This window comes from Paenibacillus sp. FSL R10-2796 (genome assembly GCF_037965315.1).
Lineage (GTDB): Bacteria > Bacillota > Bacilli > Paenibacillales > Paenibacillaceae > Paenibacillus_AQ > Paenibacillus_AQ odorifer.
This window is the reverse complement of record NZ_CP150178.1, coordinates 6,224,149-6,339,491: the sequence shown is the minus strand read 5'-3', so window position 1 is coordinate 6,339,491 and position 115,343 is coordinate 6,224,149. Positions and strand designations below refer to the sequence as shown.

General features: G+C 43.2%; 87 protein-coding genes, 1 pseudogene and 1 riboswitch (2 of these 89 only partly in view). Of the genes and pseudogenes, 66 read left to right on the top strand and 22 right to left on the bottom strand.

Annotated features, from left to right (window positions below):
- The 7 genes from NST58_RS28195 to NST58_RS28165 form a co-directional block, all read left to right on the top strand.
- Positions 1-864: the 3' portion of an ABC transporter permease gene (locus NST58_RS28195; RefSeq protein ID WP_036685569.1), read on the top strand. The gene continues 183 nt to the left of window position 1, outside the view; the window shows 864 of its 1,047 coding nt (coding positions 184-1,047); its start codon lies off the left edge, out of view; its stop codon occupies positions 862-864.
- Positions 861-1,799, top strand: coding sequence for an ABC transporter permease (locus NST58_RS28190; protein WP_036685567.1), 939 nt, complete (start codon positions 861-863; stop codon positions 1,797-1,799). Before NST58_RS28195 ends, NST58_RS28190 begins: the two co-directional genes overlap by 4 nt.
- Before the next feature lie 40 nt (positions 1,800-1,839).
- Positions 1,840-2,796, top strand: coding sequence for a nucleoside hydrolase (locus NST58_RS28185; RefSeq protein WP_076184827.1), 957 nt, complete (start codon positions 1,840-1,842; stop codon positions 2,794-2,796).
- A 3-nt stretch (positions 2,797-2,799) separates the two neighbouring features.
- Complete coding sequence (locus tag NST58_RS28180; protein WP_339244969.1) at positions 2,800-4,197, top strand: ADP-ribosylglycohydrolase family protein; 1,398 nt, start codon at positions 2,800-2,802, stop codon at positions 4,195-4,197.
- Between the two features lie 485 nt (positions 4,198-4,682).
- Positions 4,683-5,444: an ATP-binding cassette domain-containing protein gene (locus NST58_RS28175; RefSeq protein ID WP_081386423.1), complete on the top strand. Its 762-nt coding sequence runs from the start codon at positions 4,683-4,685 to the stop codon at positions 5,442-5,444.
- A complete protein-coding gene (locus tag NST58_RS28170) occupies positions 5,437-6,099 on the top strand; it encodes a methionine ABC transporter permease (RefSeq protein ID WP_036685560.1) in 663 nt (220 codons plus the stop codon). Before NST58_RS28175 ends, NST58_RS28170 begins: the two co-directional genes overlap by 8 nt.
- Before the next feature lie 42 nt (positions 6,100-6,141).
- A complete protein-coding gene (locus NST58_RS28165; RefSeq protein ID WP_076308850.1) occupies positions 6,142-6,972 on the top strand; it encodes a MetQ/NlpA family ABC transporter substrate-binding protein in 831 nt (276 codons plus the stop codon).
- 88 nt (positions 6,973-7,060) lie between these two features.
- Here the strand turns inward: NST58_RS28165 and NST58_RS28160 are convergent, their stop codons facing one another.
- The 4 genes from NST58_RS28160 to NST58_RS28145 form a co-directional block, all read right to left on the bottom strand.
- Positions 7,061-9,595 (bottom strand): ABC transporter permease, encoded by a 2,535-nt coding sequence (locus NST58_RS28160; RefSeq protein ID WP_248549725.1) that lies wholly within the window; start codon positions 9,593-9,595, stop codon positions 7,061-7,063.
- Positions 9,592-10,290: an ABC transporter ATP-binding protein gene (locus tag NST58_RS28155; RefSeq protein WP_248549724.1), complete on the bottom strand. Its 699-nt coding sequence runs from the start codon at positions 10,288-10,290 to the stop codon at positions 9,592-9,594. Before NST58_RS28155 ends, NST58_RS28160 begins: the two co-directional genes overlap by 4 nt.
- A 102-nt stretch (positions 10,291-10,392) precedes the next feature.
- A complete protein-coding gene (locus NST58_RS28150; RefSeq protein ID WP_076130303.1) occupies positions 10,393-11,430 on the bottom strand; it encodes a HAMP domain-containing sensor histidine kinase in 1,038 nt (345 codons plus the stop codon).
- Entirely contained in the window at positions 11,427-12,110 is a 684-nt protein-coding gene (locus NST58_RS28145) for a response regulator transcription factor (RefSeq protein WP_076130304.1), read from the bottom strand. Before NST58_RS28145 ends, NST58_RS28150 begins: the two co-directional genes overlap by 4 nt.
- A 343-nt stretch (positions 12,111-12,453) precedes the next feature.
- On the opposite strand from NST58_RS28145, the gene NST58_RS28140 reads away from it, so the two are divergent.
- The 19 genes from NST58_RS28140 to NST58_RS28050 all read left to right on the top strand — a co-directional run bounded on the left by NST58_RS28140 (position 12,454) and on the right by NST58_RS28050 (position 33,788).
- A complete protein-coding gene (locus NST58_RS28140; protein ID WP_076220400.1) occupies positions 12,454-13,698 on the top strand; it encodes a radical SAM/SPASM domain-containing protein in 1,245 nt (414 codons plus the stop codon).
- Positions 13,699-13,716: 18 nt separating this feature from the next.
- Positions 13,717-14,757, top strand: coding sequence for a radical SAM protein (locus NST58_RS28135; RefSeq protein ID WP_339248807.1), 1,041 nt, complete (start codon positions 13,717-13,719; stop codon positions 14,755-14,757).
- A 61-nt stretch (positions 14,758-14,818) separates the two neighbouring features.
- Complete coding sequence (locus tag NST58_RS28130; protein WP_175620029.1) at positions 14,819-14,992, top strand: hypothetical protein; 174 nt, start codon at positions 14,819-14,821, stop codon at positions 14,990-14,992.
- Positions 14,993-15,034: 42 nt separating this feature from the next.
- On the top strand, positions 15,035-15,214 hold the full coding sequence (locus NST58_RS28125; RefSeq protein ID WP_076220402.1) for a hypothetical protein: 180 nt from the start codon (positions 15,035-15,037) through the stop codon (positions 15,212-15,214).
- A gap of 113 nt (positions 15,215-15,327) precedes the next feature.
- Entirely contained in the window at positions 15,328-16,365 is a 1,038-nt protein-coding gene (locus NST58_RS28120) for a S8 family serine peptidase (protein ID WP_339244961.1), read from the top strand.
- Entirely contained in the window at positions 16,325-18,022 is a 1,698-nt protein-coding gene (locus NST58_RS28115; protein ID WP_339244959.1) for an ABC transporter ATP-binding protein, read from the top strand. The genes NST58_RS28120 and NST58_RS28115 overlap by 41 nt, the downstream gene beginning before the upstream one ends.
- 73 nt (positions 18,023-18,095) lie before the next feature.
- On the top strand, positions 18,096-18,761 hold the full coding sequence (locus NST58_RS28110) for an ABC transporter ATP-binding protein (protein ID WP_076130305.1): 666 nt from the start codon (positions 18,096-18,098) through the stop codon (positions 18,759-18,761).
- Between the two features lie 11 nt (positions 18,762-18,772).
- On the top strand, positions 18,773-21,274 hold the full coding sequence (locus NST58_RS28105; protein ID WP_339244957.1) for an ABC transporter permease: 2,502 nt from the start codon (positions 18,773-18,775) through the stop codon (positions 21,272-21,274).
- A 22-nt stretch (positions 21,275-21,296) separates the two neighbouring features.
- A complete protein-coding gene (locus NST58_RS28100) occupies positions 21,297-23,810 on the top strand; it encodes an ABC transporter permease (RefSeq protein WP_339244955.1) in 2,514 nt (837 codons plus the stop codon).
- 269 nt (positions 23,811-24,079) lie between these two features.
- Positions 24,080-24,385, top strand: coding sequence for a hypothetical protein (locus NST58_RS28095; protein WP_076130307.1), 306 nt, complete (start codon positions 24,080-24,082; stop codon positions 24,383-24,385).
- A 44-nt stretch (positions 24,386-24,429) separates the two neighbouring features.
- Entirely contained in the window at positions 24,430-25,107 is a 678-nt protein-coding gene (locus NST58_RS28090) for a PspA/IM30 family protein (protein WP_036685541.1), read from the top strand.
- 4 nt (positions 25,108-25,111) lie between these two features.
- A complete protein-coding gene (locus tag NST58_RS28085) occupies positions 25,112-25,579 on the top strand; it encodes a PspC domain-containing protein (RefSeq protein WP_076184838.1) in 468 nt (155 codons plus the stop codon).
- A gap of 3 nt (positions 25,580-25,582) precedes the next feature.
- Positions 25,583-26,287 (top strand): PspA/IM30 family protein, encoded by a 705-nt coding sequence (locus NST58_RS28080; protein ID WP_036685540.1) that lies wholly within the window; start codon positions 25,583-25,585, stop codon positions 26,285-26,287.
- 197 nt (positions 26,288-26,484) lie between these two features.
- A complete protein-coding gene (gene liaF / locus NST58_RS28075) occupies positions 26,485-27,132 on the top strand; it encodes a cell wall-active antibiotics response protein LiaF (RefSeq protein ID WP_036685537.1) in 648 nt (215 codons plus the stop codon).
- A gap of 31 nt (positions 27,133-27,163) precedes the next feature.
- The gene (locus NST58_RS28070) at positions 27,164-28,198 is read left to right on the top strand and encodes a sensor histidine kinase (protein ID WP_339244951.1); all 1,035 of its coding nucleotides are present in this window, start codon (positions 27,164-27,166) and stop codon (positions 28,196-28,198) included.
- 18 nt (positions 28,199-28,216) lie between these two features.
- Entirely contained in the window at positions 28,217-28,870 is a 654-nt protein-coding gene (locus NST58_RS28065) for a response regulator transcription factor (protein WP_036685532.1), read from the top strand.
- A 191-nt stretch (positions 28,871-29,061) separates the two neighbouring features.
- A complete protein-coding gene (locus NST58_RS28060; RefSeq protein ID WP_076302378.1) occupies positions 29,062-29,877 on the top strand; it encodes a YwmB family TATA-box binding protein in 816 nt (271 codons plus the stop codon).
- Between the two features lie 205 nt (positions 29,878-30,082).
- The gene (gene zwf, locus NST58_RS28055; RefSeq protein ID WP_036685526.1) at positions 30,083-31,633 is read left to right on the top strand and encodes a glucose-6-phosphate dehydrogenase; all 1,551 of its coding nucleotides are present in this window, start codon (positions 30,083-30,085) and stop codon (positions 31,631-31,633) included.
- A 556-nt stretch (positions 31,634-32,189) separates the two neighbouring features.
- Positions 32,190-33,788 (top strand): peptide chain release factor 3, encoded by a 1,599-nt coding sequence (locus tag NST58_RS28050; RefSeq protein ID WP_076184819.1) that lies wholly within the window; start codon positions 32,190-32,192, stop codon positions 33,786-33,788.
- Positions 33,789-33,888: 100 nt separating this feature from the next.
- On the opposite strand, the gene NST58_RS28045 is transcribed toward NST58_RS28050, so the two are convergent.
- Positions 33,889-34,125 carry a small acid-soluble spore protein SspI gene (locus NST58_RS28045; protein ID WP_076130310.1) on the bottom strand — a complete coding sequence of 79 codons (237 nt, stop codon included), beginning with the start codon at positions 34,123-34,125 and terminating at the stop codon, positions 33,889-33,891.
- A gap of 234 nt (positions 34,126-34,359) precedes the next feature.
- On the opposite strand from NST58_RS28045, the gene NST58_RS28040 reads away from it, so the two are divergent.
- Positions 34,360-35,019 carry a TrkA family potassium uptake protein gene (locus tag NST58_RS28040; protein ID WP_036685517.1) on the top strand — a complete coding sequence of 220 codons (660 nt, stop codon included), beginning with the start codon at positions 34,360-34,362 and terminating at the stop codon, positions 35,017-35,019.
- 41 nt (positions 35,020-35,060) lie between these two features.
- Entirely contained in the window at positions 35,061-35,846 is a 786-nt protein-coding gene (locus NST58_RS28035) for an RNA methyltransferase (protein WP_076184818.1), read from the top strand.
- Between the two features lie 220 nt (positions 35,847-36,066).
- On the opposite strand, the gene NST58_RS28030 is transcribed toward NST58_RS28035, so the two are convergent.
- From NST58_RS28030 to NST58_RS28000, 7 genes are all read right to left on the bottom strand, one after another.
- Complete coding sequence (locus tag NST58_RS28030; protein WP_081383349.1) at positions 36,067-36,621, bottom strand: methyltransferase domain-containing protein; 555 nt, start codon at positions 36,619-36,621, stop codon at positions 36,067-36,069.
- A gap of 6 nt (positions 36,622-36,627) precedes the next feature.
- Positions 36,628-37,662, bottom strand: a complete 1,035-nt coding sequence (locus tag NST58_RS28025; protein WP_339248806.1) for a HAMP domain-containing sensor histidine kinase — start codon at positions 37,660-37,662, stop codon at positions 36,628-36,630.
- 55 nt (positions 37,663-37,717) lie between these two features.
- On the bottom strand, positions 37,718-38,398 hold the full coding sequence (locus NST58_RS28020; RefSeq protein WP_339244948.1) for a response regulator transcription factor: 681 nt from the start codon (positions 38,396-38,398) through the stop codon (positions 37,718-37,720).
- A 31-nt stretch (positions 38,399-38,429) separates the two neighbouring features.
- The gene (locus NST58_RS28015; protein ID WP_076194087.1) at positions 38,430-38,993 is read right to left on the bottom strand and encodes a methyltransferase domain-containing protein; all 564 of its coding nucleotides are present in this window, start codon (positions 38,991-38,993) and stop codon (positions 38,430-38,432) included.
- Positions 38,994-39,023: 30 nt separating this feature from the next.
- Entirely contained in the window at positions 39,024-39,521 is a 498-nt protein-coding gene (locus tag NST58_RS28010) for a DedA family protein (protein WP_076130315.1), read from the bottom strand.
- A gap of 279 nt (positions 39,522-39,800) precedes the next feature.
- Entirely contained in the window at positions 39,801-40,598 is a 798-nt protein-coding gene (locus NST58_RS28005) for a sulfite exporter TauE/SafE family protein (protein ID WP_076194090.1), read from the bottom strand.
- Positions 40,599-40,642: 44 nt separating this feature from the next.
- Positions 40,643-42,256 (bottom strand): carboxylesterase family protein, encoded by a 1,614-nt coding sequence (locus tag NST58_RS28000; protein WP_076194093.1) that lies wholly within the window; start codon positions 42,254-42,256, stop codon positions 40,643-40,645.
- A gap of 135 nt (positions 42,257-42,391) precedes the next feature.
- On the opposite strand from NST58_RS28000, the gene NST58_RS27995 reads away from it, so the two are divergent.
- Positions 42,392-43,303 (top strand): LysR family transcriptional regulator, encoded by a 912-nt coding sequence (locus NST58_RS27995; protein WP_076194098.1) that lies wholly within the window; start codon positions 42,392-42,394, stop codon positions 43,301-43,303.
- Positions 43,304-43,323: 20 nt separating this feature from the next.
- On the opposite strand, the gene NST58_RS27990 is transcribed toward NST58_RS27995, so the two are convergent.
- Both NST58_RS27990 and NST58_RS27985 read right to left on the bottom strand, forming a co-directional pair.
- The gene (locus NST58_RS27990; RefSeq protein ID WP_076098816.1) at positions 43,324-43,917 is read right to left on the bottom strand and encodes a YdeI family protein; all 594 of its coding nucleotides are present in this window, start codon (positions 43,915-43,917) and stop codon (positions 43,324-43,326) included.
- 86 nt (positions 43,918-44,003) lie between these two features.
- Positions 44,004-44,972 carry a LacI family DNA-binding transcriptional regulator gene (locus NST58_RS27985; protein ID WP_076130318.1) on the bottom strand — a complete coding sequence of 323 codons (969 nt, stop codon included), beginning with the start codon at positions 44,970-44,972 and terminating at the stop codon, positions 44,004-44,006.
- A 112-nt stretch (positions 44,973-45,084) separates the two neighbouring features.
- Here NST58_RS27985 and ascB point away from each other — a divergent pair, with 112 nt between their 5' ends.
- The 8 genes from ascB to NST58_RS27945 all read left to right on the top strand — a co-directional run bounded on the left by ascB (position 45,085) and on the right by NST58_RS27945 (position 60,741).
- Positions 45,085-46,497 (top strand): 6-phospho-beta-glucosidase, encoded by a 1,413-nt coding sequence (gene ascB / locus NST58_RS27980; protein WP_076194102.1) that lies wholly within the window; start codon positions 45,085-45,087, stop codon positions 46,495-46,497.
- 280 nt (positions 46,498-46,777) lie between these two features.
- Positions 46,778-48,622 (top strand): beta-glucoside-specific PTS transporter subunit IIABC, encoded by a 1,845-nt coding sequence (locus NST58_RS27975; protein WP_339244942.1) that lies wholly within the window; start codon positions 46,778-46,780, stop codon positions 48,620-48,622.
- A gap of 129 nt (positions 48,623-48,751) precedes the next feature.
- Positions 48,752-49,591, top strand: a complete 840-nt coding sequence (locus tag NST58_RS27970; RefSeq protein ID WP_076144575.1) for a PRD domain-containing protein — start codon at positions 48,752-48,754, stop codon at positions 49,589-49,591.
- A gap of 149 nt (positions 49,592-49,740) precedes the next feature.
- On the top strand, positions 49,741-50,763 hold the full coding sequence (locus tag NST58_RS27965; protein ID WP_339244939.1) for an iron-siderophore ABC transporter substrate-binding protein: 1,023 nt from the start codon (positions 49,741-49,743) through the stop codon (positions 50,761-50,763).
- Positions 50,764-50,771: 8 nt separating this feature from the next.
- The gene (locus tag NST58_RS27960; RefSeq protein WP_076130323.1) at positions 50,772-52,829 is read left to right on the top strand and encodes an iron ABC transporter permease; all 2,058 of its coding nucleotides are present in this window, start codon (positions 50,772-50,774) and stop codon (positions 52,827-52,829) included.
- Between the two features lie 545 nt (positions 52,830-53,374).
- Positions 53,375-55,447 carry a penicillin-binding transpeptidase domain-containing protein gene (locus tag NST58_RS27955; protein ID WP_076304969.1) on the top strand — a complete coding sequence of 691 codons (2,073 nt, stop codon included), beginning with the start codon at positions 53,375-53,377 and terminating at the stop codon, positions 55,445-55,447.
- A 179-nt stretch (positions 55,448-55,626) separates the two neighbouring features.
- Positions 55,627-58,296, top strand: coding sequence for a copper amine oxidase N-terminal domain-containing protein (locus NST58_RS27950; RefSeq protein ID WP_076184806.1), 2,670 nt, complete (start codon positions 55,627-55,629; stop codon positions 58,294-58,296).
- A 198-nt stretch (positions 58,297-58,494) separates the two neighbouring features.
- Complete coding sequence (locus NST58_RS27945) at positions 58,495-60,741, top strand: AraC family transcriptional regulator (RefSeq protein ID WP_076130455.1); 2,247 nt, start codon at positions 58,495-58,497, stop codon at positions 60,739-60,741.
- Positions 60,742-60,805: 64 nt separating this feature from the next.
- Here the strand turns inward: NST58_RS27945 and NST58_RS27940 are convergent, their stop codons facing one another.
- Positions 60,806-61,690, bottom strand: coding sequence for a carbohydrate ABC transporter permease (locus NST58_RS27940; protein WP_076130456.1), 885 nt, complete (start codon positions 61,688-61,690; stop codon positions 60,806-60,808).
- A 275-nt stretch (positions 61,691-61,965) separates the two neighbouring features.
- On the opposite strand from NST58_RS27940, the gene NST58_RS27935 reads away from it, so the two are divergent.
- The 9 genes from NST58_RS27935 to NST58_RS27895 all read left to right on the top strand — a co-directional run bounded on the left by NST58_RS27935 (position 61,966) and on the right by NST58_RS27895 (position 79,486).
- Positions 61,966-62,931 (top strand): ABC transporter permease subunit, encoded by a 966-nt coding sequence (locus NST58_RS27935; protein WP_269473519.1) that lies wholly within the window; start codon positions 61,966-61,968, stop codon positions 62,929-62,931.
- A gap of 88 nt (positions 62,932-63,019) precedes the next feature.
- Complete coding sequence (locus NST58_RS27930; protein WP_076134128.1) at positions 63,020-64,576, top strand: extracellular solute-binding protein; 1,557 nt, start codon at positions 63,020-63,022, stop codon at positions 64,574-64,576.
- Between the two features lie 94 nt (positions 64,577-64,670).
- Positions 64,671-65,828: a glycoside hydrolase family 88 protein gene (locus NST58_RS27925; protein WP_076304967.1), complete on the top strand. Its 1,158-nt coding sequence runs from the start codon at positions 64,671-64,673 to the stop codon at positions 65,826-65,828.
- A gap of 5 nt (positions 65,829-65,833) precedes the next feature.
- Entirely contained in the window at positions 65,834-67,204 is a 1,371-nt protein-coding gene (locus NST58_RS27920; RefSeq protein WP_076130458.1) for a glycoside hydrolase family 28 protein, read from the top strand.
- A gap of 74 nt (positions 67,205-67,278) precedes the next feature.
- A complete protein-coding gene (locus tag NST58_RS27915) occupies positions 67,279-68,865 on the top strand; it encodes a glycoside hydrolase family 43 protein (protein WP_339244935.1) in 1,587 nt (528 codons plus the stop codon).
- Positions 68,866-68,945: 80 nt separating this feature from the next.
- The gene (locus tag NST58_RS27910) at positions 68,946-76,322 is read left to right on the top strand and encodes a pectinesterase family protein (RefSeq protein ID WP_339244932.1); all 7,377 of its coding nucleotides are present in this window, start codon (positions 68,946-68,948) and stop codon (positions 76,320-76,322) included.
- Positions 76,323-76,530: 208 nt separating this feature from the next.
- Positions 76,531-77,457 (top strand): DMT family transporter, encoded by a 927-nt coding sequence (locus NST58_RS27905; protein WP_076130480.1) that lies wholly within the window; start codon positions 76,531-76,533, stop codon positions 77,455-77,457.
- Positions 77,458-77,619: 162 nt separating this feature from the next.
- Entirely contained in the window at positions 77,620-78,408 is a 789-nt protein-coding gene (locus tag NST58_RS27900; protein ID WP_076130461.1) for an isocitrate lyase/phosphoenolpyruvate mutase family protein, read from the top strand.
- A gap of 7 nt (positions 78,409-78,415) precedes the next feature.
- Entirely contained in the window at positions 78,416-79,486 is a 1,071-nt protein-coding gene (locus tag NST58_RS27895; RefSeq protein ID WP_076130462.1) for a trifunctional transcriptional activator/DNA repair protein Ada/methylated-DNA--[protein]-cysteine S-methyltransferase, read from the top strand.
- 37 nt (positions 79,487-79,523) lie between these two features.
- On the opposite strand, the gene NST58_RS27890 is transcribed toward NST58_RS27895, so the two are convergent.
- Both NST58_RS27890 and NST58_RS27885 read right to left on the bottom strand, forming a co-directional pair.
- On the bottom strand, positions 79,524-80,141 hold the full coding sequence (locus tag NST58_RS27890; RefSeq protein ID WP_339244929.1) for a TetR/AcrR family transcriptional regulator: 618 nt from the start codon (positions 80,139-80,141) through the stop codon (positions 79,524-79,526).
- A gap of 40 nt (positions 80,142-80,181) precedes the next feature.
- Positions 80,182-81,384, bottom strand: a complete 1,203-nt coding sequence (locus tag NST58_RS27885; RefSeq protein WP_339244927.1) for an MFS transporter — start codon at positions 81,382-81,384, stop codon at positions 80,182-80,184.
- A gap of 261 nt (positions 81,385-81,645) precedes the next feature.
- Here NST58_RS27885 and NST58_RS27880 point away from each other — a divergent pair, with 261 nt between their 5' ends.
- The 11 genes from NST58_RS27880 to NST58_RS27830 all read left to right on the top strand — a co-directional run bounded on the left by NST58_RS27880 (position 81,646) and on the right by NST58_RS27830 (position 96,257).
- Entirely contained in the window at positions 81,646-83,184 is a 1,539-nt protein-coding gene (locus NST58_RS27880) for a response regulator (RefSeq protein ID WP_076194119.1), read from the top strand.
- A 19-nt stretch (positions 83,185-83,203) separates the two neighbouring features.
- Positions 83,204-85,006 carry a sensor histidine kinase gene (locus NST58_RS27875; protein ID WP_076184836.1) on the top strand — a complete coding sequence of 601 codons (1,803 nt, stop codon included), beginning with the start codon at positions 83,204-83,206 and terminating at the stop codon, positions 85,004-85,006.
- Between the two features lie 17 nt (positions 85,007-85,023).
- Positions 85,024-86,559, top strand: a complete 1,536-nt coding sequence (locus NST58_RS27870) for a response regulator (protein WP_339244924.1) — start codon at positions 85,024-85,026, stop codon at positions 86,557-86,559.
- Positions 86,560-86,674: 115 nt separating this feature from the next.
- A complete protein-coding gene (locus NST58_RS27865) occupies positions 86,675-88,381 on the top strand; it encodes a sugar ABC transporter substrate-binding protein (protein ID WP_076184796.1) in 1,707 nt (568 codons plus the stop codon).
- Positions 88,382-88,468: 87 nt separating this feature from the next.
- A complete protein-coding gene (locus tag NST58_RS27860) occupies positions 88,469-89,437 on the top strand; it encodes an ABC transporter permease subunit (protein ID WP_076130468.1) in 969 nt (322 codons plus the stop codon).
- Positions 89,438-89,496: 59 nt separating this feature from the next.
- Positions 89,497-90,399, top strand: coding sequence for a carbohydrate ABC transporter permease (locus tag NST58_RS27855; protein WP_139329891.1), 903 nt, complete (start codon positions 89,497-89,499; stop codon positions 90,397-90,399).
- A gap of 47 nt (positions 90,400-90,446) precedes the next feature.
- Positions 90,447-91,979: a glycoside hydrolase family 43 protein gene (locus NST58_RS27850; protein WP_339244919.1), complete on the top strand. Its 1,533-nt coding sequence runs from the start codon at positions 90,447-90,449 to the stop codon at positions 91,977-91,979.
- 44 nt (positions 91,980-92,023) lie between these two features.
- Positions 92,024-93,043 carry an endo-1,4-beta-xylanase gene (locus NST58_RS27845; protein WP_339244916.1) on the top strand — a complete coding sequence of 340 codons (1,020 nt, stop codon included), beginning with the start codon at positions 92,024-92,026 and terminating at the stop codon, positions 93,041-93,043.
- A gap of 82 nt (positions 93,044-93,125) precedes the next feature.
- Positions 93,126-95,180, top strand: coding sequence for an alpha-glucuronidase family glycosyl hydrolase (locus tag NST58_RS27840; protein ID WP_339244913.1), 2,055 nt, complete (start codon positions 93,126-93,128; stop codon positions 95,178-95,180).
- A gap of 18 nt (positions 95,181-95,198) precedes the next feature.
- The gene (locus tag NST58_RS27835) at positions 95,199-95,999 is read left to right on the top strand and encodes a Nif3-like dinuclear metal center hexameric protein (RefSeq protein ID WP_339248805.1); all 801 of its coding nucleotides are present in this window, start codon (positions 95,199-95,201) and stop codon (positions 95,997-95,999) included.
- 84 nt (positions 96,000-96,083) lie between these two features.
- Positions 96,084-96,257, top strand: a complete 174-nt coding sequence (locus NST58_RS27830) for a hypothetical protein (RefSeq protein WP_169744809.1) — start codon at positions 96,084-96,086, stop codon at positions 96,255-96,257.
- Between the two features lie 77 nt (positions 96,258-96,334).
- Here NST58_RS27830 and NST58_RS27825 read toward each other — a convergent pair.
- A pseudogene (locus NST58_RS27825) lies at positions 96,335-96,430 on the bottom strand (glyoxalase); the annotation flags it as partial.
- A gap of 261 nt (positions 96,431-96,691) precedes the next feature.
- A riboswitch (cyclic di-AMP (ydaO/yuaA leader) is annotated at positions 96,692-96,878 on the top strand.
- A 105-nt stretch (positions 96,879-96,983) separates the two neighbouring features.
- Between NST58_RS27825 and NST58_RS27820 the strand changes: the two are divergent.
- From NST58_RS27820 to NST58_RS27805, 4 genes are all read left to right on the top strand, one after another.
- Positions 96,984-97,793, top strand: a complete 810-nt coding sequence (locus NST58_RS27820; protein ID WP_076130474.1) for an alpha/beta hydrolase — start codon at positions 96,984-96,986, stop codon at positions 97,791-97,793.
- Between the two features lie 602 nt (positions 97,794-98,395).
- On the top strand, positions 98,396-99,457 hold the full coding sequence (gene selD / locus NST58_RS27815) for a selenide, water dikinase SelD (protein WP_076184790.1): 1,062 nt from the start codon (positions 98,396-98,398) through the stop codon (positions 99,455-99,457).
- Positions 99,458-99,515: 58 nt separating this feature from the next.
- A complete protein-coding gene (mnmH, locus tag NST58_RS27810) occupies positions 99,516-100,553 on the top strand; it encodes a tRNA 2-selenouridine(34) synthase MnmH (RefSeq protein ID WP_339244909.1) in 1,038 nt (345 codons plus the stop codon).
- 35 nt (positions 100,554-100,588) lie between these two features.
- On the top strand, positions 100,589-101,701 hold the full coding sequence (locus NST58_RS27805) for a cysteine desulfurase family protein (protein ID WP_076221014.1): 1,113 nt from the start codon (positions 100,589-100,591) through the stop codon (positions 101,699-101,701).
- Between the two features lie 516 nt (positions 101,702-102,217).
- Here the strand turns inward: NST58_RS27805 and NST58_RS27800 are convergent.
- Positions 102,218-104,203: an exosporium glycoprotein BclB-related protein gene (locus NST58_RS27800; RefSeq protein ID WP_339244905.1), complete on the bottom strand. Its 1,986-nt coding sequence runs from the start codon at positions 104,201-104,203 to the stop codon at positions 102,218-102,220.
- A 200-nt stretch (positions 104,204-104,403) separates the two neighbouring features.
- Positions 104,404-105,396 (bottom strand): LacI family DNA-binding transcriptional regulator, encoded by a 993-nt coding sequence (locus NST58_RS27795; protein ID WP_076310248.1) that lies wholly within the window; start codon positions 105,394-105,396, stop codon positions 104,404-104,406.
- Between the two features lie 372 nt (positions 105,397-105,768).
- Here NST58_RS27795 and gtfA point away from each other — a divergent pair, with 372 nt between their 5' ends.
- Positions 105,769-107,211, top strand: coding sequence for a sucrose phosphorylase (gtfA, locus tag NST58_RS27790; protein ID WP_339244902.1), 1,443 nt, complete (start codon positions 105,769-105,771; stop codon positions 107,209-107,211).
- Positions 107,212-107,297: 86 nt separating this feature from the next.
- Here the strand turns inward: gtfA and NST58_RS27785 are convergent, their stop codons facing one another.
- On the bottom strand, positions 107,298-109,532 hold the full coding sequence (locus NST58_RS27785; RefSeq protein ID WP_076184784.1) for a helix-turn-helix domain-containing protein: 2,235 nt from the start codon (positions 109,530-109,532) through the stop codon (positions 107,298-107,300).
- A gap of 503 nt (positions 109,533-110,035) precedes the next feature.
- Between NST58_RS27785 and NST58_RS27780 the strand changes: the two genes are divergently transcribed.
- The 3 genes from NST58_RS27780 (at position 110,036) to NST58_RS27770 (ending at position 113,495) form a co-directional block, all read left to right on the top strand.
- On the top strand, positions 110,036-110,911 hold the full coding sequence (locus tag NST58_RS27780; protein WP_094903677.1) for an ABC transporter permease subunit: 876 nt from the start codon (positions 110,036-110,038) through the stop codon (positions 110,909-110,911).
- An 11-nt stretch (positions 110,912-110,922) separates the two neighbouring features.
- Complete coding sequence (locus NST58_RS27775; RefSeq protein ID WP_036685379.1) at positions 110,923-111,816, top strand: carbohydrate ABC transporter permease; 894 nt, start codon at positions 110,923-110,925, stop codon at positions 111,814-111,816.
- A 68-nt stretch (positions 111,817-111,884) separates the two neighbouring features.
- Positions 111,885-113,495: an extracellular solute-binding protein gene (locus NST58_RS27770; RefSeq protein WP_139329889.1), complete on the top strand. Its 1,611-nt coding sequence runs from the start codon at positions 111,885-111,887 to the stop codon at positions 113,493-113,495.
- Between the two features lie 77 nt (positions 113,496-113,572).
- Here NST58_RS27770 and NST58_RS27765 read toward each other — a convergent pair whose 3' ends face one another.
- Positions 113,573-114,454, bottom strand: coding sequence for an AraC family transcriptional regulator (locus NST58_RS27765; protein WP_076128032.1), 882 nt, complete (start codon positions 114,452-114,454; stop codon positions 113,573-113,575).
- Between the two features lie 159 nt (positions 114,455-114,613).
- On the opposite strand from NST58_RS27765, the gene NST58_RS27760 reads away from it, so the two are divergent.
- Positions 114,614-115,343, top strand: the 5' portion of a protein-coding gene (locus tag NST58_RS27760) for an MATE family efflux transporter (protein ID WP_076128031.1). The gene runs 671 nt beyond the window's last position; only the first 730 of its 1,401 coding nucleotides appear in the window; it begins with the start codon at positions 114,614-114,616; the stop codon falls past the right edge of the window.

Below are 115,343 nucleotides of genomic sequence, written 5' to 3'. Positions count from 1 at the left end.
CTCATGTTCACTGGGTTGGCAGTATCCTTGTTGTTTCGAGCCAATATGTTCAACCTGGGAGCTGAAGGGATTTTCTATTTCTCCGGTGTTGTAACTTCCGTATTGGCTATTCATTTAACGCTGGACGGCTGGCTGCATCCGATGGTAGCTATTGCTGCAGGTTCAATTGTAGGAGCGTTGCTCTCGGCAATACCTGGTATTCTGAAGGCAAAATGGAATGCTAATGAGTTGGTTACATCCTTAATGTTCAATAATATTTTGTTCGGAGTAGGGCTATACCTACTGAACTATCATCTGCGTGATGCTAAAGCTTTTGCCAATGTATCCTACAAATTCGAGAAAACGGCACTGCTGAGTAAAATGGTCTCGGGCACCCGTATTCATACCGGTCTTATTATCGTTATCGTGCTTATTATTGCAGCTCATCTATTCCTATACAAAACGAAATGGGGATATGAGCTGCGCATGACAGGCATCAACCGGGACTTTGCCCGTTATTCCGGTATGAAGACAGCCAAGGTTATTATTCTCGTCCACTTGATTGCAGGTTTTATCGCAGGTATGGGGGGCTCCGTAGAAGTGCTGGGGATGTATAACCGTTTCCAATGGACGTCACTGCCTGGTTATGGTTTGGATGGTGCCCTTGTAGCGATGTTAGCCAAAAATAATCCGCTGTCCGTAATCGGCTCTGCATTATTCCTAGCGTACATTCGAATTGGGGCTGACATGATGGCGCGTCTGTCTGATGTACCTTCAGAGATGATCTCAATTATACAGGCAATTATCATTCTTCTGATTTCGGCTGAGCAATTTCTGAAATTCTGGAAAAATCGGATGCTCTTGAAGGAGGCGAAGGAAGCGTGAATAGTTTGTTTGATGTGATTTTTACAACTGACTTTGCGTTCTCTGTCCTTCGCGTGACGACTCCGATTCTGTTCGCCGCGCTCGGCGCACTCATCTCCAACCGTGCAGGGATCATTAACATTGGGATGGAGGGCATCATGCTTGTTGCCGCTTTAGCGGGTGTCATCATAAGCAGCTATACACATAGCGCATGGGTAGGTCTGCTTGGGGCGGTGCTGTCTGGAACATTGATCGCTGGAATATTAGCTTTTTTCACCCTGAAATTCAAAACACATATCATTCTCGGGGGTGTGGCCATTAATATGTTCGCTTCGGGAGGCACTGTGTTTATCCTCTATCTGCTTAGTGGCGACAAGGGTTCTTCCACTTCTCTGGCGAGTAAAGTTCTGCCTAGTGTCCAGATTCCTTTGTTGAAGGATATCCCGGTGCTTGGACCTATTTTATCGGGGCATCACATTCTGACGTATGTTTCTATATTGGCTGTGTTTGTTGTCTACTATCTATTAAACCGTACACCGCTTGGACTGCGCATTCGTTCAGTGGGTGAAAATCCACATGCGGCTCAATCCGTGGGTGTAAGTGTTGTGAAAATACAGTATATGGCTTTGCTGCTTAGCGGATTTTTTGCCGGTTTAGGCGGTGCTTATATGTCGATGGGGTATTTGTCACTGTTTACCCGCGATATGATCGCTGGCCGGGGCTGGATTGCCATTGCCGCTGAGTCGATGGGAAGAAGTACGACCGTAGGCACGGCGCTGACCTCTTTATTATTTGGTACTGCAGATGCATTGTCGAATGCGCTACAGGTGTTAAAGATTCCTGCGGAGCTAATCGCCACTCTTCCTTATGTAGCCACAGTAATTGGACTTGTGATCTACGCAGTATCTGAGACACGAAAAAAGAATAAAAAACTTAAAAGTCCGCTAGTTAAATAGCGATTGAAATGATTGATACACAGACAAGGAGTGAGTAACTATGCCAACACCTATTATTATTGACTGCGATCCAGGGCATGATGACGCAATAGCGATACTGCTTGCCATAGCAAATTCGGAGAAGTTAGATCTGCGCGGGATTACAACGGTTGGTGGAAACCAAATTTTAGATAAAATCACGGAAAACGCCCTGAAGGTGATCAGCTTCGTGAATGCTGACATTCCTGTAGCTAAAGGGGCTGCTGGCCCACTGTTCGGCAAGCTTGTTACAGGTGAGGAAGCGCATGGAGAATCGGGCATGGATGGGCCGCTTTTGCCTCCAAGTAAATTCCGCCCTGTAGAGCAGGGTGCTGTGGAGTTTATGCTGAATATCATCCGTTCTTCAGAGGAGAAGATTACGCTCGTGCCGATGGCTCCTTTAACAAATATCGCACTGCTAATCACGGCTTATCCAGAGATTAAAGACAGAATTGAAAAAATCTCACTGATGGGGGGAGGTATCTCTTATGGGAATGTCACCTCTACTGCGGAGTTTAATATCTATGTAGATCCTGAAGCAGCCCGTATTGTGTTTGAGTCGGGGATTCCGATCACAATGAGTGGTCTGGATGTGACCGATAAGGCTGCTATTTTTGAAGATGAGATCCTAGCATTGAAAGAGCGGGGACCAGTGTCTACAATGGTCGGAGAATTGCTGGATTTCTATTCGATTTACGGTAAAAAAATGGGCTATGTCGGCAGTGCGCTGCATGATCCATGTGCTGTTGCCTGGCTGCTGCATCCGGAACTATTTGAATCTGAGCATCTATATGTAACGGTGGAGACCGAAGGCAAGCTGACGCGGGGAATGACAGTTGCAGACAGACGGAAAAAGACGGATCGTCCAGCGAATGTACAAGTATTGGTGGGCGTTGACCGGGAAGCATTTATGAAGCTGATCTTTGATTCACTGGAAAAGCTTGATCAAGAGCTGCTGCTAGCGGCTGAAGGGAAGTAGCCTATGGCAGGATGGGAGAGACTTCAAGAGACCGTGCAGTTTGAAATTGCTCAGCGTGGAGAAGAAGGTTGCGAGATTGATGGGTTCGCGGATAAGCTAGCGGCTGCTGGTGCCGATGAGCTCAAGCTGATGCAGGTATACAATGAGCTAATGGAGCTTACGATTAGTGAGGATTTTCCGTATCAAGAGCCATCCTCTCTGGAGGAGATTCGTCAACTACGTCCAGAAGGTCCACGTAAGCTTGAGGCGGACTGGAGCGAGGCAGAATGGAGAGATAAGTTCTATGGAGCCTGGCTCGGTAGAAGTGTCGGCTGCGCACTCGGGAAACCGCTGGAGTATTGGGACTATCTCTATGGGAAAGATGGCCGTTCGGGCTGGGAGAATATTGAGCTATGGTTTCAGGGTGCGGACGCCTGGCCAATTACTGGCTATACGCCTGGGCATTCACGGGCAGAGGCTGAATATGGTCTTGGCTTAAGTGAATGGACATATGCGAGTACCCGCGAGACGATCAAGTATATGGAAAGCGATGACGATATTCGCTACACTGTCCTGGGTCTTATGCTGCTGGAGCAGAAGGGTCTGAACTGGGATTCTTGGGATATCGGAAAGCTGTGGCATACACATTTAACATATAGTCAGGTGTGCACGGCGGAGACACAGTCATATATGAATTTTGCGCAGGAGACCTCTCATCTGCATGGCGAGAAGCCTGCGGATTGGCTGGTGCGGCAGGAAAGAGTGCGGATGCACTTAAACCCTTACCGCGAGTGGATTGGTGCCGCTATACGCGCAGATGGACTGGCTTATGGCGCAGCAGGTTATCCTGAGCTTGCGGCAGAACTAGGCTGGCGCGACGCTTCATTTTCACATGTGAAAAATGGTATCTACGGTGAGATGTTGAATGCGGCGATGATATCGGCAGCTTTTGCAGAGAAGGATAATGAACGGATCCTAGAGATAGGCCTTAGTGAGATTCCGCGTACCAGTCGTTTGGCCAGTGATGTTTTGCGGGGGATAGATATTGCGCAGAAGGCCAAAAGTGAGCGGGAGTTGGTTCGTAACATTTGGGATACTTTTAGCCACTATGATGCAGTCCATACAAATAATAATGCTGCTCTTGTAGCTGCGTCGCTTGTTTATGGCGGGAATGACTTTGAAAAAACAGTTGTCACTTCCGTATATGGTGGAATGGATACAGACTGTAACGGGGCTACTGTGGGCTCAATTATGGGAGCGAAGCTTGGAGCAAGTAAGTTGCCGGCTTCATGGATCGAACCGCTTCACGATAAGTTATATGCCGATCTGCCCGGATTTCATCCGATAGCGATTTCGGAATGTGCGGAACGCAGCTACCAAGTGTTCTTGAAGATTCGCAGAGAGCTTGGCGAAAAGGCATAAAAGATTTAGCGAGTATGGGACTCGATAGATCAGGGATTCAGGGATTACTATATGAATTATGGGATGTCTTAAGCTATTGGCTTAGACATCTTTTTTTGTGTAACAGCAGGTCTTTAATCACACTCCAACGAACCAAATGTAGCTTTAACTGCATTTCATACACTTAAAAAAACCAAATATGGCTATATTAACAGTGGAGCGTTTAGTGGTGGGGCAATAGGAGAATCATGATTTCAAGAGGGAAGGATTATCTTTGCTAACCCTTTTTATTTTATTAATAAATGTGTAAAAAGAGCCCGGTATAAAGGGGTTTTAGGTTTTCATCAACCTTCCTGGTATATCATTTAAAGAAAAATGATGACACAGCAGAAGAAATGTCTTATTATTTAAGGAGATTTTTAATAAAACAGATTTTAGAAAATTGTAATACAATGTCTCACTTGATGGAGGTTCATTATATAAGGGAAAGGAAGGGGGAGCTTCTAATACTGTCGCTGAGTCGGGTAAGTAAAGGGTACAAGCTGAAGGAAGGCATCTATCAGGCTGTAGATGAGGTATCGCTGGAGGTAAAGCAGGGATCCATTCATGGGATCATTGGTGAGAGTGGTGCGGGGAAATCTACGCTGCTGCGACTGATGAATCTTCTGGAACAGCCGGATGAGGGAACGGTTACCGTAGATGGCCACAACCTGACCGAAATGCCTAGTAAAGCACTGCGTAAAGCAAGGCAAAAGATTGGAATGATCTTTCAACAATTTAATCTTGTTTATAACGTCACTGTAGAGCGGAATGTTTCGATCCCGCTGGAGCTGGCAGATGTCCCAAAGCATGAACGAATGAAGCGTGTGAAGGAGTGTCTGGATTTTGTTGGACTGGCAGATAAGGCAAAACAATATCCGGCACAGCTCAGCGGAGGACAACGTCAGCGTGTTGCGATTGCCCGCGCGCTAGCGAACAGTCCGGGAATATTACTGTGTGACGAGCCAACGTCCTCCCTGGACCCTGGAACCACTACAGATATCTTGAACGTGCTGAAGCATGTGAATTCAAGTCTTGGAGTAACGGTTGTCATTGTTACGCATGAGATGGATGTTGTTAAAAGCATATGTACTCATGTATCGGTGATGGAAAAAGGGCGCATTGTAGATTCGTTCTCTCGTGAAGACGGTGAATTCCGTCCAGCGGCAGCCAGTACCGGGACATACCGCGATCAGATTCTTGGTAAAGCGGGGGAAGATCATGTTTGATAGTGTACTTCAATATCAGGCACAGATGTGGGATTCGATTGGTGAAACCTTTGTGATGGTTGGTATTTCTGTTGGAGCGGCCGTGCTGCTGGGGCTTCCACTGGGTACCTTGTTGTTTTTTTTCCGAAAAGGGCAGCTTTATGAGAATACAACGTTGTCTCTGGTGCTCAACAGTATCGTTAATATTATCCGCTCTTTTCCGTTCCTGCTGCTGGTCGTTGCGCTAATTCCAGTCACTCGTTTCCTGGTCGGGACCGCCATTGGTACGATTGCAGCAGCGGTTCCATTATCTATAATCGCTATTGCCTATTATGCTCGGTTAGTGGAGCAGTCGTTGCTGGAGGTTCCTAAAGGGGTCATTGAAGCAGCATTATCGATGGGAGCCTCGAAGCTGGGCTTGATCTTTAAATTTCTGTATGTGGAAGCTCGTTCGGGTCTAGTCCTTGGACTTACTACTTCTACAATTAGCTTTATCTCCTTCTCGACCGTGATGGGAGTTGTTGGTGGGGGAGGGGTTGGTGATTTCGCTATCCGTTATGGTTATCAGCGTTTTGAGACGGAAGTGATGATCTATGCCATTCTAGTGATGATTGTATTAGTCCAATTGGTTCAGTTCACCGGGGGGACTATCGCAAGGCTGTTGGATAAGCGGTAATACAAAATAGTTCAATATATAAACTGGGGGTTAGTAGTACTAATGAAAAAATCAATGATACTTGTGCTTACATTAATGGTATTGGTCGTAGCGGGTTGTGGCTCTAATAAAGCAGCCGAGAACAATACTGCAAAAGGTAGTAATGATGAGTTAACCAAATTAAAGATCGCTACACTGATCCCACCTATGACAGAAATTCTGGATATTGTGAAGCCGCTCCTGAAGGAAGATGGCATTGATCTGGAGATCGTTGTTCTCTCTGATAATGTGCAGCCTAATGAGGCGTTGGCTAATAAAGAAGTAGACGCTAACTTTTTCCAACACGTTCCTTATATGAAGCAATATAATGAAAGCAAAGGCTCTAATCTGGTAGAGGTACAGCCTGTTTATGACGCTATTTATGGCGGATACTCCAAACGTTATAAGACTATAGCTGATCTTCCTGAAGGGGCTACGCTTGTAATGGCTAATGATCCATCTAACATCGGCCGTTCATTGCAAATGTTCGCTGCAGCTGATCTTATTAAGCTAAAAGAAGGCGTAGGCATTCAAGCCACACAAGCAGACATTACTGAAAATCCAAAAAAATTCAAGTTTGAAGAAGTCGATCTCTTAATGCTGGCCCGTATGCTTGATGATGGCGATCTGGTAGCCATGACTCCGGCTTATGCGAGCCCACTAGGATTGACACCGAAGAAAGATGCACTGATTACGGAAGGCGAAGATTCCGAATTCACAATTACTTTGGTGGCACGTGAAGATAACAAGGACTCTGACGCCATTCAAAAGCTGGCTAAACGGATCAGCGGTCCTGAAGTGAAAAAGTTCCTTGAGGATAATTACGCGGATATTGCGTTGCCTGCGTTTAAATAAGCTGAATATGGATCTATAAAAAAGGGCAGCCCGGCGATATTTACCGGGCTGCCCTTTTTGTAATAGGAGTATTTAGGTGTGTCTTACATTACTCGGCTTCTCTCAGCCGTTCCACAATGGATGCTTGGGATAACGTTTTATAGGCTCTCAGTGTCACTGTGTAAGCGAGAATTAACAAAATAGGAACGGTGAGGATAAACGGCAGCCAACTCATCTGAAATACCATAAAGGCCATATTATCCGTGATGTTTTTGGAAAGGTTATAGGTCAGCAATACACCTAATGTTGAGGTTATGAGGACGGTTAGCAAAACGGTGTAGAATCCTTCAAGGATCAGCATACGTTTTAGCTGCTTTTTGGTCATGCCAATACTCTCCAGCATGGCAAGTTCATTCCGGCGGGAGACTACCCCGGTGAGTACAGTGTTGATATAATTCAGCACCCCGATTAGAGCAATGACCAGGCTAAGCCCATACCCGACGGTTTGAAAAATGCGAATGAATCCACCGAGCTCATCCTTGTAATCCTCCCTTGATTTTAAAGTTAATTCATCAGTTGAATCTGTTAAAGCTTTGACCACTTGTTCTACCTGGTCCAGCTTAGTCGGATCGACATGTAGTGTGGCTGAAACGATATTGGCTGGATCTGTACCCTTCGGCATTTCCTTCTGCAGCTCCGAAGCAGGGAGGAAGATGTTGTAACCTAACATAGAGTAAGATTTTGTTGTGGCAGCATATACTGCATCATGTTTTACTACTGCCATCACTTCATAAGATTTATCCGACTTCTCGAAAGTGACTGTATCTCCAGGATGATAATAGGTGCGGTAGCTATCTTCTTCTATAAACATGGCCTCAGATATGACCGCATATTTTCCTGAAGCAAACTTCTGCCTGTTAAACTCCCCTTCAATAATATCCTTGTCCACAAGATCATACCAGCCCGGATCTAATCCATATAAATGATTGTAGACCATCCCCCCCTTATCTAAAGTGGAGAGAAGATAAGGATGTGGGTCAGCAGCTGCCATTGGCTCCAAAATAGCCCGGACAGCATCATCGACAGGAGATGGAACATATCTGTGGTAAACCTTATCAACAGTTTCTACACCGTCAATTTTACTTAGATTGTTGGCGAATTCCTCTGAAAGCTTATATGGATCACCGTCTCGAGGTCCTGTAATACTGACTAGCACTTCATTCTGAACCACAAAATCACCGGAGATAAAGGCACGCAGATATTTATTCACATCCAGTGAGGAAATTACTGTAAAAATGGTACTGAACAAGATGATACTCAAGGAGAGTGAAGAGAGCATCAGGATCAGCTTCTTTTTGCTTCTGAACAGGTTGGAGAACGCCATGTTGTGAAGTTTTGCGCCATGTTTTGATTTTTTGGCATTCCGTTTTCCACCGCTGCTGACTCCGGCAAATTTTACAGCCTCTACCGGCGAGGTTCGCGAAGCCATTCGGCCCGGTTTGCTTGCGGCGATCCATACTGTCATAAACGAGAATGCTGCTGCACCAATAAATATCCACGGGCTAGCAGAATAGACATTATCAGTAGAACCGTTTAAAAATGAGGAGGCCATAGGGAGAATCAGCAGACCTAGCAGATACCCGAACCCCAATCCAAAAGGCAATGCGACGAGATAAAGTGACCGGGCCTGAATGGAGATGATCTTTTTCAGTTGTCGGGGTGTGGTACCGATGGTCTTTAGCAGCCCGTAAAATTTGACATCCCGCACGACGGAAATAAAAAAGATATTGTAGATTAGTAAATAGCCGCTCAGCATGGTGATAAGAATGACAACTGCATAAGGAATGATATTCAGTAGATTATCGGAGAGAGAAACACTTGTATAAGCCGGATTGACACCATAAGGTACATCCAGGCCGGTGTCCGTCAAAATCTTTTGTACCTTCTGTTCAATATTATAAGAATTATTAAACATCACCCCTAGACCTGCGGTGTTCACATAAGAACCCGTTGCCTCAGAGATGTCCGGGTCAATATGGGAAATGTTCTTCTGTGTAAATGCTTCGGATACAAAAGCCAATCCTGACATCGCCAAATTTTGATCGGTTTCGTAATATCCGGAGAGCTTAAAGTCTTGGCTTATGACTTTTTCACCAATGTCTATATCCAGCTTCACAGTCTGGCCTAACTCATGTTTTGCTCCTAGCAAGTCAAGCGCCCAAGTATTTAGGACGATTTCATTCTCTTGGGAGGGCAGTCCGCCGGCTATAAAGTTGATAAAACCGTGTTTGGCATAATTCTCGTCAATTCGAAGGACCTCTACCCGGTGATTCTTGAACAGACTGGTGCTTATATCGCCAACCTTAAGGAAGACGCCATACTCTTTGATGGATGGTTGATTCTTCAGCTTCTCCAACTCGGCAGGATTCAGATATTTGAAGCTTCCATGATAATCGCTGCCGGTAGTCTGCATTTGTGCGCGTTGCATCGATTTGTTAATACTGAGCGCCAAGGTAAACACGCTGGTGATCAAAAGCGTAGTCAGTACGATGGCACAGATGATAGTGAAATTGCGAGCACGGTTGGCTTTGAGGCTTTTTTTGGCTAAAGTAGCAATGGTCTTATGGTTATTCGTGCTGATCATGGCTGGCTCACTCCGGAGCTACGGAGTGAGCCAGTGAAAATGACGCCATCTTCAATACGGATAATACGGTCAGCAGTTTGAGCAATTTGTTCATTGTGTGTGATCATCACAATGGTTTGGTTGAATTTTTCACTCATCTGTTTAAGTAAAATCAGCACTTCTTGGCTTGTTTTGCTGTCCAGATTACCTGTAGGTTCATCTGCTAAGATGATTGAAGGTTTGGTCGCCAATGCTCTGGCTATTGCCACCCGTTGCTGCTGTCCGCCAGACAGATTAGAAGGTAGAGTATTCATCTTTTCCTGCAAGCCTAAAGTGCGGATGATTAGATCAAGATAAGTTTCGTCAATTTTGCCACCGTCCAGTTCAATGGGCAGCACAATATTCTCCCGCACATTTAGTATGGGTACCAAATTGTAATTCTGAAAAACAAACCCCACCGATCTGCGCCGAAAAATGGTCAGCTTCTCATCACTCATCGCAAAAATATCGTTCCCGTCCACGTAAACCTTGCCCTCTGTTGCCCGATCTAATCCGCCAAGCATATGAAGAAGAGTGCTTTTGCCGCTGCCGCTAGTGCCGACAATGGCGACAAACTCCCCTTTATCCACTGACAGTGATATACCGTCCAAAGCCTTAACGCTTGCGCCAACCTTTCCATAGTGTTTTTTTAAATTTTCAGTCTGTAGAATCGGCATAACTCTTCCCCTCCAATGAGATCTGTTTGTCCATGATTTAAGGGTAGCAAATCAATCTGACAGGAGAGTGTCTGAATTCTGACCATAATGACACATTCTATTTCAGCGCTGGGGCAGGTAAACAGAGAAAGTTGTACCTTTTCCAGTTTCAGAAATGACGTTGATATGGCCGCCTTGCGCCGTGATAATCTCTCTGGACAAAAACAACCCGATGCCGACCCCCTCGAATTCACGCGCTTGCTTTCCTCGGTAAAACCGCTTAAAGATGTGAGGGATTTCTTCGCTGGGGATTCCAAGTCCAGTATCGGTAAGGTGGAGACAGGTGAACATCTCGTTGCTTTCAGCAAGAACGGAAATTTGTCCGTTATGCGGTGTGTACTTCACAGCATTCTCGAGCAGGTTGAATAGTGCTTCACTTGTCCATTTGACATCGTGGCAGGCTAAGATGTGTGTCCCGCAGTCAATATTGATCGTAATTTGTTTGTTTTCCGCTTGTGCATAAATCTGGGATAAAGCCTGCGTCAGAGTTTGTATGAGCGGTTTCGCCTCAATCTGCTGTAGGGAGATCATTCCTGTTTCCAAACGTGATAATTTGATTAGAGACTGAATCAGCCAATCCAACTTATCTGACTGCGCTTTAATATGCTGTATGTAGTGCCGGACATTCTCATTTAGTCCGGGCATCTCTTCGAGCAACTGACTGAATACCATGATATTAGAGAGGGGGGTCTTGGTTTGATGGGAGATATCCGAGATCAGCTCTTTTATTTTGTTTTTCTCTGTTTGGATATTTCGTTCATTCGCCTTAGCCATCCCTATATACCGCTTTAGTTTATGTTCCATCGAAGACAGAGCGGTTTCTTCATAGTTAGTGAGTGGCGGCAGGTCATGTATAGCCCGTTCAATCGCAGTGTCCAAGGTCTGTATATAGATTGCGATCTGGCGGTTCCATAACCAGACCCATACGGCTCCTGTCGCTAATATACAGATGATAAATAGAGAAGTCAGTTGGAGCAGAGTGGGGTCGAACCCGTACAGAAACATTATACTGCCGATAAAACAGGCTACTAGTATAAGGATGATCAGTAAAAAGAGCCTATGAATTTGCTTGAAATTAGCAGGTGGGCTATTGGTTTTCATGGTTTTTGCCCTTCAGTCCACATGTATCCAAGTCCGTAAATGGTCTTGATATATTTGGGTGCTGCCGGGTCATCCTCAAGTTTAGCACGCAGCCGTTTGATGGCTACTGTCAATGCGTTTTCATCCACAAATTCGGCATCCTTGCTCCAGATCTTGTCTATCAGCTGTTCTCGGGTCAAAATATTGCCCGTATTCGTCACCAGCAGCCGCAGCAGTTTTTGCTCAGTTTTGCTCAGCTGGAGCGATTGTTTATTTTTGCTGTACTCCAGTTTCTCAAAATCGAGTTCTAAGGGACCCAATGTTATTTTTCCAGTCCCTAGTGATTCCGTTCTTCTGAGCACTGCCATTACTCTGGCGCGAAGCACCATTAGGCTGAATGGTTTAGTGATATAGTCATCGCCCCCCAATGCAAAACCGGTGATAATGTCGGACTCCATATCATTGGCGGTTAGGAAAATAATGGGTACGCGTGAGGTCTTGCGAAGTTGCTCGCAATAATCCAGTCCACTGCCGTCTGGCAGATTGATGTCCAGAATGATGAGATCAATAGGGTTAACTGCGAAAATATGCTCCGCCGCGGCAATATCGTAGGCTTGATGGATCATGACATTGTTTTGAGAAAGAGTGAGAGCGATCCCTTTATTTAAACTACGGTCGTCCTCAACGATCAGTATGTTCATAGTAATTCTCCTTTGTTTCTTATTTGATCATTATACATTCTCGGGATTTATTCGAAAGCGAGATTTTTATTTAGTAGACAGTTGAAAGTGGACTTTTCTTTATAATCTTTAAAAATGTTTTATTGTATATTAAATGTAATTTTCTAGAACAAATAGTTAGTATAGTCCTCAAAAAAAACATTGTAAACGAATTTTTTTATATAAAATAGTAAATTTTTGGAATAACATGGAATATAGAAGGGGCACCAAAAAATCTCTATTTTAATAATGCAATTAAAATTTACAACGAAACTGAAGAAAAAAATGAATATTTCAAGAGATCTATGTAGAGGAGAGAAGGACTTTGGAACAAAAAGATGTAATAAGCTTTTCCCCCAATACAAAGTTTTTATTTAATAATGATCTAGCTATTGTTTTTAATAGACTTAATCGGAAGTGGGTTAAGATTCCAAGAGTCTGTCAAGAAACTCTGAATGAGTGTGATCAACGCAAATATAGTTTTGGGGAATTAATGGACGCAATGGCGGATGATGAGGATCGTGAGTATATGTCCGAAGTAGTTCAGTCTCTAAGCAGAATAGAAGTGTTTGACTCTCAAACGCCAAAGACAAGACTGCATGATGTCAGCTTTGCTATTTCAAATCGATGTAATCTCCACTGCAAGCATTGTATGGTCAATGTTGATAGCTGTGCTACAAATGAGAAATTTACAACGAAAGAGATAATCTCTGCTCTGGACAAAATAATTGCTGCTAACCCTGAGGCGATAACGATAACAGGTGGAGAAGCGCTGGTTCGAACAGATTTTAAAGAAATCATTACTTACTTAAGAGTTAACTTTGATGGTCATATTTCTCTAATGACTAATGGGACATTAATAAACGAAAATAACGTCAAATATATTATAAATTCGATTAATAGTATAGATATTAGTTTGGATGGAGTGGACGAAGAAACCTGTTCAGTGGTCAGAGGTAAAGGGGTTTTTAAAAGAGCAGTGTCAGCCATTCATTTATTACAAGAAAATGGATTTCATAAAATAACAACTTCTATGATATTAAGCGCTACCAACCAAAATTATGTTGATGAATTTTTTGAGCTTAATAAAAGGTTGGGGTGTAAAGGGATCCTACGAGCGTTAAGTTTTGTTGGACAAGCAGAGCAGAATAAAGAGTTGCTTACAACCACAGTCTCTAAAAAGACCAGTGTGGATATATCGTTGAAAGATAAATGGGAAAAAGAAGATCAGAAATTCTATACATGTTCCTGTGCAGCAGGGTGTAAAACACTCACGATTGAGAGTGATGGCGGAATATATCCATGCAATTTGTTCATAGAACCCGAACATAAACTTGGGGATATCATGGACATAGCATCGTTGGAAGAGTGTTTAGTCTTAAGTGACAAACAGTTTTTAAGTGACAGCTTGCAACAATATGAACCGGAACAAATGGAAAAATGTAAAACTTGTAACGTTAACTACTTCTGTTGGAGTTGTATACACGAGATTGTAGATTTGAAGTCTCCAGATGATTTTGAACAACGTTGTATGGGAATGAAGAGTTTTTTAGAGTCAGTATGGGCGTAAAGATGAAATTATGAGGAGCTGATCCCAATCAATGTAACTATTTTTTTTACAAGAGACTGTAATCTGCAATGTAGTTATTGTTATGAAGGAGAAAAATTTTCAAAAGAAATTACTGGAGAAATAATTAATGAGATACCAGGCTTTTTACTAGAACACATGAGGAAGATAAATGATCAGAAAATAAATATTGTGACACACGGAGGAGAACCCTTGTTGGTTTTTCCAAAAATAAAATCATTTATAAATAAAACCAAAAAAACAATACCAAAAGCAAAGTTTTCGATTACAACCAATGGAACAATTATAAATGATGAAATTTTAGAACTTTTATCTAATGAATACGAAAATGTCTCAATCAGTATTGATGGTACCAAGGAGGCACACGACCAAAATCGAGTTTATAAAAATTACTCCGGTTCATTTGATTTAGTTAAAAAGAATGCATCGCGTTTGCTAGAACGAAGACCAGATGCAGTAGCCAGAATGACTGTGACCAGCTCAAATGTATCACAGCTAAATCAGGGTGTTATTGAGTTAATTCGGTTGGGATTTCAAAATATAATGCCAGTACCGGATGAAAATGATAGGGAATGGGATGAACAATCACTTGAAGTACTTTTGGAACAGTGCAAGCTTATTACATCTTATTTGCACAATAACCAAGAAATAAGCACAACACTTGATGTTGGATTTATAAATGATGCGCCTAACAAAACCAAAAATTCAGTTTGTGATGGTGGAATTGGCTCATTGACTATAGATACAGATGGGAAACTTTATCCTTGTATTATTGCAAACGGGGTAGAAGAGTTTTGTATTGGAAACATTTTTGAAGGAATAGATGAAGAAAAATTAGTAGAAATTCATTCCGAGGATAATCGAGTCATAGCAGAGTGTGATGGTTGTGAACGATATCACTATTGTACAACCACCAGATGCAAAATTATTAATCGGATAAAAACAGGTGATTTTAATAAAGCATCTGGAACAAGGTGTTGTCTAGAGCACATTTTTATTGAATCGGCAATTTATACTGAAGAACTAGTCAAAATTATTTAATTGCGTTAGTAGAATAAATCCCACCCCATTAAAAAATAAATTAGAAAGGAGGACTGAGCGTATGAAGGTCACTAAAATCACAAGAAAAACCACCCTTTCTTCCAATGTAGAAGCTCAAGGATGTAAAGATGACTGCAAAGTTAAAGTATGGGCTGGAAAAAAAGAAGCCGATGGTAGCGCAGCGGGTTGTTGGTCCACTTATCAATATACTCCACGTTGGAATCCACTTGGCTAAGCTTAAATAAAATTTTAAAAAAACGAGAGGAGAAATAATCGAATGTTAAATGTGCAAAAAATTAAAAATCCAATAACAATCAACCAATCTAATGTTCAGGGACAAGGATGTGATGATGATTGTACTGAACATAATAAATTCGTTGGTAAATCTAATGGGAACACAAAGGGTTGTGTAAAATATGACACGATATATACACCTAAAAATAATTGGTTTGCATAATATATAACTTTCTGTAAACTGTGGGATTTATTTTATTATATAAAACCACTGCCGGGTTTCGTTACTTGGAACTCAGTAGTGGTTTAAAAATATTGTTTTAACAGGAGCACATTATGGAGCCCATAGTAGTGATTATTGATTCTGGTATAAGGGCCACGCTCATTGGTGAGCGATTAATAGACTCAATTTCATTTCAAAAAGAAGAGCAGGAAGTGGATCGTTCAGGGCATGGGACTGCATGCGCTATAGTAATCAAGTCTATATGTCCAGACTCAAAATTCATTTCAATCTCTATTTTGGATGCCGAAGGCTTTACTAGTTCACAAATATTAAGAGAAGCACTGGAATATTGCCTTACTATAGACTGCCATATCATAAACTTAAGTCTATCTTTACTGGATGAGGATAACTATGAAATAAAAGAAATATGCGATGAATTGCTAAAACAAAATAAAGTTGTAGTTTCCGCTGTAAGAAATCGATATAAGTTAAGCGAACCAGCCATTTTCGATTCAGTTTTAGGGGTAAGAGGAAGTCTTTTTCCTTCACCAAATGAATTTTGGTTCAATTCACATAAAACAATACAACTAATAACAGATATGACCCCTGTTTTTACTAACCCGGAACTCGGAAAGTATTTTGTGTTCTCAGGCAATAGCAAGGCAACAGCTGTGGGGTCCGGTTTAGTTGCTAGAACAATCATGTTAGAAAATTATACAGATATAAAAGATATTTATCGAAATTTATCTAATAAATGTATAAAGAGTCAGTGGATAGAACGTGAATTGCAAGCAGCGATATCTTCACATCGTTATAAAAGAAGAAATGCTAAATTTGCAGAAAGCAACGTCGTTTATGCAAAAATCGAACAATTGATTAGACAAGTCTCTACAACTGCGGGTGAGAACATAATAGATGAAACTCTGAAAGCTAATGACAGTCTTTTTGAAATGGGGATTATGGTACCTGAAACTGTCGTCCCGTTAATACAAGCATTGGAAGAGGAATTTAGGGTAAAACTTGATTTGAAAAATATAACCCCTTTTATGCTGGAGACAATCAGTTGTATTAGTGACACACTGAGAGGTGTTAAAAATAAGACAGACAAAAATGATATTACAAATATGGAAATACACAAAGGGATCACGTAAATTTTATTTTCCAATCGGGCTATGTCTTTTATTTAGCACCATAGAATCTCTTCTAACACCGTATCTTATTTCACAAATTATTGATCAATCTATATCCAACAAAGATCTGTCGTCTTTATTGGAGTATATATCTATTATTCTAGTTGTCAGTATTATTGGGTATATTAGCATGATTGTTTCGCAGAATTTAACTGTAAAGCTAGAAAGGGAAATCACCTTAAAAATAAGAGAAGAATGCCTGGATTGTATTTGTAAGCAGTCTGGAGAATTTTATACCTATGCAGATAGTAGCGATTTGCTTACTCTAGTTCTTCAGGATGTCGAGAGTATAGCAGATATTTTAGCGAGACAGTTACTAACAATGGCATATAACTTCATAAAGATCATCGGTGTGTTATTTCTCATCTTCAAATTACAAAATAACATGTCGATCGTCATGATTGGCCTTATTCTGCTGATGATTTTTCTACAAATATCGTCAAACAAAAAAATAGAAAAAACTACCTTAGATAGTAGGCATTCGATTATAAAGTTGCAAAGTTCCTTGCAGGAATTAATTATGAATTTGATGAATTTTGTCCAAAACGGACTGATAATATTTCAAAATAAAAAGATTAAAAGAAATGAAGATGATTTCACAAGAGCTAAAATCAATACAACTTTAGCAATGGCTAAATATAATTCACTTATGAATTTTATTAGCTCGATTATTACAGTCACAATCGTTGGATGGGGAGGATTTAATGTCATCACACAACTGATGACGATTGGGGATCTTTTTAGTTTTCAGGTATATACTCAAAGATTGATTTCTCCGGTCATGAGTATGTTAAATATTAGTGCTGATCTGGCATCAAGTTATGTATCGTGGGATAGACTGAACACTCTTCTAACTCGAGAATCGACCATTAAAGATAGCGGGAAATTAAGTTGTGAAATTAATGGACAAATACAGTTCTCAGATGTGAGCTTTGGCTACAATCAAACAGAAATATTATCCAAGGCTTCATTCACCGTTAACGAGGGAACCATTCACGCTATCGTTGGGCCAAGCGGAGCAGGAAAAACTACTATTATCCAACTCATATTTCGTCTTTGGGAGCCCCTTGCCGGAACAATAACATTAGATGGGCGAAGGATTTCTGAATATACATTAGATTGTCTAAGAAGACAGATTAGTATTGTCAGTCAGAATATTTTTCTTCTTAACGATACTATCTATAATAATATCGTTTTAAACAAAGAGAGTGTCACTGATCAAGAAGTCGAAAGAGCATTAAAAGGAGCGAACATATACGATCTGGTGCATGGCTTAAAGGATGGATGGCATACAGTTATAGGAGAGAATGGAATCCGTTTATCCGGTGGGGAAAAGCAACGTTTAGCTATCGCGCGAGCCATTTTTAAAGATGCACCTATTATGGTTTTCGATGAAGCTACTTCAATGCTGGATAACAATACAGAGCATGAAATAACAGACCAGATTCTATCACTATTTAAGGGAAAGACAATTATTATCATAGCTCACCGCTTATCTACAATTCGAGGTGCAGATATAATTTCTGTTTTGAAAGAAGGTCAAATTATAGAGAGAGGAACACATCATCAATTAATGCAGGAAGAGGAATTTTACTATCGTTTGTATACCACATCATAAAAGACAGTAGGGCATATGGGGAATAATCACATTTATTATCATCAGATATTCTAAAGAAATAGAGGGGTTGTGCATGAGTATATTAAAAGCTAACGACTTGAGAAAGTATTACGGTAGTGAACCAAACCCTGTCAAAGCGTTGGATGGCATAACAATGAGTGTGGAGCAAGGTGAATTTGTGGCTATCGTTGGGACTTCCGGCAGCGGTAAGTCTACGCTACTGCATATGCTCGGGGGCCTTGATAATCCTACCTCTGGCACCGTAGAAGTGAATGGGAAAGAACTGTCAAAGATGAACAGTGATCAGCTTACGATTTTTAGACGTAAAAATATCGGGTTCATTTTTCAAAATTATAATCTAATGCCGATACTTAATGTCTACGAGAATATCGTTCTGCCGATTGAACTTGATGGAAACAAGGTGGATAAGGAGTATGTGAACATCATTGTAAGGATGTTAGGACTGAAGGAGAAGCTGAATAATTTACCCAACAATTTGTCTGGGGGCCAACAACAGCGTGTAGCAATTGCAAGGGCTTTAGCGATGAAGCCCGCTATTATCCTTGCCGATGAGCCCACTGGAAATTTGGATAGTCAAACAAGTGAAGAGGTAATCAAGCTGCTGGAAATGACTAGTCACCAACTAAATCAAACAATCATTATGATTACACATAACAACGAAATTTCCTTGCGTGCTGATCGGATTCTCCGTATGGAGGATGGGAAAATCGTGGATTAGAGAGGGAAAAAATGTATAGAAATCATTCTTCATCCGTCATCCGAAAATTATTTCAGAGATACTATAAGGCAAACAAAACCAGAAATATTATATTGGCATGCGCCATCATTCTTACGACCATTCTGATTACAGCAGCTTGCAGCACATTTTACAGTTACTTGAAATTATCTAAACATCAAGAAATGAAAGAAACCGGGACAAGTGCTAATGTTATTTTGAGTCGTCCAACACAGAATCAATTAGATTTATTAAGTAAATTTGATATTTTAAAGCCTGAAATGAATATTCAAACCAAAATGGGATCACTTGTCAATAATAAGGGACAGGCTGGGATTGATATACAGATGATCAGTTCTACAAATTGGGAGGAATATAGCGGATCACTTGTAGATAATATGCAGGGTACCTATCCTGCTAAAGGCAATGAAATCATGATGTCAACATGGCTGTTGAATAGGTTGGGATACTCAAAGCCGCGGACTGGAATGGAGGTTTCATTGTCTGTTGCTATCAGTGATATTTCAAAAAACGGCGACGCAGAGGTTCAGAGCCTTCCCTTTACTCTGTCTGGATTCTATGAGGACACGGCAAATATCAATTCTGAAAACAATCGAATTGTCTTTTTTTCAGAAACATTTTTAAGAGAACATCCGCAGGAAGTGCCGAATCTTGTAGGGTTATTATTTAAAGATACCAGACATTATCACGATAAAATCGAGCAGATTCGAGCCTCCATTGATTTGGATGGAAATCAGCAGTTGATTCCTTCATATGACGGTAAATTGAATATGAATGTCAAGGATTCACTGGTTGCAGTAATAATGGTTTTGTTTTTTATGTTTGATGGATACCTTATTATTTTCAACGTTGCGTATATCTCTATTACTCGAGACGTACGATTTTATGGGCTGCTGAAAATGCTGGGAATGACTAGTGCGCAAATCAAGCAAATTGTCTATTACAGTGTTGCTAAAGTAGCCTTTTTTGCCCTGCCTGTGGGGATGCTGTTGGGATGGGGGCTTTCATTTTACGTAGTGCCGCTTGCCTTATCTTCGTATGAGGGTTTCTCATCCATAGATAGGCAAGTCAACTTATGGGTGTTGCTCTTGGCCCTATTTTTCTCAGCGTTAACTCTATTTTTAAGCTATAGAGCACCTGCAAAGAAGGCAGGGAGAATTTCTCCGATTGAAGCGTCGAAACATACTGATACACAATCCGGAAAACAAAAATCAAGAGGTAGACATGGTGCGAAAATACCGTATATGTCGTTAAAAAATATACTCCGTAGTAAAAAAAGATTGCTTTTTGTTGTGTTAACGCTCTTCTTAGGCAGCACTGCACTTGTGGTGCTTTCCACATTTCTAAAATCCTTCAGTGCGGAGGAATACATCAATGCAGAGGTTAAATACGACATTGCTATGTATAACCAAATGACCAGAGCCAGTTTTAATCCAACAGAGGAGCAGCACTTTACTCCTGAGTTGCTGTCGCAAATTTCCGCAGTAAACGGGATCCGTGAACTCGAACGAACGACGGTAGTATCTATTTTCCAGCATTATTCAGATAGTACTCATGGTGAGTGGCTGCGAAATTACAATGAATTTCGTGCAGGTGTGAATGAGGAACTCAGAGATAAAAAACATTATGAAGAAGATCCTAAAACTAACTTTTGGGGTTTATTGATCGGCATTGATGATAAAAAACTGGAGGAGTATAACCGTACTGCTAAGAACCCGATTAATTTAAGCGACTTTTCCAAAGGGAAGATAGCATTGGTAACTGATATTAATGGGAATGGCATTCCAATAGGTGTACAGATACCCTTCACGGTAATTGACAACAACAAGAGCTATAAGGTGAAAATTGGCGGTCAAATGACGTTTGAACGTGATGCTATGAATAGTGGTGCTGCTCCATGGCTAATTGTGTCAAATAATGTTATCAACAAATATCATTCTGATGCTGTGATTTACTCTATTAAGATTAATGCGCAAAAAGGAAAAGAACAGGATGTGTTGAATGAGGTTAAACTCCTTACAAGCGGAGACAGCAGCATTTCACGCACCTCAAAAATTGAACAGGCAAAAGCGTTTGCTGACTTAAAGCAGTCTTTTTCCAATCTTTCTATTGTTATCATTATCATTTTAAGCAGCATCGGTGTTTTGAATTTTATTAACACTATATTAGTAAGCATTGTATCCAGAAAACAGGAGTTTGCTGTTCTAGCATCTATTGGCGCGACGAAGAAGCAGATTAAATGGCTGATCACCTTTGAAGGAATCTGGTTTGCTCTAATTGCTTTTGTTCTTACATTAATAGTGGGTAGTGGCATTAGTTATCTGGTCTTTAATATATTGCATGAATATATAGGCTATGGAGTGTTTAGATATCCGGTTACCTCTTTAATCATATATTCGGGGGTTGTCTTGTTGATCTGTTCAATAATTCCTGGTTTGTTGTACAAATCTATTTCCCGTTCAAGTGTTATTGAACAGCTAAGACAAGCAGAATAATAATGCAAGGGAGGTGGGAACTTTGAAACACAATAGTGGAAAAACTATGAAAAAGTTGGCAAAGCGCTCTCTTAAATCTAGCAAAAATTATTTTGCTATTCTGGCAATAGCCTTGGCTGCGATTATGTTCACCAGTGTATTTACTATTGCAGGGAGTTTGTTAGAGTCAATGAAAGATAACAAGATGAGAATCGCAGGGAGCAATGCTCATGGTGGATTTCATCAAATGTCTATGCCTGAGTATAAAAGAGTCTCTTCAGATTCAATGATTAAGGACATCTCCTATTCGGTTCTTATCGGTGATGCACAGGGGGCTGCCTTTTCTAAGTTACCTACAGAAGTGAGGTATGGTGAGGAAAAGTATGCAAAATGGGCGTATAGCTTACCACAGCTTGGAAACATGCCACAGCAAAAGAAGGACATAAGTGTAAGCACCTTGGTATTGGATGCGCTGGGTCTTCCCCATACATTAGGTCAATCCATTTCATTAACCTTCAAAACAGATAAAAAAACAATAACAGATACCTTTACCGTTTGTGGAATTTGGGATGGAAATCCGCTCTCTTGGCGTCAAAATATTTGGCTTTCTCGTGAATATGCAGATTTAATAGCTCCTGTGGCAACTGAACCATGGAACAACCGTCCCAATGTGTACTCAGGCTATATCAACAGTCAATTTTGGTTTTCGAATACGTGGGATATTGAAACGAAATCTGAACAACTTGCCAGCAGAAGTGATTTTGATGGTCAAATAACTGTTAACGCTTCTTATGATATTCTAGGATCTGAACCTCAAAATATACTTCTAGGTTTCCTTGTAATCACAGTGATTTCCTTAGCTGGATATTTGTTAATCTACAATATATTCTATATTTCAATTGCACAAGAAATTAAATCTTATGGTTTATTAAAAGTCATTGGGACAACCTCAAAACAAATCAAAAGAATGGTTCGTTATAAGGCAATATATCTTGCTTGTATCGGTATTCCTTTTGGACTAGTGATAGGTTGGACGATCGGTCGTTTTCTTGTTCCGGCTATTATCGATATTTTTGGTGAAGATATGCGCGTCGTAACAAGTGTACACCCGCTTATTTTTGCTATTGCCGCTATATTCAGCCTCTGCACAGTGTTATTAAGTTGCTTAGGGCCAGCAAAGGTTGCATCAAGGGTTTCTCCAATAGAAGCTCTAAGTTATGTTGAAGGAAAACAGGCGGGAGAACTAAGAAGAAAAAAGAAAAAAGCTCAACCAATAACATCCGTTCGTCTAGCAATGGCTAATTTAAAGAGGAACCCCCGAAAAGTGATCATCGTCACGCTTTCTTTTACACTTAGTTTGGTTATTCTTAATAGTACTTATGGTCTTGTGCATTCTTTTGATTTTAATAAGTTCATTGAGTTTCAGTCTGTTTCGGACTTTACGGTTGCTGATACTTCGATCATAAATAATTCGCCTCCATTTGATACTTCCGGTGTAAGCAATGAGTTCATAAAACAAGTAGAGTCATTGGACGGGCTTGAAAATAGCGGTAATGTTTATGTACTCCCTTTAACACAAAATTTAAGTGATCAGGCAATGTCTGCGCTGAAAAGAGAAGTCGGCTTGATGAATGAAAAGGACCAAGAGGAATTTCTGAGTTCTCAGGAAATGGTGAAACGGAGATCAATAGTGAATACATTTGGTTTCAGTGAGTGGCCGGCACAGATGATTCAAGTAAAGGAAGGAGCTTTGGATCAAAAACGCTGGGAGAAAGGAGAGGGAATCTATGTTACTAACTGTAAGAAATTCCTAGATGGTACAAGCAGCATTTATCATCCGGGAGATAAAGTTAAAGTGAGTTTTGGAAACGGAAAGGAAAAGGAATATGAAGTGCTTGCCATTGTTGATTTTCCGGGAGCTATTCACTCAGTGGCATATTATGATATAGGATTAGAGTATTTGTTGCCTTCGGATGAACTGCTTGCCCATGCAGATTCTATGCTGCCAATGTATACAATCTTTAATGTAGATGATGAACATTTAACTCAGACAGAAAAATGGCTGGAGGACTATTGCTTACATACGGATACCGGATTGGATTTCTATTCGAAGAATACTTCTAGAGAAACCTTTCGTAGTTTAATCTTTATGTATGAGGTGGTAGGAGGTGCATTTTGTATTCTGCTAGGTGTTATTGGGATTCTGAATTTCATAAATTCCATGCAAACTTCTATTTTAACCAGAAAACGAGAAATTGCCATGCTGCAATCAATAGCCATGACGGATAAGCAGGTAAAAGAAATGCTTATCTTTGAGGGGGTCGGGTATGCCTTCCTAGGGCTGATGTTTTCGATTGTGCTAGGAAGCTTGGCAAATACTACCCTAGTACCCGCAATGGGAGCAGAACTTGATTATTTTACTTGGACTTTTACATTAACCCCTATTTTACTTAGTATAATCCCCTTTATGCTGATCTCTATTGTAGTACCCGTTTTGTGTTACCACAGCATATCTAAGAAGACTATTATTGAAAGATTACGGAGCGAGGTTTTTTGATAAAGAGCCGCATAGTTAACCCTAAAGGAAAGTTCAAAAGGGCATCACCTATATAGGGTGGTGTCCTTTTAATTTTTGATGGGTGCATTCCCATTTATATGTGCAAAGGTTGGTTATGAGCTACAACTAGCCCAACAGTGGTCTGTAGTCGTACAGCTACCTCGACTAAGGTCCAGTACGAAAAACCGTCGTTGGTCTGTTTTGAAAGTCTGCGATTTACCCTAGAATAAGGCTATAAGGTTAAGGACAACGAAAGGCGGTGAGAAAAAATGCAAAGAAGACAAGGAAACGGATTAGCGGTTGTACTGATTGTGATTGGTGCGGTTATGCTGCTCGGCATTGCGCTTCCTCTGATCCACGGAATGTTCAGATTACTTTTCCCGGTATTGCTGGTTGTTCTCGGGTACTACGGGATTAAGAGCGGACGCAAGATTATTGGTTGGGTACTGATGTTCATTGGTGTGATGTCCCTGATCGCGAAGCTTTCCTGGATCATTGGACCACTTCTAGGAGTGGCGTTGATCGTCTGGGGCGTATCAGCATTAAAGGGCAGAAGTAACAAGGGTACTTATTAAGAAGCAATGTACTTAAACAAGAAGCAGGGAGGGAGCAGGAGATCATGAGTGTTTTTCGTCGCATGAGGGATATTACTGTAGCTAATCTAAACGAACGTCTGGAGCAAAGCCAAGATCCCGTGAAACTAATTGATCAATTTCTACATTCAACCCGTGAGGAAATCAGTGAAGCTGAAAGGCTGTACCAGCAATATGCTTCCCACACGAAGCAATTGCAGCAGCAAGTGAACCAAGCAACTGCCATGAGAAACAAACGTGAAGAGCAGGCGTTGTTGGCACTTAAAGCAGGCGAGGATCATCTCGCGAAGCTGGCTTTACAAGAAAAGATCATTCACGAGGAAAAACTGGAGCAATATAGCGGGCTGCTAGAACAGAGCAAGCAATCCTTGTTTGAACTTGAAGCTCAGCTGAATGAGCTGAAAATAGAGTATCAAACGGTGTACAGCAAACGTCAGTATTATTCGGCACGAATGGAGTCGCTGCGATTGCAGCAACGGATGAATCAAAGAGCCAGTGCTTATGGCAATGGTGGTGATGTTCCCAAAATGTTCGGACGTCTGGAAGATCAGATGTCGGATTGGGAATTAGAAGCAAAGAGCTTGCGTGATTTGCGGCGCATGGGACAGGAATATGCGGTGCAAGCGGGTGAGACCGTAGCGACCGTACTCGAAAGAGAAATGGCTCGCCTAAAGGAGAAACTGAACAATGGTGGAAAGGAGTAGCGCTATGAGTCGATTGTATCGTTCAACAAGAGATAAAGTGATGACGGGTCTTGCAGGTGGATTATCTGAGACACTCGGTATTGATTCCACGTTATTCCGGATTCTATTACTGGTCAGCATTCCGTTTACAGGTGGTGCGGTGATTCCGGTATACTTCATTGCAGCAATGGTCATTCCTAAGGAACCGACGCATTATAATCCATTTGGACCAGGGCCTGGGGCACCGGGTGGCCCATTCGGCGGACCCTACTCAGGCAGACCGGAACATGGACACGGACCACAAGCTACTGGCGGATATGGACCTTATGGACGCCAGCCAAATTACAATCCTAATTTTGAGAAGAACAACGCTTATTCCGCACCGGACTCCGGTTTGGATGCGATGATGAAGGATATTGAGAAGAAGGCTTTGCAAAAAGAAGTAGAAGAACTCAAACAAAAACTGTCTAAATATGAGAAAGGGGAATTGTAAATCATGGGAGTATTTCAAAGAATTAAAGATATGACAAAAGCGTCGGTAAATGACTTGTTGGATAAGGTAGAGGACCCAATCGTAATGCTTAACCAATATCTGCGCGATATGGAGGCTGAAATTCACGAAGCAGAAGTAACAGTTGCTAAACAAATGGCTAACGAACGCCGTATGAAGCAACGTGTGGAAGAAGCAGCAAAAATGTCTGCACAACGTGGATCACAAGCTGAACTGGCACTGAAAAATGGCCAAGAAGAAGTAACTCGCAAGCTGTTGGAAGAAAAAATCTACTTTGACCAAAAGCAAGTGGAGTACAGTGATCTTCACGCACAAGCTGAAGTACACGCTAAGGAATTAGTGCAACAACTGCATGACATGAAGGATGAGTTCTACAAGCTGCGCAACAAACGTAACGAGCTTGTATCCCGTGCTCAAATGGCTAAAGCTAAAAAACAAATGTCGCAAATCAGCAGCGTACATTCCATTGAAAGTGGCAGTGCATCACTCGGATTCCACCGGATGGAAGAGAAAATTATGCAGCTTGAGGCTGAAGCAGATGTAATGCGTGCACCTTACAGCCCATCCGCTGCTTATAGCAAACCCGTTGATGTTGAGAAGCAACTGAAAGTGGATGAGCAATTGGCACTACTGAAAAACAAGCTGAATGATACACCCGCGGCTCCTTCTCTAAACAAAAAAGAACAATAAATCCTGTTCCTAAAACTTGGACGGATATGATATGCTGGACAAGAAGAAGCCATACGGTATGGATCTCCATACCGATATGGCTTTTATAGCGGCTAGCTATAATATTTAACGGTGATAATATTCCTCATCATAGTGACGGATATCTAACCGATAGTATAAAATGAGTTTTGCTTCGCAAAACTTTTAGGAGGTGCGAAATGGATAAACGAAACCGTTTGATTGCCATCGGACTGATTGCTGTTGGCTGCATGATGATTTTTGGTAGATGGCTCGGCTTTTTCTCCATTGTCGCGCTTCTGTTCCTGCTGCTGGGAGTCTACCGTACGACATCAGGCAAAGTAAAGCAGGGCTATAAACTGCTCGGGATAGGTGCTGTATTGCTTTTGCTGGACCATTTGGTGCTCGTGCTGGGGATTTGCTTAATCTCACTTGGGATGTTTTTTACCAAATCCAAAAGAGTGCAGCGCAAGGAAGGGTTTATGCAGAAGCAGAACTTTTCATCCAGATTTGACTGGGACCGCTCACCTTGGGTGATGCACAGCCTTAGCTCTTGGCATGTACTGGGTGAGGCCGATGTGGATCTTTCATTAGCTATGGCGGATCATAAGGAAACGGTCATGCTGTTTCAAGGGATTTTTGGCGATATGGATATTAACCTGTCCGATGATTACGGCGTGGAAATTGAAGCTTTTGTGCTCTTTGGGTCCATTGAATTCGGCAACCAGCGAGATACAGGGATGTTAAACCGTCTGAATTGGAAATCAGCCAATTATGACAGCAGTGAATACAAAGTGAAATTTAGTGTTTCTTATTTAATGGGAGATCTAGATGTACGATTATCCTGATAAGCTTGATAGAGAAGGGAGAGTCCCCCGTATGGAAAAAAAGAACAAAAACATGATATCACGCAGCATGGGTGAGGGGGCTCTGTTCTCTTTGGTCATGCTGCTTGTGATAATGTATGTCATGTATACATATGGCTATTTGAAGCCTTTTGAAAGCTGGAAATTTGGCGTGCGGACAGCCATCACCCTAATTCTTCTGCCTATGGGCTTTGGAATTGGTTATGGCTTTTATCAGAGCTTTCGTGTGAAGCGGCAGTTGGAACGTCTTAGGCAGACCCTCGTATTATGGGAAAAGGGAAATTTGACGCTGTCCATGCCGGATCTAGGTGATGATGAGCTGGGAAGGCTCGGAGAACAGCTTGGCCGGATTAGCGGCAAATGGGAGAATCAAGTGACGACGCTGCAGCGGTTATCCACGAATAACGCGAAGCTTGCGGAGCAGGCGCGGGTATCTGCTATTATGGAGGAACGGCAGCGGCTTGCGCGTGAACTGCACGACGCTGTTTCCCAGCAGCTATTTGCAATCTCCATGACTGCCACGGCGGTAGGCCGGACATTGGAGAAGGATTTCGATAAAGCCCAGCGGCAAATTGCGCTTATAGAAGAAATGTCTGCCGTAGCCCAATCGGAGATGAGGGCATTGCTGCTGCATTTGAGACCTGTTTATTTGGAAGGAAAGGGACTCGAACAAGGTCTGCAGGAATTGATCAAGGAGCTTAAGGTCAAGGTACCGATCGAAATTGTATTTGAGATGGACCCTGATGTGCAGCTGTTAAAAGGGGTAGAGAATCACTTGTTCCGTATCGTCCAAGAGGCGATTTCTAATACACTTCGTCATGCGAAAGCAGAAAAAATAGAAATCCGGCTGCATAGACGGGGAGATACAGTTCGCTTGACGTTGCGTGATGATGGGATCGGCTTTGAGATGGACGACACCAAACAAGCTTCCTATGGTTTGTCGAACATGCAGGAGCGGATTAATGAAATCGGAGGCTCCATTCAGTTCATTACCGCTCCGGGTAAAGGAATGCGTATTGAAATTACCGTTCCGTTAGTCAATGAATAATAGGAGGAAAGAGTAACCATGGAGATGGAGGAAGCAATTAAAGTACTACTCGTAGATGATCATGAAATGGTACGGATCGGGCTAGCAGCAGTTTTAGGTACCGAGGATGGAATTGAGGTCGTAGGTGAAGCTGGAAGTGGAGAAGAAGGTATTCGGCTGGCTCAAGAGTACAATCCCGATGTGGTCTTAATGGATCTCGTAATGGATGGGATGGATGGCATAGAAACGACTAAACAGCTGATGAAGCAGTACCCAGAGATCAAAGTTATTGTTCTAACAAGCTATTTGGACGATGAAAAGATGTATCCCGTTATTGAAGCGGGCGCCTTTAGTTATCTGCTGAAGACTTCGCGGGCTAGTGAAGTGGCGGATGCGATCCGCGCTGCGGCAAGAGGACAGTCCGTGCTTGAGTCACAGGTGGCCTCTAAAATGATGAACCGTTTTCGAAACAATGCAAAAGGAGAATCACCTGCTTATAAAGAGCTTACGGAGCGCGAGATGGAAGTATTACGTCTGTTGGCGCAAGGTAAATCCAATCAGGATATTGCCGATCAACTAATTATTGGAATCAAAACTGTGAAATTTCATGTGACGAATATTCTCGCGAAGCTGGGCGTAGAAGACCGGACCCAAGCAGCAATTTATGCATATAAAAATGGACTAGCTGAATAACAACAAAGGACTGAAGCCTCTGCTTCAGTCCTTTTTATTGTACAAGAAAGTAGTTTTGGGGCCTCCGCAAAGTATCTGAGTACGCATTGAAGCAAATCCCTCTCTTTGTGGGAATATTTCAGGTATAGAATCTCCTAATTCGAACATACTGTCTAGTAGATTGCTAGAGAGGTTCGAAGGGAGAATGACATATGCGGAAGATGAAGCTGAACAACGGAACAAAAAAAGGGACTTTTTTTATAATGATAATCGTGTGCTGTGCTGCGGCTCTGCTAGTTAATCTGCAAAGTGTTAAAGCGAATTCAACCGTTCTTGATGAGGGCGTTAACCAAGCTTCAACAGGAGCCGAACTGAATCATGCTCTTGTGAGTTTAATAGATCTCGGAAAAGAAACAACCGTTTCTGATTCACCGCTGCGTTTAGTGTTAAAGTGGCAGGGAGAAAGCAGCAATTACGCGGATCTGTCTGCCGAAGTTGCTAAGTTAAGCACAAGTCTCGGATTGAATGTACCGTCAGGTACTGAGGAAGATGGACATATGACGTATCGTACAGAAGCTGTAAAACCATATGAATCGCGGCTCTCCTTATTTTGGAGTGAGCTTAGCGAAGGCAACAGTTATGTGATTGTAACGTTAGAAGCGGCTGATCTGCAAAATGAAGCCAGCTTTCAAGCGGCTGCTCGTGAAGTAAGTATGATTCTTGAACAGAATAAAATTAAGGTGGAATGGAATGTATCCCTTCAAGGAAGCGCGCAAGAACAGGGAGCACCTGAAAAAGTTCTAGCACAGACGGAGTCATTGATGCATGACCGGTTTGAAGCTGTGACCGGAGGAGAAAGCTACAAGGATATCTCAACGGTTAGCCGTACGTATTCGATTCCTAATTTGAATCGTTCTGTGATGAGTGGAAATCAGTCAGTTTCTGCCCAAATCGCAGTGCATCATGAAGATCAGAAGGGGACAAACCGCGTAACTATAGGCTTTCCTTTAATAACCATCGAATATTGACAATTTTCTCTTATATAAGCGCAGATATAGTTAATAATAAGAAATATTAATTGAAATTTGCGAAATCCCGAGAGTATTTGTCAGGAATGTGATAGCATCCTTTTTAGGAATATGCTAAAATGACATAACGTCGTTATTCACCTTATGTTAGTACCGACGCTGAGCATGTCAATAAACTATATTACATACAGAAAGATGAGGAGCCATGGCTGAAAATCAAACCCTTGATGCACTGCACACACCCGGTGCTGTCTTTTTTATCTTTGGGGCAACCGGAGACTTAGCCCGGCGTAAGCTTTTCCCGGCGATTTACAGCTTGTACCGTGAAGGTAAGCTGGCACAAGATTTTGCGGTAATTGGCGTGGCGCGGCGCCCGCGTACTCAGGAAGAATTTAGAAGTGATGTGAAGGAATCCATCCTTGAATTCTGCCGTTACAAAGCGGGAGAAGAAAGCGAATGGAATGAGTTTGTTCAGCATTTCGAATACAAATCTCTGGACATTAACAATATTGATGGTTTCCGCGAGTTAAGAGCACAAACTGAAGTTCTTGAAGAGAAATTCAGTATTCCGGGCAATCGGATGTTCTATCTTGCGCTGGCGCCTGAATTGTTCGGCAGTGTCTCCTTCAATCTTAAAGCTGGCGGGATGCTGGATAGTACGGGTTGGAATCGCCTCGTAATTGAGAAGCCTTTTGGTTATAATCTGGAGTCGGCTGAACAGCTGAACGAACAGATTCGTCAGGTCTTCAAAGAAGAGGAAATTTACCGGATTGACCACTATCTTGGTAAAGAAATGGTACAGAATATCGAAGTGATTCGTTTTGCTAATGCTTTTTTCGAACCGCTCTGGAATAATAAACATATTGCCAATATTCAAATTACACTTGGCGAAACCGTAGGTGTAGAAGAACGCGGTGGTTACTATGACCATGCGGGAGCCTTACGGGACATGGGCCAGAATCATATACTGCAACTGCTGACTATGATTGCTATGGAACCACCAAGCCGTCTGCTCGCAGAAGATATTCGTGATGAGAAAGTGAAGGTACTTCGTTCCCTTCGTCCTTATGCGACATCTGATGAGGTGCGTGAGAATGTCGTAAGAGCACAATATATTCAAGGCTTACACCAAGGCAAAACCCTTCCTGCTTACCGTCAGGAAGATAAGGTTGACCCTGAGTCGAATACAGAGACGTATTTTGCTGCCCGTGTATTTGTAGATAACTTCCGCTGGGCTGGAGTTCCTTTCTACATCCGTACAGGTAAACGTCTCCCAGTGAAGACGACGGAAGTGGTAGTTGAGTTCAAAGGTATGCCAACCAACGTTTATTTGGGACAAAAGCATAAACTTGAGCCTAACCTCCTTGTAATCCGTGTGAACCCAATGGAAGGCATTTATGTAAAGATTAATGCCAAGAAACCGGGTTCAGAGTCTGAGATTCAACCGCTGGCTATGGACTTCTGTCAGAGCTGCCTGGTTGGAATCAATTCTCCTGAAGCATATGAGCGCTTGCTACATGATGCCGCACGCGGCGATTCCACTTATTTCACTCGTTGGGATGAGGTATCCTCGGCATGGTCATTCGTGGATCGTATTGCGAAAGCATGGAGCGAAGAGTCTAGCGACTTATCTTCTTATCCTGCCGGCTCTTGGGGTCCAGTGGAAGCAGATGAACTGCTTGCTAAAGAAGGTTTCCATTGGTGGCCTGTAAACGGCCAAGATGAAGATAATGTGGTTTGGCTGAAGAATAACTAAACCTTGAGTTAATGCTATCTCCCTGCAGAGGATGCAGGGAGATTTTTTGTAATGCTAAGATCTAAAAGATTGGACTTCAGACGGTGTTCGGGGGATCTGGGCACTGTTCTAATAACTGCACTTTGTACAATTAAAATCGCTTATCTCGTTGTGATTAGTCTTTTAGATGTATTTTCTGCAACTATAATCACCGGATAAGGCGGAAAAGCGTGCACAACTTATTTTTAATTGCATCAAATGCAACTAAAGGCTAATGAAAATGCTAATACTTCAAGTAAGTGTAGGAAATACATCTATTTTCTTGAGCGATGATATGTGGGGATCATAATCCAGACCATTTGGGAGATATTTTGCGGCACGCGCTTTTTAGTAGATAATGTCTGCCGGATTTTGATATACTTTAGAGGATGCTTTCACTTGAAGCGGACTGGAGCTAGACCTAAGAGCTATTCATTCAGAAATGAAGGGGTATGAACAATGAGCAGAGCACCGATTTGATGAACCCCAGTGTAATTGAAGCAGAAGCAGGAATTTTATATATGAAGGGATATGTGTAATGAACAAAGCAATAGATCAGAAGCTGCAAAAGGAAGTGGATAGACGCAGAACCTTTGCGATCATTTCCCACCCGGATGCGGGTAAAACAACTTTAACGGAGAAACTGCTGTTATTCGGTGGCGCGATCCGTCTGGCGGGAACGGTTAAGGCCCGTAAAGCGAATAAACATGCGACGAGTGACTGGATGGAAATTGAGAAGCAGCGGGGGATTTCTGTAACGTCTTCCGTGATGCAGTTTGATTATTTGAATCATCGCGTGAACATTTTGGATACACCGGGTCACCAAGACTTCAGTGAGGACACCTACCGTACCCTAACTGCAGCGGATAGTGCGGTCATGCTTATTGATGTGGCAAAAGGTGTGGAAGCCCAAACCACCAAACTGTTTCAGGTATGTGCTAAACGGGGCATTCCGATCTTTACCTTTATTAACAAGCTGGACCGTGAAGGACGTAGCCCGTTTGATCTGATGGAAGAGCTGGAGCAGGTTCTTGGTATTCGTTCTGTGCCAATGAACTGGCCGATCGGTAGCGGACGTGAGCTATGCGGCGTGTATGACCGGATGAAAAATCAGGTAGAGCTGTTCCAAGGTGACGATCACTCCGTAATCAAGGTTCAAAAGGTTGACGGATACCGTGATCCAATCATTCGTGAAATGGCTGGAGAGTATCTGCATGATCAACTGTGTCAGGATCTGGAGCTGCTGGATGTAGCAGGCGATGCTTTTGACTATGAAAAAGTATTAAGTGGTGAACTCACACCTGTGTTCTTTGGCAGTGCGATCAACAATTTTGGCGTACAGACTTTCCTCGATAATTTCTTGGATCTGGCACCGAAGCCTGAACCACGCCGCAGTACTATAGGGGTAGTAGAACCAACGAATGAGAAATTCACTGGTTATGTGTTCAAAATTCAAGCGAACATGAACCCGGCTCACCGTGACCGGATTGCTTTCCTGCGTATTGTGTCCGGGAAATTCGAACGGGGTATGAGCGTGAAGCATGTACGTGCCGGTAAAGATATCAAGCTGGCGCAACCACAGCAATTTTTGGCGCAGGACCGCGATATCGTAGAGGAAGCTTATCCGGGAGATATCATCGGTCTGTTTGATCCAGGTATTTTTAGAATTGGTGATACCTTGAGCCAAGCAGGAGATATGGAATTCGATGAGCTGCCAACGTTCTCACCAGAGATTTTTGCTAAAGTGAGTATTAAAAATGCATTGAAATCGAAGCAGTTCCAGAAGGGTGTCGATCAGCTGACTGAAGAGGGCATGATCCAGGTGTTCCGCACGGTCAACTTTGACGATATTTTGCTTGGCGTAGTTGGACAACTGCAGTTTGAAGTGTTTGAGTACCGCATGAAGGGTGAATATGGTGTGGATGTTCAGTTGCAGAGAATGCCGTACCAGTTTGCACGTTGGATCGTAGATGAAACTAAGCCGGATGCGAGCAAATTCAGAATCAACTCAACGTTGGTGACGGATAAGAAGGGCAATTTTGTCGTGTTGTTCGAGAACGAATATGCTATGCGGACAGCGATGGATAAGAACCCGACAGCTAAATTCCTGGAAATGGCTCCAAAAGCATTACTATAATTAGGACGCTATAACTTTCTGAATGTAATAATAAAACCTCCGCCTCCATAGGTGAAGTTACACCATGGTGAGCGGAGGTTTTTGACTAGTTGCGGTCAGTTTACGATGTGATATCCCCAGGGGTAATAGTCTCCAGGTGATCATGTAGCATGGTAACCAACCTATCTTGCTTAGCGGGATCTAAATCCTTCCAGATCATTTCGAACACGGCGCCAAGTCCCGGGAGTGCTGCCTCCGGACCGTCCACAGAGCCTTCAATCATATGACGTAAATCCTCTTCAGATTGACCGTGCACTTTATGAATAATCGCCTGGCGCAAGTCAATGGTAACGGGCATAATGTACCTCCTTTTTTGAAAATATAGTGATATTGACCTCGTTATAATGTGCCCTGCAAAGGTGCTGGAAATTCAAGTTTTTGTCCAAATATAAGATAGTATAAGTTTGACACATATATATCATCCTTATATTCCTACGAGAAACGGTTGTCATCCATAAGGACGGCAATGACGTTTCTTCTTGGCTTATGCTATACTGTTTGAGATATAGAATGCTACGGGAGGTACATAGACATGGCCAAAAAACAATATGCCGTCATCGGTATGGGGCGTTTCGGATCTAGTGTTGCTAAGGCGCTCAGCGGCATGGGGTTTGATGTACTTGCGATTGATGCTGACGAGCAGCGAACACAGGAAATTTCAAGTATTGTAACTCATGCCGTATCTGCAGATTCCACGGATGAGGAGGCGCTGCGTGCCCTTGGTATTCGCAATTTTGATGTGGTGGTTGTAGCCATTGGCGAGGACATACAAGCTAGCATCCTGACAACACTTATCCTAAAAGACCTGGGTGTGCCTGCAATTCTGGCAAAAGCCAAAGGTGAACTGCACGGCAAAGTATTAAGCAAAATTGGTGCGGACAAGGTGATTTATCCTGAACGGGATATGGGAATGCGGGTTGCGCATCATCTTGCTTCGCCTAATATATTGGATTATATTGAGCTGTCGCCGGACTACAGTATTCTGGATATGAAGGTATCCGGACCGATGCTCGGAAAAAATCTACAGGAGCTCGACATCCGCGCAAGATTTGGCTGCAACGTAATGGCCATCCGCCAAGGTGAAGAAATGAACATCTCTCCCCGTGCAGAGGATCGCCTGATCGATGGCGATATCCTTGTTATTGTTGGGCATAAGGATAATTTGACGAAGCTGGAGATGGCGTATCAGTAGGAACAAAGAATAAATGGCAAGGCAGAAGAAAGGAAGACTTTATGGAAATCATGTCTCCGCAAAATACGCGGGTTAAAGAGTGGGCCGGGTTACAGGAGAAAAAGCATCGTGACAAGGCTCGTAAATATATCGTAGAGGGCGTTCATCTGGTTCAAGAAGCACTGCTGGCTGAAGCAGATGTGGAATGCCTTGCTTATGACCTCGACAAAGGAATGCCTGCTGAACTTAAGGGGCTGCTTCAGGCCGTTCAGGGAATGGAAGTGATTGGCGTTTCGGCGGCGATCATCTCAAAATGCAGCAGCACCAATACGCCGCAGCCGGTGTTCGCCATCGTGCGGAAGGAACAGCAGGCAGTAGAAGCTATCCTAGCGAAGAAGGATAGCCTTGTGGTTGTGCTGGACGGCGTGCAGGATCCGGGCAATGTCGGCACCATCATCCGCAGTGCGGATGCAGCGGGAGCAGACGGAGTGATCCTCGGACAAGGCTGTGCCGACCTCTATAATCCGAAGACCATCCGTTCCACGATGGGCTCGATGTTCCATCTTCCGGTGGTGGAGGGAGATTTAAGTGAGATTTTGCCACAGGCCCGGGAAAATGGGGCGCTGCTGGTGAGCACTTCGCTGCAGGGCGAAGAATCGTGCTATGAGCACAATTTCCACGGCAGCCAGTGGCTGCTGATTGGCAGCGAAGGAAAAGGCATCTCGCCGGAAACGGCGCGACTCGTGGACAAGAGTATCATCATCCCGATGGCAGGCCGCGCGGAATCGCTGAACGCCGCAATGGCGGCGACGATTTTGCTGTTTGAGGGCATGAGACAGCGGGGATAAATTGTCACCGTTTGTAACGTGGTGTGAGTTGTAAGTCATCTTGTCACCGTTTGTAACGTAGTTTTCTCACACTAAATCCAGTCCTGATGATCAAGATAATCTTGATCATCAGGACTTTTTTATAATCCTGCAACAGTATTGGCTGCACATAAGCCTGGCCATTTCCATTCTCAATAATTATACATTCTTTAGAAATTACTGTTTTCCGAATATTCATGTGTCATTCTTTTTTACGACAAATATATACGAATGTTGGAGGGAAAGTGTAAGGCACAAATTCAATTTTCTCAATAAGTAGTTGTTTAGCCCATCTTTTTTTCATGTGCAGCGAGTGCTGATATGCAACTAAAATTCCGCCTGGTTTAAGTGACTTAACAATCTGATGTAGGATTTTGTCACGCATTTCAATTGAAAAATTAAAAAATGGTAATCCGCAAATTATGCAATCTAACTCACGGATGCCTTCCTGATTCAATTTCTTGAGTAAGTAGCTGGCGTTGGAATGGAAAATGCATTCCGGATAAATTGCTTTTAAGTGTTCTCTCATTTTTTTATTCCGCTCAAACAAAAGCACTTTTGTAGAATTCGTTAATTGTGATGTCATGAGATGTGTAATAGCACCTGTACCAGCTCCAAGCTCTGCAACGGCATTTACATTATGCCATTGTACAGACTGGACTATTTTATTGGCTAATAATTGCGAACTGGGTAGAATATTTCCTACCCGCTTTGGATCTTTGAGGAAGCCTTGTAAGAAAAGTAAGTATTCAGACATAATCAATTAGCAATCCTCTCCGAAAGGCAATCTCAGTTGGAATGTGAAGACGTCATGAGTGTGTTTAAGCGTTAAAGTACCCTTGTGCAACTCAGCAATATTCCTAGCTATCGAAAGACCAAGTCCTGCCCCGGTTTGAATTCCCTGGCTTTTTCTTGAGTGGTCAACCTTATAAAATCGGTCAAATAGACGGTTTTCTTGATCCTGTGAGAGGGGAGTTCCTTTATTTTCAATCTCAATGGTACAGTGTTCAGAATCAGTTGTAATTCGTATGCTAATGCTTCCCGGGCTGATGGAATATTTTAAGGCGTTCATAAGTAGATTATCTATGGCTCTGGCTATTTTCTCACTGTCGATTAAGGTGAGGATTGGGCTCTTATCTATATCTTTTATAAGATGCACATTGTTTTCTTGAGCGATTGGTTCGAATTCGAACAACAATTGATTCAAAAGCTGCGAAAAATCGATTCTCTCCAGATTTAAACGGGAATCCACCGAATTAAGTCGGGTATATTCAAACAAATCATCAAGGAGTTTCTTCAAATGAAGCGCCTTGTTATAGGTGTTTTGAATAAAACGTGTGTATTCTTTTTTATCTTGGTACGATTCTGTACGTAAAAGCTCAATATACCCGATAATACTTGTAAGAGGGGTGCGTAAGTCGTGTGAAATCCCCGTGATCATCTCCATCTTGGATTTTTCTATTTCGCGTTCCTTGATGATCTGTTGCTCTAAGCGCTCTGCCATCCGGTTGATGTTCAAAGCCACCAGTCCTAGTTCATCTTGGCGCACAACTTTTACCCGATAACTCAAATTACCTTCGGATATAATCTGAAGTCCTTGTTCCAGCGCAATTAAATCTTTGACGATTCGCCGGGTCAATGTAAAAAATGTAATAACGAAAATAATGAAAAACATCGGAGTAAGAAGGTAGGCAAGAAAATTGAACACCCAATCCAATTTTGTTGCATTTCCAAAATGAAAGAACAAGATGCTAAGTGAGGTATTTATCGCAATGGTAATTATGAAACTCAACACCATCCTGATTAAGATATTGGATTGAATGCGTTTATTTATTTGTAGATCTTGTATGATTTTAATCAACTTTGTAACCAACTCCCCAGACTGTCTTAATATACAGAGGTTCTCTTGGATTTTCCTCTAATTTTTCTCTTAAGTTACGAATATGAACCATTACGGTATTGTCAGAATATCCGTAAGGCTCTTTCCATACACTCTCGTAAATTTGCTCCGAACTATAAACTTGCCCAGGCCGGCTTGCAAGCAGGGTTAAAATCGCAAACTCTAGTGGAGTTAATGAAACTTCAATTCCATTTAACTTTACGAAATGTTTATTTTTATCTATGATCAGGTTTTTAATTATAAGCAGAGAGTTGAATTCTTCCTTTCCAATTAAGGACTGACGCCGTAACTGAGCTTTTACACGGGCCAGTAGTTCCAGTGGATTAAACGGTTTGATCATGTAATCGTCTGCCCCGGTAGTTAGACCCGTGATTTTATCAATGTCCTCTTGCTTGGCTGAGAGCATAATAATTGGGATATTTGATATTTCCCTAATTTTGAGACAGGCTGTGATACCGTCCATTTGAGGCATCATGACATCCAGGATAACCAGTTGAATGGATGTTGTTTGTATTGTACTCAACGCCTCTTGACCATCTGCAGCTTCAAGCACTTGGTAACCTTCATTTCTTAAGTAAACATGAATCACATCTCGAATTTCAGAATCATCATCTGCAACAAGAATTGTATTCAATGGACGCTGCCCCTCTTCTATATTTATTTTATTATGTTTCCCTTTTACGACAGACGTAGACGAAAGCGGGAGGGAAATTAAATGGCACATATTTTATTGTATCAATATTAAAATATTCGGAGAGTTGCTTCTTCATTTGAAGTGAATACTGAAAGGCAATAAATAATCCCTCAGGTTTAAGGGATTGGTAGATCTGTTCAACCAATGTATTTCTTAATTCGGGCTCAAAATTGAAAAAGGGCAGCCCACTAAAAATACAATCTAACTGATGAATATGTGAACCTTTAATTGTTTCTACTAAACTAGCAGCATTATGATAACAAGAAAAGTCCGGATAGCTTGTCTTCAGGTTATGCCTCATGGTTTTATCCATCTCAAATAGTAACACTTTCGTTGTACTAGTTACCTTAGTATTGATTACACGGGTGATTGCACCTGTACCTGATCCAAGTTCAGCGACTGCTTTAACTTCATGCCAAGGGGCTTGGTTAACCATGCTGTGTGCCAGAAACCGGGAACTCGGGGTAACACTGCCTACCTGTTTTGGATCCTGAATAAAACTTCTTAAAAATAAGAGTTTTTCATTGAAGCTCATTCGGAATTCCTCCATAATTTTAGAATTGATTTAGATGTTTATTAATTTTGATAGGATGTGATCTCCAAAGTACGTTCCTACAAAAAAGAACAGTAAGGTCCAACTTAAAGCACTGGGATATGAAATAAGGGCAAATCGTTTATAGCTTGTACCGCTGAGCCCGATCAACATGGGAATGATGTAACGTACAACTGGAATAAACATGCCGATATACATAGCTGTACGCCCACGTTTTTTTAGAATCTGCTCTGCTTTTTTAAAATGTCTATTAGCTTCAAATTTGCACTTCAGCTTTTGCCCAAAGAATTTACCTGCAAAGTAGGCAACCGTAAAGGCCGTTAATAGCCCTGATAAAATGCAGAAATAAGTCATCCAGGAATTGATAATCCCCATGTGGCTTAGGGTAGCTCCAGTGAGGATTGTAATTTCATTAGGGATTGGAATTCCAAAAGGGCCTAACGTGAAAGCAAGATAAAAAATCAGATATCCATACTGATTGATTAGCTCTAAGACGGTATTACTGGCCAATATGCCACCTCCTTCGCTTACTTCAATACAGAAATCTTAACTAAAAAAACTGAGGAATTAGGTGGGGGAATTCTAAAGAAATCCTGAAGAGACTTAAAATTCGATAGGATTGGCCAAGTCTCTTATTTATAGGGGGCTAAATTATGATAGAAGAAGGGATCCGTTTCTGCCTTGCAATTTGAAATGTCGCTGATATCAAGGAATCAGTCCCACAGTCACAATAAAAAAGTCCTGAGGATCAAGAAACTCTTGATCCATCAGGACTTTTTACATAATGACCTACCCTTTCATCATCAAACGAAGCGAAACGATGATGAGAAAAACGGCTAATAGCTTTAAAAGCAGCTTGGCAGGAAGGCGTTTTGCCAGGCGTGCGCCAATTTGACCGCCGATAATTGCGCCAGGTGCTAGGGCTAACACCATAAACCATTCAACATTCAATAAAAAGGCATGTGTTGTGGTGCTTACGATAGCTGACAGGAAAATTTGAAGCATAGAAGTTGCAACAGCGATATGGGGGGCAAAGTTGAGAAGTAAGGTCATTGTCGGAACCATAAGACTCCCGCCGCCAATCCCAAATAGGCTTGCTACAAAGCCAACAAGAAAACTGATGATTATGCCGGTAGGCATATGATAAGCATATTCGAAATGAGCACCGCTATTATCGGAAAAGCTTCGCTTCACGGTTGGTTTGAAAGGCCAATGGATGGGTTTATTCGGCTTGAACAAGAGCAATAAAGCGACAAGGATTAAGAAAATACCGAAGCTTACGAAAAACATTCTCCCGCCCATTTGCTTGGTAAAGAGTGCACCTATTACTGAACCCGGAATCGAAACGGCGGCAAAGGTGAGCGCTGCTTGATAATCGATTCTCTTCTGCTTTGCGTACACATAAGTACTTGAGATGGAGTTGAAAAGCAGCATCGCCATTGATGTTCCAGCCAGATGTGAAGGCTCCATATCAGGAAAAAGGAAAGCCAACGCAGGCACAACGATGAACCCGCCGCCAAGTCCGACCAATGAACCGGAAATGCCAGCTGCTAGCCCGATGACTAAGAGCAGTAAGTAAGTTAGCACAACAGCATGTTCCTTCCTCTACGTGAATTCTACAATCATTTATCTTACCAGAAAAAACGTCCCGCAAATAAATTGTTTTTTAGCCAATTGCGCTGTTCTGCTGCTAAACGGGGATCATTGTCCATTTGGGACAGGATATCTTTTTTTACAAGTTTGCAGACGGATTGAACAATAGTTTGATCCTGGCTAGCATCTAACCAGAGAATTTCCGCAGACCGGGGATTAGGGGTGTATCGTTGCCAAGCAGGTTGTCCCTCAGCATTAGGATTACCGGTATATAGGAAATGCCGTAAATAGTCCCTCATTAGGGAAGAGAGCATGTTACGCCCAGGCTCGTTATGCTCGGAAATTACATCCGCAGGAAATCTTTCCTGGACACCGGAAAAGTCACCTGTATAGAAGGGGATGTCTGCACCATGCGGGGCACCCATAAGAAAACGGATATAAGGATCGATCACTCCGTCTCTTAACCCCCAGGCGAAGCGGTAAGCATAGATGGGCATCTCCGGAATCGCACTTAATAATATCTCTGTAGTCTGCTCTACATTAAATTCTGCATACAGATCGCTCCCATATTGGACTGCAGCTTCATAGAGCTTCTTTTCTTCCAGATTTCCGGCTAACTCTTCCTTTTGCACTAGGGAGAAGAAATGAGTATCCCATAAAGTGAACTCGGAGAATTCGCTGGCAGTGCTGCCAAGGATGATCGGCAGGGAAGGGTGATCGCGGTTATTTAGATTGTCGAAGCCACCAATAGGAATGACCGTGCCATCTTCGATCAAATGGGGAAAAGCAGCCATCTGAAGCCCCGTCTCACGAATGATTTCGACAAAGTGAAAGGCATTCTGACGATATAGGAAGGCGGAAATCTTATCCGCAGATTGTGTGGAAATCCATACTCTTGCCTCACCTTGAGTGCTGACCATTCCTGTTTTTATTAATAACTCTGTTAAAATGTCATCTGCTTTTTCTTCGCTTTGCTCCGTAACAGCCGTTGTTAAACCTCCGCTCATAATAAAAAGCTTATGAAAGAGCCCTCTGCCCAGCGGTGAAAGGTAAGCAGCTAATGCATTTCTTGCACCTGCAGACTGGCCCCCTAATGTTATGTTCCCTGGATTTCCCCCAAAGCAAACAATGTTATTGCGCAGCCACTTTAGCGCATGAAGAACATCGAGGAGACCGTAATTTCCTGAGTCATCCAAGGGGTCCCCGGTTCGGAGTGAGGGATGCCGGAAAAATCCCATTGCTCCTAAACGGTAATTCACTGTAACCACTATACTATTTGTCTTACACGCCAATTCTCCAGCTTGAAAATCCCGTCCCGAACCCCCAATATTTCCGCCGCCGTGGAGGAAGACGAATACGGGTAAGCCTGCCTCGGCATGATCCGGTCGCCAAATATTCAAAAAGAGGCAATCTTCACTGCCGCCAGGTTCCCCTTGAATGAATTGGACACTGCTATTATTAAAATGGCATGCAGGCAATACACCTGTCCAAGGTTCTATCTCACGCGGTGCTTTCCATCTGAGCTTATCTATGGGAGGTTCCGCATAAGGAATCCCTAACCATGCGATCGCCCCAAGTGTTGGCAGACGTATGCCTTTAAGCTGACCGCTGGAGACTGTAATAATTTCTTCCATGGGTTCTCGTGTGCTCATTTATAGTTCCCCTTTCTCCTGCAGATTCTTATGTATTTTTAATTCTCTTTATTATAGTGTTCTGCTATGATGATGAAAAATATATTATTATATATAAAATACATAACTCTAAGGTTATAGAAGAGGGTGGGTTCGTTGGATTTACTTTCGCTTCGGTACTTTCAAACGGTTGCAAAGCTTGAGAATATGACCCAAGCAGCCGAAATACTCCAAATCTCACAGCCTGCTATAAGTAAAATGATCAAAAATCTTGAGGGCGAATTAAACGTCAAATTGTTTGATCGCACAGGAAAATACATTCGATTAAATGAATATGGAAAGCGGTTTCTTGTGAAAGTTGATTTAGCCCTACAAACGTTAGAGGAGGGGAAAACAGAGCTATTGGACTTGTCTGAGCGACCGACAGGAACTGTAGTGATTTTTATCCAAGCGGGTTCCTATTTGCTTCCGGATATGATCACATTATTTCGTCAGAAATACCCGGAAGCTCAATTCAAGCTATTGCAGCAGGATCAGGAGATCTCACGTTATCCGGCTTTTGATTTGTGTATTTCTTCTACTCCGCTCAAGATTCCAGGAACAGTGTCGACACCGGTATTAACGGAAGAAATCCTGCTGGCGGTTCCTAATGAGCACAGGCTCGCAACCCGTAAAAGTGTACGTCTGAATGAACTCGCGGAAGACGGTTTTATTAGTTTGAAAATAGGCAAGCAGCTGCGCGACACGACGGATTCTCTATGTCACGCCGCCGGATTTGCTCCGCGTATCATTTATGAATGCGATGAGCCTTCGATGGTACGCAGTCTAGTCCGTTCGGGACTAGGGGTTTCTTTTATCCCCGCTGTAACTTGGGGGGGGTCTCAAGGATCCTCTGTCGTGCTTCTTCCCATTGAAGAACCCATAAGTACCCGCACCATTGAAATCTCATGGTATACCAACCGGTACATGACTAATGTCGCTAAAAAGTTCAAGGCCTTTGTTGAGGATTATTACAAGCAGTTAGAAGAAGACAAATTAAAAAATGAGTCAACTAACCCTAAGGCTTAATTGACTCATTGTCAGCAACGCTAATCATTTAATCCCTTGCCCTCAAGGATTTGCGGGATGAATTTTTCAATTCGGGATACGCGGGTTTTGGATTGTTTGGCTTGAGAAAAATGATAAATATATGCGTTTTGCCGTCCAGGCGTTAGGGCTTCAAAAGCAGTTTTCAAGCCAGGAAGTTCAGCGAATTTAGTCTGAAGCTCTTCAGGAATGAGGTAATCCTCTTTCTTTTTTAATTCGACTTCCAAACCCGCTTTTTCAACTTCTATGGCATTTTGAATGTAGGCTTTCAGAACAGCTTCCATTTCAACGATTTGTTGCACATTCGTAAACCGAATTTGGCGCGCTGCCTGCACATTTTCTGTTTGTTGAATTAGAATCCCATTGGGATCCTGTAACAAGGCACCTTTGTGAAAGAGAAGCGCACAATATTCTTTAAATCCATGAATTAATACTATGTTTTTATCATCAAATGTGTAACATGGATGCATCCACTTATAATCTTCGGTCAGCCCGCAATCAAGCACGATCGTTCTCAACTGCTCATATTCTTCCCGCCATTGTTTCGCTTTACTTAAAAATTTATCAACCCTAGGATTCAATACATTATTTGTCATAAAAAACACCCATCTTCATCATATTTTCAATACAATTTTACTTTTTTTATGGAATGTACAGTCGTAATCTTCTGGGAATGGGCAACCTATGTTGTCTCCCGTTCGATCAGTTGGAATGATAGGGGCTGCAGCTCCATATCCAGTCCAAGCAGGGTTGGAGCCAGCAGAAGAAAGGCGTTCTCCGCCTGTCCTGCAATCGGATTCCGAACAGTGGTAATTCCGAGTGTCTGTGACAGCTCCGAATTATCAAAACCAATGATGGCTAGATCACGGGGCACCTCCAGCTGCTGTCTACGTGCTTCGCTCAGAACGCCCACCGCCACCAAATCATTGGAGCACAGAATGGCATCCGGCTGATCTGGTTGTCCAATTAGGGTTCGCACCAATTGCTCTCCGTCACGGATTCCATAAATCGTGGAGTAATACCATTTCTCAACAATGGGAAGATTATATTTGGTCATGATTTGCTCATAAGCTAGTCGTCTACTCTGGGTATTTATGCTGCTTGGGCGGCCAAAAGCATTAGCGATACGCGTATAACCCCGCTCTATCAAATGCTCTAGAGCGAGTGCATATCCGTCATATTGGTTCATGGCAACTGACGGTATTTCAGGATGGTCCATGCGTTGCCAAGACACAATCGGGCCGTATTTGCAGTAGGAAGTTATGACATTTTTATCGTTAACAGCGGTCAGAATAAGCAGAGCGTCGACTCTTTTTTGTTTGAGATCCTCGAAGGCCTGAAGTTCCTTTTGCTTATCACCGCCGGTGGTATAAATAATCGTCTGATACCCGTAACGGCCGGAAATTTCGACGAAGCTGTTCATGAAGCACAAAATAAGCTCGTTGAGGTCTAAGGTAATCATGCCGATTTGCTGGGTTTGGCCTTTGGATAAAGATATGGCATTCCGATTGGGAACATAGTCCGTCTCTTTCATAATGGCGAGAATTTTCTCCCTAGTTTCCTTGCTGACATGGGGAGAATCGTTCAGGACTCGGGATACCGTAGCTTTGGAAAAGCCCGACAGCTTAGCAATTTCGTCAAGTGTGGACATCGGCTTATCTCCTTTGCAAGATTAATCCTTGACATGTAACGCGTTCCAAGGTTTAGGATTCGGATTAGAGCAGTAAACCTATACTATCACAATAGCAAAGGCGGGAAGAAATATGAACTTACAATTTCCAGAAGGATTCCTATGGGGTGGGGCTGTAGCCGCTAACCAGCTTGAAGGGGCATATCAGGATGATGGCAAAGGCTGGTCTACCCAAGATGTCATGCCGCATGGCATTAAGTCTGCGCCTACAGAAGTTCCTACCGACGATAACATGAAGTTGATTGGTATCGATTTCTATCACCGATATAAAGAAGATATTAAGCTGTTTGCGGAAATGGGCTTTAAAGTATTCCGGACGTCTATTGCCTGGTCCCGGATTTTCCCGAAAGGGGACGAGCTGGAGCCGAATGAACAGGGCTTGCAGTTCTACGACGACCTGTTCGACGAGTGTCATAAATACGGCATCGAACCGCTAGTTACGATCTCCCATTATGAGACCCCGCTGCATTTGGCACGAGAGTATGATGGATGGGTTAACCGTAAGATGGTGGAATTTTACGAGCGTTATGTGAGAACGATCTTTAATCGTTACAAGAACAAGGTCAAATACTGGCTGACCTTTAACGAGATCAATTCTATCCTAGAGTTCCCATTTATGAGTGGCGGAATCAATACTCCATTGGAAAAATTGAGTAAGCAGGATCTGTATCAGGCCATTCACCATGAGTTCATTGCAAGTGCTTTGGCGGTAAAAATCGGTCATGAGATCAATCCTGATTTCAAAATAGGCTGCATGGTGCTGAGCATGCCAATTTATCCGCTCACTCCGCATCCGGACGACTTGATCAAGGCGATGCAAAGTGATCACAAAAATATGTTTTTTGCGGATGTTCATAGCAGAGGTTATTATCCAGGCTATATGAAACGGTTCTTTAAGGAAAATGGAATTCACATTCATTTCGAGCCAGGGGACGAGGAAATTCTGAAGCATACCGTGGATTTCATATCGTTCAGTTACTATATGAGCACATGTGAAACGGCTGATCCGGAGAAACAGATCAGAGGAGAAGGAAACCTGCTGGGTGGGGTACCGAATCCGTATCTGGAAGCGAGCGAATGGGGTTGGCAGATCGATCCGCAGGGCTTGCGTTATGTGATGAATATGTTCTATGACCGATACCAAAAACCGCTGTTTATCGTGGAAAATGGCCTTGGCGCCGTCGATCAGCTGGTTGTAGACGGGAACGGTGAGAAGATCGTAAACGATGATTACCGGATCAATTATTTGCAAGATCATTTGGTTCAAGTAGCGGAAGCTATTGCTGATGGCGTGGAAGTTATGGGATACACAAGCTGGGGCTGCATCGACTTGGTTAGCGCAACAAGCGCCGAGCTGAAGAAACGTTATGGTTTCATTTATGTAGATCGTCATGATGATGGTTCAGGTACACTGGACAGATACCGTAAGAAGTCCTTCCACTGGTACAAAGAAGTAATTGAATCCAACGGACAAAGCCTGTTCTAAAAAAAAGTCCTGATAATCAAGTTATTCTTGATTTATCAGGGTCTTTTTTGTTATCCAATATTATACAGGCTCTGGTTTATTGTTGACATCATTAATTGAACATGTTAATTTGTAAATAATAAATTAATCGGATATCAGGATTGCTACTGCATAGCAGGCAAAACCTAAGTTTCATTTATGATTACGGGGATAATCTCTCTCGTACATAGATGTGATTTAGGTTTTTTTGTGTTCCCTGATATCCGTGATTAATTGATCTGTTACAAAGGGGTGTATAAAAATGAGTTATGAACAGCTAAGTAAAGACATTATTCAATCTGTCGGTGGGGAGAAAAATATTAACAATGTGATTCATTGTGCCACGCGACTAAGATTCACACTTAACGATGAGCAAAAAGCTGATAAAGAAAATTTGGAAAAAATGAAAGGGATTATTGGGGTAGTTAGCAAAGGGGGACAGTTTCAAGTTATAGTGGGTACCCATGTTGCTGATGTGTATAAAGAAATTGCCAAATCCATATCCCCTAACAGTGACTCTGGCGAGAACAAGGTAAAGAAACCTATAGGGACTCTGATTTTTGATGTTATTTCTAGAAGCTTTTCGCCTCTGATTGGTGCTTTAGCAGGTGCGGGTATGTTGAAAGCGCTATTAACCGTACTTGCTTCGTTACATGTTCTAAGTGCGGATAGTGAAACTTACAAAGTATTAGCCGGCGCTAGTAATGCTGTGTTTTATTTTCTACCCATTTTCTTAGGAATTACGTTATCGATTAGGCTGGGTGTTAATGCTTATGTGGGTGGTAGTATCGGTGCGGCTTTACTTGAACCTAATATTACGGGATTAGCAAGTGTTGAATCTCCACATTTTTTAGGTATTCCTTTAGTAATTTCGGACTATTCATCAAGCGTGTTTCCGATTTTTATCGCCATCTGTATATACGCTTTATTGGATAAGCAGCTAAGAAAGTTTATACACAAGGATTTGCAGATGTTCTTGGTCCCTATGCTATGTTTGATTGTGATTGTTCCGTTAACTATTTTGGCTTTCGGACCGTTTGGCGTGAATGTAGGGAATTTAATTGGAGACGCTATTTTGTTCCTCAGTACGAAAAGCGGTATTGTTACAGGGGCAATTGTGGGAATAGCTTGGACGTATTTGACTGTACTCGGATTGCACTGGGGACTTGTGCCAATTATTCTTGAGAACATTGCTAAGGGTGGAGATCCAATATATGCAATGGCCGGCATGGCCATCTTCGCGCAGCTGGGTGTAGCGTTGGGTATCTTCCTGAAAACAAAGGACAAACAGTTGAAAACATTGGCCGGCAGTACATTTATACCAGGCGCGCTTTCAGGTGTAACAGAACCTATTATTTACGGTTTGCTGACTCGCTACAAACGGACTTTCATTTATGTAACCATTGCCGGCGGTGTAGGTGGAGCACTTAGTGGTCTTTTCAAAGTGAAGATGGAAGTCTTCGCATTTGTGAGCGTATTAAGTCTTCCCGCATTCTCTCCGCTGGCCGTTCAAGCGATTATAGCAGGTGTGACCATTGTATTGGCTATGGTAATTACCATGGTATTTGGTTATGAAGATAAAAAGAAAGTGAATATTGTAGAAGAAAAAACGAATACTGAAAAAAGCGAGGTTATCCTCCCTCACGCCGTTAAAAGTTCAACCGTTGTAAGCCCTCTGGCTGGTAACGTAATCCCGTTAACCTCAGTAGATGATGCTGCCTTTGCTTCTGAAGCAATGGGCAAGGGGATTGCAATTGAACCCACAGAAGGTAAGCTTTATTCACCGGTAAGTGGAGTTGTATCCACTATTTTCAGAACAGGTCATTGTATTGCGGTAGTATCGGATGAGGGTGTTGAGGTCTTGATTCATATCGGTATAGAAACCGTGAAGCTAAAAGGTAAATACTTTGATGTGAAGGTGCAAGAAGGAGCAACCGTTAAACAGGGTGATCTATTGATTGAGTTTGATTTTGAACAAATAAAAAATGAAGGTTATCAATGCACAACACCGATAATTATTACCAATACGGCTAATTATAGTGATGTGATTGGTACCAATAAAACAGTTATTACACCGGGTGAAGATTTGCTGACTGTTGTAGTGTGATCTATTGAAGAGTCATAAGGTATGAATGGAATCGATCTCTTAGTACTGCTACTTAGAGATCGATTTTTTATTATAGAATACTATAAAAAAGTGCTAGCTTCGTAAGATGAAAAGGTAAGGAGCTGTAATATGCGGATCGAAAAAGTGTTAAACAACAATGTTGTTACTGTCATAGATGACCAAAATTTTGAACTAGTAGTTATGGGAAGAGGACTGGCCTTTAAGAAAAAACGTGGAGACTTTTTAGAAGAAGATAAAATTGAAAAGATATTCACTTTAAGTAATCAAAAACTTTCAGATAAGCTAAAAACGCTGCTTTCCGAGATTCCAATCGAGCACATGGAGCTCTCAGAAGAGATTATAAACTTCGCCAAACTGCAGCTCGGTAAAATGCTGGATGACAGTATTTATGTTAGTCTGACAGATCATATCAGTTTTGCGCTGGAGAGATTCTCAAAAGGGATGAAGATTAAAAACGCCATGCTTTGGGAAATCAAAAAATTCTATAAAGAAGAATATGAGGTTGGGAAAGCTGCGCTTCAAATTATACATTCCAAGCTCGGAGTCAGACTTCCCGAAGATGAGGCCGGACATATTGCGCTCCATCTGGTGAATGCAGAACTAAATGAAGAGATGCCTAACATGGTGAATATCACCAAGATTATGAACGACATCCTAAATATCGTGAAGCGCCATTTCAGGCTAGAGTACGATGAGGAGTCCCTTGCTTATTACCGTTTTATCACTCATTTGAAATTTTTTGCACAACGTCTCATCAATGGTACTCCACCTCCTGATAATGAGAATGGCCTATTTATTTTGGTAAAGCAGCAGTATAAGGAAGCTTTCGCAAGCGTTGAGAAAATTAAAATCTATATTGATAAAACATATAATCGGGAGTTAACAAATGATGAAATGCTGTATCTGACCATACACATTGAAAGAATTACAAACCAGATCATGGAGTAGGGACGGTTAAGCCTTAAATTTTAACTTTGACTTTCGGGAGAATCGCGTATAAGATTACTAATATGTTTTCTGTGATAATCATTATCAATAGATTGATAACGGTTATCATGGAATCAACTTCGAACGTTGAATCCAGGGGGATAAAGCAAATGCACAAAAGGTTAATTAGTTTATTTATGGTTATTGCTATTATATTGGTCGTATCGGGCTGTAGTACTAACCAAAAGAACAATTCAACATCGAACGCGGGAGCAACTGATAAACCAGCTGCTGAAAACGCGGGCAGTGAATCTACAAGCGGTCCTATTGTTTTAAAGGATTCTAAAGGTGAGATTACGCTGGACAAACCTGCACAAAAAGTTGTGGTATTGGAATGGACCTTTACGGAGGATGTTATTGCACTGGGAGTGCAGCCAGTAGGTAACGCAGATAACGAAAACTATAAGCTGTATGTGACTTCTGAAGCACCACTTGATGCAAACGTGACTGATGTTGGTTCCCGTGACGAGCCAGATCTGGAGACAATTGCTTCATTAAAGCCTGATCTGATTATTGCCAATACGGGTGGGCATGAAGGAATCTATGATCAACTTAAAAGTATCGCTCCAACATTGATTTTCGGCTTGTATCCGAATGAAGGAGAAGGTAATCAGTACACACTGATGGAAGATACTTTCAAAACGATTGCAGCGGCAGTAGGTAAAACAGCAGAAGCCGATAAGGTTCTTGCTGATTTGGATGCACATTATGCAGATGCAAAAGCAAAGCTGGCTGATGCAGGCAAAGAAGGCTTGAACTATGTACTGACACAAGCATACAGCTACCAGAATGCAGCAACGATGCGTCTTTTTACAGATAATTCACTTGCGGTACAAACTTTGGATCGGATCGGTCTGAAAAACGACTGGAAACCTGAAAATTTCGAAGTTTACGGATTCAGCACCTCTACAGTTGAAGCATTGCCTGCGGTTCAGGATACAAATCTGATCTATATCGTCCAAGAGGATGATAATATTTTCACGAAAGAACTGAAGGATAATTCCGTTTGGAATGGCCTTAACTTTGTGAAAGAGAATCGCACCTTCGGATTGAGCAGTACTACTTGGGTGTTCGGCGGTCCGATCTCCTCTAAAGTTATCGTGGATGAAGTTGTAAATACATTAACGAAATGAGTGCGGTTATGAACGAAAAGAGTAGCAAAGAAGCCTCTATCGGCATGAACTGGCGGATCATTGGAATATTTGGGGGCGGCTTTGCCGTCCTCTTCATTCTGTTCGTTTTAAGTTTAGGCTTTGGGGAAGCCAAGATCCCTGCAGCTACTGTAATAGATGGTTTGCTGAATCGCCAAGATATAATGGAACATAATCTGCTCTGGGATATCCGCATGCCACGTACAGTTATTGGTCTGCTGGCCGGGGCTGCTCTGGCTGTGGCTGGGGCATTATTGCAAACTATAACGAAGAACCCGCTTGCTTCCTCAGATACACTTGGGATTAATGCCGGGGCATACTTTATGGTCGTGCTTGGTATGGTAGCTTTTCCTGCTTTGCAGCATGAGTTTCCATTTTTGCTCGCAGTTGCAGGGGGACTGCTTGCTGCTTTAGCCGCTTATTTATTGAGTGGAGGCAAGGCAGCCACACCTGTTCGGCTGGCTTTGTCAGGTATGATCGTCTCCATGGTGCTCGGAGCGTTTACATCGGCCATACATATTTTTAAAAGAACAGAAACACAAAATCTGTTTTTATGGGGTTCAGGTTCCCTAATCCAGTTGGATTGGGACGGTGTTATATATGCCTGGCCTTTTGTCGTAGTACTGCTATTGGCAGCGATATTTGCCGGCAGACAATTTGATGCGCTGGAGCTCGATGAGTCAACCGCTCGTTCACTTGGACAGCGAGTAGGGTTAATTCGGGCGACAGGACTTGGCCTATCGGTATTAATGGCTGCGGTTGTAGTCAGCGTGGTTGGACCGATTGGCTTCGTCGGCTTAGTGGCTCCCCATCTCGTCAGACTTAGTGGGATTCGCAAGCATCGCCTGCTCATTCCTGCAAGCGCGTTGTGGGGAGCCTTGCTCATCACGGCAGCGGATACGCTAGCGCGTGTAGTGCGAAGCAGTGTGGGTGAAATGCCTGTTGGTGCAGTTATGGCGATTATTGGAGCCCCGTGGCTCATTTGGCTGGTACTCACCAAGATGAAAAATATATCGGGCTCAGGCGCTGGCCAATCATCGATGAGTATCGGTGGGGCGGGACTGCGTCTGCGCTTTGTGCCGACGGTTATAGTTATGACCGTGCTGCTCATTGTTATTATCCTCGTAAGCTTATCGTTTGGGGGAACAAAAATACCGATCAGTGAATTGCTAAGTAGTCTGTTCCATAGGGGGGATCAATCCTATTCCGTCCTGCTGAATTTACGGCTTCCCCGTACACTCGTAGCGGCTGCAGGAGGGATCGCACTTGCAATCAGTGGTGTATTGATTCAAAGTGCTGTTCGAAATCCATTGGCAGATGCTTCTATTATTGGTGTGACCTCAGGGGCTGGCTTTGGTGCTTTGGCCGTAATGACCGTTTGGCCAGCATTGACGGTATTTGCAGTTCCGCTTGCCGCAATCGTGGGTGGGGCACTGGCTGCTGCTTTTGTCTTTTTTATGGCCTGGCGCAGGTCCTTGAATCCATCGGTTCTGATCTTGCTTGGAATCGCAGTCTCTGCTATTGCCTCTGCGGGAATCCAGGTCATGATCGTCAAAGGAAGTTTATGGAGCAGTAGCTCCTTAATTTGGTTAACGGGTTCGACTTATGGACGAAGCTGGAATCAATTTTACATCCTATTTGCATTCCTGCTTGTACTTGTTCCGATTGCATACTATTTGGGCCGAAAATGCGATTTGTTGGCATTTGGTGACGAGAGTTCAACAGGATTGGGCTTGCCGGTTCGAGGAACGCGGCTTTGGGCTATGATTATCGGCGTTTTGCTTGCAGCGGGAGCCGTTGCAAGTGTGGGAACAATTGGCTTTCTCGGACTCATGGCGCCGCATGCGGTGCGTATGATGATTGGTCATCATACGAGACGATCGATTGTTTTGTCAGGGTTACTTGGCGGCTTGATGCTCGTTATTGCCGATACGCTCGGAAGAACCATAATGGCGCCGAAAGAAATCCCTTCAGGCCTTATTATTATGCTGATTGGGGCTCCGTATTTCTTGTTTTTAATGTACCGGTCACAGGTTAGAAAAGTGTAGATTTTGTTATAAGAAAAAATCAGGGGGTGCCCCATCAGCCGTAAAATGGCTGCTGGGCACCCCCTGATTAATTAGAGCTTGCTCTATCAAGAACTCCTCAAACATCGTTTCATCTGTTTAAAATTCCCCTCCCTTACGCTACAGCTATCGGACACAGATGACCTTAAACGCAGCTTTATTTCGCATTTGAAGTGCCAACGGACCGCATAGTCGCTATTGGTATGAAAAGCACCCGATTTGCCCTTCTTCCTATGAAATAACGTCATTGGAGTCCGAAACCAAGCTCCAAAGGCTAAAAATGCGCATATAACGTCATCTGAGTCCGTAGGCCTCAGCGAATGTTGAGAATTTATTGGTGCAGGCCACCAACGCCCATAAACAAAAAGCAGCGATTCTCCCATACCGGGGAAAGCTGCTTTTTTAATTGGATATTATCGATTTGTGAACAATTATTTAACTATTATTCTTAATTTTGTATATTTCCGTTTGCTAGTTTATACTTTAATCTTATGCTGTAGAATTTTGGAAATAAGGAGTGGGATTATGTGAGGCTCTTCGACAGAAAAGGTGTACAAGACGACAGCAAAACTATTAACAACTCTGGCGAATTAAGAATCAATATTTTTTTCTTTAGCACTTTTATTATTTTTTGTGTGATTATCCTACGCCTTGCGGTCTTGCAATTTGTCGAAGGACCTACGTTATCTGAAGCTGAGGCTAATCGGGATACGAAAATAGTGGCATTATCGGCATTGAGAGGGAATATCCTCGCTGCTGATGGTGAGAAATTGGCATACTCAACGCCCGTTCAATCTTTGTACCTTACTTTGGATAAGGAATATACCGCAACAAAAACAGATAAAACTACGAAAAAAGTTACCTTAACTGCTGAGGCAAATAATAAATCAAAGGCACTCGCCAGCAAGTTAGCAGAAGCCTTCGAAACTTATGGTGATCCTAATGAGAAAAAACTAACCACAGAAGAGATCCTTGAGTCTATGGATTTATATTCAAAAAAACTCTCTGGTTATGTAGCACGAAGAATTAAATCAGGTTTAACTAAGAAAGAAATCGCTTATTTTTTAGAACACAAAAACGAATATCCAAACCTTGAAGTGATAGAGGAAAGTAGCAGGCATTATGATACCGATACGGTGGCTGTACAAGCTGTTGGTTACGTGAAATTTTTTAAATCCTCTACTAGTTTAGATCTTTATAAGGATGTACTTCAGGCGATGAAAAATAATCAGAACCCTGGACTTAACTATAAAGAGGATGAGCTAGTAGGCTTTGATGGCTTGGAGCTGCAATACCAGAAGGAGCTTCGGGGACAGAATGGTTATAAGGAAGTTTCCGTAGATCCGCAGAATATGGCGGAAAAAATTGTCAGTATTGAACCCCCGGTCAAAGGAAGCACTATCTGGACGACCCTTAATAAAAAAATTCAGCTGAAGACCGAAGAAGCCATTAAAGATCAGATTCAGTGGTTGCATTCACACACCGTTCAGGGAGAAACACATCCTGATGCTTTAACAGGTTACGCTGTAGCCATGGAAGTGGATACAGGTAATGTTATTGCTATGGCAAGTATGCCTGACTATGATACCAACAGTTGGGCTACGGGTTCGATCTCTCCAGAGGTGTATAAAAAAATTGAAAAGCATTACCAAAATGGAACGATAACTCCATACTCATCAGGAAGATCAGGGCATAATTTTGAATCCACCGTGCTGCTTGGTTCGACCATAAAACCATTGAGTGTGTTAATTGGCTTAAAAGAGGGCTTTATAAGTACTTCTTCTACTTATCAAGATAAAGGGATCACCTCATTTGGTAGGGAAGGACATGAGACTAATGTAAGGAACTCATCCAATCATGTATACGGCTCTTTGTATCCTTATACAGCCATTGAAAAATCTTCAAACGTATATATGGTTGATATGATCGGAAAAAAATTGTACGAAAAATACAAGTCTAAGGGCATCGGGGTATGGGACACATATATGAAAGAATTCGGTCTAGGTGTGCCAACAGGGATAGGTTTACCAAGGGAATACTTGGGTGATTTGAATTATAAAGCTGAAGCTAAAGCGGGTTCAGTTCAGTCGGCACTTGTTTATGCTTCTTTTGGGCAGCAGGGACGTTATACCGTTCTTCAGTTGGCGCAATATGCGGCTACACTAGCCAATGAAGGGCAACGAATCAAACCACAGCTAGTAAGCAAGATCACGGACTCCAAAGGTAAAGTTATCAAAGAATTCAAACGGGAAGTGCTTGATGAAGTGACTACTTTCGATAAATCCTATTGGCGGGAGATAAAGAAAGGGATGAACAGTGACGTTAAAAGTGCCTTCGGTGATTTCCCCTATGATTTTGCGCGTAAAACAGGAACTTCACAACAGACGGATAGTAAAAACATAAACCGTGATAACGGAGTGTTTATAGCTTTTGCACCACGTGAAAATCCAAAGCTTGCTGTAGCTGTAGTTATTCCTGAAGGCGGATTTGGATCTAGCAGTGCAGCACCTGTAGCGAGAAAAATTTTTGATGCTTATGATTGGGAGTACGGATTGGATGGAATTCCGAAGAAAAATGTGGATAAAAGTATCAGCGAATAACACAAAGGAGAGAGCGCACACTGCGCTTTCTTTTTCTTTTTACAGAGCGGTTTGTGGCGGATCGAAGGAACGGGTTCCAGATTAAAATATTGTAACCATAATGCGTGAAACTTTTATCCTAGTAGGAGCGTCAAAAGGTTAGGAAAAAAATGTATTCGTCATTCCAGGAGGGTGAATCTGTGAAGAAGTTATGGATTTCTATTTTAGTGGGCTTATTAGTTTTGCCGATGATGTTTCAATCTTCAGTGAAAGCTGCTACTGCGCCCATCAGTATTTTTATTGATGGGGTTCGATTGTCCACAGATCAAGCACCGGTGATGGTAAATGGACGGACGATGGTACCCCTACGGGCAATCTTTGAAGCCTTTAATGCCACCATCAAGTGGAATCAGAAAACACAAACTGTAACTGCAACTAAAGATGATACAACGATTATGTTAAAGATTGGCTCAAAGACAGCCACGATTAACAATAAAGCTGTAACTCTAGATGTGCCGGGTCAGAATTTGAAAGGAAGAACGATGGTTCCTACACGGTTTGTAAGTGAGTCATTGGGTCATGATGTGGGTTGGAATCCAAGTACCAAAGTGGTGACCATAACGACTTCCGGCGGTAAAACTGGAACTGTAAATCCGGCATCGAATGTACAGTTAAAGGATGTAAGTGATAACGGTGACGGCCGTGATCTCCAGGTCAGCTTCACCCAATCTTCTAATGAAGCTCTTGTGGATCATTACCGGGTAATGATTGTAAAGGCTTGGAGCACTTTTAATATCTCATCTGCACAAAAGGTTACATCCGCCAATTATTCTACTGTTTTAGCTACAGGCACTAATCCTACGATTAGAATGACCGCAAATTCAAGGGATGTGGATGGTGACCTCATTAAAGGTAATCAAACCTATGTAGCTTATGTTTTCGCAGTGGGCAAAGGCAATAATACCAGCGCTCTCTCGTATAGTTCTTCGACTATATCGCTTAATACTAATACTGTAGTCGTTGCTCCAAGTAATGTACAAGTAAGTGATGTGAGCGATTATAGTGATGGCCGCGATTTAGCCGTAAGTTTTAATAAGGTATCGGATGAATCGAAGGTGAGTTCTTACCGGATATTTGTAGTCAAAGCTACTAATTATTCTTCTTTTAATTTGGCGGCAGCAAATGCTGTTAGCAGTTCAAATTACACACAGGTCAACAAAACAGGCTCCAATATCACTCAGATCCTATCGTCAGGAGCGAGGGATGTAGATGGAGCCCTCATTAAGACGGGAGTTGGTTACCGTGTGTTTGTTATGGGTGTAGATAGTGGCAGTAATACAGCCAATAATTTATTGTCTGCTGCTTCATCTGCGATTACGCTGTCCTCGGTCAATGTCTCTAATTTAAGTGTAAGCGACGTTAGTGACTTTGGAGATGGCCGTGATTTAAAAGTATCCTTTAACCACGCTACAGATGAAACGTATATTAGCCAGTACCGAATTCTAGTTGTGCCTACAGCTTATTCCAACAACTTTAGTTTATCTGAGGCGAATAATGTCTCCAGCTCTTACTACACAACGGTGAGCACAACAGGATCTAGCACCAGTCAAGTGTTAGCCTCGTCAGCAAGAGACGTGCGTGGTAATTTGATTAAGAATGGAACACCTTACAGAGTGTATGTGTTAACGATTGGAAGCGGGAAGAATTTGGGCACCAACATTCTCTCAACGGAGTCAACATTAATTACGTTGGCTGTTGACTACAATGTGAGTGCTGTCTACAATTTAGATGTAAGCGACGTAAATGACTATGATGATGGCCGTGATTTAAGAGTATCCTTTGACCACGCTACGAATGAAACGTATATTAGCCAGTATCGAATCCTGGTTGTACCTACTTCCTATTACAATAGCTTCAGTTTATCTGACGCCAATAATGTGTACAGTTCCAACTACACAGCAGTGAGCACAACAGGATCCAGCACCAATCAAGTGTTAACCTCGTCATCAAGGGACGTGCGCGGTAACCTGATAAAGAGTGGAATCAATTACAGAGTATATGTTTTAACCGTCGGAAGCGGGAATTACTCGGGCAGCAATGTTCTTTCTTCTGGTTCACCTTTAATTACGTTGAATGTAGATTACAAATTGGCTCCTATTTCGAGCTTGGATGTAAGGGACGTTAATGATTACGAAGACGGCCGTGATTTAAAAGTATCCTTTAACCATGCCACGGATGAAACGTACATTAGCCAGTATCGAATCCTGATTGTACCTACTTCCTATTACAGCAGCTTTAGTTTAACCCAGGCAAATGCGGTTTCTAGCTCCAATTACACAGCGGTAGGCACTTCAGGAAATAACACCAGTCAAGTCTTGGATTCTTCAGCCAGAGACGTAAACGGAAATTTAATAAAGAGTGGAATCAGTTACAGAGTGTATGTGTTAACGATTGGCAGCGGCAAGTACTCAGGCACTAATGTGTTGTCCTCAGAGTCGAATGCCATAACTTTATCCACTAAGCTGCCGGTAACCTCTGTCACCAATGTAACGTACAGTGTGGATGAGGGTAAAATACTAGTAAGTTTCAACCGTTCCTCTAACGAGTCTAACATTTCGGAATATCGAATTCTGGTGGTTCCGTCTAAACAAGGTTTTGGTTCAGCGGAAGCAATTGAGGTGAAATCCTCGTATTATACGTCGATAACGCCTAACGGAACGAATCCTACAATTGTAGCCTCGAGAAGAGATGTTAATGGTGCATTAATTGTTAAAGGTGTTAAATATAAAGTATATGTTCTTGCGGTAGCCAATAATAATGGCGTGCAGAGTGGTGGTCTTTCGGATTCAACGGAAGAGATTGAAATATAAGGATAGTGAATAAAGGCATTATAATAAAAGGCAAAAAACCTTCATTGAGCACTGGGCTTGATGAAGCGCTTTTTGCCTTGTTTTTTTGTTTTCTATTTTTTATAAAAATAGGGTTGCGATTATACACATTTAAAACATTTGGTTTAACCTATTGGAAGCGCTATAATTGAAAATAATTACATGCTTAAGGAGTCTATCATGAAAAGAGGCAGGATATTCTACAAGATTTTTGTTCCTATTCTGGTGCTGGGAATTGGCCTGGTTATTAGCTTCGGTGGCTATATTTATCTGACGACGATTAATTCGGTAAATGAAAGAGTAGCGGATGATAAACAGAGTTTAATTACTCAAATTAAAAACACCCTGGAACAGAAAATTCAGACCATTGAATACGCTTTTAATACTTACAGTACCACCAGTTCCTTCAGGGAGGTCGTGCAAAATCCGATCACCGAGCAGGATTTTGAGAAGTATCGCGAGATTAATTCCCAGCTTAACTACATTGCCAGCATGGGGATGGATTTTGTTAATTATTCTCTAATCAGTTTGGAGCAGAAATGGCAGATTTCCAATGGTAAGCTTTCACATTTAACGGAAGAAGAGAGCAGGACACTTTATGAGAGCTATATTAATAACCGTAGCCGGGGGTTGTTTTGGGTTAAGACGGATAAGGGTATCCGCTTTGTAAATACCCTGCCGGTATTCTCACAGACCAAACAGGCGATTGCCTTATCTGATATATCCCTTCAGACCTTGCAGAGCACCCTTCAGACCGAAGGAAACACACCGGTGTTTATTCTTAACCGGGAGGGTGAGCTTTTATATGAGTCGGAAACTGGAAAGTCCCTGCTGACTAATAATCAACTTAGCCATATCACTAATGTTGCCGGAGGCGGGGGGCAATTGGGGACGATTGCCATGGAGCGGGCTGATCACCAATCGATAAAAGCTATTTATGCTAAATCTTCTTATAATAATTGGATTTACGTAACTATTTTGGATAAATCAGAAATTTCTGATGCACTAAAGACAACCCGATTCGGGATTGTGATGATGGTACTGCTTATTACGTTGTTGATTGCGGTAGTCGCTTATGTGATCTCTTTGTATTTCACCAAGCCATTCCGGCAGATTCAGCGCCGATTATTGCCTGCCAATGCGGAGCTAGAGCCTAAGAATGAGGTAGACTGGATTATTAATTCGATTGATACCATCTTATCGGAGAAAGAAAGCCTAGAGGGTCTGATTGAGTCTGAGATGCCTAAGTTGGAAACTCAGTTTATTCTAAATCTGTTTCGTAGCCGGATATCCCAAGAAGAGCTTAATCTGGGTTTGCCTCGTTTCGGTTATGAGCTGTCACAGAATTCGGTGTACGCAACGCTGCTAATACAGCTGGATAACTATGGGGAACGGCAGGCTAGTGATAAGGATCTTCTGCTTGTAGCGGTTAACAAACTGGTGGAAGAGCTGATTCCGCAGGAGAGGCGGATGATTCCTATCTTATTAAATGACCGTACACAAGCGACTATCCTGATCTTTGAGGGAGCGAATGAACAGGAGAACCGGAGAATAGCACTGGACTATGCCAAGACAATTATTCGAACAGCTAGAGAAATCTTGAAACTATCCATTAGCGTTGGAATCAGCAATTTTTATGATAATTTATTGTTTAGTAGGGAAGCTTGCGAGATGAGTAAGCAGGCGCTGCATCATCGTTTAAATCTGGGCAAAGAGTCTATCATCTTCTATGAGGATATATCGAAGGTGATCTCGGGTCCAGTTCTACTGCATTATCCGTCTGAGTTTGAGTCCCAGTTATTTGACGCGATTCGGATTGGAGATGAAGAACAAGTCTCCTGTTCTCTGTATCCATTACTCGGGGAAATGATGAAGCACAGTAAGAACCCTTTGAATTTCGAAGTCACATTAATACGTTTCGTCAACAATCTGATTCAGCTGGAGCAGCTGCTGGGTGTAGAGGTTCTGCTGACAGAGGACAATTCTACGTTGTATCACCGATTGTTAGACATCCGTAATCCGGAAGAGATCGAACGCATTTTGGTCAAAGAAGTTATCCATCCGATGGTGACCAGCGTTAAGGAGAAGACAGACCGTCAGTTCCGCCTCTTATCCGATAAAATTGCGGTGATTGTCCGCTCGGAATTTGATCAGGACTTAACGCTAGAATTAATTGGTGATCGCCTCCATTACAGTCCGAACTATTTAAGCAGTATTTTCAAAAAAGAGTACGGGATGACGTTTAGCGAGTATCTAATGAACTATCGTCTGGAAATGGCTAAGAAGTGGCTGGTGGAAACGGATATGACCATTAAAGAGATTGCTGAAAGGCTGCAGTACCATAATCCGCAGAACTTTATTCGATCCTTCCGTAAAAAAGAACATGTAACACCAGGTGCATACCGAACCCAGAAACAGGAGAAGTAAGGCGCTGAACACAAACAGCCAGCCCCGGGAGACCGGGGCTGGCTGTTTGTGCAGCTGCAATGGTTTAGCCTTTTACAGAACCCAGCAGGGCTCCTTTGGTGAAGTGTTTTTGTACGAAAGGATAGGCGAGCAGCATTGGAACGGTTGCGACTACGATAACCGCCATTTTGATGGTTTGAGCAGGTGGGATAATATCAACAGAAGCATTATCTCCCTGCATCCCGCTGGCGACGATAACAATTTGGCGCAGCAGGACTTGAATAGGCCACTTAGTGGAGTCTGTCATATATAAAATTGCACTCATATAAGTGTTCCAGTAAGCTACCCCGTAGAACAAGGAGAGGGTCGCGATAGATGGCATCGCCAGCGGAAGCATGATTTTGAAAAATACACCAAAATCATTAGAGCCGTCAATCTTGGCTGATTCCTCTAGCCCTTCCGGCAGCGCCTGGAAGAAGTTACGCATAATGATCAGGTTAAAAGCATTGATCGCAACAGGCATGATCATGGACCAGTAGGAATCGATTAATCCGAAATATTTAACTACCAGGAAAGTAGGGATCATTCCCCCGCTGAAGAGCATGGAGAACACGATTACGAAATTGATGAAATCTCTTCCGTATAGATATTTTCTAGATAATCCATAAGCCATTAAAGAGGTAAGAACCATACTGACAACTGTACCCACTAAGGTTACACCGATGGATACGCCAAGCCCTTTAAAGATAGTAGGCGTTGACAGTATATAACGGTAAGCATCCAAAGAGAATGTCGTCGGGAACAGGATGAAGCTTTTTTCTACTACCTCCTGTGTTGAAGCAAAGGAACTGGCAAACACATTGACAAAGGGTAAAAGACAGGCTAGGGCAATGAGTGTAAGCAGTGTGGTATTTACAATAGTAAACAGCCGGCTACCCATATTTTCTTTTTTAAAAGATGATTGCGACATGCAGATATCCTCCTTGTAATCGTTTCATTGAAACTTTAACAGGGGTCTGTTATTCCGTATATAATCATTAGCTTGGGCTTTGTTTTGGGAGGAAAAAGCGTGATAAGGCATAGATGATCTTTATGTATTGTAGTAATCACTATAAGATGCACGGACCTGGAAAACCTTATAGCTGTAGGGTTCTTGGAGTATCAGTATCTGATGATTATATACGTAATGGACGAATGATCGTAATCTGGGAATCGTAAAGAAACGCGATCAAGGAGGCCGATCAGGTGAAAGAGGCAAACGTCACCATGCTGAACACGAAAGTTAATCCAGTAAGAAAAAAGCGAACGGGGCCTAGCTGGCTGAGTTTAAAAAGAAACAAGTTATTGTATCTAATGATACTCCCGGGATTTTTGTATTTTGTTATTTTTAAGTACCTGCCTATGGGCGGTCTTATCATTGCATTTCAGGACTATCAGCCGTTTCTGGGTATAGCGGATAGCCCGTGGGTAGGGTTTAAGCATTTCGTCCGATTGTTTACAGAACCTACCTTCTTTATGCTATTGAGTAATACACTTATCTTGTTTGCATTAAACATTGTTATTTTCTTCCCACTACCTATTATAGTGGCGCTGATGCTTAACGAAGTTCAGCACAAGTTATTTAAGAGCACCATTCAAACGATTATTTATATCCCCCATTTCATGTCATGGGTTATCATCGTCTCCATTTCCTATGTATTTATGAATGTGGATGGAGGGGTGCTGAATGAGATGTTGGCGGCCCTTGGGATGCAGAAGATCAGCTTTTTGACTTCTCCTGAGTGGTTGCGTACCGTGTATATCGGACAAATCATTTGGAAAGAAATTGGTTGGTCAACCATTATTTATTTGGCAGCCATTACCGTAGTGGATACGCAGTTATATGAAGCAGCTGAGATGGATGGAGCGGCAAGATTGCGCAAAACATGGCATATCACCTTGCCGGCGATTCGCCCAATCATTATTACCTTGCTTATTCTGAAGATTGGCCACACGCTGGATCTGGGCTTTGAGCATATGTACTTGCTGATCAATTCCTTGAACCGCGAAGTTGGAGAAATTTTCGATACCTATATCTATACAGCTGGTTTAAAGAACGGACAATTGAGTTTCAGTACGACAGTGGGTCTGTTCAAGGGTGTGGTTGGCTTGATTCTCGTTATGCTGTCGAACAAGTTGGCCAAAAAAATCGGCGAAGATGGTGTTTACTAGGCTTCATAGTATGCTGAATTCTTACCTCTGCCTTAAGGGCAGAGGTGGAAGATACAACACAAATACATTAGTAAAAGGGGTAATGTTGATGAATCGCAATTACAAAAAAATTGCAGCCTTAATGTTGTGTAGCGGGTTAGTACTCACTGCATGCGGAGGAGGCAATAACGCGAAGGAGTCAAATTCTTCAAATGGGGGAACGGATTCAACGGCTAAAACAACTGCTGCACCTGCAGATGTGCTAGATGCTAAAGCAAAGATTAGCTGGCTGAACATTTTACAAACGTCTACAACACCAACGGGTCCTATTTTGGACAAAATTGAAGAATTGACGAATACAGAGATTGAATTCTCATGGATTCCGGATCCTTCCAAAGAAGAACGTATTAATACTTCATTAGCATCTAATTCCCTAGCAGACATCGTTACCCTGACTATTCTTGATAACTCTTCTGTACGTAATGCACTGAAGGCCGGTATGTTCTGGGAAGTAAGTCCTTATCTTGATGAGTTCCCGAATTTGGCTAAAATTTCACAGGATACACGTACATCGGCATCGATTGCAGGTAAGCTGTACGGGGTTCCTTTCCAGAAGTCCTTGGCTAGAAACGGCGTTGTTCTCCGTAAAGATTGGCTGGATAAGCTTGGACTGCAGGTTCCAAAAACAACAGATGAGTTGATGGAAGTTGCGAAAGCGTTTACCGAAAAAGACCCTGATGGTAATGGCAAAAAGGATACCACAGGCTTCATGGACCGCAGCGATCTTGTATATGGAGCATTTAAGACATTGGGCTCATACTTTGGAACACCGAACTATTGGAGTGTAGATGATGCGGGTAAAATGACACCGGAGTTCGATACAGAGGCTTATGTCAAGACCATGGATTATATGAAGACTCTTTATGATGGTGGTTATATCAATCAGGATTTCGCTGTGACGGCTAAAACAGATCAGCAGCAGAATTTTGCGCAAGGAAAGGCTGGAATTTATGTGGGTGCCTTGTTTGACAGCAAGAACCTGCTGAATCTGTCTAAAGGCATACAGGATGGTATGGATTTGGTTATGGTTAACGATATCACTTCCACCGGTAATGAAGCGGATCGCGCCATCTGGGCTGGTAATAACGGAATTGGGGGACTGTTGTCTTTCCCGAAATCCGAAGTCAAGGATGAAAATGAGTTAAGACGGATCTTGAAATTTGTTAATGATCTTATGAATGAAGATGTCTATGGCTTGATGACTTATGGTATTAAGGATGTCCACTATACAATCGATGGAGAACAAGCGGTTACGATTAAGGATACAGATCTCTGGAAGCAAGAAGTTCAGCCATTTTCGGCATCTCGTCCATTAGAGAATGGATTCATTATCCATGATGCTGATCCACTCAAAGTTGAAGCTGATAAGCTGATCGTTGAGAATGCTAAATATGCTGTACTGAATCCTGCTTACTCTCTGGAATCTGAGACCTATTCTACTCAAGGATCTGAGTTGCAGAAGATTATGACAGATGCCACTTATAAATATATCCTAGGCAAAATTGATTTGGACGGATTTAAAGCTGAGGTTGAAAAGTGGAAGAAATCCGGCGGCAGCAAAATCATTACTGAATATGAAGCTGCTTATAAAGCTGTAAATCCTTAAGAAGTACTACAGACTATATTCTAAGAAAATAGTAGAGGGGTCCTAAATGGGGAGGCTGCGTTTAGGACCATATCTATTCAAACAGGAGGAAAAAATGAAAGACAACAATGCACTTAGGAGTATGGGCTGGGGTGTTCGAATGGCAGATTCGATTATGGAGCGAACGCCAAGATTATATGAGGATAACGGATATCATGGAAAATGGTCTTATGATTATGGAGTCATCTTGAAGGGTTTTGAGCTGCTGTGGAGACAGACCGGGCAGGTTAAATATTATCAATTCATCAAAGATAATATGGATTATTTTATTGAGGAAGACGGCTCTGTGAAGGGATATCGCCTGAGCGAACATAATATTGATCACTTAAATAACGGAAAGATCCTATTTGTGCTCCATAAAGAAACTGGGTTAGCGAAATATAAAATGGCTGCAGATTTATTAAGAAAGCAGATAACAACGCATCCTCGAACCTCAGAAGGTGCGTTTTGGCATAAGAATGTATATCCTTATCAGATTTGGCTGGATGGCTTGTATATGGGCTCTCCTTTCTATCTGGAGTATTTACTTGAGTATGAAGGCGGCAAGGGTTTGGACGATGTGACCCGGCAATTTATTCTGTGCGAGCGTCATACCAAGGATGCTGAGACGGGTCTCCTGTTTCACGCATGGGATGAAAAGCGGGTACAGCCGTGGTGCGATCCTGAAACGGGGTTGTCTCCGAACTTTTGGGGGCGTTCGCTGGGGTGGTATGTGATGGCGCTAGTGGATGTACTCGGCATGCTCCCTAAGGAACACGCGGATTATGAGATCGTGGCACGTATACTGACAGATACGCTGACAGCGCTTCGTCAGGTTCAGGATGCGGATGCTGGAGTATGGTATCAGGTTGTAAACATGGGCGGCCGTAAAGGCAATTATTTGGAGGCTTCCGCCTCTAGCATGATCACCTATGCAATGGCTAAGGGCATTCGGATTGGTGTACTCGATGATAGTTGGTTCGAGACTCTTGACCGTGCTTATCAAGGTCTTATTGCTGAATTTGTGCTGGAAACCAAAAATGGCTGGGTTAACCTGAATAAAAACTGCCAGGTCGCTGGACTCGGTGGTGAGGACCGGAGAGATGGTACTTACGCCTATTATATCAGTGAACCGATCGTAACCAATGATCAGAAGGGGCTTGGCGCATTTCTCCTGGCTTGTGGAGAATATGAATATTTGCAGCGTCCCGTCGTGACGAAAGGAAGCGAGTGAAGCACATGTCTATCTACAATATAAATGACTACGGAGCGCATCCTAATAGTGCAGAGCCTTCAACGGAAGCGATAGCCAGTGCCATTCATGCGGCAAGCGAGGCAGGGGGAGGAACAGTTTATGTTCCTTCCGGGCACTATCAGACGGGTGCTATCTTCATGAAAAGCAATATTGAGCTGAAGCTCAGTCCTGGAGCTGTGCTTAGCTTCAGCTCTGATCCTAACGATTATCCGGTGGTGGATTCCCGTTGGGAGGGTGTGAAGCAGAACGTCCATGCTTCATGTATTTTTGGAATAAATCTAGAGAATGTATCGGTTACAGGTGCAGGCAAGCTGGATGGAAGGGGCGCACCTTGGTGGGATAAACATCGGAATTCTCCTGATTCACTGCTGTATCCCCGCCCGAAGCTTATCAGCTTCGACAACTGCCGTAGAGTCACGCTCAGAGATCTGACACTCGTGAACTCCCCAAGCTGGACTGTGAATCCTATCTGTTGCCATGATGTTACGATTGATAATCTGTCGATCTATAATCCGGCGGATTCGCCTAATACAGACGGTATTGACCCAGAATCCTGTGTGAATGTCCGCATCAGCAACTGCAATATCGATGTGGGTGATGACTGCATCGCCATTAAAGCAGGGACGGAGGATACGAAGGAGCGGGTTGCCTGCGAGAATATCACGATAACTAACTGCACGATGATTCATGGTCATGGCGGTGTGGTGCTGGGAAGCGAAATGAGCGGAGATATCCGTAATATCGTGATCAGCAATTGCGTGTTCAAGCAGACGGACCGCGGCATTCGGCTGAAGTCCAGACGCGGGCGCGGAGGTGTTGTCGAAGATATTCGTGTCAGCAATATCGTGATGGAGGACGTGATCTGTCCGTTTATTCTTAATCTTTATTATTTCTGCGGACCACGTGGTAAGGACAAATATGTATGGGATAAGAATCCTTATCCGGTGACGGAGGAGACCCCCTGCTTCCGACGGATTCATTTTGCTAATATTACTGCTCGGAATGTTCACGCGGCTGCAGGTTTTCTTTACGGCCTTGCGGAGCAATACATTTCAGAAATTACCTTTTCCGATATTGATATTTCCATGGCAGAGAATGCAATCCCTGGTCGTCCAGCCATGATGTCAGGAATCCAGGATATGAACAACCGTGGGTTTTATCTGGGCAACGTAAGAGATATCCGCTTCCGCCAAGTGACGATCGAGAATCATGAAGGACCGGCTTTTTATATTGAAAATGGAGAAACGGTAGATATCACCGGCTGCCAATCGAGAAACACCCGTAAAGTGGAAGAATTAGTGCAGCAGGTAACCGTTATCCCGTCACAGGAAGATCTAAGTGAGCAGACAGACTGATAATTGACAGGATAGACCGCAGATTTGCTTAGGGTGAAGGGTGCGGATGTATGGAAATAGGAAGGAGTATGAAGATGATTACAGATAATATTCAGACTGGAGTTATTCACAATCCCATATTAAAAGGCTTCAATCCTGACCCTTGTATTGTAAGAGCGGGGGAGATGTACTATATTGCTGTTTCTTCTTTTGAATGGCTGCCCGGTGTGAGGGTGTATCAATCAGCGGACTTAGCAGACTGGGAGCATTGCACAGATATTCTGACTCATCAGGTAGATCTGCGGGGAAATCCGAAAAATTGCAGTATCTGGGCTCCACAGCTTAGTTATTATGACGGTTTGTTTTATCTGATTTATACCGATGTTAAGAGCACCAAACGGCCTTTTAAAGACTGTCATAACTATCTGATCACTGCGGAGGGTATTGAGGGACCTTGGTCTGAACCGGTATACCTAAACAGCAGCGGGTTCGATCCATCTCTGTACCATGATGAGGATGGGCGCAAATGGCTGCTGAATGAGCTGTGGGATTACCGGATTACGGAAGGCAATAAGTCCTGCGGGATTGTAATTCAGGAGTACGATCCAGAGCAGTGCCAATTAATAGGTGAACCTGTGAAAATCTTTGATTGCACGCCGCTGAAGAAGACGGAAGCGCCGCATATTTACAAGCGGGGAGGTTATTACTACTTAATTACGGCAGAAGGCGGCACTGGATCGGGGCATGCCGTAACCGTAGCGCGCTCCAAGGCGCTGCTTGGTCCGTATGAGGTGGATCCGCTCAATCCGATGTTGACCTCACGGGATAATCCCGAGCTGCCGCTTCAATGTGCAGGCCATGGAAGTCTGGTAGAGACACCAGAAGGTGAATGGTATATGGCCCATTTGTGTACGCGACCCCTTGAAGGCGAATACGCCATACTGGGGAGAGAGACTGCCGTTCAGCAGGTGCACTGGAATGAGGAGGGCTGGTTAAGACTAACCTCAGGCGGAAATACACCACAGCTCAAGGTACCAGCACCTAAAGGAACACAGTTCCTGAACCAAGTGCGGACGCTTGAATTTGAGGATGATTTTAACGGCCCAGAATTGAAAAAGAACTGGAATACATTGCGGATTCCTATGAATGAAAGCTGGTGTTCCCTTGCTGAAAGACCGGGCTGGTTAAGAATCAGGGCCGGGGAGTCCGTGCAGAGTCTGTTTGAGCATCATATTCTGGCTATTCGCCAGACGGATATAAGCTTCCGCGCTGAAACAGCGCTTGAATATGAACCGAATACTTATCTGCAGATGGCAGGACTACTGTTATACCTGAATGAGGATAACTATCTTTATGCGTATATCAGCCATGAAGAAGGACGTGGCAAGGTGCTGCGGTTAATGCGCTGTCAGCGCGATGAATTCACTGCGGAGCCTGTAATGATTGAACTAAATGCAAGGGAGACAGTGCGGATCGCGGTTGAGGTGCAGGAAGTGACTGGGCAATTTGTTTATCTTAAGGGTGACGATACGGAGTGGAAGCCACTTGGCGATCCGCAGAATATCAGCTTTTTGTCGGGAGGCTTCACTGGGAACTTTGTTGGCATTGCGGCGCATGATATGCAGCAGTTCGGTGGCAGCAGTGCTGATTTCGCATATTTCCGTTATCAGGGCAAGGAATAATACACACGGCTTTACTAAGGAAGGGGTTGCTCTGAGGACAGGGCCCCCTTCTTATTCCAATAGATATTAGGAGGTCTTGTATGAAGAGAAAATGGTTATCCGGGGCGCTGGTTGCGAGTCTTCTTGCAACATGTATGCCATTTGGTGGTGTCGAGGCCGCTTCTTTGGAAGCGCTTCCTGCTTTTCCGGGCGCGGAAGGCGGCGGCAAATATGTAACCGGCGGAAGAGCTCAACCTGTGTATGAAGTAACGACGTTGGCTGATTATGGTATCAAGGAAACTCCGATCCCCGGCTCCTTCCGCGATGCGGTAAGCCAAAGTAATCGGACCATTGTTTTTCGAGTGGGGGGAACCATCCATCTGAAGGAATCCCTCAAGATTACCGGCTCAAATCTGACGATTGCCGGGCAAACGGCTCCAGGTGACGGAATTACAATTGCCGACTACACAACCTCTGTTGAAGCTGACAATATTATTATGCGCTATATGCGTTTCCGGTTAGGCGACCGGGTAGCTAGTGAAGATGATGCTTTTGGATCAAGGTACCATAAGGATCTCATTATCGATCATAGCTCATTCAGCTGGTCGGTGGATGAAGTGGTCAGTCTGTATGATAACGAGAATACTACTGTGCAATGGTCGATATCCGCTGAAAGCATGCTGATGACGACACACCAAAAGGGACGTCACGGCTACGGAGGAATCTGGGGTGGCAAAAATGCCAGTTTCCTTCACAATCTGATTGCTCATAGCACCAGCCGCAACCCCCGTTTGCCGACGGTGACCAAATTGGTGGACCTGACGGAAATGTCTAATAACGTTATCTATAACTGGGGATTCGCTTCGACCTATGGTGGGGGAGCAGAAGATTATCGATATAATATCACTAACAATTATTATAAAAATGGTCCAAACACCTACACCAGTGTAAAAAATCAATTGTTTGGGGAAGTGTCACCAGAAACCCGGTTGTTTATAGATGGGAACATCATGGATGGTAATCCGAAGGTTACTGAAGACAACTGGAAGGGTGTGCAAAAGTATTCGGATATCTCTAAGCTTACGGAGCCGGCAAAGATGCCTAACCCCTATGCGGCAGTGTCGGCGGAAGAAGCCTACGCAAATGTAATGGCGGATGCTGGTGCCACTTTGCCAAGGCGTGATGCTTACGATGCGCGGGTCATTAATGATGTGAAGAATCGCACTGGACAGCATATTAATTCACCTATTGAAATAGGCGGTTACCCAGACTATACAGAGACAGCTTCCAATGTAATCGACATGGATCATGACGGTATGGATGACAGCTGGGAGATTGCTAATGGACTAGACCCTACCGATTCTGAGGATGGTAAGAAGACGACGTTATCTGCGGAGGGCTATACGAATCTAGAAGTGTATCTGAATGATCTGATTGTTTTGGGAAAAGCAGGGAATGAGCATACAGACAATCCTGTAACCGCTATCAATTATCCTGTGAATAACCAAATCATAGAGTCAGGCAACAATGTGAAGGTTACAGCCTCTGCCAGTGATAGTGATGGTATTGCTAAGGTGGAATTTATCGTTAATGGTGTGAAGCAAGCCGAAGCTACCACAGCACCTTATAGTTTCGATTGGAACAATGTGCAGGATGGTACCTATTACCTCGTTGTTCAGGCTATAGACAATAAGGGTCTCAAGACACAATCTGATAACGTGGCTATTCATGTCAACACGTCTGGATCCGTTCTTCCTTGGACTTCGGTGGATATTGGCCATCCAGGGATAGCGGGAGTGACTACGCTTCATCCGGATAGCGGGAAGATTACGCTCAAATCGGCTGGACTTATCGGAGCAACATCAGAGAGCGAAACGGCTGTTGATAATTTTCATTTTGCTTATCAAACCCTGACAGGCAATGGTGAAATTATTGCTAGAATCGACTCCGTAACGGGAACTGACGATTATGCCAAAGCAGGTGTCATGATTCGTGATAATCTCAATGAGAACTCTAAAATGACAATGCTGGCAATCCCTTATGTCAAATATGGCAAGAAGGGAGTTATGATTACCCGCTCCACCACAGGAGCCAAGGTGGTAAAAACAGAACCGGACAGCTTCATCAATACACCTTATTGGGTGAAGCTGGTTCGTCTTGGTAATGAAGTGACAGGTCTGGTATCGCCGGATAAAGTAACATGGAGCAAGGTAGGCACGGTGAAGCTTGACCTGAATGATACGGTTTATTTTGGTCTTGCAGCCGATGCCGCTAAGGTAGATAACGAGGTTAATCGTTATAATGCATCTGTCTTCAGTGAGGTGGAGCTGAAACCGCTTAGTGATCAGTTTCCTACTGCGCCCCGTGGTCTTACAGCGACAGCAGGTGAGGAAAAAGTGAAGCTGAATTGGGAGGATGTTGGTTCTGCCAAGTCGTATAGTGTTAAACGTAGTGAGGTTTCAGGCGGTCCATACAAGACGATCAATACTGAAATTAAAGATAGCCTGTATACTGATTCCGGACTCAGCTCCGGAAAAACTTATTACTACGTGGTCAGTGCTGTGAATGAGCTTGGTGAAAGCTTTGATTCCGATGAGGCCAGCGCTACGGCTGAAGGTGAAGCAGGTAATGTGTATTATGTGGATGAAGACTTTGAACAGGTTGCTGTGGGTGTGACACCAGAGTATTATGATGTGACTCCAAATCCACAGACTGAAATTCAAAAGGTTATTGTATCTCCCACACCGTCTGACAGTAAGGGGAATACGTCAGATCAAGTGTTGAATGTGTTCGATGGTGCGAACGGCAGCGTGCAGTTTATCCGCAAATTCGCGCCAATTACGGGTGCACTCGTTATTGACACTGACTTTATGTTTGCGACAGAATCGGGAACCTCGGTGTTCCTGCAGGCCCAGAGTACAGATGGAAGCAAAACGGCATTCTCCATTGAGAGCAGAAAGCCAACGCTTCCTGAAGCTACAGGTAAATATACGCTAACCATGAGCAGGGGGAGCAGCCAGTATCATCAACTGATGAACTCTTATTCCCTAAAACAATGGTATAACCTGAAGCTAAAGGTGGATGTGAACAACGATAAAGTGGATGTATATATTGATGATCAGCCTGCGGGCTCTTTTCCGTTCACAACTACGAATTTCGCCAGCTATGGCATTGGGCGTATTTTGTCCAAGACTCCAGGCGGCGGCTCAGGAAATTATTACTTAGATAATTTAAAGATCTATGTTGAGCCGATTGAAACACCGCTTGGACTGACTGGACTTCCAGGAAACCAAGCAGCCCAGCTATCCTGGCCTGCTCTTGAAGGGGCAACTTCCTACAATATTAAGAGAAGTCTTAAGAGAGGGGGGCCTTATGAGACTATTGCCAACGCTATTACAGAGACATCATATATTGATACTGAAGTTACCAACGAAACTACCTATTATTATGTTATCTCGGCGATGGCGCCGACTGGTGAATCGGGAAATTCCAATGAAATTAGTATTACCCCATCCGCTTTGGCGGTGAAATTGCCTGCGCCAGAATCGTTCGCGGCTGTAAGCCGGAATACTCAGCTGGATCTCAGCTGGAATGCTGTGGAGAATGCAGCCAGCTACAGCATCAAGAAGTGGAATGAGACTTCAGGCAGCTATGAACTCGTGGCAAAAGAAATCGCCGGCACAACTTACCGCGTCGGAGGTCTGGCCAACGGGCAAACCTACCGTTACGTCGTATCTGCAACAAATGTGGCCGGAGAGGGAAAAGAATCAGCGCCTGTTGAAGCTACTCCGCAATCTCCTTTGGGAACGCCTGTGGTTTCCATTGAAGCTGGTGACAGTGTAATGAAACTCAGCTGGCCAGCGATTGAGGAAGCGAGCCAGTATATTGTCAAACGTGCCTCATCGGCGAAAGGTCCTTATGAAGTGCTCGGGTCTGATTTATCAGGCACAAGCTTTACTGATAGTGGGCTCGTAAACGGAACACCGTATTATTACAAAGTCAAAGCAATAAATGGTACCCGTAGTAGTCTAGATTCAGTTGTTGCCTCAGCGGTTCCATACAAGAATTCCGGCCAGCCGCAGGCTCCACAAGGAGTTAGTGCTGAGCCTGGCAACACTGATATCCATCTGACTTGGAATGTAGCTGATGGAGCTAGCAGCTATCAAATTCTACGCTCGGAGAGCGGTGGCAGCTATGCGGTCGTGGCCGAAGGCATCGAAGCAACCGATTATACCGATAAAGGCTTGATCAACGGAACTGCCTATCAATATGCGGTAATCGCCATCGGTGATAAGGGTGCCAGTCTTCCATCCGAGGTGGTCAAGGGAATTCCAGCTCCTGTCATTATTGTTGCTCAGAATGGGACAGGAGATTATAAAACGATTAATGACGCTATTCAAGCAGCACCTGATAATAGTGCCCTAACCACGATTATTAAAGTGAAGAACGGCACGTATAAGGAGAAGGTGCTTGTACCTTCTAGTAAGATGAATATTAGTATCATCGGTGAGAGCCGGGAAGGTACCGTACTTATTAACGGTGACTCCGCGAAAACCATTGGCTCAGATGGTAAAGAAATGGGCACCAGCGGCAGTTATACACTAAAGGCTGCTGCAACTGATTTCACACTGGAGAACATGACGGTTGAGAACAGTGCTGGGCGGGATGCCGGTCAGGCAGTCGCTTTATATGCTGAAGGAGACCGGGGAGTGTACAGAAATGTTAAGCTTCTAGGATATCAGGATACCCTGTTCGCAGATAAGGGAAGAGCTTATTTCGTTGACAGCCATATTGAAGGTACAGTGGACTTTATCTTCGGTAATTCCGCTGCTGTATTCGAGAATAATGTGATTCAAAGTGCGGGTGCTGGCTATGTTACTGCGCCTTCCACGGCAGCGGGTAAGCCTGGTTATGTGTTCATCAATAATCGACTAACTGCCAGTGAGGACGTTGCTGCTGGAACCGTTGATTTGGGCCGGCCATGGAGAGAATACGGCAGCTCTACCTTCATTAATACGGAGATGGGAGCTCATATTCGTGCTACTGGCTGGCATGAATGGTATGAAGGTCGTTCCAAAACTGCACGGTTCTCTGAGTTTTTAAGTTACGGAGAGGGTGCTAATGCAGCTTCACGTTACAGCTGGTCCAAACAATTAACAGCAGAAGAGGCGGCTGCCTATACGATTGAAGCTGTGCTTGGTGGAAGTGATGGCTGGAATCCACAGCAATCCAAGATTTTAGTGGGACAAGAGCAGATACCTGCGGTACATGTCTCTTCAATTACTTTAGCGGGTAAAGATGGAATTAGCAGCATTGAGTCGAAGGGCAGTGCCTTGCAGCTGCAAGCCTCTGTGCTTCCAGAAAATGCGACGAATCCTAAAGTTATCTGGACGGTAACTGAAGCAGATGGGGTAACCTCAACGGATAAAGCGGTTATTGATGAGAAGGGCTTGCTTACAGCTAGAAAGAACGGTAGCGTACAAGTAACTGCGCGAGCTATAGATGGAAGTGGAGTATCCGGAAGCCTAGAGATTAACATCAGCGGACAAGATGAGATTGCCCGTAATCTGCCCGCTGCAACGCTGAACGGACCGGTAACAGTGGTGGCAGGACAGGATTTCACTTACCGTGTAGGGCTTACAAATGTTACTACCTCCGTCTACAAGGAAGTGTATGCTGTAGACTTTACCATGGCTTATGACGTATCTGGTGTGGAATTCGTATCCGCTCAGACCTTGCCAGACGGATTCAGCATCACTCATATTAATGAGGACAGTCCAGGTCTAATAACAGTTAGTGTAGCTGGAACGGAGGCAGGTAATATCCTGACCGATGATGCGGAATTCTTAGAAATGATCTTCAAAGCGAAGAAGACAACCCGTGAAATCGCCGTGCCGCTTGGATTTATTTCTTTCCGAGGATCCAACACAGATGTTGAATTTGACATCCTGCATGAGGCACAGTCGGTTGTTCATGTCATTCCTATATCCGTCATGGAGATAAAAGTCTCCTCCAAAGATAATGTGAGCGAAATCAAGTCAGGGCAAACCCTGCAAATGGCAGCTGTAGTCCTGCCGGACCATGCATCCGATCCAGCAGTGAGCTGGTCAGTAGTGAATGAGGATGGATCAGCTACTGAGCGAGCAACTATTACGGATACCGGCTTGCTCACTGCAATTGCAGCAGGCACGGTAACCGTGAGAGCGACAGCTAAAGATGGCTCCGGTGTTGTAGGCACGATGTCCATTGAGATTAAGGCAGAATCGCAGGTTTCAGAATCGGGCGGTACTTCATCTTCAACGACAGTCAAACCAGTGAAACAACCGGAACCAACTGTGAACGCAGATGGAGTTACTCTTTCCGTGACAGCGGATGTGAATGGTAAAGCTATTGCAGAGGTATCCTCAGCGATTCTGCAACAAGCAATTGGCTCAATGCAGAATGGAGTATTGAGAATCACAGTGAAGCCATCCTTTGCCAGCTCGGTGGTTGAACTGACCTTGCCAGCTCGTGAGTTGGCTGGAGCGGGAGCAAAAGCAATTCAACTTTTAGAAATAGACATGGGATTGTCTACGTTCCGAATAAATGCTGACCTGCTTCTTGCGATGGCAGGATCTGACGCCGTAAGCGTTAAGCTTGTAGTTGGCAAAGTTGACGCGAAGACACTGTCGCTTCAGACAGATGTCGGGGATATTTATGAGTTTAAGTTCTTTGTTGATGGCAAACAGTTTGACAGCTTTGGGCGTGGACTGAAGGTTGAACGGGATTACAAACCAAAGACAACTTCAGGTGTAGAACAAATAGTAGTCTACCAAATCCGTGAAGACGGGACTGTGGAGGTGGTTAGAAACTCTCAGTTTAATCTGACAACTGGCAAGATCATCTTTAGACCAGACAATTCCAGCAGATTCGCAGTAGGATATGCGGAAAATTCCTTTAAGGATATCGCTGGACTAGGCTGGGCACAAAATAGCATTCAAGCCCTCGCCGCCAGAGACATCCTGAATGGCACCGGAGATCATAATTTCGGGCCACAGCTGAATGTAACTCGGGCACAGTTCCTAAAGATGCTGATGCTTGCATTAGAGCTAGAGGAAGGTAATGCGGCAAGTACATTTAAGGATGTTTCGCTGGATGCTTGGTACTACAGCTCCGTTGCTGCTGCTCAGCAGCTAGGAATTATTCAGGGCAGATCTGATGGAACCTTCGGTGCTAATGAAACAATTAGCCGTGAGGAAATGGCGTTGATGGCTTATCGTGCAGCACAGCTCGCTAAGCTTACGGTCGTGGAAGTGGACCAGCCAGTGAATTTCAATGATGCCGCTGATGTTTCAGCCTACGCTCGTGAGGCTGTACAATTCATGAGCGGAGCAAAGATTATTCAAGGTGTGGGCAAAGATAACTTTGCACCTAAAGCCAATACAACTCGTGCTCAGGCAGCTGTTATTGTCTATCGATTGTTCCAGCTAAATCCTTAAATTTCAAGTTGACACCCTGTGTGATTTATCATATTATGATTGGAGTTGTTATAAGTAAATAAACCAAACTCTATCCAGTGGATGGAGTGGCGGAACTTTGTCAAAGATGTATTCTTTGGTTTCAATCGCCCCTTGTCATTTCGATGACAAGGGGCTTTATTATGTTAATGAGCTTGCTCAAGAGAAAGGGAAGAGGTTTACGATGAATATGAAGTTATTCAAATATGCTTTACTAGTTTTTTTAGGCGCTTGTAGTTATGGCTCACTCTCTACGATCGTCAAACTTGGAATGAACGATGGCTTTAGAATGAAACAATTGGTAGGATCACAATACTTTTTTGGATGGTGTATGCTGCTCTTGCTGGTCTTATTATTTTCTCGAAAGAAATTAGGGCTAAAAACAGGCGGGAAATTATTAGCCGCTGGGATCACCATCAGTTTAACTGGCATTTTTTATGGCTTCGCCGTTGAACAATTACCTGCTTCGATTGCGATTGTACTGTTATTCCAATTTACTTGGATCGGTGTAATTCTGGAGGCGGTTGTAGATCGAAAACTTCCTAGTCGGGAAAAAGTGATTTCGATGGTTATCCTTCTAATTGGTACAGTATTAGCGGGGGGCATCCTTGAGCCGAGTATAGGTGGAATTACGACCACTGGTGTGATTTTTGGCTTAATGTCAGCCGTGTCGTTTGCTTTCTATATTTTTGTGAGTGGAAGAGTAGCTACGCAGGTGCCTGCCGTTAATAAAAGCTTGTATATGACCACTAGTGCAATGGTTATTATTATGACTGTTTTTTCGCCTTCGTTTTTATATGACGGTGCGATTACCGATGGGCTTTGGAAATACGGCCTACCTCTAGGTTTGTTGGGCATCGTAATTCCAGTTCTGTTCTTTTCGATCGGGGTTCCGAAGCTGGGTTCAGGTCTAGGCGCGATTTTAGGGGCAGCGGAGTTACCGGCAGCTGTAGTAGCCTCCGTGTTAGTTCTGCAAGAAGAGGTATCATTACTTCGCTGGATCGGGATTATCGTAGTTCTGATCGGGATCGCAGCTCCACAAATCCTACCGATGGGGACAGGGAAAAAGTCATCCAAACCATCACCGAAGCAATCACTCCGTAAGGTAGAACTTTAATCGGCAAACTGGCATCGATGGTATGATCTGATCCTGAGAGGATTAGATTATCTATCGGTGTTTTTTTTGTGAAAAAAAAGATTGGTGTTAATTTTTCTGGTATCGATAATGGATGTCTATTATATAGTGGTTCTATTCTTAACTAAATGGAGATGACCACTTATGAACACTAAAAACTATGACTATTTTAAAACGCTGCATGATCAAAAAAATCCACTGATCCTGTACAACTGCTGGGATGTAGCCTCGGCTAAAGCAATAGAGCAAGCTGGATCAAAGGCGCTAGCAACCAGCAGCTATTCCATGGCGGAAGCGTGGGGATATTCGGACGGTGAACAGCTTACATTTGAGCTTATGCTTTGGATGATATCAAAGATTGCCGAACGGGTAGCAGTTCCATTGACCGTAGACATCGAAGGTGGATATGCTATAGATGAGGATATTTTAGCGCATAACATGGAGCAGTTATTTCAATTAGATATCTGTGGTATCAATTTTGAAGATCAGATCGTAAATCATCCTAACAATGAACTATGGGAGACCAGCGAACAAAGCCGGAGGATCAAAACCATACAACAAGTAGCCTCCAAACTGCAAAAGCGCGTGTTTATTAACGCTAGAACGGATATCTTTTTCAAGGCTAAGGAACATTCGATGGATCTAGTGAATCAAGCTATAGAACGTACCTATGCTTATGCTGACGCTGGAGCGGATGGGATTTTTATACCGGGGCTCGCTGATCCAAGCTTGATTGAACAATTTGTTGAAAAATCGCCACTGCCTGTGAATATTATGGTTATGGACGGTATGCTTTCAAATCATGAATTACAAAATATTGGCGTGAAACGGATTAGCTATGGACCGCGTAGTTTCTTTCAGGCACAACATAACCTCCAAGAAAATGCCCGGCAAACGCTTGATGCCTCAGGACTTTATTTAGAAATGAGCTAACCACACTATGATAACTAATGAGCAGGATATCGATAAATATTATAAGATGCTGGTCGAGAAAAATTCGAATTATGAGGGCGTATTTTTTGTAGGAGTGAAAACAACGGGCATCATGTGTAGGCCAACTTGTCCGGCTAAAAAGCCATTAAAAGAAAATTGTGAGTTTTTTGCTACAGCCAAGGAAGCCTTATTAGCTTCATATAGACCTTGTAAAAGGTGTCAGCCGCTATCCAATCCAACAAAAATGTCTCCTGAAGTAAAGCTGCTTGTAGAAGCTATTGAGAGCAATCCGGAACGAAAATGGACAGATAAAGATTTTGATGAGCTGTCTATTAGTGCAAACACGGCACGCCGCCAATTTAAGAAACAATTTGGAATGACCTTTATCGAATATGCACGTTCTAGACGTTTAGGACTGGCATTCAAACATATTAGGAATGGGGATTCAATCATTAACGCACAACTGGAAAGCGGGTACGATTCGAGCAATGGATTTAGGGATGCTTTTTCACGAACGATGGGGACTGTCCCGAATCATTCCAAGCAGATTAAAGTGCTGTACTGTACTTGGATAGAAACGATATTGGGTTCTATGCTGGCCATCTCCGATGAAGAGAGTCTTTTACTGCTGGAATTTGTGGATCGCAAGGGACTTGAAAATGAAATCAAGAGATTACGCACTCGTTTAAATGCAACTATATTACCTGAAAAGGTAGCCGTCCTTCACCAAATTGAGGAGGAATTGAAGCTGTATTTCACCGGTGAACTTACGGAATTTACAACGCCGGTTCGTTATTTGGGCTCAGACTTTCAGCAAAAGGTGTGGAATGAACTCCGGAAAATACCTCTGGGACAGACAGCTTCTTATAAGGAGCTTGCAGAGAAAATCAACAATCCTTCTGCTTGCCGCGCTGTAGCAAGGGCGAATGGCACCAATCAACTCTCAATCTTGGTTCCATGTCATCGAGTGATAAATAGCAATGGTGAATTGGGGGGCTATGGAGGCGGGCTTGCCAGAAAAGAATGGTTAATCAAACATGAGTCTAACCGCTCCTTAAAGGAGAATAATTTCATTTAACTACTTCTCTCTATTACGGAGAAAGTGATGGGTCCCCTTACTTCAAGGCAGGAGATTCATCACTTTCTGTACTTAAATACTGAACTAACATGTCCACAAATCGGTTAGCAATTTGAATATCCTGAAGTTCGTTGTTGAAATCGTCTTTGGAAATCAGGCTCATTTTCTGCAATAAACCCATCATAGACGTGAAGATGAAATGAGCAGTGGATAAGGGTTCTGTATCAAATTTTAATGATCCATCTTTAACTCCGGCCTCTAGAGCATCCATTAAGAAATGTCGTTCTTTACCCCGCATCACAAAATTTCTGTAATTTTCTTTGAGTTCTTTACTGTAATCATAGGCTTCAAAATGCAAATCGAATAGAAGAATGAATTTGATGTAACCTGGGTGTTGCCGGGCATAATCAATCCAAGCATTAAGCATCGAAGCAAGCATTTGCTTACCATTCATTTCAATTGAAGAAGGTGCGCTTCTAACAAATTGCGTCATGCTCTCCAGAATTTCCATCTGGACCTCAAAAATCAGTTCGTTCATGGACTGGAAATGCTTATAAAAGGTAACCCGGCTTACACCAGCCACGTCGCAGACATCCTTAATATTAACTTTGAGAAAGCTTTGCTTCATAAAAAGATCCTTCGCCGCAGCAATCAATTCTTCCCGGTTTCTGTTTTTTAAATTCTGGTGCCAGTTCTCAGTGATGGGTTACACTCCTTTCTTGTTCTTTTTTTGGTTTTTGTAAGGTGATGAAAAAGGCAGATGCCAGGATAATTGCCCCAAAAATATAGGGGATATCCATGTGTTTGTCAAACATCAATCCCGCTAAAATGGGTCCAAGTATGTTTCCTATGCTGGTATACGTTGTATTTAATCCGGCAGCATATCCTTGCCGATCACCAGCTGAGTTGGCAATCAATGTACTTACTGTGGGTCGTAAAAAAGCATTAAAAGCAAAAAATAAACCGGATACAACTAATAAATAACCTAAATTGATCTTGAATATCATCAACAATAAGGTTATAGCGGTCATCACCAATGATATACGTATAAGCTTTATCTCGCCAAGTCTCTTAATCAGATGATCAAGCAGCCAGATCTGCACAATAATGCCTATAATAGCACCAACCGTAATAATGATTGAGATTTTCGTTGCATCAAAACCGTATTTTTGTTCCACAAAAAGGGCGTACACCGTTTCATAATTCATCAAACCAAATGTCATAATCAGAATGAGCAGCAGATAGCGGAAATAGGACGTCCGGAATGAATTTACGATTTGATTACGAATGGCTTCCCGAGGGGCCCATTTGTTAACGGATTTCCGTTTTTCCTTTGGGAGTGTCTCTGGCATATAAAAACAAAGTATCGTAGCGATAAGCCCAAGTCCACCCGCAAAAAAATAAGGCATCCGTATGCCAAACCCAGCGATAATGCCGCCTAACCCTGGACCAAGTACCATACCCAAATTCATGGAAGCCCCCAAGTACCCCATACCTTTAGCGCGGGTTTCATGGGTGGTGATATCAGCGACGTAGGCCATATTGGAAGGAACCATGATTCCGATACCTATACCCCCAATAAATCTTGCGATATAGAGTAGGGGTAATGTCGTAGAGACAGCAAATATCAGATCTGAAAGCACGGTTAAAAACATTCCGGAAATGATCATTGATTTTCTTCCCCATTTATCCGAAAGCTGTCCCCCTATAGGTGAAAAAATAAACTGTGCTGCTCCAAAAGCTGCAATAAGATATCCGGCAGCAGCTCCTGACGCATTAAACAGCTTCAGATACTCAGGTAGAATGGGAATAACCATACCTTGCCCTAATAAAGCGATAAATAGATTCAACATCAGAATGAAAAGTGGAAATCTAGCAGACTTAGATAAGCTGCTCATATCTTTGCCCTCCAATATGGTTTACACTATGTAATTCTTTACTCAATGTAAACCATGATAATGGAATGATGGGTCCTTGTAAAGGTGTATCTGAAATATAGGATACGTCGTTTTTTGTGCGTTTTTTCAAGTAAAAAAAGTACTGTTTTAAACAAAAGAAGGAAAATTTATGAATTCACATCATTATCCAAGTATGATAGCATGATCTATATATTTTGGTGTAAAGCGCGGGCTTATCTTAATAAGATTGGAGCGAACATCATGCTTAAGGTTCTGATCGTGGACGATGAACCCTGGGTTCTTGAGGGGCTAAGGACGATGATCGACTGGGAAAAATTCGGTTATGAAGTTTGTGGTGAAGCTCAAAACGGCACGGATGCGATGAGGCTTATCCAGGAGAATAAACCGGAACTGGTTCTTACGGATATTAATATGCCTGTAATTAACGGACTTGAGCTTATTACAAAGTTGAATGAGGTCATGGAGAAACCTCCTAAATTTGTGATTCTGTCTGGATATGATGACTTCAAGTATGCACGTACGGCATTGCGCCAGCGGGTAAATGAATATTTATTAAAACCCATTGATGATGAAGAAATAGAGGCTTTATTAAGCAGGATCACTCCAATAATCCAAAATGAAATCGCTTCCAATGAGGAGTTTGATAAAAAGCAATTTTTTATCGTAAATAATATCATCAACCGCCTGATCCAAGGGGAGTATAACGAAAATTTAGAGCTTCTAACCCGAAACACCTTGAAGCTTCAAGCGGATGCAGAGTTAATGTGTATTCTTATCGAACCGGCCTCCTCTATGAATCCATTCCAACCGCAGATAAGTGATTATTTTTCCGAGGAACACTTCTGCTTCTTTCAAGACGGATCGGGAAGAGCGGGGATCATTCTTCAGTCTGCTTCTATCGGCAATGAGAGCCTGGAGACTATCGTCAACCAGATGCATTCAGATCTCACTGAACAATCACAGGAGCTGGTCTTTTTAGCACTTAGCAGCAGAATGGTCGGGGTGAGCTCGATTCGAGAGATTTATAGGCAGGCACTTGAGGTATGGAAACGAAAAACGCATCAGCAGAAAAGAGGGGTCTTTTATTATAGTGAGCTTAGGAACCTGAAAAAGGAAGAACCTCATGAGGACCATTTCAGACAGCTGCTGCATAAGGTCCAAACGAATGATACGGAACAGATCCAGCCTTGTGTAAAAGAAGCGTTCACTGCTTTCGTTGAGAATCTGTTGACCCTTGAAGTTGTAAAAGCAAAAGTGGCCCATTTAGAGCTTACGATCTGTAGAATTATAGCTCAAATGAATGGAGACCCGGATACGATTATGATTAAGCTTCAGCAAGAATACGGAAATCTAGGTGAGCTTAGTGATTATTTTATATTAAGCCGTTATGTACAAAGTCTGTGTGAACGGGCTGCCGTCTATCTGTCTGAACTAGAGCAGCAGAATGAACAAAATACGATTTACAAGGTTATTCAGTATGTGGATCGGGAATTTCGGAATAAATTAAAGCTTCAGGATTTGGCACAACAATTTCATATTAATTCTACCTATTTGGGACAACTGTTCAGAAAGCAAACGGGTCAGGGTTTTAGTGAATACCTAAATGCCAAACGGATTGAAGAGGCAAAAAGTCTGCTGAAGCGAACACAGTTAAAGATATCGGATATAGCGGTGCAGGTGGGATTCTCTAACACTGATTATTTTATAGATAAGTTTAAGCTGCTTGTAGGGGTAGTACCATCCGTGTATAAAAATGAGAATAAGAACCAACAGCTCTAGGGGAAGCAAGGTGTTTCATATGGAGAGAAAAAAATTCAGATTTAGAAAAGTAGTGAATGATATTCCCTTAAATTATAAATTTTCCCTTATTTATATCATAGGTGTTCTTCTCCCTATCATTATTATTAACCTTGTTTTTTTGGATCGGATTTCCGATCTGATCAAATCCAGAGAGCAGCAGAATCTGGAGATATCCTTAGAAAGAGCCCGAAAGGATATTCATGATTTCATTGAAGGTGGGGTAGCTGTCAGCTATACGCTTTCTGCTGATAAGAACCTGTATGAATTACTTGAGCGGACGTATGGAAACTCTATTGAATTCTATGACACTTTTGATGAACAGCTAAGAGGCCGCATGAACAGCTATATGCCGGTGAACAATCAGATTGAACGGATTACTGTATTCACGAACAATGATTCCATTGTTTCTGGCAGCAACTATCAGGTCATCAATGAAAAGGTTATGAATAGTGAATGGTATAAGCAGTCGAAGGCTGCGAATAAACATCTGTTTCTTGCCGCTTATCATATGAGTGACATCTCTAGTGTGATTTCTACAGCGCCTTATTTGAGTGTTATTGAGCGAATGGACGCTTACAGCTCATACAATAAATTTGAAAAGCTGCTTAGAATTGACTTGGATCTCAGTAAAATATATGACGTGATTATCAGAGAAAAAGATTACTTGAGTCTTTATCTGGTTAACGAGCAGGACGAGATTATTATGTCTGCCCAAAGCGGGTATCAAAGAGGCACCACGGAACCTTATCCCGTGTTCAAGCTGCAGGATGATGAGCGCAAGGAGGATGTGCATATTGTACCCGTCGGCGGAGCTAGTTATATAAAAGGCTGGCGGATAATAGGAATTACACAAGGTGAGCGTATTGCCCAAGCGATAATGGAGATTCGGATTTATGCAGGGATTCTGGCGTCTATTGTCACGCTAATCACAACCGCTTTTTTATATGTGATGTTAAGATCCTATAATTATCGGGTGAAACGGTTGTCCAGACATATGCAGAAAGTATCCAATGAGAAATTTGAGCTGATTCGGATTGATGAAGGTCAGGATGAGATCGGGGGCTTGATCCGTAATTTTAACAGGATGACCACTACCATTAATTCCTTGATCAATGATGTATATAAACTGGAGATTCAAAAAAATAATCTGGAGATGGAAAGAGTAAGAGCTGAACTGAATTTTCTGCAAAGTCAGATGAATCCGCATTTTCTGTTTAATACGTTAAATGCCATTTTGGTGGTCTGTACTAAAAATAATTACTCGGATGTTACGGATATCATTAAGAGTTTATCGAAATTACTTAGACGGCTGCTGAGCTGGAAAGAGGATCTCGTTACCTTGGAAGAAGAAATGACTTTCATCGAGATGTATTTGAAAATTGAAAAATTCCGGTTCAGGGATAAATTCGACTATCAATTTGAGATCGATGAGCAGTCGCTTCAATATAAGATTCCCAAGCTAAGCATGCAGCCGCTCGTTGAGAATTCCTGCAAACATGGTCTACAGGCCATAGAGGGACTAGGTGTGATAAAAGTGAAGACGTTAGTGGAGGAGGGACGATTAAAAGTTACCGTCTCTGATAACGGTAAAGGGATAGAGCCAGAGAAGCTGCAAGAATTATTAGGTAATGTTCAAAATGAAGCGTCTTCGGGAACGAATATCGGAATCCGCAACGTGTACCGCCGATTAGAATTGTACTATGAAGATCAGGTCCGTTTTGATATCAGCAGCGTTCCGGATGAAGGGACCATTGTCACTTTTGACATTCCACTAAAACTCCTGGAACGGAAGAATAGCTAGAAAGTGAGGGACCCCCAATGAAATACAAAGTATTATTGATCGATGATGAGCCTAGTGCGCTTGAAGCGATGCAGCTGTGGATTGATTGGCAGGAGCTTGGCTTTGAGGTATGTGGAACCTCCAGCAATGGCAAAGAGGGGCTGGAGCTAATGAAACAGCTAGAGCCAGATCTTGTAATTACGGATGTTAATATGCCGCTAATGAATGGGCTGGAGATGGTCGCAGCTTGGCAACAAGCTGAGATTAAGGAGATCAAATTTGCCATACTAAGTGGTTATAGTGAGTTTGAATATGCTAAGACAGCTATACACTATGGAATTAATCATTATCTGATGAAGCCAGTGTTTCCGGAAGAGGCGGCAGAAGAATTGCTGGAGATATATCAGGAGCTGGAGCAGGAAGCTCAGAAGCGCAGTTTAAATCAAATAGCCTCCGCGGAGGAGGCTGTTTCTCTCCTGAAAGGAATGCTGCATGAGAAAGCTGAGCAGTCGAATCAGGAGGTACTGAACCGACTATCGGAAGGTAAAAGCCATTGGAATATTTGTTTGATACAGATAGAGCCGGTTTTATATACGGAGATCAGAGAGCAAGCCTCAGCCCTCCTAACCGATAAAGATTCGATGTTTCTGATGGATCTGGAAAGTCATTGTTTTGGAATCGTATATGGATACAATTCATTGTCCACTGAGGGAGCTGTGATCGATCAGATTGCAACTCCTTTGCTGAATGAACACCCCAAACAAGCTTTATATATTGCAGCAGGTGCTGGTGTAGGCTCTTTGCTTCAGATCGGGAACAGTTACCGAATGGCGAAAGAAACATTAATGTATTATTTTTATTATTCTGAAAATGCAGCGGTCCTGACTTATCAGGAGATTAAGGATAGTCCCTTTAGTTATCATTATGATCAAATTCAACTGATGGATGACTTGATAAGACCGATTAACACCCTGGACTCCGCAGGCTTTAGCCAAGCTGTGAACTCGGCAGCCCGCAGTTTCCGGGAACAGCGCATCGCTCCAGAGGTTGTGAAGAAAATTGTTATTCATATGATGTATAAGATTATTGAGTTTACCTCGGAAGCCAGTGAAGTTCATGAGTCCTCCTTATCTAATCAAATTAGAATCCCCGCGATGTTAGACTCAATGATCACCTTGACGGACTTAATGCGTAATTTGCTATTCTGCGGCGAGGCCAGTATCGATATCCTTCTTAAGGAACAAAACCTAAAATCACAGGGGATTGTTCAGGAGATTAACAATTATATTGAAGAGCATTTTCGCGAATGTCTTACTATTAAGAGACTATCAGAGGTTTTTTTCCTGCACCCGGTATATCTGGGCCAATTATTGATCAAGAAGAACGGTATTAATTTCAATGAACAGCTGCATAACCTCCGAATAAAAGAGGCAGTACATTTACTTCAACAAAATAAATTAAAAAATAGTGAAATCGCTGAAAAAGTGGGCTATGGCAATTATAGTCAGTTCCTCAAGCAATTTGAAAAAAAGCTGCATATGAGCCCTAACGAATTTAAAAACACTAATACCTAAACTTTTTGGGGGTACATCTTTAATTCTGGCGTATTTTCAGAAGATTATCACCTCTATAATTTAACTTGTAAGGGCTTACAACATTGTTACACCAACAAATATATGGAGGTGCTTTATGGGGGGCAAGTTAATATCCAAATGGAAACTTAGTCTGATTGCTGTGTTATCCCTAAGCTTTACCTTAGCAGGGTGCGGAGGAAATAACAGCAACAATACGACGGCTAAAGGGGAAGACAAACCAGCAGAAACAGCCACTTCAACTGCTGCAGGAACAGATTCTGAGAAGATTGAACCTTTTGAAATTAGTATCTTTCTTGGAGAAGCAGGCCAGCAACCAACACCAGATAATAAAATTTATAAAATGATTAAAGAAAAAACAGGCGCATCCTTCAATTTCGAATTCTTAGCTGGGGATCTTAACCAGAAGTTAGGCGTAATGATTGCCGGTCAGGATTATCCGGATTTGATGACTGCCAATACTAAGCTGACAGGAGCGGAAGCTTTTATCCCGCTTGAAGATTTGATTGAACAATATGCTCCAAATTTGAAAGCGCATTACGCAGATTACTGGAACATGATGAAAGACCCGAATGATGGACATATTTATACGCTTCCGAATTATGGTGCGTATAACGGTAAAGTGAATACAACCTATTATGCAGGTCCTGCTTTCTGGATTCAGAAGGACATCCTGAAAGATGCTGGTTACCCACAGGTGAAGACCTTGGACGAGTATTTTGACCTCATTGTGAAATATAAAGAAAAAAATCCAACCATCGATGGAACGCCAACCATCGGATTCGAAATTCTTAACAACGACTGGAGAAACTGGGGGTTGTTTAACGCTCCTCAGCATCTGATCGGACACCCTAATGATGGCGGGGTAGTAGTTAATGATAACGTTGCAGAAATCTTCGCAGATAAAGACTATGCTAAGCAGTACTATCAAAAGCTTAATGAAATGAACCAATTGGGCGTTATCGACCAAGAAACATTTGTGCAAAACTACGATCAATATTTGGCGAAACTGTCTAGTGGAGCCGTTCTGGGAATGTTTGATCAGCACTGGAACTTTGGTTCAGCAGAAGATTCACTCCGGACACAAGGTAAAGATGAAAGAACTTATGTAGGACTTCCACTTGTGTTTGATACCAGCACTAAAGATTATTATCTGGATCGCCCAGCGCTGAACTTGAATAATGGCTTCGGGATCAGTATCAATGCCAAAAACCCTGAAAGAATTATTAAACTAATGGATACATTGATTCAAGAAGATTGGCAAAAAATCTTCACTTGGGGTATTGAAGGTGAAGATTATCAAGTGGAAAATGGCCGTTTTATAAGAAATGAAGAACAACGGAAGAACGCAGTTGATGCTACATGGAAGCTCAGCAACAAAGCAGATGCTTGGTATGCTACAGCTCCGAAATTGCAAGGATTCTTTGAGGATGGAAACTCAACAGATGCTGCGGCTCAACCAGAAGAATACCGGGCTGCACTCAAGCCGTATGACAAGGAAATCCTTGATGCTTATGGCTACAACAGTTATGTGGATTTCTTCAGCGAGCCTGAGCCGAACCCAGTAGCTTATCCAGCTTGGTCCATAGATCTTGTTGAAGGCTCAGATGCCAAAATTGCCGAAACGAAGCTGAATGAATTGCGAACCAAATACCTGCCAAAAGCAATCTTGGCCAGTCCATCAGAATTCGATAAGGTTTGGAATGACTTTGTTGGAGAAATTGGTAAAGCGAATGTCAAAGCCTATGAAGACAAAATCAATGAACAGCTTAAATGGAGATTTGATACTTGGAGTGTTAAATAGTTAGAGCTTGCTTAAAAATCAGAAAGTGGTGGCTTATTAGGCCAACCACTTTCTGAAATATATGGATGATGTGGGGAGAAAACATATATGGATGAGATATTAACGGGGAAAAAAGTTAACCGGCATCCTAAAAGAAAAAAGAAGCAACCGATTACTATGACCTTGATTAAGAATCAGAAACAGCTGATTTGGATGTCGGTTCCATTAATGCTTTATATTATACTATTTGCTTATGTTCCCATCTGGGGATGGACGATGGCTTTCCAAGATTATAAACCAGCTAGAGCATTTAGTGAACAAACATGGGTGGGTTTAAAACACTTCAAGTTTCTTTTTACGGACGATAGCTTTTTGAGAGTACTGCGCAATACGTTGGCCATGGGCCTAATTAATCTAGTTCTAGGATTTGTGACTGCGATAATACTGGCATTGCTGCTTAATGAGATCAAAAATGTATTTTGGAAAAGAACCGTTCAGACCATATCCTACTTGCCTCACTTCCTCTCTTGGATTATTGTAACAGGCATTGTAGCTACTTCTCTTTCGGTTAATGACGGGATTATCAACATCGTGCTCATGAAATTGCATCTCATTGATTCACCGATCCTTTGGTTGAGTGAAGGGAAGTATTTCTGGGGTATTGTAGGTGCTTCACACGTCTGGAAAGAAGTCGGATGGAGTACTATCATCTACTTGGCGGCTATCGCCTCTATTGATCCGGCTTTATATGAAGCTGCTGAGATTGATGGAGCGAACCGGTATAAGAAAATGCGTCATGTAACTTTGCCGGGCATGAAAGCAACCATTGTAATCCTGTTAATAATGTCCGTAGGACATGTACTGGAAGCTGGATTTGAGGTTCAGTACTTGTTAGGAAACGGGCTTGTCGTAGATTGGTCGGAAACGATTGATATATTTGTATTGAAATATGGTATAGCGCAAGGGAATTATTCCTTAGCTACCGCGGGTGGTATTTTCAAAACAGTCGTAAGTGTAACGTTGCTGCTATTAGCTAACTGGACTGCGAAGCGGCTAGGGGAAGAGAGGCTGTTATAATCATGGAAAAAACTCAATTGATTCCTCAAAAATCTCCAAAAAGTAATGCTGGAAACCGGATGAAAAATCTGAGGTTCGAACCCGTAGTGTTCAGCACCTTCAATACTATATTTATGGTTTGTCTAGTTATTGTTACCTTGTATCCATTCCTGAATACTATAGCAGTCTCCTTTAATGCGGGGAATGATACCATCCGCGGCGGCATTTATTTATGGCCTAGAGAGTGGACCATACAGAACTACAAAGCGGTTTTTGCCTCAGGTACAATTTATAATGCTTTTTGGATTTCGGTAGCACGAACAGTGATATCTACGATCCTGAATCTATTTTTAACCACGATGCTTGCGTATACGTTAAGCCGGAAAGAATATGTTTTCCGCAAACATATTACCTTTATATTCGTCCTTACCATGTATTTTAGTGCGGGTCTGATTCCAAACTATTTCCTTATGAAGGATCTTCATTTGCTCAATTCGTTCTGGGTATATGTAATCCCGTCCATGGTAAGTGCATTTAATATGATCGTTATCCGTACTTATATTGGTACCTTACATGAAAGTCTTATGGAATCTGCAAGAATCGACGGTGCCGGGGAATTCAAGATCTTCATGAAAGTAGTCTTCCCTTTGTGTAAACCTGTTCTTGCTACCATCGCCCTTTTTGTTGCAGTAGGTGCGTGGAACCAATGGTTTGATGCGTTTATCTACACCTCTTCCCGCCAGAACTTGAGTACATTGCAATATGAATTAATGAAGCTGCTATCCTCTACTATGAACTCGAACAGTAACCCTAGTGTAAATAACGGGACAGGGATGACTCAGGAGTCGGTACATGCCATGGTTACACCAATCTCCATACGGGCAGCCGTTACGATCGTTGCTTCGGTTCCAATTTTGCTAGTTTATCCATTCATGCAGAAATATTTTGTGGTCGGTCTAAATGTAGGAAGCGTGAAGGAATAAGGAGCTTGCAATCACTATTAAGTAATAGGAAGGTTGTCTGTTAAATTATGACCCCATCTTCAATCACATACACGAATCCGATACTTCCAGGCTTCTATCCTGATCCAAGTATCACTCGGGCAGGGGATGACTACTATTTAGTTTGCAGCTCCTTTGAGTATTTCCCTGGCGTACCTATTTTTCATAGTCAGGATTTGATTCACTGGACACAAATAGGTCATGTACTCAATCGTGTAAGTCAGCTGGATACTCGTAAAAGCAAGAGCTCTGGAGGGATATTTGCCCCAACGATCCGCTATCATGAAGGAACGTTTTACATGATAACGACCGAAGTACACGGGAAAGGGAATTTCTATGTTACGGCTACGGACCCTGCGGGTCCGTGGTCAGATCCGATTAGTATTCCTTATGGAGGAATTGATCCTTCTCTAATGTTTGATGAGGATGGAAAAGTATATGTAACCACCCAGCAGGGGGCAGATTATGACTCCCATGCCATCCAATATGAGATAGATATCGCTACGGGAGCAGCATTAACAGAACCAGTTGTCATCTGGACTGGGGATGGCGGACCTTGGACGGAAGGCCCTCATTTGTACAAAATAAATGGAATGTACTATATCATGACGGCTTCAGGAGGAACGGCTAAGGAACATCGGGAGATCATTGGCCGCAGCTCCTCTCCTTATGGACCGTTTGAACGATTGCCGCATCCGATATTGACGCACAGCGGTACTGACAATCCCATTCAGTATTTAGGGCATGCCGATTTGATTGAGGATCGTAACGGGGATTGGTGGGCCGTATTCCTTGGAGTAAGACTAGTAGATACAAAATTCACTGTGCTTGGAAGAGAGACTTTCCTTGCTCCCGTAAGCTGGACTGAAGACGGATGGCCGATGATCGATAATAATGAAGACACAGTTGGACTGGAAATGAAGGTTTCACGTGTACCTGGTCAATCGCCAAAACCTAAGACTAGTGGAAGATATGATTTTGATGATCAAGTATTGCCGCTGGGATTAGCCTTTCTGCGGAATCCGGCTGAGGGAAGCTGGTCCTTAAACGAAAGACAGGGATGGTTATCTCTTCGAGGACAATCTGCAGGTCTCAGTGAAGTAGGCCAAGTGGCTTTTGTAGGCAGAAGACAGCAGCATACTTCGGCAGAATGGAGCACGCTGCTTGAAATGCCTTCATCTATTGCTGATGTGGAAGCTGGACTTTGCGCCAGATTAGATGAGAATGCTCATTATGAAATTGGACTTGTTCAAAAAAACGGGCAAAAAGTGATTACAGCTCATGTGACTATGGATGGAGTAACCCATACAGCGGCAGAGGTTCCAACTACTGCCGAGCGAATTTATTTGAAAGTTAAGGCTGAGCTTACCGAATACAGCTTCCTTTATTCTTTGGATGGGCAGGAGTGGAATAAGCTATCAACAGCAGCAGCGTATCCATTATCTCCTCAAGCCGTAAAAGGAAATGGATTTACGGGTGTTCTTATCGGATTATATGCAACAGGTCATGGCAAGGTGGCTGAGGTGCCTGCCTACTTCGATTGGTTCGATTATCAGTCTTAATTATTCGAATACTGATATAAATGCGTTTGTCAGGAGGGAACTTGTTGAGACAAGCTAGTGATTACACAGAACCTGCACTAAAAACAATATTTGCTGAGGATTTCAAAATTGGCGCAGCCGTTAACCCGTTGACGATACAATCACAGGAGCATTTGCTCGCCTATCATTTCAATAGCATTACCGCTGAGAATGAGATGAAGTTTGAAAGTTTGCATCCGCTTGAAGACAGTTATAACTTTAAACTAGCAGATCAGTTGGTTGCCTTCGCCCGAAAACATCATATGGCTATGCGTGGGCATACTTTAGTCTGGCATAACCAGACTACGGACTGGTTGTTTGAGGATAAGAAGGGCGGGCCTGTAAGCAAAGAGACATTGCTTGCACGGCTCAAATCACATATTCAGACCGTGGTTGGGCGTTACAAGGAAGATATCTATGCTTGGGATGTTGTAAATGAAGTTATTGCAGATGAAGGAGAAGAACTTCTTCGCCAGTCAAAGTGGCTGGATATTGTCGGACCGGAGTTTATCGGCAAAGCTTTTGAATTCGCTCATGAAGCCGATCCTAAGGCTTCATTATTCTACAACGACTATAACGAGTCTAATCCTCTTAAGCGTGACAAAATCTATAAAATGGTGAAGTCGCTGCTGGAACAAGGAGTGCCGATCCATGGCGTCGGATTGCAAGCCCACTGGAATCTATACGATCCGGACTTAGATGAAATACGTGCTGCTATTGAGAAGTATGCATCTTTAGGGCTTCAGCTCCAATTGACAGAGCTGGATGTGTCCATGTTCCGTTTCGATGACAAACGAATGGATTTAAAGGTTGCACCTGCCGAACTGCTCGAGCTACAGGCAGAGCGCTATGAAGCGATGTTTGCTCTGTTGAAAGAATACCGCGACGTGATTAGCTCAGTCACTTTCTGGGGAGCAGCGGATGACTATACATGGCTGGACGGCTTCCCTGTTCGGGGACGGAAAAATTGGCCATTTCTATTCGATGAGCAGCATAATCCTAAGCCAGCGTATCACCAATTGCTTAACGCTGTCACCAAATCATAGAGCGGGTAACCTGCTCAAGCTTGCGAATCATGAACCCGTCCTTTTCAATCCAGGGCGGGTTATTTATACGGGAGGAATAAACATGACAAATACCGCTTATGAGGCTTGGCTCAATTATGGTCAGCTGAAATCAGGATCTCTATACAATCAATATATAGATTGGTGTGTTGAGTTGGTAGTAACGGAGGACAACGAGACGATTCAGGCGGCAGCCGCGGAATTCATACAGGGGATGACCTCTATGCTGGGCAAAGCGCCACTGCTCACAGCGAAACCTGAAGGACCGTGTATCGTTATAGGAACCTTCCAAGGGGGGAATCCATTAATTAGTAGAGTATTCGCAGGAGAACGAACCGATTCACTGGGTCCTGAAGGTTTCCTTATACGTACAAATGCTACTGAGCAATGTATCGCTGTCGGTGCTTCAACGCCTGTTGGAATATTGTATGGCGTATTCCATCTGTTACGGCTGATAGGAACAGAAAGCGAGATAGACGCTCTGAATTTGTCTATGAATCCGGTGAACGGCCTGCGAATGATTAATCACTGGGATAATTTTGATGGCAGTATTGAACGTGGCTATGCTGGACGGTCCTTTTTTTACGAGTCCAATCAATTTCTTAACGATACAAAGCGGCTGCGTGATTATGCCAGATTGATGTCCTCTGTGGGGATCAACGCGATTTCGATTAACAATGTGAATGTTCATGAGCTTGAATCTCTATTTATAACGGAGCAATATTTGCCTGATATCGCGTTAATTGCAGGAATATTCCGCGTATACGGAATTAAGCTATTCCTCAGTGCTAACTTCGCCAGCCCGATACAGATCGGAGCATTGGAGACAGCTGATCCACTGGACCCAGCGGTGCGGCAATGGTGGAAAGATAAGGCGGGTGAGGTTTATCGAGTGATCCCTGATTTTGGCGGGTTTGTGGTCAAAGCAGATTCAGAAAATCGACCAGGGCCATTCACTTACGGGCGTGACCATGCCGATGGCGCTAATATGCTGGGAGAAGCACTGGAGCCGTTTGGCGGAATCGTGATTTGGCGTTGTTTCGTATATAACTGCAAGCAGGATTGGCGTGACCGTAAGACAGATCGGGCCAGAGCAGCGTATGATCATTTCAAACCATTGGATGGCCGATTTAATGATAATGTAGTGCTGCAAATCAAGAATGGACCGATGGATTTTCAAGTCAGAGAACCGGTATCTCCGCTGTTTGGCGCACTGGAACATACCAATCATCTGATGGAGTTTCAGATTGCTCAAGAATATACGGGGCAGCAGCGGCATCTCTGTTATCTCGTTCCACAGTGGAAAGAAGTCCTTGATTTCAATACTTATGCCAAAGGGCAAACTACGCTTGTGAAACATATTGTGGACGGATCGGTGTGGGGAAATAAATATAATGGTGTGGCTGCTGTAACAAATGTTGGGGATGACATGAACTGGACGGGGCATGGGTTAGCTCAAGCCAATCTGTATGGATATGGGAGATTAATTTGGAATCCGGAGCTGACGGCAAAAGAAATAGCTGAGGAATGGATTCGCCTTACCTTTGGCACTGATGAAGGTCTAGTGGCTGCTATTCGCGGGATGTTAATGGACTCATGGAGGATTTACGAATCTTACACAGCTCCATTAGGTGTGGGCTGGATGGTTAATCCGGATCATCATTATGGGCCGAATGTGGATGGATATGAATACGCCAAGTGGGGAACGTACCATTATGCGGATCATAAGGGCATTGGTGTGGATCGTTCAGTCAAATCGGGAACGGGGTATAGCGGACAGTATATGGGTCTTAATGCATCAAATTATGAGAATCTAGCGTCTTGTCCAGAAGAGCTGCTGCTGTTCTTCCATCATGTTCCATACACGCATGTTCTGCAATCGGGGCAAACGGTTATACAACATATCTACGATACTCATTTCGAGGGGGCAGAGCAGGCTGCACAGCTTCTAGCAACATGGAAATCACTTGAAGGCAGCATGGATAGTGGATTGTATGTGCAAGTGAAGCAACGTCTTGAAGAGCAAGCAGAGCATGCGCAGGAATGGAGAGATCGGATCAATACGTATTTTTATCGTAAGAGCGGAATTGAGGATCTTAAAGGCAGAAAGATTTATTAGATTTTGAACCGAGGGATGATGATAGTGAGCCTCACGATTAGAGCGATTTTGAAAGATTTAATGGGAACTGTGGAACAGGTAGAAGGGACTGTGGATATTCTGAACTCAGGGGAACCGGAAACTGAAGTCACAGGGATTATTACGGCCTTCTCTGCCACACAAAATATTGTGGAGCAAGCAATAGCGTTAGGAGCCAATTTGCTGATCACGCATGAAGGTGTATTTTATAGCCATCATGCAGCGAGCGAGTGGTTAGAAGGTGATCCGGTTTATCATGCGAAAAAAAGTCTGATCGAACATTCCCCAATAGCTATTTTTCGTTATCATGATTATTGGCATCGGCAAGAGCCGGATGGGATTATGATGGGCTTGCTGCGAGAGCTGGATTGGTCAGACTATGTGGAAGAGCAGCAAGCGGCTGCTACGATTCTCACTATTCCTGCTATGACTGTAATGGAAGCTGCTCAGTATATTAAAAGTAAGCTAGGCATCTCTTATGTACGCGCTGCTGGTGACCTGTCTCTGTCCTGCAAACGCGTAGGGATATTAGTAGGTTACAGAGGAGGCGGGATGATGGCTATTCCGCTTTTTAATGATCACAATCTTGATTTAATTATTGCTGGAGAAGGACCAGAGTGGGAGACTCCGGAATATGTGCGGGATGCAGGGCACCAAGGCAAATCTAAAGCGCTCATCATGTTAGGTCATGCGGAGAGTGAAGCACCGGGGATGAAATATTTAGCTGAAATCTTAGCAGACAAATATCCCATGCTTCCTACCCGGTTCATTGCTGAACAACCCATCTATCAGATGGTTTAATCTGGGGAAATTAAGAGTACGGAATAAATAAACATATTATGGAGAAAATGAAGGGAAACAGGTCACTGAGAAAGGAGTGTTTCAATGGAAATTCCTTTGGAGGCTGATGAAGTATTAAGTCGGATCAAAAAGCTGCAAAGCGACGGAAGCTCGATCAGTAAAAAACAAGTGAAGCAAAGCGACCCAGAGCTTATGAGAAGTGCGCTGTTCTTTTTTCCAAGCTGGGAGCATGCATTGAAAAACGCCGATCTTTTGTAGCCATAGTATTGTAAAAGGAAGCTAAGTGGACAGGGGGAGATCTCTGATTCTGCTTAGCTTTTTTCTTTTTTATGAAATCATTCGTGCTGTTCATGTGAAATAATATTAACAAGCTTGCCAAACGGATCGGGGACATAGAAACGACGAACACCCCAAGGTACAGAAACTGGCCCAATATTGGTATTGAAGATTGTCGTTTCTTATTAAATAGGAAAGTACTGGTGAATCACCCCCTTTTTCGCTTGCTTCAGAGCTGTTTTTCTAAAGAAAACGAGTAAACAAGAGCAAAAGAAAGAGAAAATGAAGAGTATGCTTAATATGAAATGAAAAGCATTGCTTTCAACATTATTTTGACCAGAGCCCTCCTTTACAAGAAAACCTTACAAGAGTATGATTCATCTCAGAACTGAGAATTATCTTAAATTTACAATTACATAAGCAATCCGCTTAATTTCCGTTTCTGGAAAGCGGGGGAACCAACAACTGGCAGCCGATGTGAGAGTCGGCACTGGTTATGGGGTGAATCCTGTTCCGGGTGCATAATATGCATCCCTGCAGGTAGGGCAACTCTCACTGCCCGAATCCGACAGCTAACCTCGTAAGCGTATGGAGAGAGGATGAATGGCGTGTTTAGTGATGAATAGCCACAGAGAATCCCTCTGTGGTTTTTTGCTGCGTTTTTAAGCAGATATAGTCGTAGAATTTATTATGAAAGAGGTGTTACCTTTGCCTATCGCTAAACTGAACGGAACTTCGCTCTATTATGAAATCAATGGAACTGGCACTCCGGTTGTGTTTATCCATGGACATGGATTAACACACAGTATGTTCAAACCACAGCTGGAGTATTTTTCCGATAAATATAAAGTGATTTTGTGCGATTTACGGGGGAATGGCAAGTCTGGTAAACTGCTGGAGGCCCCACATGAGATTATTGAGACGCAATGTCTGGATCTGATTATGCTGTTGAATGACCTAGGTATCCGTGAAGCAGTTTTTGTAGGAATCGCCTATGGTGGCTTAGTCGTTCAGCATATTGCCAAACAATATCCTGAGCGTGTAAAAGCCATTGTGGTCGCGGATAGCTTTTGTAGGACTCACGGATCAACAATAGTAGGGAAAATACAAACTATGGCAGCATATTGCAGTTTACTAATGTATTATCTCCCAAGCGAGCTGGTGTTGCCTTCGATTCGGATGATGTACCGAGAGCGCTGGAGTCTGGCCTACAATGAGATTAGAAGAGGACTGCTGGACAAACGCCCCCGGGAGTTATATCGGCAAAGGCTGGCTACGAGCCATGTTGATTACACCAGATGTTTAAAGGCTTTTAAACGTCCTGCATTATGTATTGTGGGGGACTTTAATGAATTTGGAGTGAATTGTATGAAGGAAATGGTGTCTCAGCTGCCGCAGGCGCAGTTGGCGATTATTCCGAACGCATTAGATCCAAGTAATCTGTGCCAGCCGGAGCAATTCAATGCGATTCTTCAGCGTTTCTTAGAGAAGCAGCAGGGCAGTCAGCAGATTAGCTGATCTATAGGGAGACCTTCACAAGCGAAGCGTTTAAGTGAGAAAATAGGCGTCCCATAGCCAGGGCGGAATGAGCTGGCTATGGGTCGTCTTTCTGGGAAGAACTTTAGGGGAATTCTCCCTAAAATGAAGGAGATTATGGCTCCTAGAACGTAGATTAGGGAAATCCTCCCTAATAATAGGATGTTTTTAGCCATAAATGGGTATTTGCATGAATTTTTAGGGAGGAATTCCCTAAAAACCTCATTTTAAAGCGATTATCGATGAACATTAGGGAGGATTTCCCTAATATAATGGACATCCAATTAAAGGCTGGCTTATCAGTAGTAAAATCTACGAATGAGCCAGCCTTTGGTTATTTTACTAACCGATGGATGTTGAACATTTACAAGCATATTGTACCTAGAACGCCACTTAATGTCCCCACCCTACCACAGCATCAAATATAGCTCACCCGACGTGGGAAAGAACGGTAGACCTAAGTAGTGATGGTAAGTGTATAGAGGAAGGCGTAACAAGCAGCACATCTGCTACTCTTGCATTTTGTACAATGCGATCTACTCGTGTAAGATTAAGATAATTCATACTAAAGGAGCTGAGTCATGATGTCTCAAGCTGAAACTATAAAACTGACTTCATTATCTTCAAAAGGGGGCTGCGGCTGCAAAATCGGTCCCGCCGATCTCATGCAGGTTATTCGTAGTCTGCCACCAACTGTTCCTAACCCGGATCTACTAGTAGGTCTTGATACTAGTGATGATGCAGGGGTGTATCGTTTAAGTGATGAATTAGCGTTAGTGCAAACTGTTGATTTTTTCACGCCGATCGTGGATGATCCCTATTCATTTGGTCAAATTGCAGCAGCCAATGCATTAAGTGATATTTATGCGATGGGTGGAAAGCCGCTTACGGTGCTTAATATTGTGGCCTTTCCTATTTCTGTTTTAGATAAAAGCATTCTCGGTGACATTTTGCGCGGTGCAGCGGATAAAGTACAGGAAGCAGGAGCTACTCTTGTGGGCGGACATTCCATCGACGATAAAGAGCCCAAATTCGGATTGGCCGTTACGGGCCTTGTGCATCCTGACAAAGTGAGAACGAATGCGGGCGCCAAGGTGGGAGACAAGCTGATTCTAACGAAGCCTATCGGTGTGGGGATCTTAACAACTTCCATTAAAAAGGATCAGCTATCTCCTGAAGAAACCACACGCCTTACGACAGTAATGTCTACTTTGAATAAAAAAGCGGCTGAAATCATGGAGCCTTATGATGTACATGCTTGTACAGATGTTACCGGATTTGGGCTACTGGGACATGCCTCGGAAATGGCTAAAGGGAGCGGCACGGGCCTGATCATTCGTCAAGGCGATGTACCGATGCTGCCAAGAGTAAGAGAGCTTGCGGAGCAGGGATTTGTTCCAGGAGGCACTAAGAATAACTTTGCCCATCTGGAAGGCAGCATTCTTTATCCGGAGGAGATGGACCAACTAAGCCGCTATATTCTATGTGACGCTGTGACTTCTGGCGGACTGCTGATCTCTGTGGCCCCTGAACAAAGCGAAGATTTGCTAAAAGAGTTAGTAGATGCAGGGGTAGAAGCGGCATTGATCGGAGAGGTAACGGAAGAGCATCCGGGTCAGATTACAGTTATAGCTGCTGTGGAATAACTGTTGTATATCAGCTTAGAGCAAATTATGAAGGTTAGCCACCAGAGGAGAGAGCATATTGTTTCAGGACATTACACTGGAAGAACTTAGAGTGTTAAAAAACAAGAAGCAGATCACCATTATTGATGTTAGATCTCCTTCTGAATATAAAGATGCAACGCTGCCGGATAGTTTGAATATTCCCTTTTTTGATGATCAGGAACGGGCTGAAGTAGGGACGTTGTATAAACAGACAAGTGTGCAGGCCGCGAAAGAACGTGGTTTGGAGATTGCTGCGGCAAAACTGCCTTCTTTTGTCAAAGAATTTGCAGCGATTCAAGGAGACAAAGCAGTATTCTGCTGGAGGGGGGGTATGCGCAGCCGTACAACTGCGACCGTACTCTCTTTAATGGATATTCATGCTTACCGGCTGATAGGCGGCTATAAGGCTTATCGTAAATGGGTGCTCGACGAATTGGAGTCCTATGAATGTAAGGCGAAGTCTTATGTGATTCACGGAAATACAGGCACAGGTAAAACCAATCTGTTACACCGCCTGAAGGCGCAAGGCTACCCCGTTCTGGATTTGGAAGGGATGGCAGGTCATCGCGGTTCTATTTTTGGTGAGATTGGCCTTCGTGCGAACAATCAAAAAACGTTCGATAGTCTTCTTTTAGAGGAGTTAATTAAGATCGGGGATTCTCCTTATGTACTATTTGAAGCGGAGAGCAAAAAGATTGGTAAGGTAGTGATGCCCCCGTTTATGGCCGAGCAAAAAGAGATCGGAACACAGATCTGGATTGAGATGCCTTTGCAAGCCAGAGTGCAGCAAATCCTTGAGGATTACCGGCCAGAAGAGTACAAGGAGCAGTGTATTTCTGCATTTCGGAGTATTAAATCCCGAATTCATATCCCTGTTGCAGCAGAAATCGAACGATGCTTGCAGGCGGATTTGTTCGGCGAAGCTGTGGCGCTGCTGTTAGAGTATTACTACGACCCTAGATACGATTATACGTCCACTCAGTATGAAGGCATTGAGAGAGTTACTTTTAAAGTGAATAATCTGGATGAAGCTGAGACTGCTGTGCGTTCTTTTTTAAAACATCAAGAAGTATAAGTTTCGCGTTATGGTTAAAGGGGGCTTTACTTAATATGATCTATTTAGATTACAACGCTACAACACCAGTAGATAAGGAAGTAGCAGAGGTTATGATCCCTTATCTTTACGGTCATTTTGGGAATCCTTCAAGCAGTCATTCTTTGGGGCGGGAAGCTAAACTCGGAATAGAGCAGGCAAGAACACAGGTGGCTGATTTCCTGAATTGTGCGCCGGGTGAGGTGCTTTTTACCAGTGGGGGTAGTGAGTCTAATAATACTGTCATTAAAGGAGTAGCCCAAACGTATCGCCATAAAGGTAATCACATTATCCTGTCTGCTATTGAGCATCCAGCGGTAATTAAACCTTGTCAGTACCTGGAGCAGATGGGATACAACCTGACTTATGTACCTGTTGACTCGTATGGAATGGTGCAGGTTGACGATGTGAAAAAGCAGCTCACGGACCAAACCATTCTGGTCTCCATCATGCACTCTAATAACGAAACGGGTACGATCCAGCCGATTAAGGAAATAGCTGAGGTCTGCCACCAACGGGGCATTCTTATTCATACAGATGCTTCACAATCTGCGGGAAAAGTAGACCTCGATGTAGCGGATTTGGGAGTGGATTTTCTAACGCTTGCAGGCCATAAATTATATGCGCCCAAAGGCATTGGAGCATTGTACATTCGGGACGGCATTCACATTGAGCCTTTGATACACGGTGCGGGCCATGAACAGGGGCGAAGAGCGGGGACAGAAAATACACCCTACATTATTGGCTTAGGAAAAGCCTGTGAGCTTGCTGCTGACTCTGATTCTAGAAAAAGAGTTAAGCAAGTTACGGAGTATTTCTATGGAAGACTGCAGGAGTCTTTTGGCGAAAAAATTCATTTGAATGGTCATAAACACAAGCGCTTGCCTAACACCCTTAACGTTAGTTTTCTTGGAGCAGTGGGTCATGAAATTATCGATTCCCTGGAAGCTGTGGCGGCTTCAACTGGCTCGGCGTGCCATTCCGGTGAAACGTTGATTTCGCCTGTTTTAAAGGCTATGCATGTGTCGGAGAACATTGGACGGGGGGCGGTTCGTTTTAGTGTGGGACGATATACGACTACAGCGGAAATCGATGAGGTCATCGATAAGTTGAAGGTGTATTTGTTATAAGCTGAAATCGTATTAGTTGTGAGGTTCGTTTTTGCAAACAGTGGCAAAGTGTGAATCCCAGGGAATGGACTATGAATCTCAGTGAACGGACTATGATTCTCAGTGAACGGACTATGACTCCCAGTGAATGGACTATGGCTCCCAGTAAACGGAGTACGAATCTCACTAAACGGGCTATGGCTCCCAGTAAACGGACTATGATTCTCAGTGAATGGACTATGGTTCCCAGTGAACGGACTCGCTATCGGACTCAGGCGCTCTTATTTGCAATATTTTCCTATTTTTGAGTTGCTATAGGACTCCATAGGCGTTATTAGTACAAAATAGACACTACTGAGCACCATTTCTGCCCAATAGCGCCTCTCAGGTCCGATAATCTCTCTAAACAGTGATAAATTAACGAATAGCGGCATCTGAGTCCGAAAGTTCAAGAGTTGAATCCGCATATTACAAAAAAAGCATCTGCCACCTCCTTCAAAAGGAATCGCAGATGCTTTTTCTAACTTTTTTTAGTGATTATACAATCGTAAAGCCAGCACTTGCATAACCAGTGACTGTATTTACAAGGGTAAGACCTGTAGCGGTGGCTGAGAATACCATAAGCAAACGTGTCTGTGGTGTTACAGTAAAATTGATACCATTCGTAATTCCGCTGACAAAAGTTCCAAGATTAATAGTACCGGTGATAGGTGGAAGTGGGACTGTTGCGCCTGGAATAGGAGTAAATGTGTTATTTGGTGTGGCAGATTGGTACAATTGCGCTGTTACATTTATCGTAGTACCAAGCAGCGATAAAGCTATGGTATTACTGAAGTAAGCGGCAATGGAAGTTATTACTCCTGCTCGAGGAGTTGAGAATGCAAAATTGATAAGCGGTCCAAGGAGAGTACCTGTCAAATCAATATTACCGCCAACAAGCGAAATACCTGTGGCTGAACTTCCAAAGCCTACAAGGCTTGTTGTTCCAACCAAACCACCTAAAACCGTGGTCATAATAATAGGTCCTCCGGATGCCAGCGGAATAATTGCACCGTTACCGGTTGCACCAGTGACTCCGGTAATGCCAGTAGCTCCGACCGCGCCGGGATCACCGGTGGCACCCGTAGCTCCGGCAACGCCGACCGCCCCCGGATCACCCGTCGCCCCTGTGGCACCCGTAGCTCCGGCAACGCCGACCGCCCCCGGATCACCCGTCGCCCCTGTGGCACCCGTAGCTCCGGCAACGCCGACCGCCCCCGGATCACCCGTCGCCCCTGTGGCACCCGTAGCTCCGGCAACGCCGACCGCCCCCGGATCACCCGTCGCCCCTGTGGCACCCGTAGCTCCGGCAACGCCGACCGCCCCCGGATCACCCGTCACGCCCGTTGCCCCCGTAGCTCCGGCAACGCCGACCGCGCCAGGATCGCCCGTCACGCCCGTTGCACCAGCAGGGCCCGCCAAGCCGGCAGCACCCGTCGAACCAGTCGCTCCAGTTGCTCCTACGCCTGGACCCGCTGGTCCTTGCGCACCTGTTGGTCCTTGAATCCCTTGCACACCCTGTGGTCCTTGAGGTCCCATCGCACCACCAGCGATTAACAAGTAATCTGGTGAACTGCCAGGTATTCCAGTAGGTCCAGAAACAGTAGCAATATAGGTGCTGCCATTGAAGGTTACTACTTGACCTGCTGGATAAGTAGGACTTTGTGCAGGATTAAAGATTACAATTCCTTGCAGCCCTACCCCTTGCGGACCCTGAGGTCCTTGAAGTCCAGGCGTTCCTTGAGGGCCTTGAGGGCCTTGTGGTCCTTGCGGTCCTTGGGGGCCTGTGGAGCCACCAGCAATTAATAAATAGTCTGGTGAACTTCCAGGTGTTCCCGTTGGTCCAGCAACAATAGCAATATAGGTACTGCCATTAAAGGTTACTACTTGACCTGCTGGATAAGTAGGGCTTAGTGCAGGATTAAAAGCAACAATTCCTTGCAGCCCTGCCCCTGTGGTTCCCTTTGCGCCCGGAACCCCTTGCGCTCCTTGCGGACCCTGGGGTCCCCGTGGCCCTTGAGGTCCAGTCACACCTTTAATAGGTAATCCAATTGCTTGTGTAATAGAAGCTTGAATATGTCTGATCTGAATAATCAACTGATCTTTACAATTAGAGTCAATCTTCGTGGCGAGAATAAAAGATAATAACTCAGCTAACAACAGTTGAAGATTAGTGCCCACGCTTACGACAGAGAAGGGACTGACTTCGGTCGATACAATGGTTATCTCTACTACAGAAAGTAGCTCAGTTCTAAAAGGGCTGCATAACTTAGAGGTATGCAAGAATTCCAATAGTTCTCTTAACACTCTTTGGAGATTGGCAATATGAAGTGTTGTGGGATTCGTAAGTACGGGGGGCACCACTGCAGAGAGATCAGTGACTATTTTTAATAGTGCGTTACACTCCCTCTTTCTAATAGGACTGCTGATCCTTCCATGCTTGTTTAGGATAGCATCGCCTTTAAATGGTCTGTAATCAGGCATATTTCTATATCTCCTCCTTGAACTTCTCCTGTTCATTCCTTTAAAAAATGGGAATCTGCCCAATCAGCATATTCTGAGAAGCGGAAGTGGTTACAAAAATTGCCCTAAAAGCCGTTATTCCTGAAAGTCGTTATTAATGAAGTAATACAAAAAAGGCAGGCCACCGCTAATTACGGTAGTCTGCCTTTTTAATAGATACGTTAAGTAGTCTCTCCCTTAATAAGAGTTACGTCTACAGTAGTGTTGTTGATTAGCTCTCCGTCAGCACTTTCGATCATTTGCAGGAGAGTATTGGTCAGCATGACCCCGATCCGATCACTAGGTTGCATAATGGTAGTCAATTTAGGACTCTGAAGCATGCGGGTAAAGCTGTGGTAATCATAACCGATGATTTTCAGTTGCTCGGGCACTCGAATGCCTTGCTGTTCAGCATAAATGTATAAAGCATAAGCCACAATATCATTACTGCAAAATACTCCATCATATTCTCGAAGTTGGGCCGGAGAGATATTTTCGGTGACAAAGGACCAAAAATAATCAAAGGTAAGCTTGTTGTGCGCGCCTTCGATAATATCGTAAGTTATACCATGTTTCATACTTGTGATGACAAAAGCATCTCGACGGCGATTCGCTAGAATATCCAGATCTAGCGGGCCGGAAATATGTAGCAGCCGTTTACAGCCCAGCTGTATCAAATGTTCGGTAGCTAGCTCACCACCGCGGTAATTATCCGATCCCACACAAGGGATATTGGAAGAAATAAAACGGTCAAAAGAGACAATAGGGAAAGGGACCTTTTTATAGCTTTCAATATTCATAGTGTGGCTGCACATGATAATGCCATCTACTTGATTCTGGCGAAGCATGCTAATATAGTTGGCTTCCTTCTCAGGATCGTCAAGAGAATTACATATTAGCAATTTATAGTTTTTTTCATTAGCACTCATTTCAACATACTTGATGAGATCGGAAAAGAAAGGGTGGTTTGAATCTGGAACAATAATCCCAATAAAAAAGGATTGATTCTTCTGTAAGGCTCTGGCGATTTGATTAGGATGATAATCTAAGGCGTCCATCGCTTTTTCAACTTTTTTACGCGTCTCTTTGCTGATATATCCCCGGTTGTTCATTACTCTGGACACGGTAGCTACAGCAACGCCCGCCTCCTTGGCAACATCTTTAATACTTGCCATACCCTCATCCCCGTTTCATAAAATGCTCTAATCTATATTCTACAACTTTCTTGGATTGTTGACACTAATCGAGACTAACAATTGTAAAAGCATAGATAGTTTTTGATAGTTATAATAGGTATGTTATACGTTACCACAAATATATGGATATAATATTAAAAATAAATCATTATACCCATATTTTATTGATTTAATTATATGAAAACGTTTGACATATTATTTGCGCATCTATAAAATTGGTTTTGAATAAACCTTCATCTAGGGAGGAACAAGATCGTTAGGAGAACGCTTTCATAAGTTGCATTAGTTTGATGATTTCTCAGACCTTATGAAGCAAGAGTGTATAAATTGAAATAGAAGGAGAACGCCAATATGCAGATTAAAAATGAAGCTATGCTTATCACTTATGCAGATAGCATGGGAAACAATTTAAAAGAACTAAACGAAGTACTGGATACACACTTGCAAGGAGTCGTGGGTGGGGTTCATTTATTGCCGTTTTACCCCTCTTCGGGCGACCGGGGATTTGCTCCGATGGATTATACGAAGGTTGATTCGGCTTTTGGCGACTGGGCGGAAATCGAAGAGATGAGCGAGAAGTTCTACATGATGTATGATTTCATGATCAATCACATTTCACAGCAGTCTCCATACTTTCAAGATTTCCTTGAGAAGAAGGATGCATCGCAGTACAAGGATTTATTTATTCGTTACAAGGATTTCTGGCCTAACGGTGAACCAACTGAGGTTGATGTGGATTTAATTTATAAACGTAAACCGCGGGCGCCATACGTAGAGGTTACCTTTAAAGATGGGACGAAGGAAAAGGTTTGGTGTACGTTTGATGAGCAGCAGATCGATCTGGACGTGACTACGGAAACTACGAAGAAATTTGTAAAAGACAATCTGACCTTCCTTGCTGATAAAGGAGCATCGATTATCCGGCTGGACGCTTTTGCCTATGCCAACAAAAAGATGGGTACCAACTGCTTTTTCGTAGAACCGGATATTTGGGAAATGTTGAATTTGTCTAAAGAAGTAGTGGAGCCTTATGGCGTAATTGTTCTTCCGGAAATCCATGAGCATTACAGCATTCAATTGAAGATTGCAGACAAGGATTATTATGTCTATGATTTCGCCCTGCCAATGTTGGTATTACATGCTCTATACAGTGGAAAAGTAAATCGGCTTGCGCATTGGCTGGAAATCTGTCCGAGAAAACAATTCACTACCCTGGATACACATGACGGCATTGGCGTGGTGGATGTTAAGGATCTGATGACCGACGAAGAAGCTGAAATGACCAGAGAAAGCCTATATAGCCAAGGAGCAAATGTTAAGAAAAAATATAGCTCCGCCGCTTATAATAATCTGGATATTTATCAAATTAACTGCACTTATTATTCTGCACTTGGCAATGATGATCAGGCGTATCTTTTGGCCAGAACTATTCAGTGCTTCGCCCCTGGTATTCCACAGATTTATTATGTAGGTCTATTCGCTGGCGAGAATGATATTGAACTGCTCGAAAGCACAAAAGAAGGACGCAATATTAACCGCCATTATTATTCTAAAGATGAAATTGCTGCTGAGGTACAACGTCCTGTTGTTCAAAAGCTGTTCGCATTGTTGAAATTCAGAAATAGCTGTCCAGCTTTTAATGGTGAGATCAAGATTGTACAAGGTAGTGAGAATGAGCTGAACATCACTTGGAAAAATGAGAACAGTGTGGCGAAGCTTGAAGCTAATCTGTTGACCAAAGAATACACCATTCTTGCAGGTGAGAATGAAGCAAATGTTACGAAGTTATTTTAATATTTCATATGTTATCGAAGGGTGTTCCAAAGGCTGGGTTAATGGCTGCTGGAGCACCCTTCGTTTTGGAGTATAGGTGATTCATGTTATGAACTGTTTTTGGTCCGTCTGAATTCTATTGGTGTAAGGCTGAAGTTGCGTTTGAACATCCGGTGGAGATAAGAACTGCTGGTGAAGCCAGTTACTTCAGCAATATCCGATACCGATAAATCACTCTCTACAAGCAGGCGGCATACTTCCTTCATCCGTACCTCCATGATGACATCCACAATAGTGGTTAGGGTCTGCTGCTTATAAAGTCTGCTGACATAGATTGGAGACATATTAAGTTCATCGGCAATTTGGTTCAGACTCAAGCAAGGGTCCATGTAAGATTGCTGAATGGTTTGGTTGATTTGCCGGATTAGATCGCTTTGCTTGGAGCTGCGCTTATCCGCTTGGAATTCCTGAATATGATCAAAAAGCTGGTAAAAAGCTGCCTCAAATTCTTCTATTGTTTCATAATGTTCAAGCGAAGGTATCACCATTATCCCTTCGGTGGGGGTAGGACTAAGCTTCTTGATGTTATCGACAATTCGTTTAATCGTTAGCGTCACCCTTGAAACAGTAAGTTCCAGCACATGATAGGGATATTGCTCCATTTCACGTACCATTTCGGAGAAGTGACTGCGGGCTTCGTCTGTTCTGCCACTTGTGAGCGCATCGACCAGCTTTTTTTCGCTGTCAGCCGGGTAGGAGTAAAGATTGTTCTGAAGCTCGCTAATGCGCTCAGCATTGATCAAGCTGCCATGACCATAAAACAGTCTATGTTTGGAAGCTTCTCTGGCCTGACTGTACAGCCGGTTTAGTACATCTGGATTATCACTGATGGGGCTGTACACTAACGACAGTCCGATTTTTAGATAATCACAACAGGCCACGCGGATCTGCCGCAGCAGCACTTCAATTAGCTCGGTATCCAGATGTTCAGTGGAGGTCATGCTGCTAAGCAACATTACCACGCTATCGTCATTCATATCTACAGTTTCCACCTGATAAGTCTGTCCACAGATCTCTGAGGCAATATTCATGATGGCAAACTTGTACGGAAGGAGATAAGAGCCTCGTTCCTTTCGCAGAGCTTCGTACTCATCAATGCGTAGTAATACTAGCCGGTAGCCCTCGTTTAAATTAAAAGAAATACCCAGCTGTTGAACATCATTTTGCCGGCTGTTATGAGGAGATTTAATGCCAAGCACCAGATTGCGTAATGAGTTCTGCCTGATCGTAAACATACTGTTGCGTTTATCTGCCTCAAGGGTGTTCATTCGGCTTACGATCGAATCAATCGGCAGATAAAGCCGTTTGGACAGTACCCTAGAAATAACAAGACCGAACAATAAAATAATTAAAGAAATCAGAAGCGTAGTATTGCGGATATGATTGGTCTGTTCAGTAATTACCTCATAAGGAGTAATGCGCACATATTGCCAGCCAAGCGAATCGGGCGAAGTATAGGACACCAGTGATTTATTCCCTCTAAAAGGGGCAGTAAAATAGCCGGCAGAACGTGCTTTTACTTGATGCTCCAGCCAACTGTTTTCATCCCCGGAGAGCTTCTCCAATGTCAGCTTATTCCCCGACAGAAAACGGCCTTGGTCATCCAAAATGTAGGTACTGCCACTACCGGGTGTATTGCCGTTAGCCAGTTCTTTATTGATCCAAGCCGCGGATATGTTAACAATAACCGCAGAGTTAATAGAGCGGTCCCAATTGATCGCATCATAGCAAAGGTAAGTATAGACTGAGATGGTTTTTTTCTCAGGTTCATCTATGGAATAGGTTCGCGGAATCGGCGTAAATGTTTTGTAATCCTGATAATGATTCAGCATCTGAATAATTTCAGTGTCCACCAGTTCGCGGGTGGTGAATACGCCATTCTGGCCCTGTGCTGCCGAAATATAAACCGTGTCATTATTCGGATTATATACATAGATGGATTCAATATAAGGCATGGAATTTAAGTAGTTTCCGAGATCGGACATCGCCGCGGTTACCTCATAAATAGAGGGCTTGTTGTAGAACAACAGATGAGAAATCGTGCTGGTTCGATACAGTTGAAATGAAAGCGTTTGCGCGACTTCAGCCATGTTGACCACTTTTTTGCCAGTCTGGGTCAGATCCCTTAGATCGGAGCGAAAGGTTTGCGTCTTCTCGACGCCGATATAGTACGTATAGTAAACAAAAGTAGAGATAAGAAGGGTTAACGATATGCACAGGGTTATGGTGGTGAGCAGCTTGCCATACAGTAGTCTTTTTCTCCGTAGATCATTATTCTTCATACCGTCCCCCCTGATCATCATATGACTTACTCGGACAAGACTCTGGATGAATTCATATTATGAAGTTCCTTTATTATAAGTCCCCAAGAGTGAACAGAACAGTGGAGCAACCTTAGAATCCTGCATTTTTCCAATCTGAAGGGAGTGAACAAATTAAATATTCGTGTACAAAACAGTCTTTTCTACAAGGATTATAAGGAGTTAGCGAAGCTTGAGAAGCTCAGTGGGTCTCCGAAGACTTTTACATAAACATCCTGATTGTTCAGTTCCTGTTTCGCCAGTTTGTGCAGTAAGGCTTGTAAGCTTCACTTCTGTGTTCAGAAGAATCCCCCTATAGTGGAATTATGCAGTTTCTATATTAAGGGGAGTGAGAGATCTTGAGCCAAACCTCATCCAAAGGAATTTCAAACGTCGAACTTGGCATCCAGGCTGATGGTAGAGCACGCTTACGAACGACAAGAAAGAAGAAAGGATTGTTGTATGAGCTGGTGCACAATCGGGTAATGTTTCTGATGCTGCTGCCCACCTTGATCTTTTTTCTGGTGAATTCCTATTTTCCAATGGTAGGCATCTATTATGCGTTCACTCAATTCGACTTCAACAGCAGCATGTTCAACTCCAAGTTTGTGGGATTACAGAATTTCGAGTTCCTCTGGAGATCCGGTACGCTGGTGAAGCTCACGATGAACACGATAGGATACAATATTGCTTTTATTGTACTAGGGAATGTGCTGGCAATTGTCTGTGCGATCCTGCTGAGTGAGCTCAATGGAAAATGGTTTAAAAAGATTAGCCAATCGGTAATGTTTCTGCCTTACTTTGTATCCTTTGTAATTCTCAGCGTAATTGTCTACAACTTGTTTAATTATGACAGCGGTTTCTTAAATACAATGCTTACCCAATTTGGCCTTGATCCGGTCGACGTTTACAGTAAACCTTGGGCATGGATCTTTCTGATCATTATCTTTTATCTATGGAAAAATCTTGGCTACAGCATGGTGATTTATCTGGCGGCGATTACGGGGATTAGTGACGAATATTATGAAGCGGCCAAAATTGATGGCGCTAATATTTTCCAACGGATTTGGTATATAACGGTGCCGATGCTGAAATCAACCTTTGTGGTGCTGCTGCTCTTTGCGCTCGGGAGTATTATGAAGGGCCAATTCGATCTTTTCTATCAATTAATAGGCAATAACGGGCTGCTCTACAATACGACGGATATCCTTGATACCTATGTATACCGTTCGCTTAAAGTAACCTTTGATGTGGGCATGGCAACGGCTGCCGGGGTCTATCAATCCTTGTTCGGCTTCGTCCTCATTATGACGGTCAACTACATTATCCGCAAAATAAACGATGACTACGCCCTGTTCTAGGAGGATAAGAAATGAAAATTCAAAAGGATAAATATACGCGAATGCTTCATTGGATTGCCTATGTGGTCATTATTGGCTTATCGATCGCTTGCCTGCTGCCCTTTTTGCTAATTATCTCTGCATCTTTGACCAGCAATGAGTCCATTATTCGCGATGGCTATCATCTGATTCCGGCACAGTTCTCACTGGAGGGCTACAAGACGGTATTCATCTTCCCGGATGAGGTGCTGCGGGCATATGCGGTCACAGTCAGCACAACTGCTATTGGAACGGTAATGGGACTTTTTTTCATGACTATGGCGGGTTATGTACTGGCGCGTAAAGATTTTAAATATCGAAATAGCTTTTCCTTCTATATATACTTTACGACTTTGTTTGGGGGAGGACTTGTCCCGTGGTACATCATGATTACGAAATACCTCGGTCTGCTGGATTCCTATGCGGTACTGGTGCTTCCAGGTCTGATGACGCCATTTTTGATCATTTTAATGAAAAACTTCATCAAATCAGCAGTTCCTGAGGAATTGTTCGATTCTGGCAAAATAGACGGGGCCGGTGATTTCCGGATTTACTGGCAGATTGTACTCAAGCTTTCCATGCCGGGCATCGCTACAGTCGGTTTGTTTCTGGCTTTGTATTACTGGAATGACTGGTTCACCTCTTCACTGTTCATCAATGATACGCATAAATATCAGCTGCAATTCTATCTGTACAATGTTATTAATTCAGCACAGTTTATCGCACAGATGGGGGCGGGAACCGGGGTGTCACTGGCTACGGAGGTCCCTGCTGAGTCTACCAAAATGGCGATGGCAATTGTCGTGACGGGACCTATTCTTTTTCTGTACCCGTTTGTTCAGCGTTATTTTGTCAAAGGCCTAACCATCGGCGCTGTAAAAGGTTAGAACCGCAACCTGCCCACTACCGGGTTAAGGTACAGTCGGCTAACATAGAAGCATAGTGAAAAGGGAGGATTCAGATGAATAAACAACGGGGCAAACGCATGTCTATTCTGCTTACGTCAGTACTGGGCTTGACGCTGCTGGCAGGCTGCGGGGGGAATTCTAATTCTGCAAACGGAGACAATGCGGCGGTAAAAGAGAGCAATAGCGGAGGAAACACAGCACAAAGTACGAACGCAGGGACGGAGGAGAAGACCGGACTGGACACTTCCAAAAAGGTCGAGCTGCAATTCTATATGCTAGGCGATGCGCCGAAGGACCTCTCAAGCATTGAAGCGGAAATTAACAAAATGGCCGAAGAGGATCTGAATGCAACCGTTAAATTCAACTATACAACCTGGACAGATTGGGATCAGAAATATAAGCTGCTGCTGTCGTCGGGTCAATCAATCGATCTGATCTTCACTGCGGACTGGACACAATATCAGGCTTATGCGAAAAAGGGAGCTTTTTTAGCTATTGATGATCTGCTGCCCAAAGCTGCCCCAGAACTCCAGCAATTCGTACCACAGGAAATGTGGGATGCTGTGAAGATTGATGGCAAGATTTACACCGTTCCAGCGACTTATAAGGAGTATGTAACGAACGGCTTCGTATGGCGTGAGGATCTGCGCAAAAAATACAATCTGCCTCAGCCGACAGATCTGGCTAGCTATGAAGCATACATGGAAGGAATCAAGAAAAATGAACCGCAGATGTCACCTGCTTCTTTTAACAGTGATGTAAGAGGTAACATTCATGATGTATATTCAACACTTACCGCACAGGTCGGCAGTCCGCTGCCTTATGGTATTGGTATTAAGTACGATGATCCTTCAAAAGCTTATCTGTATTGGGGCTCGGAGGAACATAAAGAAGAGCTGCTGACGATGAGACGCTGGCAGGAAAACGGATTGATTTCCAAAAACGTCCTGAACTTGAAGGATACCATCCAGGCTCCGATTATCGCGGGCAAGGCAGCAAGCATCTTCGGAGATAATCCGACTCGCTTCAACGATACGTTGATGAAGGTGAAAGCAGCACATCCGGATTGGGATCTAGGTTACTATCCTTATGGCAATACCATTGGTTATGCAACACCAGTTCATCCTATTCATAATGGTTTCGCCATTCCGAAGAGCAGCAAGAACCCTGAACGTGCACTGGCCTTCTATGAAAAAATGGTCATGGATAAACGTTATAATCAGCTGACACAATACGGTGTGGAAGGAAAGAACTATAAAATTGATGCGAACGGCTACTATGAACTTATTGGAGATGCTTCAACGAACGGTTTTACACGCGAGGGAATGAATGGCTGGGCCTGGCGGAATCCGGAGTTCATGCTATTTGATAAATCCTATGATGGCGTGAAGGAAATTTTCGCTGAGCTCGACAAAATTCAGAAGCCGGATATTTTCACCGGTTTTGCTGAGGATTATACCTCTTATCAGGCGGAAAAAGCAGCACTAGAGCAGGTGGAAAAGCAATACCTGTATCCATTGCAAGCTGGATTAGTAGAGGATGTTGATGCGGGTTTAGCCACCTTTATGGAAAAGGCTAAGCAAGCCGGCCTTGAAAAAATCCAGACCGAATATATCAAGCAATGGGATGCTTATGTGCAGGAGAAGGGTTTGAAATAATAAAAGTAGCAAGGGATGTTCCTTAAGCCTAATGGCAGGGAGCATCCCTTTTTTTGTGTTCTTTAACGTACTCAGATTTACGAGAAACGTTGACGGAATTCCCGTGGAGTGGTTCCTTCTATTCGAATAAAGCTGGAGCTGAAGTAAGGCGCCTGATTGAAGCCAACTTCCTCGGCTATACGGGCAATTGTGTAGCTGGTCTGCATCAGCAAAAGTTTACTTTGCTGAATCCGATAATGCAGCAGATATTCCATCGGCGCACAGCCGTATTCCTTCTTCATGCAACGAGCGATATATACAGGGTGAAAGCTTAGACTTTCCCCGAGCTGCTGCGCAGTGATATGCTCACGAAAATGGCTGCGTAAATAGGAGGCCGCTTGCTCTGCACATATTTTGGAGGGCGAGGGGCGCTCATGGCTGAGGGAGGCGGATAACTGCTGTATAACCTCCTGAAACAACAGCTGCTGCTGAAATGGAGTATCGCTTAAATGGGAATTAGGCACAAGCTGATTCAGCTGCGAGAGCAGCTCTTCCATCTTGGACGGCTGCAGCAGAGTTGTATATTGAGGCAAGCGTAAGCTAAACGGCCGGATATCAAATTCGTCAGATTGCAGGGAGTTCTCTATTTTGACGTTGTCTTTCTCAAGCGTAGCAGTCGTATCCTCGGTCATATTCCAGTCGCCCACCGTTTGAAAATGCAGCCAATAATAAGAGGTGGATTCCTTGCAGCTATCCGTACTGAAATGATGGCTGTCTGGACGAAGTAAGAGCGCCTGACCTGCTTTTACTTGAAAAGGGAGACCGCCTTCACTCATATATAAACAGCCTTGTTTAACTACAAGCAAATCGAACACCCGGGTATTATGGCGGCTCATATGATAATGGCCGGGGGAGAAAGTATGGAATCCGCTTACAATGTAGTACAGCAACGGAGGAACGGTGAAGTTCAAAATGTTCATGTCAGAGGCTCCTTTTTGTGAGGTTGGAATAATGTAATAATTGGTTTGAAATCTGTACCATCATCCAAAGTATATCATCTATAATTTAGTCTGACCTAATGAATAAAGATGTTATTTTTTAGGCTAAGTCTGTAGGCATGGTTTACGAGGAGGGTTTGTATAGTGAAAAAAGAAAGACAGGGTTTTGGGCTCTGGGTATTGGCTTGGCCTATATTTATAGAGGTATTTCTACAGACTCTGCTGGGTACGGTAGATACATTAATGGTCAGCCGTATCTCTGATGATGCAGTCGCCGTAGTCGGCATTTCCAATCAATTGTTCGGTGCATTGACCACACTTTTTACAACATTTGCGGGTGGAGCGGGGATTCTGATCGCACAGAGAATGGGCTCCAAACGTTTTGGTGAAGCGCGCACGATTGCTATTATGGGGGTAACGGTTAGCCTCGTGTTGGGGATTGTCGTGAGTATTGTATTGTTTTTCTATGCGGGCCCTATTGGTGGGGTTCTAAATATAGCACCTGAGCTATTGTCACTTTCCAATGTCTATATCTCCTACGTCGGCGGTGGACTTTTTATGGTAGGGATGATCGCTTCCCTCGGTACCGCTATCCGGAACACAGGGAATACCAAAGGGCCGATGTACACAGGGATTATAATCAATGTCATCCATATAATTCTGAACTATATTTTTATATTTGGTGTATTCGGTCTGCCACAGCTAGGCCTTGCGGGCATCGCGATCTCCAGTATTGTCAGTAGACTGGTCGGAGTGATTATTCTCTACTCCTTATTCCGGCGTTCTTTCGAGATCAAGGTTAGACTTAGAGATTTCCGGATATTCAATGGCAAGCTGTTTAAGCAAATTCTGAAGATTGCCTGGCCGCTCG

Coding starts and splice junctions, on each gene's coding strand:
- NST58_RS28025 (WP_339248806.1), bottom strand. CDS start 37,662: ATGGTGTTGAGTTTCATAATTACCATTGCGATAAATACCTCACTTAGC.
- NST58_RS28000 (WP_076194093.1), bottom strand. CDS start 42,256: ATGAGCACACGAGAACCCATGGAAGAAATTATTACAGTCTCCAGCGGT.
- NST58_RS27920 (WP_076130458.1), top strand. CDS start 65,834: ATGTCTATCTACAATATAAATGACTACGGAGCGCATCCTAATAGTGCA.
- selD (WP_076184790.1), top strand. CDS start 98,396: ATGTCTCAAGCTGAAACTATAAAACTGACTTCATTATCTTCAAAAGGG.
- NST58_RS27975 (WP_339244942.1), top strand. CDS start 46,778: ATGAGTTATGAACAGCTAAGTAAAGACATTATTCAATCTGTCGGTGGG.
- NST58_RS27870 (WP_339244924.1), top strand. CDS start 85,024: ATGAAATACAAAGTATTATTGATCGATGATGAGCCTAGTGCGCTTGAA.
- NST58_RS28035 (WP_076184818.1), top strand. CDS start 35,061: ATGGAAATCATGTCTCCGCAAAATACGCGGGTTAAAGAGTGGGCCGGG.
- NST58_RS28060 (WP_076302378.1), top strand. CDS start 29,062: ATGCGGAAGATGAAGCTGAACAACGGAACAAAAAAAGGGACTTTTTTT.
- NST58_RS28065 (WP_036685532.1), top strand. CDS start 28,217: ATGGAGATGGAGGAAGCAATTAAAGTACTACTCGTAGATGATCATGAA.
- NST58_RS27835 (WP_339248805.1), top strand. CDS start 95,199: ATGATAGTGAGCCTCACGATTAGAGCGATTTTGAAAGATTTAATGGGA.
- gtfA (WP_339244902.1), top strand. CDS start 105,769: ATGCAGATTAAAAATGAAGCTATGCTTATCACTTATGCAGATAGCATG.
- NST58_RS28145 (WP_076130304.1), bottom strand. CDS start 12,110: ATGAACATACTGATCGTTGAGGACGACCGTAGTTTAAATAAAGGGATC.
- NST58_RS28090 (WP_036685541.1), top strand. CDS start 24,430: ATGAGTGTTTTTCGTCGCATGAGGGATATTACTGTAGCTAATCTAAAC.
- NST58_RS28155 (WP_248549724.1), bottom strand. CDS start 10,290: ATGCCGATTCTACAGACTGAAAATTTAAAAAAACACTATGGAAAGGTT.
- NST58_RS27925 (WP_076304967.1), top strand. CDS start 64,671: ATGAAAGACAACAATGCACTTAGGAGTATGGGCTGGGGTGTTCGAATG.
- NST58_RS27940 (WP_076130456.1), bottom strand. CDS start 61,690: ATGTCGCAATCATCTTTTAAAAAAGAAAATATGGGTAGCCGGCTGTTT.
- NST58_RS28085 (WP_076184838.1), top strand. CDS start 25,112: ATGAGTCGATTGTATCGTTCAACAAGAGATAAAGTGATGACGGGTCTT.
- NST58_RS28115 (WP_339244959.1), top strand. CDS start 16,325: ATGATATTACAAATATGGAAATACACAAAGGGATCACGTAAATTTTAT.
- NST58_RS27885 (WP_339244927.1), bottom strand. CDS start 81,384: ATGAGCAGCTTATCTAAGTCTGCTAGATTTCCACTTTTCATTCTGATG.
- NST58_RS28170 (WP_036685560.1), top strand. CDS start 5,437: ATGTTTGATAGTGTACTTCAATATCAGGCACAGATGTGGGATTCGATT.
- NST58_RS27945 (WP_076130455.1), top strand. CDS start 58,495: ATGAAAAGAGGCAGGATATTCTACAAGATTTTTGTTCCTATTCTGGTG.
- NST58_RS28160 (WP_248549725.1), bottom strand. CDS start 9,595: ATGATCAGCACGAATAACCATAAGACCATTGCTACTTTAGCCAAAAAA.
- NST58_RS27785 (WP_076184784.1), bottom strand. CDS start 109,532: ATGAAGAATAATGATCTACGGAGAAAAAGACTACTGTATGGCAAGCTG.
- NST58_RS27840 (WP_339244913.1), top strand. CDS start 93,126: ATGACAAATACCGCTTATGAGGCTTGGCTCAATTATGGTCAGCTGAAA.
- NST58_RS27960 (WP_076130323.1), top strand. CDS start 50,772: ATGAACGAAAAGAGTAGCAAAGAAGCCTCTATCGGCATGAACTGGCGG.
- NST58_RS27860 (WP_076130468.1), top strand. CDS start 88,469: ATGGATGAGATATTAACGGGGAAAAAAGTTAACCGGCATCCTAAAAGA.
- NST58_RS28095 (WP_076130307.1), top strand. CDS start 24,080: ATGCAAAGAAGACAAGGAAACGGATTAGCGGTTGTACTGATTGTGATT.
- zwf (WP_036685526.1), top strand. CDS start 30,083: ATGGCTGAAAATCAAACCCTTGATGCACTGCACACACCCGGTGCTGTC.
- NST58_RS27895 (WP_076130462.1), top strand. CDS start 78,416: ATGATAACTAATGAGCAGGATATCGATAAATATTATAAGATGCTGGTC.
- NST58_RS27805 (WP_076221014.1), top strand. CDS start 100,589: ATGATCTATTTAGATTACAACGCTACAACACCAGTAGATAAGGAAGTA.
- NST58_RS27880 (WP_076194119.1), top strand. CDS start 81,646: ATGCTTAAGGTTCTGATCGTGGACGATGAACCCTGGGTTCTTGAGGGG.
- NST58_RS27990 (WP_076098816.1), bottom strand. CDS start 43,917: ATGACAAATAATGTATTGAATCCTAGGGTTGATAAATTTTTAAGTAAA.
- NST58_RS27765 (WP_076128032.1), bottom strand. CDS start 114,454: ATGAACATTTTGAACTTCACCGTTCCTCCGTTGCTGTACTACATTGTA.
- NST58_RS27780 (WP_094903677.1), top strand. CDS start 110,036: ATGTTTCTGATGCTGCTGCCCACCTTGATCTTTTTTCTGGTGAATTCC.
- NST58_RS28030 (WP_081383349.1), bottom strand. CDS start 36,621: ATGTCTGAATACTTACTTTTCTTACAAGGCTTCCTCAAAGATCCAAAG.
- NST58_RS28180 (WP_339244969.1), top strand. CDS start 2,800: ATGGCAGGATGGGAGAGACTTCAAGAGACCGTGCAGTTTGAAATTGCT.
- NST58_RS28105 (WP_339244957.1), top strand. CDS start 18,773: ATGTATAGAAATCATTCTTCATCCGTCATCCGAAAATTATTTCAGAGA.
- NST58_RS28080 (WP_036685540.1), top strand. CDS start 25,583: ATGGGAGTATTTCAAAGAATTAAAGATATGACAAAAGCGTCGGTAAAT.
- NST58_RS27910 (WP_339244932.1), top strand. CDS start 68,946: ATGAAGAGAAAATGGTTATCCGGGGCGCTGGTTGCGAGTCTTCTTGCA.
- NST58_RS28045 (WP_076130310.1), bottom strand. CDS start 34,125: ATGCCCGTTACCATTGACTTGCGCCAGGCGATTATTCATAAAGTGCAC.
- NST58_RS28130 (WP_175620029.1), top strand. CDS start 14,819: ATGAAGGTCACTAAAATCACAAGAAAAACCACCCTTTCTTCCAATGTA.
- NST58_RS28185 (WP_076184827.1), top strand. CDS start 1,840: ATGCCAACACCTATTATTATTGACTGCGATCCAGGGCATGATGACGCA.
- NST58_RS28015 (WP_076194087.1), bottom strand. CDS start 38,993: ATGAGCTTCAATGAAAAACTCTTATTTTTAAGAAGTTTTATTCAGGAT.
- NST58_RS28070 (WP_339244951.1), top strand. CDS start 27,164: ATGGAAAAAAAGAACAAAAACATGATATCACGCAGCATGGGTGAGGGG.
- NST58_RS27795 (WP_076310248.1), bottom strand. CDS start 105,396: ATGGCAAGTATTAAAGATGTTGCCAAGGAGGCGGGCGTTGCTGTAGCT.
- NST58_RS28125 (WP_076220402.1), top strand. CDS start 15,035: ATGTTAAATGTGCAAAAAATTAAAAATCCAATAACAATCAACCAATCT.
- NST58_RS27875 (WP_076184836.1), top strand. CDS start 83,204: ATGGAGAGAAAAAAATTCAGATTTAGAAAAGTAGTGAATGATATTCCC.
- NST58_RS27965 (WP_339244939.1), top strand. CDS start 49,741: ATGCACAAAAGGTTAATTAGTTTATTTATGGTTATTGCTATTATATTG.
- NST58_RS27905 (WP_076130480.1), top strand. CDS start 76,531: ATGAAGTTATTCAAATATGCTTTACTAGTTTTTTTAGGCGCTTGTAGT.
- NST58_RS27800 (WP_339244905.1), bottom strand. CDS start 104,203: ATGCCTGATTACAGACCATTTAAAGGCGATGCTATCCTAAACAAGCAT.
- NST58_RS28050 (WP_076184819.1), top strand. CDS start 32,190: ATGAACAAAGCAATAGATCAGAAGCTGCAAAAGGAAGTGGATAGACGC.
- NST58_RS27850 (WP_339244919.1), top strand. CDS start 90,447: ATGACCCCATCTTCAATCACATACACGAATCCGATACTTCCAGGCTTC.
- NST58_RS27900 (WP_076130461.1), top strand. CDS start 77,620: ATGAACACTAAAAACTATGACTATTTTAAAACGCTGCATGATCAAAAA.
- NST58_RS27830 (WP_169744809.1), top strand. CDS start 96,084: ATGGAAATTCCTTTGGAGGCTGATGAAGTATTAAGTCGGATCAAAAAG.
- liaF (WP_036685537.1), top strand. CDS start 26,485: ATGGATAAACGAAACCGTTTGATTGCCATCGGACTGATTGCTGTTGGC.
- NST58_RS28110 (WP_076130305.1), top strand. CDS start 18,096: ATGAGTATATTAAAAGCTAACGACTTGAGAAAGTATTACGGTAGTGAA.
- NST58_RS27985 (WP_076130318.1), bottom strand. CDS start 44,972: ATGTCCACACTTGACGAAATTGCTAAGCTGTCGGGCTTTTCCAAAGCT.
- NST58_RS27930 (WP_076134128.1), top strand. CDS start 63,020: ATGAATCGCAATTACAAAAAAATTGCAGCCTTAATGTTGTGTAGCGGG.
- ascB (WP_076194102.1), top strand. CDS start 45,085: ATGAACTTACAATTTCCAGAAGGATTCCTATGGGGTGGGGCTGTAGCC.
- NST58_RS28120 (WP_339244961.1), top strand. CDS start 15,328: ATGGAGCCCATAGTAGTGATTATTGATTCTGGTATAAGGGCCACGCTC.
- NST58_RS28165 (WP_076308850.1), top strand. CDS start 6,142: ATGAAAAAATCAATGATACTTGTGCTTACATTAATGGTATTGGTCGTA.
- NST58_RS28040 (WP_036685517.1), top strand. CDS start 34,360: ATGGCCAAAAAACAATATGCCGTCATCGGTATGGGGCGTTTCGGATCT.
- NST58_RS27855 (WP_139329891.1), top strand. CDS start 89,497: ATGAAAAATCTGAGGTTCGAACCCGTAGTGTTCAGCACCTTCAATACT.
- NST58_RS27865 (WP_076184796.1), top strand. CDS start 86,675: ATGGGGGGCAAGTTAATATCCAAATGGAAACTTAGTCTGATTGCTGTG.
- NST58_RS27970 (WP_076144575.1), top strand. CDS start 48,752: ATGCGGATCGAAAAAGTGTTAAACAACAATGTTGTTACTGTCATAGAT.
- NST58_RS27915 (WP_339244935.1), top strand. CDS start 67,279: ATGATTACAGATAATATTCAGACTGGAGTTATTCACAATCCCATATTA.
- NST58_RS28150 (WP_076130303.1), bottom strand. CDS start 11,430: ATGAAAACCAATAGCCCACCTGCTAATTTCAAGCAAATTCATAGGCTC.
- NST58_RS27775 (WP_036685379.1), top strand. CDS start 110,923: ATGAAAATTCAAAAGGATAAATATACGCGAATGCTTCATTGGATTGCC.